Below are 113461 nucleotides of genomic sequence, written 5' to 3'. Positions count from 1 at the left end.
CTTCCGCCCACAGCCTGTGGACACTGGCGGCCGACACCCCGGCCGACCGGATCCCGGCGCCGACCATCGAATACGCGCAGCTCGCTCCCACCCTGATCGTGGTGGGCGCGGCCGTCGTGGGGATCCTGGTGGAAGCCTTCGTGCCCCGCCGGTCCCGCTACTACGTGCAGGTGTTCCTCGCCCTCGCCGCGCTGGCCTCGGCCTTCGCCGCGGTCGTCGGCCTCGCGGCCGGCGGGTACGGCTCGTCCAAGGCCCACATCGCGGCGATGGGCGCCATCGCCGTGGACGGCCCGGCGCTCTTCCTGCAGGGCACCATCCTGCTGGCCTCGGTCGTGGCGGTCTTCACCTTCGCCGAGCGGCGCCTGGACCCGGCCGCGCACGGCAACCGGGTGGACTCCTTCGCCGCCCAGGCGGCATCGGTCCCGGGCAGCGACAGCGAGAAGGCCGCCGTCAGGGCGGGCTTCACCACCACCGAGGTCTTCCCGCTGGCCCTGTTCGCGATCGCCGGCATGCTGATCTTCCCCGCGGCCAACGACCTGCTGACGCTCTTCGTGGCCCTGGAGGTCTTCTCCCTCCCGCTGTACCTGCTCTGCGCCGTCGCCCGCCGCCAGCGGCTGATGTCGCAGGAGGCCGCGGTGAAGTACTTCCTGCTGGGCGCCTTCTCCTCCGCCTTCCTCCTCTTCGGCATCGCGCTGCTCTACGGCTACGCGGGCTCCGTGTCGTACGCGGTGATCGCCGACGTGGTCGACGGCACGATCACGAAGATCGACCCGGCGCTGGCCGGCACCATGGGCAACGACGCGCTGCTGCTCATGGGCGGCGCGCTGATCCTGACGGGCCTGCTCTTCAAGGTCGGCGCGGTCCCCTTCCACATGTGGACGCCGGACGTCTACCAGGGCGCCCCGACCCCGGTCACCGGCTTCATGGCGGCGGCGACGAAGGTGGCCGCGTTCGGCGCGCTGCTGCGGCTGCTGTACGTGGTCCTGCCGGGGCTGCGCTGGGACTGGCGCCCGGTGATGTGGGCGGTGGCCATCGTCACGATGCTGGCGGGCGCGGTGATCGCCATTACCCAGACCGACGTCAAGCGGCTCCTCGCCTACTCCTCCGTCGCGCACGCCGGTTTCATCCTGGCCGGTGTGATCGCCACGTCGGCGGAGGGCGTCCAGTCGGTCCTCTTCTACCTCCTCGCCTACTCCTTCGTGACGATCGGTGCGTTCGCGGTGGTCACCCTGGTGCGCGACGCGGGCGGCGAGGCGACGCACCTGTCCAAGTGGGCCGGTCTGGGGCGGCGTTCGCCGCTGACGGCGGCCGTGTTCGCGGTGTTCCTGCTGGCCTTCGCCGGCATCCCGCTGACGTCGGGATTCACGGGCAAGTTCGCCGTGTTCAGCGCGGCGGCGGAGGGCGGCGCCGGGGCACTGGTCGTGATCGGTGTCCTGTCGTCCGCGATCGCCGCGTTCTTCTACATCCGGGTGATCGTCCTGATGTTCTTCAGCGAGCCGAAGGCCGACGGCCCGACGGTGGCCGTCCCCTCGCCGCTGACGATGACGACCATCGCGGTGGGCGTCGCGGTCACCCTGGTCCTGGGCCTGGCCCCGCAGTACTTCCTGGACCTGGCGGGCCAGGCGAGCACCTTCGTCCGCTGACCGGTCCGGCCTGGACGAAGGGCCCGGCCCCCCTCGGGGGGGCCGGGCCCTGGGCTGTGCGGGTCTACTGTGACAGCCCCTTCGGCGTGATGGTGGTGAGGTCCAGGTCGATGGGGAAGGGGACCGAGACCTTCAGCCGGTCGTGGAAGATGCCCGTTGCGACGTAGGCGTGCGTAGCCGGTTCCAGTTCGAACACGTAGACGACCGCCCGGTCGTTCTTGTTCTCCACCCGCCAGTAGTGGGGGATGCCCGCCCGGGCGTATTTGACCGGCTTGGTCTCGCGGTCCCGGCCGATCGAGTCAGGAGAGACGACCTCGACGGCCAGCCGGACGGATGCGGCAGGGATCCGTGTCTGCTGCTCTGTGCCCCGGGCCAGTTCCTCGTCGACGACGAGGACGTCCGGCTCGGGCCGGTTCAGTCGGTCGATGTCGACGGTGAACTCTCTCATCACTTCGAGTCCGTCCGGAACCAGTGAGTCGAGTTGCCATTCGAAGAATCGCAGGGCTCGCATGTGGAAACGGGTTTGCGGACTCACGAAAATCAGGCTCCCGTCGATCAGCTCCGTGTGCGGAGGCAGGTTGGGAAGCCGGTCAAGGTCGTCGGCCGTCCACCCGCCCGCGGGCGGGACGGGCCAGCGCGGGGCGGGCTCCTGCCCGGGGATCTCGGGATCGACGCTCATCGGTAGTGCTCCCATGCCACGGAGTCTCGCGAGTCCGATCAGCGTAGCGCCGGAGTTTTCACGCAGCGCCACACTGAGGAGTGAGTCATATGCCGTAGGCACTTGACAGCGCGGGCCGGGCCAGGTGCAACTTTGACGACAGGGCCTAGTGGCCGTGCGCGTGGGCGGCGGCCGGCTTGCCCGGGATGGGGGCCTTGATCGGGCAGGTCAGCGCCGTGTTCCAGTTGTGGAAGCGACCGGCCGGGTTCTTCTTGTACGCCCACATGTGCAGGTCGTAGTGCTTGGGCATGCCCGCCCAGTGGCCGGGCATGGGGCCGTCGAAGGGCAGGCCGAACATGCTCGGCCGGTCGTCGGCGGTCGTCAGGTCCTGGTCCCGGTCGGTGGACATCCACTCCACCGTCTCCAGCCTGCGGCGGCCGTTCTTGTCCTTCTCCCGGCTGTAGAGGAGCGCGGTGGGCCTCGCGGGGTCCTTCGAACCCCAGTTGGCCTGCTTGACGTAGTGGTAGTTCATGGCGCCCGCCCCGAACGGGTTCGTCATGCACTCCTGGCCCTTCGGAACGTACCCGTCCTTGATCGCCTCGCGCTCGTCCGCGTACTTGGCCGTCGCCGCGATGGCCGTCGCCATGTCCCGCATGGCCTTCTCGTTGCGGGGGTCCGGTGCGGGCCCCTCGACCCCGTGGGCCGGGGCCACGGCGGTCAGGCCGAGGGTCACGGCGGCCGCGCAGGTGACGAGGGTCCTCAGGGTGCGTACGGTCATGGCGGCGGCTCCTCGCGGTGGGGGTACGGGGTACGGGTTCCCGCATCCGGTCGTCCGTCCACCATCCCGGCACCCCGCGCGCGCCGCACGCGGCGCGCCTCCGAACGGGGGCCGCCCGTCCGGAGGCGCCGGGTGTGCCGGACACCCGCTAGGCGGTGCCCACGATGCGGCCGACGACCTCGCCGAGGCCGACGCGTGTGCCGTCCGGGCCGGGCGCCCAGGCGGTGAGGGTGACGGTGTCCCCGTCCTCCAGGAAGGTGCGCTTGCCGTCGGCGAGCTCGATGGCGTCGCGGCCGTTCCACGTCAGCTCCAGCAGCGAGCCGCGCTGGCCGACCTCGGGGCCGCTGACGGTGCCGGAGCCGAAGACGTCGCCGGTGCGCAGGGAGGCGCCGTTGACGGTCATGTGGGCGAGCTGCTGGGCGGCGGTCCAGTACATCGTCGCGAACGGCGGCTGTGCCACCTCCTGCCCGTTGATGGAGACGGTGATGTGCAGGTCGAAGCCGCCGGGGCGGTCGACGTCCGCGTCGTCCAGGTAGGGCAGGAGCGGGAAGTCCCGGGCGGGCGGCGTCACGCGGGCGGCGTCCAGGGCCTCCAGCGGGGTCACCCAGGCGGAGACGGACGTGGCGAAGGACTTGCCGAGGAAGGGGCCCAGCGGCACGTACTCCCAGGCCTGGATGTCCCGCGCCGACCAGTCGTTGAGCAGGAACAGCCCGAAGACGTGGTCCTCGAACGCGCCCAGCGGCACCGGTCGGCCCAGCTCGGACGGGGCGCCGACGACGAAGCCGACCTCGGCCTCGATGTCGAGCTTGACGGACGGCCCGAAGACGGGCGCCGGGTCGGTGGGCGCCTTGCGCTGTCCGGAGGGGCGTACGACGTCGGTCCCGGAGACCACGATCGTGCCGGAGCGGCCGTGGTAACCGATCGGCAGGTGCTTCCAGTTGGGGGTCAGCGCGTCGCCGTCGGGGCGGAACATGCGGCCGACGTTGGTGGCGTGGTGCTCGCTCGCGTAGAAGTCGACGTAGTCGGCGACCTCGTACGGCAGGTGCAGCGTGACCCCGTCCAGCGGCAGCAGGTGCGGCTCGACCGTGGGGCGGTGGCCGGGGTCGGTCACCCACGCGGTCAGCGCCCGCCGCACGTCGCGCCAGGCGGTGCGCCCGGCTGCCAGCAGCGGGTTGAGGGAGGAGTGGCCGAGCAGTCCGGCGTACGGGGAGCCGAGCGCGACCGCGGCCGCTCCCGCGTCGAGCACGTGCCCGCCGATGCGCACGCCGATCCGGCGGCGCTCCTCCCCGGCGGTCGAGAAGACGCCGTAGGGGAGGTTGTGCGGCCCGAACGGGTCGCCCTCGGGAACATCGAGGGGGCTCTGCTGGGGCATGGGGTACTGCCTCGCTTTCGACGCGGTCCGGGGGTGTCCCGGGGGCTGGTTGACACGTTACGTGGCTGAGGGGGCGCGTGGGAGGCCGGATTCGCGCTCTATTTGTAGGACTTGTCCAAAGGGGTCCGTATCCTTGGCGCCGTGACTTCCGCGCCTCTTCCGGCCCTCCCCTTCGCCTTGATCGCCACTGACCTGGACGGGACTCTGCTGCGTGCCGGGGACACCGTTTCAGCCCGTTCCCATGCGGCTCTCGACGCCGCCCGGGCGGTCGGTGCCCGGCACATCATCGTCACCGGCCGTCCCGTCCCACAGGTACGACACGTCTTCGACGGACTCGGCTACACAGGGCTCGCAGTGTGCGCGCAGGGCGCCCAGGTGTACGACGCGGCGCGCGGCCGGCTGCTGCACTCCGTCTCCATGGACCGCGAGCTGGCGGAGGTGGCCCTCGGCAAGATCGAGGCGGAGGTCGGCGAGGTCTACGCCGCGGTCAACCAGGACGGCCTGGACGCGGAGATGCTGATGTGCCCGGGCTACCGGATGTGGCACCCGCACCTGCCGACGGTGCGGGTGGCCCGGCGCTCGGGCCTGTGGTCGGCGCCGATCAACAAGGTGCTGCTCCAGCACCCGGAACTGGACGACGACGAGCTGACCCGGGTGGCGCGGTCGGTGGTCGGGGACCTGGTGAACGTGACGATGGCCGGGGAGCACACGGTGGAGCTCCAGCCGCCGGGCATCGACAAGGCCGGCGGGCTCGCGCGGGCGGCGGACGTCCTGGGGGCGTCCCCGGCCACGACGATCGCGTTCGGGGACATGCCGAACGACGTGCCGATGTTCGCGTGGGCGGCGTGGGGGGTGGCCATGGCCAATTCCCACCCCGAGCTGGTCGCGGTGGCCGACGAGCTGACCCTGTCGAACGAGGCGGACGGCGTCGCGGTGGTGCTGGAGCGGCTGTACGGCTGACCCGGCCACCGGGCGCGCGCGCCGGTGCGCCCACGGCGGCGCGCCCGGCGCGCGCTCAGCCCGCCGAGCGGGGGAGCCGGCGCTCCCACGTGCGGTGGAAGACCACCTCGTTCCCCTCCCGGCACACCACCTCGTTCGACGTCAGGAAGCCGCCCTCGTCGCAGGAGATCTCCGAGCCGGTCTCCACCCGGACCTCCCAGCCCGACTCCGGCCGGTGCAGCCGGATCCGCCACTGCGAGCGGGTCCGGGCCGAGAGCGGGTCCCCGTCCTGGATCTCGTACACCTCCGTGGCGTCCTCGGCGTACTCCAGGCCGTCCGGGTGCACCCGGGTGCCCCCGTAGCGCGGGTCCACCTCCAGCCGCCAGGTCCCGCGCGCGACGTCCCGTACGACCAGTCGCTCCGGGCGCGGCTCGTCCAGGGTGGCCGGGAAGGAGACGCCCAGTGGTGCCGCCTGCTCCGGCGGCTCGAAGACGATGCCGTCGTCCCCGGCCGGGGAGGACGCCCGTACCGGCAGGGTCACCGAACTGCCCGCCGGGTCCAGGGTCCAGCCGGCCTCGGACCCGGCCCGCGGCCAGATCCACGGCCAGTACGCGGAGGACACCGCGAGGCGGATCCGGTGCCCCGGCGGGAAGGCGTGGCCGATGCCGTTCAGCTCGAACGTGACGTCCTCGTACGAGCCCACCGGCCACGGGACGGCACGGTCACGGCCCTGGCGGGCGGAGAGGTTCAGCGCGCCCCGGGTGACCAGCGTCGAGGCGCCGTCCGGGGCGACGTCGCACAGCCGGGCCACGACCTGCCCGTAGGGCACGTCGAGCCGCAGCCGCAGCGTGACCGACGGACGGCCCAGGATCTCCACGGGCTCCGCGCCGCCCACCGGGAACTCGAAGCAGGCCGACTTGGCGTCCTCCTCCCGCTGGTCCGGCGGCAGGTCGGCGTCGTTGCCGAAGGGGAAGAAACGGCCCGCGTCCAGCCCGGTGTGCTGCGGGGAGGCGACGGCCACCGGCGCGCCCCGGAACACGTACGGCACGGGGATCACGGTCGGCGAGGGCCAGGCCTTCTCGGCGACCCAGCGTCCCGGCAGCTCCTCGTACACGGTCGCCGGCGGGTGCGTGTCGCTGATCCAGGCGCGCAGCAGCGGCTCGTCCATGACGCCGTTGTCGGCACCCTTGAGCCAGTGGTCCCACCAGCGCAGGGTCTCCTGGAGGAAGCCGATCGCGGGCCCCGGCGGCAGCCCGCGGTCCGGGTACTGGTGCGACCAGGGGCCGATGAGGCCCCGTACGCGTGCGGACGGCAGGTGCTCGACCAGCCGCAGCACGGTGTCCCGGTACGGGTCGTGCCAGCCGCCGACCGCGAGCACGGCCGCGCCGATCGCCCCGTAGTCCTCGCAGACGCTGCCGTGGCGCCGGTAGGCGTCGCGGGTCTGGTGCGAGAGCCAGGTGTGGACCAGCGGTTCGACCGCCTCCAGCCGGTCCAGCCACTGCGTGCGCCAGCCGTCCCCGGCGTACAGCGGGTCCGGGGGCCGGGAGGCGAAGGCCAGCATGGTCGCCGCCCACGCGTGCATGTCGACGGCGAGCACCGAGCCGCCCATGTAGTGCACGTCGTTGTCGTAGCGGTCGTCGGTCGAGCAGACGGTGACGACCGCCTTGAGGGGTTCGGGGGCGAGGGCGGCGATCTGGAGGGAGTTGAAGCCGCCCCACGAGATCCCGAACATCCCCACCGAACCCGTGCACCACTCCTGCGCCGCCAGCCACTCCACCACCGCGACCCCGTCGGCGAGTTCGCGGGCGTCGTACTCGTCGCCGGGCAGGCCGCCGCTGCACCCGTGCCCGCGCACGTCCACGCGTACGGAGGCGTAGCCGTGCCCCGCGTACCAGGGGTGGCGCTGGCTGTCGCGCGGTGCGGTCCAGTCGGTGAGCCGGTAGGGGAGGTACTCCAGCAGGGCCGGGACGGGCTCGTCGGTCACGGGGCGCCAGATCCGGGCGTACAACTCCACTCCGTCGGGGAGCGGGATCCGGACATCCTCGTGGGTGGTGCCGTACGGGAACTCGGTGCGGATGATCATCGGTTCTGCCACCAATCGCCTCGGCCGCAGCCTCAGTGGACGGGGTGCATCGTGCGCCGCAGCCACGGCGCCAGTGCGAGCACGGTCAGGCCGGCCGCCACGGCGACGGCACCGTTGACGCCGAAGTACACGGGGTTCGAGACGTGGCCGTAGACCTTGACCACCTGGGCCTGGATGCCGTTGGCCAGGGCGAGGGAGAGGAACCACAGGGCCATCGTCTGGCTGCCGAAGGCCCTGGGCGCGAGCTTGGAGGTGGCCGACATGCCGGAGGTCTCCAAGAGGACGTCGCCGAGGCCGAGCAGCAGGTAGGAGCCGACGATCCACCAGGCGGCCATCTCGTAGGCGTCCCCGGTGTGACCCGACGTGGGGATCACCATGAGGAGGAAGGACAGGCCGCCCAGGACCACACCGATGGCGATCTTGTTGGAGGCGTGCGGCTGGCGGTGGCCCATCCTGGCCCAGAGCGCGGCGACGACGGGGGCCAGCGCGACCTCGAAGGCGCCGAGCGCCGAGGCGTACCAGCTCGCGGGGAAGTCGAAGCCCAGGATGGTGGTCTCGGCGTGGGTGGAGGCCAGCAGCATCATCGTCGAGTAGGCCTGGAAGAGGATGAAGTTGAAGGCCACCGAGGCCAGGAAGAGCACCACGTACGGGCGCAGCCGGCCGCGCTCCTGCGGCGTCACCCGGGGGCTGCGGAACATCACCGCGAAGTAGACCACCGGGGCGGCGACCGAGACGAGGGTGAGCAGGTCGACGAAGCGGTCCATCGTCAGCCACCCGGCGACCGCCAGAAGGGTGGCGAGCGCGGCGGCGGCGAGGGCTCCGCCGGTGATCCACCCCACGGCGCGGCGCATCGCGTCGGGTGCGAGGGCGTATGCGGCGGAGTGCCCGCGCCCGGCCAGGTGGCGGCGGCCGAGGACGTACTGGACCAGGCCGGCGGTCATGCCGATCGCGGCGGCGGAGAAGCCCCAGTGCCAGCCCTTGTGCTCGCCGAGCCAGCCGGTGACCAGCGGTCCGGCGAAGGCGCCGATGTTGATGGCCATGTAGTAGAGGGCGAAGCCCGCGTCGCGCCGGTCGTCGTCCGTCCGGTACAGCGCGCCGACCATGGTGGCGACGTTCGGCTTGAGCAGGCCGGTGCCGGCGCTGATCAGGCCCAGGCCGGTCCACGTCATGGCGGTGGCGGGCACGGCCATGGCGTAGTGGCCGCAGGCGATGAGGACGCCGCCCCAGAGCACGGCGCGGTAGGAGCCGAGGATGCGGTCGGCGAGCCATCCGCCGGCGACGGAGACGAGGTAGACCATGGTCCCGTAGGCCGCCGCGACGGAGGCCGCGGTGCCGGGGGCCATGCCCAGGCCGCCGTCCGCCGCCGTGTCCGCGAAGTAGAGGACGAGGATGGCCTGCATGCCGAGGAAGGAGAAGCGCTCCCAGACCTCCAGCCCGGAGAGGGTGGCGAGGCCGCGCGGGTGGCCGAGGAAGGCGTGGTCGTCCTGCGGGGGCGGCGGTGCGTCCGCCGGGTCCGAGGGCTCGTCCCGCTCGGTCGTAGTTCTGGGCAAAACGTACGCTCCGGTTGTTTCGGCTCCTCCCGAACATACCGGTGCTCATCGGGCAGTGTGGGGAGGGTGGCCGGGAAGGCCCTCTCGGTGATCGAAAACAGACCCGATACGCTGGCTTGAGTGATGGCAGCGACACATCGACAATCCATGTGATCGTCAGCGTGATCGTCAGCAGACAGGAGTACCCCTCGTGACCGTCGTCGGGCCGTTCGGACTGAGCGTGCGGGACCAGGCTCTTGAGACCGATGTCCAGGCCGGACTGGCCGCCGTCGAGGCGGGTCTGCTGGAAGCCACCAAGAGCGAAGTCCCCTTCATCACCGAGGCCGCACAGCACCTGGTCCGGGCCGGGGGCAAGCGGTTCCGGCCGCTGCTCGTGATGCTCGCGTCCCGATTCGGCGACCCCTACGCGCCCGGGATCGTCCCGTCCGCCGTGGTCGTGGAGCTCACCCACCTGGCGACGCTCTACCACGACGACGTCATGGACGAGGCGGACGTGCGCCGCGGCGTGGAGAGCGCCAACGCCCGCTGGGGCAACTCGGTGGCCGTCCTGACGGGTGACTTCCTCTTCGCCCGGGCCTCGCACATCCTGGCCGACCTCGGACCCGAGGCCGTCCGGATCCAGGCCGAGGCCTTCGAGCGGCTCGTGACGGGCCAGATCCTGGAGACGGCCGGTCCGCGCGACGGCCGCGACCCCGTCGCGCACTACCTCGACGTCATCGCCGGCAAGACCGGCTCGCTGATCGCCGTCTCCGGCCGTTTCGGCGCGCTCATGTCCGGCGCCGACGAGTCCGTCGTCGACATCCTGACCCAGTACGGCGAGCGGCTCGGCACCGCCTTCCAGCTCGCCGACGACGTCCTGGACATCGCCTCCGACGCCCACGAGTCCGGCAAGACGCCGGGCACCGACCTGCGCGAGGGCATCCCGACGCTGCCCGTGCTGCGGCTGCGCGAGATGGCCGCGCGGGACGGCCGCCCGGAGGACCTGGAGCTCGTCGCACTGCTGGACGGCGACCTCAACGACGACGCCCGCCACGCCGAGGTCCTCACCCGGCTGCGCGCGCACCCCGCCCTGGAGCAGGCCCGCCGCGACACCGTCCGGTACGCGGAGGACGCGCGCGCCACGCTCGCGCCGCTGCCCGAGTGCTTCGCGAAGGCGGCTCTGGAGGAGCTGTGCGACGCGGTGGTGCACCGCGCCGGCTGACGCCCCCGGGCGGGCGGCCGCGCCCGACGACGCCGGACGGGCCCTCGTCCCGACGACCCCTACGGGTCGGGGGAGGAGGGCCCGTTCCGTGTCATCCCACGGTCGTACGTCCAGTTGCTTCCGGGGACTGACGCCCCGGCGCCGCCGATTTGGTCAGATGGAGTCATCAATCCCACCAGATCGGGTGAGCGCGGCGACACGCGGATCGCCGCAGTCGACACAGAGGGCAGGGCACTGACATGGCAGCGAACACGAAGACTCCTCGCAAGGTCGCCCGGTACGCCGTACCGGTCGCGGTGGCGGGTGTCGCCGCGGCGACCGTGGCGATGGTCCCGGCCTTCGCCAACGCCGGCGGACCCGACCTGCCCAAGGTGACGGCGCAGCAGCTGATCGAGAAGGTCGCGGCCTCTGACGTGGAGCAGCTGTCCGGGACGGCGAAGATCAGCACCGACCTGGGCCTGCCGAAGATCGCCTCGGGTCTGCTCGGCGGCGGGGGCGTCACGGGCGGCTCCGCCAACCCGGAGGACAAGATCGCGCAGCTCGCCAACGGCACGCACACCCTCCGGGTCGCGGCCGACGGCGAGGACCGCCAGAAGCTCACCTTCCTGGACGGCAAGGACGAGTACAGCCTCATCCACGACGGCGACGAGGTGTGGGGCTACGACTCCAAGTCGAACGAGGTCTTCCACGAGAAGGCCACCCCGTCGGAGCAGGCCGGCAAGGGCGCGGGCAAGGAGCGCAAGACCGGTGACCGGCCGGCGGGCTCCCCGCAGAAGATGGCCGAGGAGATCCTCGCGGCCGCCGGTCCCACCACGGACATCAGCGTGGGCGAGACCGCGCAGGTGGCCGGCCGGGACGCCTACCAGCTGGTGCTCAAGCCCAAGCAGGCCGGCTCGACCGTCGGATCGGTGCAGATCGCGGTGGACGCCAAGAACGGCGTACCGCTGCGCGTGCAGCTGCTCTCCGCGCAGGGCGGCAAGCCGATCGTGGACGCCGGCTTCACCAAGGTGGACTTCGCCAAGCCGGCCGCCGACACCTTCGCCTTCACCCCGCCCAAGGGCGCCAAGGTGACCGAGGGCGTGGACGGCCACGGCAAGGGCGACAAGGACGGCGCGTTCAAGGCGCTGGAGTCCTTCCCCGGCCTGGAGGGCCTCGCCGGCGGCCCGGGCGGCAAGGGGGACGTGAAGGTGCTCGGCGAGGGCTGGGCGACCGTCGCGCGCATCGACTCCGGTGCCGGCAGGAGCCTGAAGGACCTGGAGAACGACAAGAACGCGCCCAAGGAGGCCAAGCAGTTCCTCGACTCCCTCGGGGACAAGGTCAACGGGTCGTTCGGTGAGGGCCGGGTCATGTCGACCCGCCTGTTCAACGTCCTGGTCACCGACGACGGCAAGGTCTACGCCGGCGCGGTCACCAAGGACGCGCTGGTGAAGGCGGCCGACGCCGACAAGTAGCCGCTGCGCGCGGTGAGCGCCGGGGGTGGGCGGGGGACTGTGTCCCTGCCCACCCTTGCCGCGTTACAGCTGCCCGTACAGCGGTCGCGCTGTACGGTGTTGGGCATGTCGAGACACGTCACCATCCGCCTGGACGAAGAGTTCCACGAGCGCCTCAAGGCGCGCGCGGCGGCACTGGGGACGACGGTCACCGCTCTGATCACGGAGGTCACCGAGCGCGAACTCGACGAGGACCGGAAGAACTTCCTCTCCGGCATAGAGGAGTTCGCCGACCACTGGGGCTACTTCCAGGAGCGGTTCGGCCATTGAAGATCACCATGGAGTGGGCCTGGACCGCTCTGGCCCACCATCTCCCGTCAGATCCCGCCGTGTGGGATCCCTCCGGGGTGGCCGCCGCGGTCGCCCGGCACCAGAACGACCTGGTCCTGGTGCCAGAACAGCCCGCCCCGGACACCGCGTGGCGGGCCGCCGCGTTTCTGCACACGCTCGCGGTCTGCCCGGCGCTGGAATCACCGATGAACGAGTTCTACGCCGCCGCGGCGACCCGCTCGTACCTGCGCGTGGCCGGGGCCGCGAAGCTGCCCTCGCCGGAGGAACTCGGCGACCTCGTCGAGGCGGCGAAGCTGGGCCGCGCGGACATCGCCGCCGTGGCGGAGGAGCTGCGGGCCCGGATGAGGGAGCCGCTGGAGGCCTCCTCGCAGGCCGCGCGCGCCGAGGACGCCTGAGCTTCCGGCGCGGCCCGCGAGGACCGTGCCGGAGCCCTGGGAGGGGCCGCCGGGCCAGGAGGCCCGGGCCGCCGCTAGAAGGTGATCTTCCAGCTGTTGATGTAGCCGACGTCCTGCGCGGCGGAGTCCTTGACCCGGAGCTTCCACACGCCGTTGGCGACCTCGCTGGAGGCGTTGACGGTGTACGACTGCACGAGGTTGTCGGCGCTGCCGCCGGAACGGTTGTGCAGGTTGTAGACCGTGCCGTCGGGGGCGAGCAGGTCGACCACCAGGTCACCGCGGTAGGTGTGGACGATGTTCACGTCCACCTTGGTGGTGGCCGGCGCGTTGCCCGCGACGCCGGAGACCGTGATCGGCGAGGTGACCGCCGCGGCCGGGGAGTCCGGGATGGTCACGTCCGCCGTGTTCTCGAAGGACGGGCCCGGCGGGACCGGGGTGGACGCGCCCAGGTTCCAGATCGCGTAGGCGATGGCGTCCGCGTTGCGGTCCAGGGCGGTGTCGTTGATGTTCGCGGTGTTGTCGCAGGAGGAGTGGTAGCAGCGGTCGAAGGACTGGCCGGCGGTGCCGCCCCACTTCTGCGCCTGCGCGGAGGACTTGGTGTTGCTGGCCCCGGTGAACAGGCCGCCGACGGGGATGCCCACGTTCTTGAAGGAGGCGTGGTCGGAGCGGCCGTCGCCCTCGGTCTCGATCTCGGTCGCGACGCCGATGCCCGCGTAGTAGTTCTTGAAGGTCTGCTCGATCGTCGGGTCGTCGTCGTAGACGAAGTAGCCCGGGTTCGGCGAGCCGATCATGTCGAAGTTCAGGTACCCGGCGAACTTGGCCCGCTCGGCCGTCGGCAGGTTGTTGACGTAGTACTTCGACCCGACCAGGCCCAGCTCCTCCGCGCCCCACCAGCCGAAGCGCAGGTGCTTGGTGGGCTGCAGACCGGCCCGCGAGACGGCCAGGGCGGTCTCCAGGACGGCCGCGCTGCCGGAGCCGTTGTCGTTGATGCCGGCGCCCGAGGTGACGGAGTCGAGGTGCGCGCCGGCCATCAGGACCGAGTTCGGGTCGCCGCCCGGCCAGTCGGCGATCAGGTTGTAGCCGGTGGCGCCGCTGGAGGTGAAGGTCTGCAGCGTCGTGGTGAAGCCCGCCGCGTCGAGCTTGGCCTTCACGTAGTCGATCGAGGCCTTGTAGCCGGCCCGGCCGTGCGCGCGGTTGCCGCCGTTGTTGGCGGCGATGGTCGAGAGCTGCGACAGGTGGGCCTTGACGTTGGCCAGCGGTATGTCGGGCGGGGTCGGCGCCGCGGTGACCGCCGTGGGGGCGGCGAGGGCGGCGGGGGCGGTGGAGGCGAACAGGCCGGCGACCGCGAGGGCGGTCACGGCGGCGAGGCGCCGGGAGACGGACAGGCTCATGTGGGGGCTCCGGGATTCCGCTGGGGATATGACGGAACGAGCGAGAGAGAGCTGGTGAGCGTTAGTGCGTCAGTGCGAGCCTGATGGTCAGCGAGAGTATGACTGTCCGTCAAGACCTCAATCCGGTCAGGGCGGTTCGGAAAACGGACGATCCCCGGTACGGAGGTTCCGTACCGGGGATCGTGGGGTCGGGGGCGTCTGCCGGTGCGCCCTGCGGGCGGCCGCTAGGCGGGCTCGCGGGCCGGGGCCGGGACGATCACGGGAGCCGCCTCCAGCCGGGCCCGGGAGCGCCGCGCCGTCCGCAGCGCGTCCCAGGTCAGGAGGGCCAGGGCGGCCCACACCAGGGAGAAGCCGGCCCAGCGCTCGGGCGGCATGGCCTCGTGGAAGTACAGGACGCCGAGCCCGAACTGGAACACCGGGGCCATGTACTGCAGCAGCCCCAGGGTGGACAGCGGGACCCGGATCGCCGCCGCCCCGAAGAACACCAGCGGGATCGCCGTGACCAGACCGGTCGCGGCCAGCAGGAGCGCGTGGCCGACGCCCTGCGAGGCGAAGGAGGACCGGCCCTGGGCGCCCAGCCACAGCAGGTAGCCGAGGGCCGGGAGGAACAGCATGGCCGTCTCGGCGGCCAGCGACTCCAGCCCGCCCATGTTGAGCTTCTTCTTGATCAGCCCGTACGTGGCGAAGGAGCACGCGAGGACCAGCGAGATCCATGGCGGCCGCCCGTAGCCGACGGCCAGCACGAGCACGGCGACGAAGCTGATCCCGACGGCGACCCATTGCGCACGGCGCAGCCGCTCGCCCAGCACCAGCACGCCCATGGCGATGCTGACCAGCGGGTTGATGAAGTAGCCGAGGCTGGACTCGACGACGTGGCCGTGGTTGACCGACCAGATGTAGAGCCCCCAGTTCACGCTGATCACCGACGCGGCCAGCGCGGTCAGGCCGAGCTTGCGCGGCTGGCGCAGCAGCTCCCGTATCCAGCCCCAGCGGCGCACCGCGAGCAGGGCCAGCCCGACCACGGCCAGCGACCAGGTCATCCGGTGGGCCAGGATCTCGACGGCCCCGGCGGGCATGAGGAGCGGCCAGAAGAGGGGTACCAGCCCCCACATCCCGTATGCGCCGAATCCGTAGAGCAAACCCGCGCGCTGCTCGTTCTCCGCCTTCACGGGGCCTCCTGTGCGACTTCCAGCCAACTTCACGACGGTATCGCCGCACGGTCCAGATGTCATGCCCGTTATTGCGAGATACTCATGACATCTTCCGGGGCCGTCGGGTCCGTACGGACGCGCGGGCCGCCCGGGTCAGGCCAGTGCGGCGCCGATCGCCTCGGCGACCGGGGTCGTCGGCCGTCCGATCAGCCGGGCGAGGTCCCCGCTGGTGCCGGCCAGCCGGCCGCGCGCGATCGCCGCGTCCACGTCGACGACGACCGCCGCGAAGCCCTCGGGGACCCCGGCGTCCGTCAGGATCCGCACGTGCTCCTCCGCCGGGACCTCGGTGTACGCGATCTCCTGGCCGCTCAGCGCCGACACCTCGGCCGCGTACTCCCCGAGGCTCCACGCGGTGTCGCCGGAGAGCTCGTAGACCCGGTTCAGGTGCCCCTCGCCGGTGAGCACCACGGCCGCGGCGGCCGCGTAGTCGGCGCGCGCCGCCGAGGCGACCCGGCCCCCGCCCGCACTGCCCACGACCGCCCCGTGACCGAGGACGGCCGGCAGCTCGCGGGTGTAGTTCTCGTGGTACCAGCCGTTGCGCAGGAAGGTGTACGGGAGCCCGGAGGCGAGGACGGCCCGCTCGGTGGCGGTGTGCTCGGCGGCCAGCTCGAAGTCGGCCTCGGGGCCGCCGAGGATGCCGGTGTAGGCCAGCTGCGCCACGCCCGCCGCCTTCGCGGCGTCGATCACCGCGGTGTGCTGGGCGGTGCGCCGCCCGATCTCGTTGCCGGAGATCAGCAGCACCCGGTCACCGGGCTCGAAGGCGCGGGCGAGGGCGGCCGGGTCGTCGTAGTCCGCGACGCGCACCTCCACCCCGCGCGCGGCCAGGTCTGCGGCCTTCTCCTCGTTGCGGACGACGACGGCGACGCGGTCGGCGGGGACCCGTGCCAGCAGTTCCCCGACGACGAGCCGGCCGAGGGCTCCGGTGGCGGCGGTGACGACGATGCTCATGCGTGCTCTCCTCGGTGGACGACAGCACCAGCCTACGGTAAGCGCTAACTTTTAGAAAGCGCTGTGTTTGAGGGGGTGTGCGCCGAAGCCCGGGCCCCCGAGGGGCCCGGGCTTCCGGTGGTCGTGTCGCGCGGGCGGTCAGCCGACGACCGTCCAGGTGTCGTTACCATTCAGCAGCGCGCCGAGGTCGCCCTTGCCGTTGCGGTCGACGGCCGCGTCGAGCTGGTCGGCCATGAGCGTGTCGTAGACCGGCCGTTCGACGCTGCGGAAGACGCCGATCGGGGTCCGGTGCAGGGTGTCCGGGTCGGCGAGGCGGGAGAGCGCGAACGCCGTCGTGGGGCTGGCGGTCCGCGCGTCGTGGACCAGGACCTGCCCCTCGTTGGCGGGGGTCACGTCGACGACCTCCAGGTCACCGGTGGCGTGGTTGCGCACGACGCCCTTCTCGTCGTCCGCGCCGAAGCGGATCGGCCGGCCGTGCTCCAGCCTGATCACTGCCTCGCGCGCCCGGTCCTTGTCCTTGAGGACCTCGAAGGCGCCGTCATTGAAGATGTTGCAGTTCTGGTAGATCTCCACGAGCGCCGTGCCCTGGTGGTCGGCCGCCTGGCGCAGCACCTCCGTGAGGTGCTTGCGGTCGGAGTCGACGGTGCGGGCGACGAAGGAGGCCTCGGCGCCGAGCGCCAGGGACACCGGGTTGAAGGGCGCGTCGAGCGAACCCATCGGCGTCGACTTCGTGATCTTGCCGACCTCGGAGGTGGGGGAGTACTGGCCCTTGGTCAGCCCGTAGATCCGGTTGTTGAACAGCAGGATCTTCAGGTTGACGTTGCGGCGCAGGGCGTGGATGAGGTGGTTGCCGCCGATGGAGAGCGCGTCGCCGTCACCGGTGACCACCCACACCGACAGGTCCCGGCGCGAGGTGGCCAGCCCCGTCGCGATGGCGGGGGCCCGGCCGTGGATCGAGTGCATCCCGTAGGTGTTCATGTAGTACGGGAAACGGGAGGAGCAGCCGATGCCCGAGACGAAGACGATGTTCTCCTTCGCCAGCCCCAGCTCGGGCATGAAGCCCTGGACCGCGGCCAGCACGGCGTAGTCGCCGCAGCCCGGGCACCAGCGGACCTCCTGGTCCGACTTGAAGTCCTTCATCGACTGCTTGCTCTCGGCCTTGGGTACCAGCGAGAGCAGGGTCCGCGCCCCGTCGGCCGCCTCCGTCACCTCAGTCATCGATGGCCTCCTTGAGAACCGTGGCGAGCTGCTCGGCCTTGAACGGCATTCCGTTGACCTGGTTGTACGACCGGGCGTCCACCAGGTATTTCGCCCGGATCAGGATGGCGAGCTGCCCGAGGTTCATCTCCGGCACCACTACCTTCTCGTAACGCCCCAGGACCTCGCCGAGATTCCTGGGGAAGGGGTTGAGGTGGCGCAGGTGGGCCTGCGCGACGGGAAGTCCGGCGCCCCGTACCCGGCGGACCGCGGCGGTGATGGGGCCGTAGGTGGAGCCCCAGCCGAGGACCAGCGTGGTGGCGCCGTCCGGGTCGTCGACGTCCAGCTCGGGCACCTCGATGCCGTCGACCTTGGCCTGGCGGGTGCGGACCATGTGGTCGTGGTTGGCCGGGTCGTAGGAGATGTTGCCCGTGCCGTCCTGCTTCTCGATGCCGCCGATGCGGTGTTCGAGGCCGGGGGTGCCGGGCACCGCCCAGGGCCGGGCCAGCGTCTGCGGATCCCGCTTGTAGGGCCAGAAGACGTCGGTGCCGTCGGCGAGCGTGTGGTTCGTCGCGGCGGCGAACTTGACCTTCAGGTCCGGCAGGTCCGCGACCTCCGGGACCCGCCACGGCTCGGAGCCGTTGGCGAGGTAGCCGTCGGACAGCAGGAAGACCGGCGTCCGGTAGGTCAGCGCGATCCGGGCCGCGTCGAGAGCGGCGTCGAAGCAGTCCGCCGGGGTCCTCGGCGCCACGATCGGGACGGGCGCCTCGCCGTTGCGCCCGTACATCGCCTGGAGCAGGTCCGCCTGCTCCGTCTTGGTCGGCAGGCCGGTCGAGGGGCCGCCGCGCTGGATGTCCACGATCAGCAGCGGCAGTTCCAGCGAGACCGCGAGGCCGATCGTCTCCGACTTGAGCGCCACTCCGGGCCCGGAGGTGGTGGTGACCCCGAGCGCCCCGCCGAAGGCCGCGCCGAGCGCCGCCCCGATGCCGGCGATCTCGTCCTCGGCCTGGAAGGTCCGCACGCCGAAGTTCTTGTGCTTCGACAGCTCGTGCAGGATGTCCGAGGCCGGGGTGATGGGGTAGGAGCCCAGGTAGAGGGGCAGGTCGGCCTGCTGGCTCGCGGCGATGAGCCCGTAGGAGAGGGCCAGGTTCCCGGAGATGTTGCGGTAGGTGCCGGTGGGGAAGGCCTGGGTCGCGGGCGCCACCTCGTAGGAGACCGCGAAGTCCTCCGTCGTCTCCCCGAAGTTCCAACCGGCCCGGAAGGCCACGATGTTCGCCTCGGCGATCTCGGGCTTCTTCGCGAACTTCTGCCGCAGGAAACTCTCGGTGGCCTCGGTGGGCCGGTGGTACATCCACGACAGCAGGCCCAGCGCGAACATGTTCTTGCTGCGCTCCGCCTCCTTGCGGGAGAGCCCGAAGTCCTTCAGCGCCTCCACCGTCAGCGTGGTCAGCGGCACCGGGTGCAGGTTGTAGGCGGCCAGCGAGCCGTCCTCCAGCGGCGAGGTCTCGTAGCCGACCTTGGCCATGGGGCGCTTGGTGAACTCGTCCGTGTTGACGATGATCTCCGCGCCGCGGGGCACGTCGGCGATGTTCGCCTTCAGGGCGGCCGGGTTCATCGCCACCAGCACGTTCGGCGCGTCGCCGGGGGTGAGGATGTCGTGGTCGGCGAAGTGGAGCTGGAACGAGGACACGCCCGGCAGGGTGCCGGCGGGGGCGCGGATCTCGGCCGGGAAGTTCGGCAGGGTCGACAGGTCGTTCCCGAACGACGCCGTCTCCGAGGTGAACCGGTCACCGGTGAGCTGCATACCGTCACCGGAGTCACCCGCGAACCGGATGATCACCCGATCGAGACGCCGTACTTCCTTGCCGTCCGGACTCCCCGGGGTGCGCTGTCCACCGACGACCGCACCTCCGGCCCCGTCGGCCTGCTCGGCTGGGCTGCTGACCTGGCTGGTCACTGAACTGGACCTCCTTCGAGGCGTGAGCACCCCCATAACCCACCCTACGTCGGTAGGGATCAGGCCCCCAGGAGCGACCACATTCTGGACCGTAGGACCGCCCCTTGAGACGGTCCTGCCGGTATGCCGTATCTGACAGAGTGTCAGTCGATCAAGACTTCAGGTAGGTGAGAACGGCCAGGACCCGCCGGTGATCCCCGTCACTCGGCGAGAGGCCCAGTTTCATGAAGATGTTGCTGACGTGCTTCTCCACCGCGCCGTCGCTCACGACCAGCTGCTTCGCCACGGCGGAATTCGTCCGCCCCTCGGCCATCAGCCCGAGCACCTCGCGCTCGCGGGGCGTCAGACCCGCCAGCACGTCCTGCTTCCGGCTGCGCCCGAGCAGCTGTGCGACGACCTCGGGGTCCAGGGCCGTACCGCCCCGGGCCACCCGCACCACCGCGTCCAGGAACTCCCGGACCTCGGCCACCCGGTCCTTCAGCAGATACCCCACTCCGGTACTGGAACCGGCCAGGAGTTCCGTGGCGTACTGCTCCTCCACGTACTGCGACAGCACGAGCACACCTATCCCGGGGTGATCGCGGCGCAGCCGTACGGCCGCCCGCACGCCCTCGTCGGTGTGCGTCGGCGGCATCCGCACGTCCGCCACCACCACGTCCGGCAGCGCATCCTCGGCGGCGAGGTCCGCCACCGTCTTGATCAGGGCTTCCGCGTCCCCGACGCCCGCCACGACGTCATGCCCCCGGTCGGTCAGCAACCGGGTCAGACCCTCGCGCAGCAGCACTGAATCCTCGGCGATGACCACCCGCACCCTGTCTTCCACGACTCAGCAGCTCCCGCGTCCGCTCGTTCCCGTACTGCCCGACCCAGCCAAGCATCCCAGCCTTAAGTCCCGGTGAAGGCAGAGCCGGGACAACACGTGGGCGTACGCGGGCAGTTTTCGCCCGGCGCGCGACCGGGAAGCCCCGAGTCCGCTTCCCCCGCCCCCAGCGGATCCCGCCCGGCGCCCGGACCCAGCCCCGCCGGACGTCTCGGGCACGGGGTGCGGGGCGGAGGCCTGGAGGCGGCGCGGTTGCGGTCGCGGCTGGTTCAGCCCCAACGGTGTTTGAGGCGCGGGGTCGGGGGCGGAGCCCGGGAGGCGGCGCCGCACCGGGCGTGGCCGGTTCGGCCCCACCGGCGTCTCGGGCGCGGTGTGCGGGGCGGAGCCTCCGGAAGCGGCGCCGCACCGGTCGCGGCTGGTTCGGCCCCGCCGGGCGTCTCGGGCGCGGGGTGCGGGGCGGAGCACGGGAGGCGGCGCGGTTGCGGTCGCGGCTGGTTCAGCCCCAACGGTGTTTGAGGCGCGGGGTCGGGGGCGGAGCCCCGGAAGCGGCGCCGCACCGTTCGCACGACGACGGGACCCCCGCCCACCCGGACGGGAGTCCCGAACCTGCACCACGCCCCTGCCGCCGCGGGCTACGCCCCGCCTCCCCCGGCCCTGCAGCCGCGGGCTACGCCCGCCACGGCAGCTCGGCGGTCACCGTCGTCCCACCCCCCTCGGGGGAATCCACGACCAGCACCCCGTCCACCGCGTCCAGCCGCTCCGCCAGGCCCGCCAGCCCGCTCCCGGCCGACACGACCGCCCCGCCCCGGCCGTCGTCGGCGACCTGCAGCAGCAGCCGGCCACCGGACGTCCACACGTCGACCGAGGCGGACCGCGCCCCGGCGTGCTTGCTGATGTTCTGCAGCAGCTCCGAGACTGTGAAGTACGCGATCCCCTCGATCGCCGCCGCGGGCCGGGCCGGGAGGTCCACGGCCACCCGTACCGGCACCGCGCACCGCGAAGCCACCGACGACAGCGCCGCGTCCAGCCCGCGGTCCGTCAGCACCGCCGGGTGGATCCCCCGGGCCAGGTCCCGCAGCTCCTGGAGGGCGATCTTCACCTCGCCGTGGGCCTCGTCCACCATGCGGGCGGCCGCCTGCGGGTCCTCGGCCAGCTTCTCCCGGGCCATCCCCAGGTCCATGGCCAGCGAGACCAGCCGTGCCTGCGCCCCGTCGTGCAGATCCCGCTCGATGCGCCGCAGGTCGGCGGCGGCCGTGTCCACCACGACCCCCCGGTCGGTCTCCAGCTCGGTGACCCTGCTGTCCAGCCGGGACGCCCCGAGCAGGCCGCCGACCATGACCCGGTCGACGGTGGTCAGCGCCCGGATCACCCAGGGCGTGGCGAGCGTGAGGGCGAGCCCGATCAGGCAGGTCAGGGCGATCTCCGCGGGGGAGTCGAGGTAGAAGGAGTAGTCGCCGTCCTGGTAGAGCTGCAGCCCGGGCTGGTCGGTGTAGGCCGGGAAGACCCAGAACCACAGCGGGTACAGCAGATAGGCCCAGCCGGCCGCCCAGAGGGTCAGTGCCAGGCAGAAACCGAACACCGCCCACGGGAAGTGGATCAGCGAGTACAGCAGGTGCCGCCAGGCGCTCCCGCTCTTGAGCACCGCGCCCATGGCCGCCAGCGGGCCGCTCTTCTTCGCCCGGATCGGCGCCGGGTCGGCGACGTCCGCCCCCAGCAGCCCGCGCACCCGGGCCCGCTCCACCCACCCGAATCCGCGGCACATCGCGAGGGCGCCCGCCAGGACCGGGACACCGATGAAGGTGACGAGCAGCCCCGCGCCGAGGCTCACGCCCGTGATGGCGAGCGAGAAGTACAACGTGCTCAGCGGCAGCCCGACCAACAGGTACGCGAACTCCCGCCAGGTCCGCCCCGACACCGGTGCCAGCAGCACCGCCCCGGCGCCGCCGCGCCGCCCGCCCTTGCCGTCGTCCATCTCCCGACCCACCCTTCCGCTCCTCTGCCTACACCCCCACCCTCCCGCCCCACCCCACCCCGGGACCATGCGGCGAGTAGGCATCTCCACCCGGGGGTTAACCCCACCCCTCCGAACCACACCGCACGCCCCCACCCCACGGACGCCGGAACACGGGCGCGGCGCCGCTCCGGCAGTCTGGACACTGCCGCGCACCTCCAGCCCCCGCCTGCACCGGAGGCGCAAGGCACGGCCCCGCGCGGCCCGGCCCCGACCAATCCCGTCCGCAGTGGGGCGCTGCCGCGCCGTTCCACCTCACCGGAGGCGTGAGGCGTGAGGCGCGGGGCGCGGGCGTGCCGCCGCATGGTCCACCCACCCCGGTCCTGTCCGTCAGCCGGGGCACATCCGGCCTCACCGGAGGCGCACATGCGCGGGTCGTTCACCCGGGCCCGGTCCTGCCCGTCAGCGGCGGCACGTTCAGCTCCGTCTGCACCGGAGGCGCAAGGCGCGGCCCCGCACGTTCGCGGGTCCCGGTTCCGTCCGCAGTGGGGCGCTGCCGCGCCGTTTCGGCCTCGCCGGAGGCGTGAGGCGCGGGGCACGGGGCACGGGGCGCACGGTCCTCCGGCCCCCCCCGGCCCGTCCGGCAGTCGGACACTGCCGCGCACCTCCAGCCCCGCCGGCGTCTGAGGCGCGGGGTGCGGGGCGGAGCCCCGGGAGCCGGCGGGCGGCCGGACGCGCGAACGGGGCCCCCGCCCCACCCGGACGGGAGCCCCGCTCACCTTCAACCCGCCCCGCCGGCCACACCCCGGCGGCCACGACTCAGCCCCGCCCCCGCCACGGCAGCTCCGCCGTCACCACCGTCCCCTCCCCCTCGGGGGAGTCCACCACCAGCACCCCGTCCACCGCGTCCAGCCGCTCCGCCAGCCCCGCCAGCCCGCTCCCGCCGGCCGTGTCCGCCCCGCCCCGCCCGTCGTCCGACACCCGGATGACCAGCCGGGCCCCCGCCCGCCACACCTCCACGGTCGCGCCCCGTGCCCGCGCGTGCTTGCTCACGTTCTGCAGCAGCTCGGACACCACGAAGTACGCGATCCCCTCGATCGCCTCCGCCGGCCGGGCCTCCTGCCCCGTCGGCAGATCCACCAGCACCTTCACCGGCACCACGCACCGGGCCGCCACCGACGACAGCGCCGCGTCCAGCCCGCGGTCGGTCAGCACCGCCGGGTGGATCCCGCGGGCCAGGTCCCGCAGCTCCTGGAGGGCCAGCTTCACCTCCCCGTGGGCCTCGTCGACCATCGCCGCCGCTCCCTCCGGGTCCTCCAGCAGCTTCTCCTTCGCCAGGCCCAGCCCCATCGCCAGTGCGACCAGCCGCGCCTGCGCCCCGTCGTGCAGGTCCCGCTCGATGCGCCGCAGGTCCGCCGCCGCGGTGTCGACCACCACGCCCCGGTCGGACTCCAGCTCCGCGATCCGCCGCTCCAGGCCGTCGGAGGGCGACAGGAGCCCCCGTACCATCGCCCGGTCCGCGTTCGCCAGCAGCCGCACCAGATACGGCAGCACCGGCCACAGCACGAACAGGCCGGTCAGGACTACCGTGAAGGTGAGTACTCCCCACGGCAGCCGGATCAGCTGGTACAGCACGGTCCGCCAGCCGACCGGATCCTTGATGCTCGTCCACAGCCAGGGGAAGAAGCCGCCGGACCGACGCGGCCCGGGGATCGGGGTCGGCTCCTCCACCCGTACGCCCAGCAGCCACCGCGCGCGGGCCCGTTCGAGCCGTCCCCATTGGCGCGACAGAAAGAGACCGACCGCCAGCAGAGGAAGTCCGATCGCGGTCACGGAAAGACCGCCCGCTGTGGACACCATGACAACCGCGTAAACGAAGCCGATGATCCCCTCGGGCAGGTTGATCACCAGATGGGCGATTTCCTTCCATGTGACGGCACTGAATACGGGCCGTACGGGAGGAGGGCGATCGTTGTCGGGGACGACAGGGCTCGTGGTCATGCGCCACAGCCTGTCAAGCCGGGTCCCGCGATGCCATGGGGTGTCCGGGGTGCTGTGAACGGGGGATAACCCCACCCCGTGTGAGGCAGGCCCTAGACTCCCGTCCGTACCAGATCGTCGACAGTGACCGAGGAGCGAGGAACGGACGTGCCCGAACCAACGGTATCGACCGTAACCGTGCTCGCGGCGGACTACTTCCGGAGTTATTCGGTCGTCGGTCTGCTGGCGGCCCTCGGTGTGCTTTTCGTGGCCGTCGCCTTCGGCGCAGGCCGCCTCCTGCGGCCCGTCGTCCCGACCCCCGAGAAGCTGCTGACCTACGAGTGCGGCGTGGACCCCGTCGGCGAGGGCTGGGCGCACACCCAGGTCCGCTACTACGTCTACGCCTTCCTCTACGTCATCTTCGCCGTCGACTCGATCTTCCTGTTCCCGTGGGCGACGGTGTTCGCCGCCGCCGGCTACGGCGCCACGACCCTGGTCGAGATGTTCATCTTCCTGGGCTTCCTGGCCGTCGGCCTGCTCTATGCGTACAAGAAGGGCGTCCTCGAATGGACGTGACACCTCAGCCGGAGCTGCTCCCGGAGCCCAAGCGCCTCGGAGTCCTCTCGCGTCTGGCCCCGGAACCGATGAAGGTGGTCCTGAACTGGGGCCGCCGGTACAGCCTGTGGGTCTTCAACTTCGGCCTCGCCTGCTGCGCGATCGAGTTCATCGCCGCGTCGATGGCCCGGCACGACTTCATCCGCCTCGGCGTCATCCCCTTCGCACCGGGTCCGCGCCAGGCCGACCTGATGATCGTCTCGGGCACCGTCACGGACAAGATGGCCCCCGCCGTCAAGCGGCTCTACGAGCAGATGCCGGAGCCGAAGTACGTCATCTCCTTCGGCGCGTGCTCCAACTGCGGCGGCCCGTACTGGGACTCGTACTCGGTGACCAAGGGCGTCGACCAGATCATCCCCGTCGACGTGTACGTGCCCGGCTGCCCGCCGCGCCCGGAAGCGCTCCTGCAGGGCATCCTCAAGCTCCAGGAGAAGATCGCCCGCGAGTCGCTGGCCGAGCGCTACGCCTCGGGGCCGTCCGTCTCCCAGCTGACCAGCGGCCTGGTCACGCCCCCGCCGGCACCCGGGCGGGGGGCTGGCGCGTGAACCTGTACGACTCCCTCCCCGAGGCCGCGCCGACCGTCTTCGGAGCCGAGGCCGTCGCCGAGTTCTCGTACGACGTCCTCACGGTGGACGTGCCCGTCGGGAGCTGGATCTCCTCCCTGGAGATCGCCCGGGACAAGCTGGGTTGCACGTTCTTCGACTGGCTGAGCGCGGTGGACGAGCCCGGCACCGGCTTCCGGGTCTGTGCGCACGTCGCCTCCCTGGAGAACCACCGCGTACGCCGCCTCCTGCTGCGCACGACCGTCCCGCACGGCGCCCCTTCCCTGCCGTCGGCGGTCGCCGTCTACGCCGGGGCCGAGTGGCACGAGCGCGAGACGTTCGAGATGTTCGGGATCACCTTCACCGACCACCCACACCTGGTGCACCTGCTCCTCCCGGAGAACTTCGAAGGGCACCCGCTGCGCAAGGACTTCGTACTGGCCGCGCGCGTCGCGAAGGCCTGGCCGGGGGCGAAGGAGCCGGGTGAGACCCATGACCCGGACGCGCCGAAGCGCCGGCAGATGCTGCCGCCCGGCGTGCCGGACCCCAACGACTGGGGCCCGCTGAAGGGCCAGCTCCCGCCGGCCCCGGCCCGTCCGGCCCGTACCCCGCGCGCCGCCGGAGCGGCGGGCGCCGCCGCCCGCCGTCCGCGCCCGGACGCCGCTGCCGCTCCGGGCACCCCGGCCCCGGACGCCGCGTCCCGCCCGCCGCGCCGTACCCGTTCGGTCGCGGAGGGCTCGGCGAGCCAGACGGCGGAAACCCCGGCTGCGGACGCGGCAACCCCGGCTGCGGACGCCGCGTCCCGCCCGCCGCGCCGTACCCGCTCGGCGGCGGAGGGTTCGGCGAGCCAGGCGGCGGAAGCCCCGGCTGCGCAGCCCCCGGCCCCGGACGCGCCGGCCCGCGCGCCGCGCCGCACCCGCTCGGCGGCCGACGGCTCCGCGAGCCAGGCCCCGGCCCCGGACGCCGCCCCCGACGCGGGGGAGGCGGCCCGCCCGGCCCGCCGCACCGCCCCCCGCAGCTCCGACGCCCCCTGGCACGACCCGAAGCCCGCCTTCGGCGAACCGGCCCCCGAACCGGCCCCGAAGCCCGGACCCGAGCCGGAGCCCGGGCGGGAGAGCGAGACCGCGTCCGAGCCCGAGGCCGACCCCACCACTGACACCGGAGGCACGCCGTGAACGACGTCCTCGACGTCGCCCTGCGGCTGATCGTCGTCTTCGCCGTCTTCCTCGTGCTGCCGCTCGTCGTCGGGCAGACCGAGCACAAGGTGATGGCCCACATGCAGGGCCGCCTCGGCCCCATGTACGCCGGCGGCTTCCACGGCTGGGCCCAGCTCGTCGCCGACGGCGTGAAGTTCGCCCAGAAGGAAGACGTCGTCCCGGCCGGCGCCGACCGCCGCATCTTCCAGCTGGCCCCCGCCGTCGCCCTGCTCCCGTACCTCCTCGTCCTCCTCGCCATCCCGATCGGCCCGGGCGAGGGCGCGGTCGGCCAGGTCATCGACGCCGGTCTGTTCTTCGTGCTCGCCGTCATGGGTGTCGGAGTTCTCGGCTCCCTCATGGCCGGCTGGGCCTCCGCGAACAAGTTCTCCCTGCTCGGCGGCCTCCGCACCGCCGCACAGCTGCTCGCCTACGAACTCCCCATGCTGCTCGCGGCCGCCTCCGTGGCGATGGCCGCCGGCACGGTCTCCCTCACCGGCATCGTCGAGGGCTTCGAGTGGTGGTGGCTGCCCTGGCAGATCGTCGGCGCGCTCGTCTTCTTCACCGCCGGTCTCGCCGAACTGCAGCGGCCCCCCTTCGACATGCCCGTCGCCGACTCCGAGATCATCTTCGGCGCGTACACCGAGTACACCGGCCTGCGCTTCGCGCTGTTCCTGCTCGCCGAGTACGCCGGCATCGTCGTCCTCTGCTTCCTCACCACCGTCCTCTTCCTCGGCGGCTGGCACGGCCCCTTCGGCGCCGACGGCCTCGGCTGGCTCTGGACCCTGCTCAAGACCGGCATCCTCGCCTTCGTCGTGATCTGGCTCCGCGTGAGCTACCCGCGGCTGCGCGAGGACCAGCTCCAGAAGCTCGCCTGGACCACACTCATCCCGCTCGCGCTCGCCCAGATCGCGCTCACCGGCATCGTGAAGGTGGCGATCCAGTAATGCCCATCCCCGGATCCGGCCTCGCCAAGGGCCTGGCCGTCACGCTGCGCACGATGACGAAGCGCTCGCACACGGCCCAGTACCCCGACGTGCAGCCCGAACTCCCGCCCCGCTCCCGCGGCGTCATCGGCCTGTTCGAGGAGAACTGCACGGTCTGCATGCTGTGCGCCCGCGAGTGCCCCGACTGGTGCATCTACATCGACTCCCACAAGGAGACGGTCCCCGCCTCCACCCCCGGCGGCCGCGAGCGCAGCCGCAACGTGCTCGACCGCTTCGCCATCGACTTCTCCCTCTGCATGTACTGCGGCATCTGCATCGAGGTGTGCCCCTTCGACGCCCTCTTCTGGTCGCCGGAGTTCGAGTACGCGGAGACCGACATCCACGAGCTGACCCACGAGCGCGACAAACTCCGCGAGTGGATGTGGACCGTCCCGGCCCCGCCCGCCCTGGACCCGGCCGCCGAGGAACCGAAGGAGATCGCCGCCGCCCGCAAGGCCGTGGAGAAGGCCGAAGCCGCGGCAGCGGCGGCGGCAGCCGCCGCCGCGGCCGCCGACACCGAACCGCCGACCACCGCGACCCCGGAGGGAGACGCGTGACACCCGCCGCCACCCTGGCCGCAGCCGCCACCACCGGCCCGGGCTTCCTGTCCCCGACCGGCGTGGAGATCGCCTTCCTCCTCGTGGGCCTCGCCACCTTCGGCGCGGCCCTCGTCACGGTCACCACCAAGCAGCTGGTGCACGCCGCCCTCTGGCTGGTCGTCACCCTCGGCGGCATCGCCGTCGAGTACCTGCTGCTGACCGCCGAGTTCATCGCCTGGGTGCAGGTCCTGATCTACCTCGGTTCCGTAGTCGTCCTCCTCCTCTTCGGTCTGATGCTCACCAAGGCCCCCATCGGCCGCTCCCCGGACGCGGACTCCGGCAACCGCCCGGTCGCGCTCGGCGTCGCCGTCGTCGCCGCCGCGGCCCTGGTCTGGGTGGTCGTCGACGCCTTCCGCACCACCTGGATCGACCTCGACGGGCCGGTCCAGGGCTCCACCAAGGTCTCCGGAGAGATCCTCTTCCAACACTGGGTGCTGCCCTTCGAGGCGCTCTCCGTCCTCCTCCTCGCCGCCCTGATCGGCGCCATCGTGCTGTCCCGCCGCAACGACCCCGCCGACGCCGGTGCCGCCGACGCCAGCGCCACCGGGGCCGGTGCCGCCGACGCCAGAGACAAGGGGCAGCGCTGATGCACCTCGCCTACCCCGCCGTGCTCGCGGCGCTCCTCTTCTGCACGGGCCTGTACGGCGTACTCGCCCGCCGCAACGCCATCCTGGTCCTGATGTCCGTCGAGCTGATGCTCAACGCCGTCAACCTCAACCTGGTCGCCTTCGACGTATGGCTGCGCGACACCCTCCACGCCGGCCAGGCCCTCACCCTCTTCACCATCGCCATCGCCGCCGCCGAGATCGGCATCGGCCTCGCGATCGTGCTGATGGTCTACCGCAACCGGGGCACCTCGGACGTCGACCGCCTGCGCGACACCGCCGAGGACCACGCCCCCCTCCTGAACGACGCCGACGACAGCACCCGCACCGCCCGGCCGGAGGTCGCCGCGTGAGCACCACGACCCTCGCCGTCCTCGTCCCGCTGCTCCCCTTCCTGGGCGCCGTCGCGGGACTGCTGCTCGGCCGCGGCGCCCCCGGATTCGTTCGCCCGCTCGCGATCCTGCCGACGCTCGCCGCCGCCGCGCTGGCCGTCACCGTCGCCGTCCGCCAGGGCGGCGGACAGCCCATCAGCACCGCCACCGAGCTGACCCCGACCGGCTCGGTCCCGATCGACCTCTCGCTCTACATCGACGGCTTCGCCGCCCTGGTCGCCGTCCTGGTCGGGGTCGTCGCCACCTGCGTACAGCTCTACTCGACGGCGTACCTCCGTGAGGACCCGCGCTACCCCTCGTACGCCGCCCTCGTCTCGCTGTTCACCTCCGCCATGCTGCTCGTCGTCTACTCCGGCGACCTGATGGTGCTGCTCGTCGGCTGGGAAGTCATGGGCATCTGCTCGTACTTCCTCGTCGGCCACTACTGGGAGACCGAAGCGGCCCGCTCCGCCTCTCTCAAGGCCTTCCTCGTCACCAAGCTCGGTGACGTCCCCTTCCTCATCGGCCTGTTCGCGCTCGCCACCGACGCCGGCTCCTTCCGGATCACGAAGATCCTCGGGACCGTCGCCGCCGGCGGGCTCGACCACCCGACGCTGATCGCGCTCCTCCTGCTCGCCGGAGTCGCGGGCAAGTCCGCGCAGTTCCCGCTGCACACCTGGCTCCCCGACGCCATGGCCGGCCCCACCCCCGTCTCCGCGCTGATCCACGCCGCGACGATGGTCGCCGCCGGCGTCTACTTCATCGCCCGCCTCCTGCCCGTCTTCGCGGCCTCCGCCGCCGCCTTGGTCGTCATGGCCGTCATGGCGGCCGTCACGATGGTCGGCTCCGCCCTCGCCGCCCTCGCCCAGGACGACATCAAGCGGGTCCTCGCCTACTCCACGATCGGCCAGCTCGCCTACATGACCGGCGCCCTGGCCGTCGCCGACCGCGCCGCCGCCGTCTTCCACCTCCTGTCCCACGGCGCCTTCAAGGCGCTCCTCTTCCTGGGCGCCGGCGTGATCATCCACGCGGCCGGTACGAACTCCCTGGCCGCCATGTCCCGCATGGACGGCCTGGCCAAGCGCATCCCCGACGCGTTCTGGACGATGACGATCGCGCTGCTCGCGCTCGCCGCCATCCCGCCCTTCGCCGGCTTCTTCTCCAAGGAAGCCGTCCTCGTCGCCGCCGAGCAGACCGCCACCGGCCACTCGGACCTCGCCCCCAGCGCCGCCGGCTGGCTGGTGCTGATCGCCGGCGTGGTCACCGCCCTCCTCACCGCCGCCTACGCCGCCCGCCTGTGGCTGATGGCCTTCCGCGGCCGGGGCGCCCCCGCCCCCGACCACGGCAAGGAGCCCCTCGCCATGACGGGCGTGCTGTGGCTGCTGGCGATCCCGTCGGTCGCCTTCGGCCTCGCCGCCGACTCCCTCGCCGACTGGTTCGACGGCAGGGCCCTCACCCCGACCGTGGCCACCTCGGTCCTCGGCACCGGCGCCGCCGTCATCGGCGCCGTGCTCACCTACGCCCTCTGGCAGCGAGCCACCGCGAAAGCCGCCACGGCCCCCGCCCGCGGGCCCGCCGCCGTCGCCTCGGCCTCCGAGCAGCCCGCCGCCGTCGCCGCCGCGGTGTCCGCGGCCACCGCCGCCGCCGAGTCTGCGGCCGAGACGCCCGAGGTCGCCGAGGTCGCGCACGAGCACCCCACCGTCCCCGCGGCTCCCGCCGCCGACCCCGGCCGGGCCCTCCTGGGCCCCCTGCACCGCCACGCGGCCGACGGCTTCCACCTCGACGCCGTCTACGACCGGCTCTTCGTCCGCCCCGTCCGCGGTGCGGCGAGCCTCGTCCGCTTCCTCGACCGCGAGGTCGTGGACACGTACGTCCGCGGCGCGGGCAGCGGCACCCGGCTGCTCGGCGGCCTCGTGCGACGCGCCCAGACCGGCAACGTGCAGAGCTACCTGAGCGCCCTGCTCGCCGGCGCCGTGGTCCTGGCGATCGCCACCGCCGTCCTCGCCAACGTCAACGCCGGATCGTGAGCCGTGAGTCAGCCGTGATTGATATCAGCCCGTCCGTGATGCAGTTCCTTCTCGCGTTCATGCTGGCCGTACCGCTCCTGGGCGCCGTCGCGGCCCTCCTGCCGGCCCCGCCCGGCCTCAAGGGCCGCAGCCCCGAGCAGGCCGTCCTCCGCCACGGCGTGACCGTGACCGGCGTGGTCCTCGCCGCGGCGATCGCCCTCACCCTCGGCTTCGACCACGACGCCCCGTCCCGCTTCCAGGCGACGACGGACATCAGCTGGATCCCGGCGCTGGACGTCCGGATCCACCTCGGTGTCGACGGCATTTCGCTCCCCCTCCTCCTGATGACCGCGCTGTTGTTCTTCCTCTGCGCGCTCTACAGCTACTTCAAGATCCCCGCAGGCCCTTCCCCGAAGGCCTTCGTCGCGCTGCTCCTCGTCCTCGAGTCCGGCACCCTCGCGACCTTCGCCGTCCTCGACCTGCTGCTGTTCTTCCTCGCCTTCGAGATGGTCCTCATCCCGATGTACTTCCTCATCGCCCGCTGGGGCGGTGCCCAGCGGCAGGCCGCCGCCTGGAAGTTCATCCTCTACACGCTGCTCGGCTCCGTCGTGATGCTGCTCGGCCTCCTCCTCATCGGTGTGACGGCGGACACATTCGACATGGTGGCACTCGCCTCTGACAACGGCCGCGAACTGTCCCGCACCACCCAGCTCCTGGCGGTCCTCGCCATCGGCGCCGGCCTCGCGGTGAAGACCCCGATGTGGCCCCTGCACAGCTGGCTGCCCGACGCCCACACCGCCGCCCCCACCGTCGGATCCGTGCTGCTGGCCGGCGTCCTGCTCAAGATGGGCACGTACGGGTTCGTCCGCATCCTGCTCCCCGTCACCCCCGACGGCATGGCCACCTTCGCCCCCTACCTGGGCGCCTTCGCCGTCGTCGGCATCGTCTACGGATCCCTCGCCTGCCTCGCGCTCGCCCGCCAGGGGAACAAGGGCGACCTCAAGCGCCTCATCGCCTACTCCTCCGTCGGCCACATGGGCTTCGTCCTCCTCGGCATCGCGTCCATGACCCCCACGGGCGTCAACGGCGCCCTCTTCGCCAACATCGCCCACGGCCTGATCACCGGCCTCCTCTTCTTCCTGGTCGGCGCCCTCAAGGACCGCTACGGCACCGCCGACCTCGACACCCTCGCCGGAGCCACCGGCGCCGCCCTCTACGGCCGCGCCCCCCGCCTCGGCGCCCTCCTGGCCTTCGCCGCCGTCGCCTCCCTCGGCCTTCCCGGCCTCGCCGGCTTCTGGGGCGAGATGCTGGCCCTCTTCGGCGCCTTCGACCCGGCCGAGGGCCTGCCCCGGGCCGCGTTCCTCACGTACACGGCCGTCGGCGCGTTCGGCACCCTGCTCACCGCCGCCTACCTGCTGGTCGTCGTACGGCGCGTCTGCATGGGAGACCCCGCGGCCGGCCCCGAGCTCACCGTCGCGGACGTCCACCGCTACGAGTTCGCCGCCTGGACCCCGCTCGTCGCCCTCACCGTCCTCGCCGGCCTGTGGCCCGCGCTCCTCCTCGGCCTGACCGACCCGGCCGTTCAGCAGCTCCTCGCAGGAGGCACCTCATGACGGCCCTGACGGTCCTCGCGGCCGAGACCCCCAGCCTGGTCCAGTCCGTCGACTGGCTCGCCGTCGCACCCGTGGTGATCACCGCGGTCGTCGGCCTGGCCGTCCTCGTGGCCGACCTGTTCGTCGCCGAACGGCACAAGGCGGTCCTCGGCTGGATCTCGGTGGCCGGCCTGGCCGCCGCGACCGCCGCCCTGATCCCGCTGCGCGCCGGCGACCGCGCCACCTTCTGCCTCACCGCCGACCCGGAGGCCTGCAGCTACACCGTCGACCACTTCACGGTCGTCGTGCAGTTCCTCGTGCTGGCCGGAGCCCTGCTCACCGCGCTCCTGTCGGTCACCGCCGTGCGCGACACGCGGATGCCCGCCGGCGAGTACTGGTTCCTGCTGCTCTCCTCCGCGGCCGGCGCCGCCCTGCTGCCCGCCTCCCGCGACCTCGCGACCCTGATCGTCGCCCTGGAGGTGGCGTCCCTGCCCGCCTTCGCCCTCGTGGGCATGCGGCGCGGCGACCGGCTCTCCTCCGAGGCAGCCCTGAAGTTCTTCCTGTCCTCCGTCACCGCCACCGCCGTGTCGCTGATGGGTGTCAGCTTCGTCTACGCAGTCACCGGCTCGCTGCACCTCTCCCAGGTCGCGGACCGCCTGGAGGACGTCCCCGGGCAGTTCGACACCCTCGCCACGGCCGGTGTCGCGCTCACCCTGGTCGGTTTCGCGTTCAAGACCGCGGCCGTCCCCTTCCACTTCTGGGTCCCCGACACCTACGTCGGCGCGCCCCTTCCCATCGCCGGCTACCTCTCGGTGATCGGCAAGGCCGTGGGCTTCACCGGCCTCATCCTCGTCACGGTGATCGCCTTCCCGGCGTACTCGCAGGTCTGGGGCCCGGCCATCGCCGTCCTCGCCGCCCTCACCATGACCCTGGGCAACGCCGCCGCGGTGCGCCAGTCCGCGGACCGCCCGAACAGCGCCGTACGGCTGCTCGCCTGGTCCTCGGTCGGCCAGGCGGGCTACCTGCTCGTCCCGATCGCCGCCGCCGCGTACACCGAGCGCGACCAGATCGGCTCCACCCTCGCCTACGCCCTCATGTACGCCGCCGTGAACCTCGGCGCCTTCGCCGTGGCCGCCCTCGTCGCCCGTACCAAGCCGCTCCACCGCATCAGCGACTACCGCGGCCTGTACGCAGAGCGTCCGCTGGCCGCCCTCTCCCTGGCCTTCTTCCTGCTGTGCCTGGCAGGCCTGCCGCCGGGCATCATCGGGCTCTTCGCCAAGGTCACCGTCTTCCAGTCCGCCGTCGACGCCGGTCTGGGCTGGCTGGCCGTGCTCATGGCGGTCAACGTCGTCATCGCCCTGTACTACTACCTGCGCTGGACGGCGCTGCTCTTCCGCGCGCCCGAGGGCGCGGAGGCCGTGCAGGACGGCGCACCGGCCCGTACGAAGGCCCCCTGGCCGGTCGCGGCGGCCATCGTCGCGACCGCGATCACCGCGGTCGTCCTCTCGGGCGCACCGCAGCTCGTCCTGCGCGTCGCGTCGGGCAGCCTCTTCACGCAGTAGCCCGTCACGGGCCGGCCAGCCCGTACGGAGCAACGCGCACGGCGGCCCCGCCGTCCCCGCCGAGGGGGGCGGCGGCGGGCCCCTGCCCCGGCACGCCCTGGGAACCAGACGCCCTCACCTCGCGTTGACCAGGAAGGGAGGGTCCACTGGACCGTAGACCCTCAGATCCATGACGGGCTCCCCTGCCGCACCATTTGGAGGGCGTACCGTGCACCGCCGGCACAACGGGCTCAAGACCGCCGTACTCCTCGGCGGGCTGTCCGCACTCATCATCGTCATCGGCAGCTTCTTCGGCCGGACCGGCCTGATCGTCGCCGTCGTCGTCGCACTCGGGACGAACGCCTACGCGTACTGGAACAGCGACAAACTCGCTCTGCGCGCGATGCGCGCCCGCCCCGTCAGCGAATTCGAGGCCCCCCAGCTCTACCGCATGGTGCGGGAGCTCTCCACGTCCGCGCGCCAGCCCATGCCACGCCTCTACATCTCGCCCACCGAGGCGCCGAACGCCTTCGCGACCGGCCGCAATCCGCGCAACGCCGCGGTGTGCTGCACCGAGGGCATCCTGCGCATCCTCGACGAGCGCGAGCTGCGCGGGGTCATCGGCCACGAGCTCAGCCACGTCTACAACCGCGACATCCTCATCTCGTCGGTCGCCGGCGCACTCGCCTCGGTGATCATGTTCCTGGTGAACTTCGCCTGGCTCATCCCCGTCGGCCGGTCGAACGACGACGAGGGTCCCGGCCTGATCGGCATGCTGCTGATCATGATCCTGGGGCCGCTGGCCGCCTCCGTGATCCAGCTGGCCATCAGCCGCTCGCGCGAGTACGAGGCCGACGCCTCCGGCGCCCAGCTCACCGGGGACCCGCTGGCCCTGGCCAGCGCCCTGCGCAAGCTCGACGCGGGGACCAAACAGCTCCCGCTGCCGCCCGAACCACGACTGGAGACGGCGAGTCATATGATGATCGCCAACCCCTTCCGCCCCGGTCAGGGACTGACCAGGATGTTCTCGACCCACCCTCCGATGGCCGAGCGCATCGCCCGGCTCGAACAGATGGCAGGCCGCCGCCAATGAAGACAATCCTGAACGTCATCTGGCTCATCCTCAGCGGCATCTGGCTGTTCCTGGGATACGTGCTCGCCGGCGTGCTCCTCTGCGTCACGATCATCGGCATCCCCTTCGGCATCGCCGCCTTCCGCATCGCCGTCTACGCCCTCTGGCCGTTCGGCTACACCACGGTCGAGCGCCACGACGCGGGCGCCCCGTCCTGCATCGGCAACGTGCTCTGGCTCGTCCTCGCCGGCTGGTGGCTCGCACTGGGCCACATCGTCACGGGCATCGCGCTCTGCGTCACGATCATCGGCATCCCCTTCGGCATCGCCAACTTCAAGATGGTCCCGCTCTCCCTGCTCCCGCTGGGCCGCGAAATCGTCCCCACGGACGCCCCGTTCGCCGCCCGCTGACCCGTCTCTGACGCGGCCCGGTCAGGAGTTGTCCACAGGCCGGGGCGGCTGTCGGTGGGGTGCGTCACCATGAACGCATGAACGAGACCGAGCAGTTGCTGGAGCAAGTCGCAGCCCGTGCGCGCACCTCCGCGCACGGGCACGGAGAGCACGCGGAGCCCCTGCCGGCGCCCCTGGGCGCCGGGGAGATCACCCGTGCCGAGGACATACTCGGCTTCGCCCTGCCGCCCCTGCTCGCCCGTCTCTACACCCGCGTCGCGGACGGCGGATTCGGCCCGCACCCCGGGCTGCTGCCCCTGCGTCAGGCCCTCGCCGCCCACGCGGCGCAACGCGCCTCCGGCTGGCGGTGGCCCGACGCGGTCCTGCCCGTCGCCGACCTCGGCTGCGCCGTGTACGCCTGCGTCGACTGCAGATCCGACACCGCCCAGGTCCTGCTGTTCGACCCGAATCCGGGCGAGCCCGACCTCGCCTGGTCCATCGACGCCCCCAGCCTGGCGGGCTGGCTGCGCGGCTGGCTCGACGGCACCGCATGGTTCTGTGAGGAGTCCGCCCTGGGGGAGGACCAGGACCTGGAACCGGTCCCCTGGGCGGAGTTCAGATCCCGGGTGTGAGCCGGCCGCGCACCCGGTACGCCAACACGCCCAGAACCAGTACGGCGGCCCCCGCGACCACCGACGCGAGGGGCAGCGCGCACGCCAGCACCACACAGCCGGACAGCCCGACCGCTGCCACGGCCCGCCCCTTGACACCTGAATCGAGAGTCCACGCGGAGGCGTTCGCGATCGCGTAATAGGCGAGCACGCCGAAGGAGGAGAAACCGATCGCGCCCCGCAGATCGGCGGTGGCCGCGAGCACCGCCACCACCGCCCCCACCGCGAGCTCGGCACGGTGCGGCACCCCGTACCGGGGGTGCACGGCGGCCAACGCGCGCGGGAAATGGCCGTCCCGGGCCATCGCCAGGACCGTCCGCGACACCCCGAGCACCAGGGCCAGCAGAGAGCCCAGCGCGGCCAGCGCCGCGCCCACCCGGACGGCCGGCGCCAGTCCCGGCACGCCCGCCGCCCGGACCGCGTCGGCCAGCGGCGCCGACGACCCCGCCAGCCCCTCGGCCCCGAGCACCGACAGCAGCGCCACCGCCACCGCCGCGTACACCAGCAGAGCGATCCCCAGCGCGAGCGGCACCGCCCGCGGGATCGTCCGTTCCGGGTCACGCACCTCCTCGCCCAGGGTGGTGATCCGCGCATAGCCCGCGAAAGCGAAGAACAGCAGACCCGCGCCCTGCAGCAGTCCGAAGACCGTCCAGTCCGGTCCGCCCAGCCGCTCCGGCGCCGCCGCACCCGAGGACAGGCACATCACGACCACCGCGGCCAGCACGGCCAGGACCGCCGCAACGATCAGCCGGGCGATCCGCGCGGACTTCTGGACACCGCCGTAGCTCGCGGCGGTGACCGCCACCACCGCCGCCACGGCCACGGCGTGCTCCCGCCCGGGCCACACGTAGGCCCCCACCGTCAGGGCCATCGCCCCGCAGGACGCGGTCTTGCCGATCACGAACCCCCAGCCGGCCAGATAGCCCCAGAAGGGCCCGAGCCGTTCCCGCCCGTACACGTACGTGCCCCCGGAGGCCGGATGGCGGGCGGCCAGCCGCGCCGAGGAGTGCGCGTTGCAGTAGGCCACGAGGGCCGCGACCGCGAGAGCGGCGAGGAGCGCCCCGCCCGCGGCTCCCGCGGCCGGGGCGAAGGCCGCGAAGACCCCGGCACCCACCATCGCGCCGAGTCCGACGACGACCGCGTCGGACACTCCCAGAGTGCGTTTCAGTTCATCCGTCACGGGCGGAGGGTAAGGGGGTCAGGTGACGCCCTCGCGGCGGGGGAGGGACGTGCGGGTGCGCTCCCAGCCCTCCAGGGCGGTCAGACAGGCGTGGTCGAGATGGCGCAGGCCGCTCAGGTCGAGCCGGACCGGCTGTCCGTGCGGCAGCGCCTCCAGGGCGTCGAGCAGCTTCGGCAGCCGCAGGAAGCTGGCGTTGCCCGTGACGCGCACGCACAGCTCCCCGTCCTCCCACACCTCCTCGACGTGCACGTGGGAGGTCTCCCAGGCCGCCTTGGCGATGGCGAGCCCCAGCCCGACCAGCACCCCCTCGAAGAGGTTGGTGACGACGATCGCGCAGGCCGTGGAGACCAGCACCACCGCCTCGCCCCGGTGCGTGCGCCAGAGCGTGAACACCGCCCTGACCGGCAGGAGCTTCCATCCCGCGTACAGGAGCACCCCGGCGAGGGCGGCGAGCGGCACCCTCTCCAGCACCTGGGGGAGGGCCACGGCGAAGAGCAGCAGCCAGCCGCCGTGCATGATGCGGGCCGCCCGGGTGCGGGCGCCGGCCTCCACGTTGGCGGCGCTGCGGACGATCACGGCGGTCATCGGCAGGGCCCCGAGCAGCCCGCAGACACCGTTGCCCACGCCCTGGGCGATCAGCTCCCGGTCGTACTCCGTGCGGGGTCCGTCGTGCATCCGGTCCACGGCGGCGGCGCTGAAGAGGGTCTCGGCGGAGGCGATCAGCGCGAGCGCGACCACCGTCCCGACCGCACCGAAGGAGGCCAGCACCTCGAACTCGCTCCAGGCGGGCGGGGACACCGCCTCCAGGACCCCCGTCACCCGCACCTTCTCGACGGGCAGCCCCAGCAGGGCGGCCGCGGCGCCTGCGGCGGCCACGCCGACCAGCGCGCCGGGCACCAGCCGCAGGCGGGCGGGCACCCGCCGCCACGCCATCATGACGGCGATGGTCCCGGCCCCGAGCAGCACCGCCGCCCAGTCGGCCCGCGCCGCCAGGCCGTGCACCCCGCCCAGCTTCGCCAGGGTGTGCCCGGGGGCCTCCGCGCCGCCCAGGGCGTACAGCTGCCCCGAGATCAGCACGAGCCCGATGCCGGCCAGCATGCCGTGCACGACGGCCACGGAGATCGCCCGGAACCACCGCCCGAGCCGCAGCGCCCCCATGCCCAGCTGCACCAGGCCCGCGGCCAGTACCAGCACGCCGAGGGCGGCCGCGCCGTACGCCTGCACCGCCTCGTACACGAGCACGGTGAGGCCGGCCGCGGGGCCGCTCACCTGGAGGGAGCTCCCGCGGAACCAGCCCGTGACCAGCCCCCCGACCACGCCGGTGACGATCCCCAGTTCGGCGGGGACCCCGGAGGCGACCGCCACCCCCACGCACAGGGGGACGGCGACCAGTGCGACGACGACGGACGCCCCGAAGTCTGCGCGAAACGTGCCGGCCCCAGGCATGCGAGATCCCCCTGCCACGCGGTGATGTGATGCATCCACCGTGGCGGGCGCACTCCGCGCCGCCCAAGTGCCCATGGGAGCCCGCGGCGGCGCGTGCGCCGCACGCGCCCGGCACACGCACCCCACGCACCCCGCGAACCACCGCGGCCCGGCGGTCGGTGAGGACCGCCGGGCCGGCGTGGTGGCAGGTCGAGGACCTGGGTCAGCGGTAGTTCACGAACTGGATCGCGAAGTCCAGGTCCTTGCCCTTGAGGAGGGCCTGGACGGCCTGGAGGTCGTCGCGGCTCTTGGAGCTGACGCGCAGCTCGTCACCCTGGACCTGGGCCTTGACGCCCTTCGGGCCCTCGTCACGGATGATCTTCGCCACCTTCTTGGCGTTCTCCTGGGAGATGCCCTCCTCGATGGTGGCGAAGATCTTGTACTCCTTGCCGGACAGCTGCGGCTCACCGGCGTCCAGCGCCTTGAGCGAGATCCCGCGCTTGACCAGCTTGGTCTCGAAGACGTCGAGGACGGCCTTGACGCGCTCCTCGGAGTTCGCCTCCATGAGGATCTTCTCGCCGGACCAGGCGATGGTGGCGCCGGTGCCCTTGAAGTCGTAGCGCTGCGAGAGCTCCTTGGCGGCCTGGTTGAGGGCGTTGTCGACCTCCTGCCGCTCGACCTTCGAGACGATGTCGAAACTGGAGTCGGCCATGTGCTGTGGCTCCTTGAAGTCGGTTGCGATCGCCCCGGAGGGCGCGGCCGGACATCCCCGGACCGCTCGGCAAAGCCTAGGGGGTCTCCCGCCGATCATGCGGGGCTCCCGGGGCTCCCTGAACCGGCCGATCGCCACGGCACGCCCCGGCCGCCGCACCCACCCACGGCGCTGATCAATCCGGTGGCGAAGCACCCCCGGTCATCAGGTATCGTTTACGTCGTTGCCAGGGAGAGCCGCGGAAAAGCGGCCTTGAAGGCGACATCCCATGGCGGTGTGCCCGAGTGGCCAATGGGAGCGGACTGTAAATCCGTCGGCTTAGCCTACCCAGGTTCGAATCCTGGCGCCGCCACGCGAGTGGAACCCCCGTTCATCTGCGGAAACGCAGTGGACGGGGGTTCTTTCGCTTCCCGGACCGGGGGTCGCCGGGGGAGTGACGGCCGCATCGTCGGGGGCCCGCGGTCGTTCACCGGGGGTGAAATGGACATCTGACACGCGCGGGAAGGTCGGCGGCGGCGTTCTCATCGCCCTGCTCGGCGCGGGGATCCCGGCTCTCATGGGAGCCGCCCTGCACACGGACGTGGGGGAGCCCTACCGGGAGACCCGGCTGTACTTCGGCACCGAACGGACCGACGGCGGGGCCCCGGTCGCGGAGCGGGAGTTCATGCGGTTCCTCGACCAGGAGATCACCCCCGCATTCCCCGAGGGGCTGACCCTCCACGACGGGTACGGCCAATGGCGCGGCGAGAACGGCAAGACCGTCCGTGAGGCGTCCTACGAAGTGGTCCTGCTCTACCCGGAGAAGGACGCCGACGACCGCAGCGTGCGCATCGAGCGGATCCGCGACGCCTACGAGAACCGCTACCAGCAGGACTCGGTCGGACGCTCGGACGACAAGGTCGAAGCCGGGTTCTGAGCCACCGGCGGGGGAGGCCGGCTCCGGCCCCGGAGCCGGCCTCCCCCGGAACCGGCCCTCCCGCCGGGCCGTCAGTTCCCCGCCACGTCCTTGACGGCCACCTCGACCGGCGTCGAACCGGAGATCAGCTCCAGGGTCAGCCCCGCCGTCGCGGGCGTCTCCACCAGCTCGGCCAGCACCGCCGCCACGTCGTCGCGCGGCACCGCTCCGCGGCCCGTCCGCACCTCCAGGCGGACCAGCCCCTTCCCCGCGTCGTCGAGCAGCGAGCCGGGCCGCAGCACCGTCCACTCCAGACCCAGCCGGGTCCGTACGTGGTCGTCGGCCTCGCCCTTCGCCCGCAGGTAGACGTCGAACACCTCGTCACCCTCGTGATGGGCGTCCGCGCCCATCGAAGAGACCATCAGGAAGCGGCGCACACGGGCCCGTTCGGCCGCGTCGGCGAACAGCACCGCAGCGCCCCGGTCCACGGTGTCCTTGCGCCCGGCACCGCTGCCGGGGCCGGCGCCCGCCGCGAACACCGCCACGTCCGCGCCCTGCAGGATCCCCGCCACGTGCTCCACCGTGGCCGATTCCAGGTCGCAGAGCACCGGTTCGGCGCCCGCCTCCCTGAGGTGGTCGCCCTGCTCGGGGTCGCGGATGATGCCCGCGACCTCGTACCCGCGCGCGGCGAGCAGGCGCTCCAGCCGCAGCGCGATCCGACCGTGTCCACCCGCGATGACGATGCGCATGCCCCGACCGTACGACGAGCAGCCCGCCCCCGCCCGGCAAGTCACCCCCTCGGGCTCCTACGGCCCGGCTTCCGTGCGGCCCTGCCGGGGGAGGTCCAGGGCCACCGCGACGGCGGAGTCGCAGTACTCGCGCACGGCGCTCGTACGGGCCACCACCCGCCCGCGGTGGATCACGATCCGGCTGTACGCCAGGGACAGCACCCCCGCGATGCGGTCCCCGCGCACGGCGAGCAGCTCCGCGGGGAAGCCGGCCTCCAGCCGCACCTCCGGCAGGCCCATCGCCTCGCGGGCGCAGGCGCTGACGCAGTCGTAGGCCTCGCCGGGGCGCAGACCGCCCTGGGAGGCCAGCAGGTACGCGGCCTCCAGCGGGTCGCCCCGGCCGACCGGGTTCCCGGCGTCCCGCAGCGCCCCGCTCCCGGCCGCGACCCGTACGCCGGCGGCCCGGAGCAGCCGTACGGGGGCGGTGCGCAGCCCGCGGCGTTCCAGCGCCGCGCAGTCGCCCTGGGGCAGGCAGGTCACCCGTACCCCGGCCGCGGCCAGCCGGTCGGCGGCGCGGGCGGCCGCGTCCAGCGGTAGCCGGGACAGACCCCCGCAGGGGCCGATGGTCACCCCGGTGCGCAGTCCGCCCGCCATGGCCGCGAGCCGGGCGAGGCGGGCCGGGTCGTCACCGTCCGTGTGGAGGTCCACCGGGCAGCCGTGCTCGTCGGCGACCGCCAGGACGGCTTCCACGAAGCCCGTGGGGTCCGGGTCCAGGTCCGGGCAGCCTCCGATCACGGCGGCGCCCATTTTCACCGCGTCCCGCAGCATGGCGAGCCCGTCCGCCCCGGCCACCCCGGTCAGCAACCGGGGAACGGCCACCGCGGTGAGATCGGCGAGCCCGCGCAGGGAGCGCCGGGCCTGGAGCACGGCCTCCAGGGGGCCGAGGCCGTGCACGTCGCCGATGCGCACGTGGGAGCGCATCGCGGTCGCACCGTGGCCGAGCTGGAGCAGGGCGGCTTCCGTGGCCCGGCGCTGGACGTCGTCGAGCGCGTACGAGACGGGCCCGTCGCCGTCGGCGGTCAGCGCGGTGTCCCCGTGGGCGTGCGGCTCGGCGGGCGCGGGGAGCAGTAGGTAGCCGCTGAGGTCCACCCGGGACAGCACGGGGGAGGAGAGGCTGCCCGCGGCTGCGACGGCCTGGATCCGGCCGCCGCCGAGCCGGACGTCGACCGTACGGCCGTCCGTGAGCCGGGCCCCGGCGAGGAGCAGAGTGGTGGCCTCGGCGGCGGCCGCGTTGCCGTTGCCGCTGCGGGGGGACGGGGACGGGGACGGCTGCTGCGGCTGGCTGTCGGACATCGCGCTCCTGCGGGGGCTCGGGCGGTACCTGGCGCCGTGGCCGGGGCCCGCGGCCCAAGATCACGCAGCGTGCTCCGAGCCTAGGGCGCGAGGCACCCCGCTTCGCGGAAGAGGGCAATAGTCGTACCGGTTGTGCCCGGCGGCCGTGACCGCGCGCGTACGCACCTGCGGCGGGGCCGCCCCGCCCACCGTCCGCGACGCCCGCGCGGAGCCGTCCTCCCGGAAGCGGGCAGCCGTCGTCCGGAAGCGGGCAGCTGTCGTCCGGGCGGGAGCGGGCGGGACGTGTGAGCCCGGGCACAATCGGCGGGAAAAAGGGGGCGGCAGGGGCCTGCGGGTTGATCGGGAGCGGCTTCCGAACCCCCTCGGAGCCCTGCTCCCGCAAAGGATTTGGGCGATCGGCGGGCAACCGTGTAATGTCTTCATCGCTCGCCCCAATAGCTCAGTCGGTAGAGCGTCTCCATGGTAAGGAGAAGGTCTGCGGTTCGATTCCGCATTGGGGCTCTGGTGAGAGAGGTTCCCCACCCTCGGGTGGGGAGCTGATCACATCAAAGCGGCGTAGCTCAGTCGGTAGAGCAAGCGGCTCATAATCGCTGTGTCACCGGTTCAAGTCCGGTCGCCGCTACCCACAGTAGCCGATTGCGGGGTCGGTCTCCCGATCGGCTACTCTTTTATGCGTTCATCCGTCCCATAGTCCGTCAAGGAGCACTCACGTGGCTGCCACCGACGTCCGCCCGAAGATCACGCTGGCCTGCGTGGAGTGCAAGGAGCGGAACTACATCACCAAGAAGAACCGGCGTAACAACCCGGACCGCATGGAGATGAAGAAGCACTGCCCGCGCTGCAACTCGCACACCGCGCACCGCGAGACCCGCTGACCCCAGCGAAGTCTCGAATACAGGCACCGTCATGAGGTCGTCCCCTTCATTGGGGGCGGCCTCGTGTCGTTTTCGTGCCCGGCCCCTCCAGTCTTTGTCCCTGTGTGTTTCGTGTCCCTTCAACAGGAGGTAGTGAGTCATGGCTCTCGACCAGTCCTTCGTGGGGCGGAGCTACCCGCCCACCGAGCCGTACGAGGTCGGCCGGGAGAAGATCCGCGAATTCGCGGTCGCGGTGGGTGACGCCAATCCCGTCTACACCGACCCCGAGGCGGCGAAGGCCTACGGCCACTCCGATGTGATCGCCCCGCCGACTTTCGTGTTCGCCATCACGTTCAAGGCGGCCGGCGCGGTCGTCCAGGACCCGCAGCTCGGGCTGGACTACACCCGCGTCGTGCACGGCGACCAGAAGTTCGCGTACTCCCGCCCGGTGCGTGCCGGTGACCGCCTGTCGGTGACCTCCACCATCGAGGCCGTGAAGTCCCTCGCGGGCAACGACATCATCGACGTCCGCGGCGAGGTCCATGACGAGACCGGCGAGCACGTGGTGACGGCGTGGACGAAGCTCGTCTCCCGCGCCCCCGAGGAGGCCTGACATGGCAGCGCAGATCAAGTACGCCGACGTCGAGGTCGGCACCGAACTGCCCGCGGCGTCCTTCCCCGTGACCCGCGCCTCGCTCGTCCAGTACGCCGGCGCCTCGGGCGACTTCAACCCGATCCACTGGAACGAGAAGTTCGCCAAGGAGGTCGGGCTGCCGGACGTGATCGCGCACGGCATGTTCACCATGGCCGAGGCGATCCGCGTGGTTACCGACTGGGTGGGCGACCCGGGGGCGGTGGTCGAGTACGGCGTGCGCTTCACCAAGCCCGTCGTGGTCCCCAACGACGACGAGGGCGGCCTCATCGAGGTCAGCGCCAAGGTCGCGGCGAAGCTGGACGACAACCGGGTACGGGTCGACCTGACCGCCATGAGCGCGGGCCAGAAGGTCCTCGGCATGTCCCGCGCGGTGGTCGCGCTCGCCTGAGAGCCCGAATCCGAGGGGGTGGGGCTCCCGCCCCCTCGGTGCTCCCGCCCCCTCGGTGCCCCCGCCCCCTCGTCGCCGATCGCACCCGCAGCCAAGGCTTGACGAAGTTAGTGATTGAGCACTAACTTCTTCGTATGGCAAGGATGAGCGCAGAGGAGAGGCGCGAGAGCGTCATCCGGGCGGCGATGCACGAGTTCGCCCGGGGCGGGTACTACGGGACGTCCACCGAGGCGATCGCCAAGCGGGTGGGTGTCTCGCAGCCGTACCTCTTCCGGCTCTTCCCCAACAAGCAGGCGATGTTCCTGGCCGCGTCCGAGCGCTGCCTGCGGGACACGCGCGACGTGTTCGCCGCCGCCGTGGAGGGGCTGAGCGGCGAGGAGGCCGAGCGCGCCATGGCCAACGCCTACACCCGGCTGATCACGGAGGATCCCGACAAGCTCCAGATGCAGCTCCAGATGTACGTCACCGTCGCAGCTGCCGAGGCGGCCGGCGATCACGAACTCGGCGAGCTGGTCCGCCAGGGGTGGATGGAACTCTGGGACACCGTCCACCTCCCGCTCGGTGCGGACCCGCGGGAGACGACGACCTTCATGGCCTACGGGATGCTGATCAACACGCTGGCCGCGATGGGGTTCCCGCCCGGACACCGGGTGTGGGAGGGGTTCTACCCGTCGGCCCGCACCACCGGACGCCTGGAGAAGTGACGCATGCGCGCGACCTCGCGCACATGCGCATGGGCCAAAAAGTTAGTCAGCAATAACTAACAACTCACAGGGGGAAACGTGCACACGCAAGACGTCGACACCAAGCTCCGCGGGCCCGCCGTATGGGCCCTCGTCCTCACCGGCGTCGCCAGCTTCATGGCGGCCCTCGACAACCTCGTCGTGACCACCGCCCTCCCCGCCATCCGCGCGGACCTCGGCGGCGGCCTGGAGGACCTGGAGTGGACGGTGAACGCCTACACGCTCACCTTCGCCGTCCTCCTCATGTTCGGCGCCGCCCTCGGGGACCGCTTCGGCCGCCGCCGGCTGTTCATCGCGGGCCTCGCCGTCTTCACCGGTGCCTCCGCCGCGGCCGCCCTCTCACCCGGGATCGACGCGCTCATCGCCGCCCGCGCCGTGCAGGGCGTGGGAGCCGCCGTCATGATGCCGCTCACCCTGACCCTCCTCACCGCGGCCGTCCCCGCAGCCCGACGCGGCATGGCCCTCGGTATCTACGGAGCCGTCACCGGCCTCGCCGTCGCCAGCGGCCCCCTCATCGGCGGCAGCCTCACCGAGCACATCTCGTGGCAGTGGATCTTCTGGCTCAACGTGCCCATAGGCCTGGCCCTGATCCCGCTCGCCCGCCTGCGCCTGGCCGAGTCCACCGCCCCCGGCGCCCGCCTCGACATCCCCGGCACCCTGCTCATCAGCGGCGGCCTCTTCGGCATCGTCTACGCCCTGGTCAACGCCAACTCCGAGGGCTGGACCAGCGCACCCGTCCTCACCGGCCTGATCCTCGGCTCCGCCCTCGTCGCCGGCTTCATTCACCACGGAGCCACCCACGCCGACCCCATGCTTCCCATGCGGCTCTTCCGTGACCGCGGCTTCCTGGGGATCAACCTGGCCAGCCTGCTGATGTTCCTCGGCATGTTCGGTTCGATCTTCCTGCTCAGCCAGTTCCTCCAGGGCGTCGCCGGCTACTCGCCCACCGAAGCCGGCGTGCGGATGCTCCCCTGGACCGGGATGCCGATGATCGTGGCCCCGCTCGCCGGGATCCTCTCCGACCGCATCGGCGGCCGCCCCGTCGTCGCCGCCGGGCTCGCGTTCCAGGCGCTCGGCCTGGGCTGGTTCGCGGCGGTCCTGAGCACGGACGTCTCGTACGCCGCGCAGCTGCCGCCGCTGATCCTCAGCGGGATCGGCATGGCCCTCTACTTCGCCCCCGCGGCCAACGTCCTGATGTCCACCGTCCGCCCCGCCGACCAGGGCCGGGCCTCGGGCGCCAACAACGCCCTGCGCGAGCTCGGCGGAGCCCTCGGCGTCGCCGTGCTGGCCTCCGTCTTCTCCGCCCAGGGCGGCTACGAGTCCCCGCAGGCCTTCACCGACGGCACCGTCCCCGCCCTCTGGATCGGCGCCGCAGCGGTCGCCCTCGCCGCCGGTCTGGCCCTCCTGGTGCCCCGCCGGTCCACGACCGCCCGGGTCCCCGCGGGCCGCACCGCCACCGCCCCGGAGAAGGTCGCCGCCACCGGCTGACCCGGGACCCGTACGTACGGAAGGCCCCGCGTACGTACGGAGGGACCGCGCACCTGCGCAAGCCCCCACCCCACCGACCGGATCCGCACCCAGGAGCACAAGGAGCACCCCATGCCCGACATCCCCTGGTCCACGCCCACCCCGGCCGAGCCCGGCGCCGAGGCCTACGTCATGGCCTCCCGCTTCGAGACCGCCACCCTCACCGGCGCCGTCAGGTTCCTCCTCAAGGCACCCGGCATCATCCGCCAGATGCGCCGCGCCCCCGGCGCCCACGGCGTCGCCCTCCGCGCCCGCGTCCTGCGGCGCACCTTCCTCACCCTCTCCGCATGGGAGGACCGCGACGCGCTCCACCGCTTCGCCCGCAGCGAGCCCCACCGCACCAGCGCCCGCGCCGCCGGCGCGTACATGAAGGAATCCGTCTTCACCTACTGGACCGTGCCGGCCGCCGAGCTGCCGATCACGTGGACCGAGGCCGAACGCCGCCTCGCCGAGCAGGAGACGCACCGCTGACCCGGTCCGCCCGGGGGACGAACGACGACGGTCCGTGGCCCCGCAGGGATGCGAGGGGCACGGACCGTACTCTTGTCCACGTGCAGGAACTCCACGAAGCCCCCCTCGCCCCGCTGACCACCTTCCGTCTCGGTGGTCCCGCCGCCCGCCTGGTCACCGCGACCACCGACGCCGAGGTCGTCGCCACCGTGCGCGCCGCGGACGAGAGCGGCACGCCGCTCCTGATCATCGGCGGCGGCAGCAACCTGGTCATCGGCGACCAGGGCTTCGACGGCACCGCCCTGCGCATCGCGACCACCGGCTTCACACTCGACGGCACCACCCTGGAGCTCGCCGCCGGCGAGAACTGGAGCGACGCCGTCGCCCGCACCGTCGAAGCCGGCCTCGCCGGCATCGAATGCCTCACCGGGATCCCCGGCTCGGCCGGCGCCACCCCGATCCAGAACGTCGGGGCCTACGGCCAGGAGGTCTGCGACACCATCACCGAGGTCGTCGCCTACGACCGCACCACCGGCGACACGGTCACCCTCACTGCCGCCGAGTGCGCCTTCCGGTACCGCAACAGCACCTTCAAGGACCAGCCCGACCGCTACGTCGTCCTGCGCGTGCGCTTCGCCCTGGAGGACGCCGGCGGCCTCTCGGCGCCGATCAAGTACCCGGAGACCGCCCGCGCCCTCGGCGTCGAGGCCGGCGACCGCGTCCCCGCCGCCACCGCCCGCGAAACCGTCCTGCGGCTGCGCGCCGGCAAGGGCATGGTCCTCGACCCCGCGGACCACGACACCTGGTCGGCCGGCTCCTTCTTCCACAACCCGATCCTGACCGACGAGGCCTACGCCGCCTTCCTCGCCCGCGCCCAGGACCGCCTCGGCCCCGACACCGCCCCGCCCGCCTACCCCGCCGGCGAGGGCCGTACGAAGACCAGCGCGGCCTGGCTGATCGACAAGGCCGGCTTCACCAAGGGCTACGGCACCGGTCCCGCGCGCATCTCCACCAAGCACACCCTCGCCCTCACCAACCGGGGCGGGGCCACCACCGAGGACCTCCTCGCCCTGGCCCGCGAGGTCGTCGCGGGCGTCCACGCGGCCTTCGGCGTCACGCTCGTCAACGAGCCGGTGACGGTCGGCGTCAGCATCTGAGGAGCCCCGGCCGCCCATGCTCTGTCCCCGTCACGGGGCCGGTACGGACCCCACTCGGCTCGTGGGTCGCACGCTCAGCAGGGTCGTCGCGTCCTGGCACGTCAGCGACGGCGAACGCTCCGAGTCCCCCCTCGACGTCTGGCTGATCGACAGCGTCGGCGACTCCATCCGGATCACCACCGGCTCCGACCAGTGCCTCATCGTCGAGTCCGCCCCGCCCCACGCGCCGTACGACATGGGGGAGTGGGGCCGCATCGAGGTCGGCGAGGACCTCGGCGACCATCCCTTCCTGCGGCACCTGGGCGAGACCGTCTCCTCGGTCGCCGAGTTCGCCGTGCCCGAACAGGGCCGCACCCACCTGGAGATCGGCTTCCCGGACGGCCGCCGGGTGCGCGCCGACTGCTACGAGGGGGACCTGCGGCTCACCCGCTGAGCCAGTGGTCGATCCCGGCCAGCAGCTTGGCCTGCACCTCGTCCGGCGCGGCGCTGCCGCGCACCGACTGGCGGGCCAGCTCGGCGAGCTCCGGATCCGTGAAGCCGTGGTGGCGGCGGGCGATCTCGTACTGGGCCGCCAGCCGCGACCCGAACAGCAGCGGGTCGTCCGCGCCCAGCGCCATCGGCACCCCGGCCTCGAACAGCGTGCGCAGCGGGACGTCCTCGGGCCGCTCGTACACGCCCAGGGCGACGTTCGAGGCGGGGCAGACCTCGCAGGTGATCTGCCGGTCCGCGAGCCGCTTCAGCAGCCGGGGGTCCTCCGCGGCCCGCACGCCGTGCCCGATGCGGGCGGCGTGCAGGTCGTCGAGGCAGTCGCGGACCGAGGACGGGCCGGTGAGCTTCTCCACCGTGCGGGGCCGCCAGGAGCCCGCCCTCGCGGGCGATCGCGAAGGCCCGGTCGAAGTCGCGGGCCATGCCGCGGCGCTCGTCGTTGGAGAGGCCGAAACCGACGACGCCGCGGTCGGCGTAGCGCACGGCGAGGCGGGCCAGGGTGCGGGCGTCGAGGGGGTGCTTCATGCGGTTGGCGGCGATCAGGACCCGCATGCCGAGGCCCGTCTCGCGGGAGGCCGCGTCGACGGCGTCGAGGATGATCTCGACGGCCGGGATCATCCCGCCCAGCAGCGGGGCGTAGGAAGTGGGATCCACCTGGATCTCCAGCCAGCCGCTGCCGTCGCGGACGTCCTCCTCCGCGGCCTCCCGGACCAGGCGCCGGATGTCCTCGGGCTCGCGCAGGCACGAGCGGGCGGCGTCGTAGAGCCGCTGGAAGCGGAACCAGCCCCGCTCGTCGGTGGCGCGCAGCTTGGGGGGCTCTCCGGCGGTCAGGGCGTCGGGAAGCCGGACGCCGTACTTGTCGGCGAGCTCCAGGAGGGTCGATGGTCGCATCGACCCGGTGAAGTGCAGGTGGAGGTGGGCCTTCGGCAGAAGCGTGAGATCGCGTGCGTGCTCCATCCGGTGATCCTGCCGTACCGCTGCGCTCGGCGGGAGGGGGTTTTCCCTTTCGGGGGCTTGCTCGAACGCGAGAGCGGCCGTAAGGGGCTCCCGGGCGACGCCCGGACCTGCGCCTCGAACGCCGGGCGGGGCTGATGGTGCCGGCGGGGCCGGGCGGGCCGGGCGGGCCGGGGGGGCCGACGGGTCCGGAAACGCCGGGGCGGCGGCACCCCGCGGGGTGCCGCCGCCCGGTTCGTGCCGCGGGCCGCCCGAGGCCTAGGCCTTGGCCTCGGCCAGCAGCTTCTGGATGCGGGACACGCCCTCGACCAGGTCCTCGTCGCCCAGGGCGTACGAGAGGCGCAGGTAGCCGGGGGTGCCGAAGGCCTCGCCGGGGACGACCGCGACCTCGGCCTCGTCCAGGATCAGGGCGGCCAGCTCGACGGAGGTCTGCGGGCGCTTGCCGCGGATCTCCTTGCCGAGCAGTTCCTTGACCGACGGGTACGCGTAGAACGCGCCCTCGGGGGTCGGGCAGAAGACGCCGTCGATCTCGTTCAGCATCTTGACCATCGTCTGGCGACGGCGGTCGAAGGCCTTGCGCATCTCGGCGACCGCGTCCAGGTTGCCCGAGACGGCGGCCAGCGCGGCGACCTGGGCCACGTTGGAGACGTTGGAGGTGGCGTGCGACTGCAGGTTCGTCGCCGCCTTGACGACGTCCTGCGGGGCGATGACCCAGCCCACCCGCCAGCCCGTCATCGCGTACGTCTTGGCGACGCCGTTGACGATGATGCACTTGTCCCGCAGGGCCGGCACCAGGACCGGCAGCGAGGTGAACTTCGCGTCCCCGTAGACCAGGTGCTCGTAGATCTCGTCCGTCAGCACCCACAGGCCGTGCTCGGCGGCCCACTCGCCGATCGCCTTCGCGTCGGCCTCGCTGTAGACGGCACCGGTCGGGTTGGACGGGGAGACGAACAGGACGACCTTGGTGCGCTCGGTGCGCGCGGCCTCCAGCTGCTCGACGGAGACCCGGTAACCGGTGGTCTCGTCGGCGACGACCTCGACCGGGACGCCGCCGGCGAGACGGATCGACTCCGGGTAGGTGGTCCAGTACGGCGCCGGGACGATGACCTCGTCACCCGGGTCCAGGACGGCCGCGAAGGCCTCGTAGATCGCCTGCTTGCCGCCGTTGGTCACCAGGACCTGCGACGCCTCGACCTCGTAACCGGAGTCGCGCAGCGTCTTGGCCGCGATGGCCGCCTTCAGCTCCGGCAGACCGCCGGCCGGCGTGTAGCGGTGGTACTTGGGGTTGCGGCAGGCCTCGACCGCGGCCTCGACGATGTAGTCCGGGGTCGGGAAGTCGGGCTCGCCCGCGCCGAAGCCGATCACCGGGCGTCCGGCGGCCTTGAGGGCCTTGGCCTTGGCGTCCACGGCGAGGGTGGCGGACTCGGAAATGGCGCCGATACGGGCGGACACCCGGCGCTCGGAGGAAGGCGTTGCAGAGGTCATACCGGCAATCGTCCCAGACCGCGAGAAGGCGCCGCACACCGTTTCAGTCAACGGACTCGACCATGTCAGGTCGGGTGCTGTTCGACGTCACGGCCCGGTTCACGTACACTCACCTGTCGTTGGACCTCGCCGGCCGCTGCAGAGCGTGAGCACTCCGCGCACTCGCCCGGATGCGGTAGGTTGGGGGACGCAAAGGGTCGTAGCTCAATTGGTAGAGCACTGGTCTCCAAAACCAGCGGTTGGGGGTTCGAGTCCCTCCGGCCCTGCTCCACACTCCTTCTCGGACGTGTGTGCGCAGGTACGTACTTAGATGCAACGCCGTGCGGCGCAACCGGGCGCGGTACGGCCACGACCCGGATTCAGGTGAGAGACGTGACGGACGCCCTGGGCTCCATCGACATGCCTGATGCCGAGGACGAGACGCGCGAGAAGAAGGCCCGCAAGGGCGGCAAGCGCGGCAAGAAGGGCCCCCTGGGCCGTCTCGCGCTTTTCTACCGCCAGATCATCGCGGAACTCCGCAAGGTTGTTTGGCCGACTCGCAACCAGCTCACGACGTACACCACCGTGGTGATTGTCTTCGTGGTCATCATGATCGGTCTGGTGACCGTGATTGACTTCGGGTTTGAAAAGGCCATCAAGTTCGTCTTCGGCTGATCCCCGCGGGGGGCGGCGCCTTGATGGTGTCGCCCGTTTTCGCATGTTCCACCACCTTTTGTATCCAGGAAGAAGCAGCCACCGTGTCTGACCCGAACCTGAACGTGAGCCACGACTCCGTCGAGTCCGTCGAGGACGAGCTCGACATCGTCGAGGCGGCGGACGCTGTGGACCCGGACGAAGCCGAGCTCGCCGACGCCGAGGCGGGTGAAGCCGCCGAGGAGGCCGCGATCCACGTCACGGACGAGGACGCGGACGAGGCCGAGGCCGAAACCGAGCTCGAAGAGGCCGCCGACGACGCCGAGATCGCGGAGGAGGCCGAAGAGGCCGAGCCCGCCGAGCCGGTCGACCCGATCCAGGCCCTGCGCGAGGAGCTGCGCCTCCTCCCCGGCGAGTGGTACGTGATCCACACCTACGCCGGCTACGAGAAGCGCGTGAAGGCCAACCTGGAGCAGCGTGCCGTCTCGCTGAACGTCGAGGAGTTCATCTACCAGGCCGAGGTGCCCGAGGAAGAGATCGTCCAGATCAAGAACGGCGAGCGCAAGAACGTCCGGCAGAACAAGCTGCCCGGCTACGTTCTCGTCCGCATGGATCTGACGAACGAGTCCTGGGGCGTCGTCCGCAACACCCCCGGCGTCACCGGCTTCGTGGGCAACGCGTACGACCCGTACCCGCTGACCCTGGACGAGATCGTCAAGATGCTCGCCCCGGAGGCGCAGGAGAAGGCCGCCAAGGCCGCCGCGGAAGAGGCCGGTCTGCCCGCGCCCGCCGTCAAGCGCACCGTCGAGGTCCTGGACTTCGAGGTCGGCGACTCGGTCACCGTCACCGACGGCCCGTTCGCCACGCTCCAGGCGACCATCAACGAGATCAACCCCGACTCGAAGAAGGTCAAGGGGCTCGTCGAGATCTTCGGTCGCGAGACCCCGGTCGAGCAGCTTCGACCAGATCCAGAAGAACTGATCCACTCCGCGTGGGTCACGGCTTCTGAGCCACAGCTTCCGGACAGGTCAGACCGCCCCTCACGGGTGGTCTGACCTGCTCGGTTTTTAGCCCCGCACTGATACCCGTTATCGTGGTGCGGTATGCCTCCATCCGGATGACCGGATCGGCGGCTGAAAACTCTCACTAGGACCCGGAGAGAGCAATGCCTCCCAAGAAGAAGAAGGTCACGGGGCTTATCAAGCTCCAGATCAAGGCCGGTGCGGCCAACCCGGCTCCGCCGGTCGGCCCCGCGCTCGGTCAGCACGGCGTCAACATCATGGAGTTCTGCAAGGCCTACAACGCCGCGACCGAGTCGCAGCGTGGCATGGTCGTGCCGGTGGAGATCACGGTCTACGAGGACCGCACCTTCACCTTCATCACCAAGACTCCGCCGGCCGCGCGCCTCATCCTGAAGCACGCGGGCATCGAGAAGGGCTCCGGCGAGCCCCACAAGACCAAGGTCGCCAAGCTCACGGCTGCCCAGGTCAAGGAGATCGCCGAGCTGAAGATGCCCGACCTGAACGCCAACGACATCGACGCGGCCGTCAAGATCATCGCCGGCACCGCGCGTTCGATGGGCGTCACCGTCGAAGGCTGATCCAGCCACCCCCTCGCACCACCAGTGGTAGGACCAAGCGCTGGTCCGCACCACGACTCCATGCCTGAAGCCACAACACAGGAGCAGAAGTGAAGCGCAGCAAGACTCTCCGCGCTGCGGACGCCAAGGTCGACCGGGACAAGCTCTACGCCCCGCTCGAGGCCGTCCGTCTCGCCAAGGAGACCTCCTCCACCAAGTTCGACAGCACCGTCGAGATCGCCTTCCGCCTGGGTGTCGACCCGCGCAAGGCCGACCAGATGGTCCGCGGCACCGTGAACCTCCCGCACGGCACCGGCAAGACCGCCCGGGTCCTGGTCTTCGCGACCGGTGACCGTGCTGCGGCCGCGGAAGCCGCCGGCGCCGACATCGTCGGCGACGACGAGCTGATCAACGAGATCGCCAAGGGCAACCGCCTGAACGAGTTCGACGCCGTTGTCGCCACCCCGGACCTCATGGGCAAGGTCGGCCGCCTCGGCCGCGTGCTCGGTCCCCGTGGCCTCATGCCGAACCCGAAGACCGGCACCGTCACGATGGACGTCGCGAAGGCTGTCACCGAGATCAAGGGTGGCAAGATCGAGTTCCGCGTCGACAAGCACTCGAACCTGCACTTCATCATCGGCAAGGTCTCCTTCTCCGACGAGCAGCTCGTCGAGAACTACGGAGCGGCCCTCGACGAGATCCTTCGTCTGAAGCCGTCCGCCGCCAAGGGCCGCTACCTGAAGAAGGCCGCCCTCAGCACCACCATGGGCCCCGGCATCCAGCTGGACCCGAACCGCACGCGGAACCTCCTCGTCGAGGAAGACCCGGCTGCGGTCTGAGCCTGACGCTCACCGAGCGGCTCCACGGGCCCCTCGCCCCCTTCACGGGTGGCGGGGGGCCCGTTCCCGTTCCCCCCGCGAGTCCCGTGCGAAGGCGCGCGACCACGGGTCGTACAGTCGTACGAGCAGCGCGCAGGCGGGGACGCCGAAGACCACGTGCTGCACGATGACATGGGGTGGGGAAGACATGAACGCGTACCGCAAGAAGACCGCCGTGGCCGTCCTGGCCGCCCTCCTGCTCGCAGGAGGTGCCACGGCCTGCGAGAACGGCGACGAGCCGAAGAAGGATGCAGGCGCGTCCGCAGCCGCACCGGCCAAGGCCCCCGAGAAGCCGGCGGAGGTGACGCCGGCCGCGTACCTCGAGAAGACGAGGAAGAAGTCCGAGGAGATCACCTCGCTCCGGTACACCATCGCGGGCAGCGCCGCGGGCCAGAAGATCAACGGCGAGGCCGCCATGCGGATCAAGCCCACCGTCGCCATGTCGATGACGATGGATTCGCCCGAGAAGCCGGGCGAGAAGGTGCAGATCCGCCTCCTGGACAGCGCCATGTACATGGGCGCCGAGGGCAAGTGGCTCAAGTTCGACCTCAAGGCCCTCGCTCCCGAGCAGGCCAAGGAGCTGGACTCCCTCGGCTCCGCCCAGCAGGGCCAGAACCCGGCCGACACGGCCGACAGCCTGAGCGCCGCCAAGGACCTCAAGAAGGTCGGCGACGAGACCATCGACGGTCAGAAGACGACGCACCTGAGCGGCACCGTCTCGGTCGACGAGCTGCGCTCCCGCAGTGCCGCCTCCGGCCCGGAGGCCAAGGAGCGCCAGGAGAAGAACCTCGCCGCACTGGAGGCCCAGGGCATCAAGACCCTGACCATGGACCTCTGGATCGACGAGAACGACCAGGCCAAGCAGGTCCGCACCCAGGGCGCCGGCACCTCCGGGCCCATGGACGTCACCATCAAGTTCCTGGAGATCAACAAGCCCGTCGACGTCACCGCGCCGCCGGCCGAGCAGGTCGTCGACCTCGCCGAGATGATGAAGGGCGCCGGCGAGGGCTCCGCCTGACCGCCGCAGCAGCACCCGTACGACCGCAGTACCGTCGCGCCGCCGCCGCTCACCGGCGGCGGCGCGACGTGCACCGACCATGCATGGGGGAGAACCAGATGAACAAGGCTGTCCGGATCCGGGCCGGCGCGGCGATCGCCGGTACCGCGCTTCTCGTGGGCGGTCTCACGGCCTGCGGCGGCAGCGCCGGCGCGGGCGAGGCGGCGGACGCCACGGCGCACGACCCCGCGGAGGCGGTGAAGGCGTCCTACCTCAAGACGGTGGCCGCCAAGTTCGCCAAGGCGGAGGTGTCCACCGTCGGTGCCGACGGCAAGAGCAGCGGCCAGTCCGGCACGAAGGGCTGGTACCCCTCCAGCCACAACGTGGTCCTCAAGGAGGGCGGCGGCAAGCCCGACACGCGCTCGATCATGATGGGCGACACCATCTACACCCAGCTCGACAAGCCCCTCAAGGGCAAGACCTGGATGCAGATGGACCTGGCCAAGGACGGCAAGCCGGGGGTGCGGCTGAACGAGGACCCGGCCGAGTACCTCGCCATGCTGCTCGGCCAGGAGAAGCTCACGCACGTGGGAGCGGGGACGACCGACGGGGTCGAGGCCCAGCACTACCGGGGCAGCCTCACCAACGCGGACCTGGTCAGGGCGGACGAGTCCACCAAGGTCATGGAGGAGAAGAACCGCCGGTACCTCCACGAGTCGGTGAAGCACATCACCGCCTTCGAGGTGGACCTGTGGATCGGCAAGGACGGCTACCCGGTCCGCGTCGACAGCTCCAGCACGGACGACAAGGGCACGTCGAAGACGACGGCCATGTTCTCCGACTTCGGCAAGCCCGCCGCCGTCCAGCCGCCGCCGGCCGACCAGGTCATCACCTTCGACGCCGTGATGAAGGGCGTCGACGCCGACCTCGAACAGGTCGACAAGGACCTGGAAGCGGCCGACAAGAGCCTGGAGGAGGCCGACAAGACGCTGCGGGAGGCCGGGCTGCCCGGCCTCCGCCAGTGACCCGCCGCTGCCCGGCCCACTGACCGATTTGCCTCGACCGGAACCCTTCACGTAGTCTTCCCCGGAAGCCAAAGACCGCTGGTCGTTGCCGTGCCCGCAAGGGTTCGGTGGCCGAAGGATCCGCTGCATGCGGACGACCCGCGCAGGTGACTGTGGAAGGTTCCCGGAATTCGTTCCGGTCGAGCCACGCCCTGGCGCCTGCGCCGGGGCGTTTTGTGTGTCAGCCCCTTCTGAGCGGTCCTCATCACCCGGAAGGAGGCGAACGCACCATGCCGACGCCCAACAAGGCTGCATCGGTGGCCGAGCTCAAGGACGCGTTCCAGAGCTCCAACGCCGCCGTGCTGACCGAGTACCGGGGTCTCACCGTCGCGCAGCTCAAGACGCTGCGTCGCTCCCTCGGTGAGAACGCCCAGTACGCCGTGGTGAAGAACACGCTGACCAAGATTGCGGCCAACCAGGCCGGGATCACCGCGCTGGACGAGCACTTCGCTGGTCCGACCGCGGTCGCCTTCATCACCGGTGACCCGGTGGAGTCGGCGAAGAGCCTGCGTGACTTCGCCAAGGACAACCCCAACCTGATCATCAAGGCGGGTGTCCTTGATGGTAAGGCGCTCTCCGCCGATGACATCAAGAAGCTTGCGGACCTCGAGTCCCGCGAGGTTCTGCTCAGCAAGCTGGCCGGCGCGTTCAAGGGCAAGCAGTCCCAGGCTGCCTCGCTCTTCCAGGCGCTGCCGTCGAAGTTCGTCCGCACCGCGGAAGCGCTTCGCGTCAAGCTCGCCGAGCAGGGCGGTGCCGAGTAATTCGGCTCGCGCACTGATCCGCGCCGCCTAGTGCGCGGGTCGTAGCGGGCCGTTACGCCCGCCTCTATAGACATATCGGCACCTGCCGAATTAGTGGAAGGATCGCCCATCATGGCGAAGCTCTCTCAGGACGACCTCCTCGCCCAGTTCGAGGAGATGACCCTCATCGAGCTTCTCCGAGTTCGTGAAGGCCTTCGAGGAGAAGTTCGACGTCACCGCCGCCGCGGCCGTCGCCGTTGCCGCCCCGGGTCAGGGTGGTGGCGACGCCGCCGCCGCCGAGGAGGAGAAGGACGAGTTCGACGTCATCCTCACCGGTGCCGGCGACAAGAAGATCCAGGTCATCAAGGTCGTGCGCGAGCTGACCTCCCTGGGTCTGAAGGAGGCCAAGGACCTCGTGGACGGCGCCCCGAAGCCGGTCCTCGAGAAGGTCGCCAAGGACGCCGCCGAGAAGGCCGCCGAGGCCCTCAAGGGCGCCGGTGCGGCCGTCGAGGTCAAGTAACACCTCTGAGGCCCTCCTGAGGCCTCAACCAAGGGCGATCACCCGTAAGGGTGGTCGCCCTTTGGCGTACCGGCAGTGCCTGACTTGCCCTGGTCTCGTTGGGGAGTAGGGTGATCATCGTTGCCCCGACGCTGGGTCCGAAGATGATCCGCTCGGAGCAGGGGGCCTTGACGAACGGGACGCGGCGCAGCATTCTCAGACCCGTCGAGAGGTCGACCACCCGGATCCGGGATCCGAGGCATGGATCGACTACGAAGAGGGCAGTACTGATACGCGCTCTGTGCACGAGCCGCAGCGTTGGACGCAGGGTTGAACGACATGGGGAAGGCCTGTTGCCGGTTTCCGGAAACGCGGTCTGGACATCAGTGAGCCAAGTGGCTACACTGACCCTTTGCGCTGCCTGTTAGCTGTCCCCTGCCCGTCGCCAGGGACATGCCCACGCTTGAGCACACTTGATTGATCCACCCTGACCTGGTGTTTTGGCCGGAATCGGGGGGCCCTGTCTTCTGTGTCTGCTGGGACCGGTACGCGCGTAGTGAGTCCGAGCCCTCGGAAGGACCCCCTCTTGGCCGCCTCGCGCAACGCCTCGACCAATACGAACAACGGTGCCAGCACCGCCCCGCTGCGCATCTCCTTTGCAAAGATCAAGGAGCCCCTCGAGGTTCCGAACCTCCTGGCGCTGCAGACCGAGAGCTTTGACTGGCTGCTCGGCAATGCCGCCTGGAAGTCTCGCGTCGAGTCGGCGCTTGAGAGTGGACAGGACGTCCCCACCAAGTCCGGTCTGGAAGAGATCTTCGAGGAGATCTCGCCGATCGAGGACTTCTCCGGGTCGATGTCGCTGACCTTCCGCGACCACCGTTTCGAGCCGGCGAAGAACTCCGTCGACGAGTGCAAGGAGCGCGACTTCACGTACGCGGCTCCGCTGTTCGTCACGGCCGAGTTCACGAACAACGAGACCGGAGAGATCAAGTCTCAGACGGTCTTCATGGGCGACTTCCCGCTCATGACCAACAAGGGCACCTTCGTCATCAACGGCACCGAGCGTGTCGTCGTGTCGCAGCTCGTCCGCTCCCCCGGTGTCTACTTCGACTCCTCCATCGACAAGACGTCCGACAAGGACATCTTCTCCGCCAAGATCATCCCGTCCCGGGGTGCCTGGCTGGAGATGGAGATCGACAAGCGCGACATGGTCGGCGTCCGCATCGACCGCAAGCGCAAGCAGTCCGTCACCGTCCTCCTGAAGGCTCTCGGCTGGACCACCGAGCAGATCCTCGAGGAGTTCGGCGAGTACGAGTCCATGCGCGCCACCCTGGAGAAGGACCACACCCAGGGCCAGGACGACGCGCTGCTCGACATCTACCGCAAGCTGCGCCCGGGCGAGCCGCCGACCCGTGAGGCCGCCCAGACGCTGCTCGAGAACCTCTACTTCAACCCCAAGCGCTACGACCTCGCCAAGGTCGGCCGCTACAAGGTGAACAAGAAGCTCGGCGCCGACGAGCCGCTCGACGCCGGTGTGCTCACCACCGACGACGTCATCGCCACGATCAAGTACCTGGTCAAGCTGCACGCCGGCGAGACCGAGACGATCGGCGAGTCCGGCCGTTCGATCGTGGTCGAGACCGACGACATCGACCACTTCGGCAACCGTCGTCTGCGCAACGTCGGCGAGCTCATCCAGAACCAGGTCCGCACGGGTCTGGCTCGTATGGAGCGCGTCGTGCGCGAGCGCATGACCACCCAGGACGTCGAGGCGATCACGCCGCAGACCCTGATCAACATCCGGCCGGTCGTCGCCTCCATCAAGGAGTTCTTCGGCACCAGCCAGCTGTCGCAGTTCATGGACCAGAACAACCCGCTCTCGGGCCTGACCCACAAGCGCCGCCTGTCGGCGCTGGGCCCCGGCGGTCTGTCCCGTGAGCGGGCCGGCTTCGAGGTCCGTGACGTCCACCCGTCGCACTACGGCCGCATGTGCCCGATCGAGACCCCCGAAGGCCCGAACATCGGTCTGATCGGCTCGCTCGCGTCCTACGGCCGCGTCAACGCGTTCGGTTTCGTCGAGACCCCGTACCGCAAGGTCATCGACGGTGTCGTCACCGACGAGGTCGACTACCTGACGGCCGACGAGGAAGACCGCTTCGTCATCGCGCAGGCCAACGCGGCCCTGTCCGAGGACATGCGCTTCACGGAGAACCGCGTCCTGGTCCGCCGTCGCGGCGGCGAGATCGACTACATCGCCGGCGGCGACGTCGACTACATGGACGTCTCCCCGCGCCAGATGGTGTCCGTCGCGACCGCGATGATCCCCTTCCTCGAGCACGACGACGCCAACCGTGCCCTCATGGGCGCGAACATGATGCGCCAGGCCGTTCCGCTCATCAAGGCGGAGGCCCCGCTCGTCGGCACCGGCATGGAGTACCGCTGCGCGGTCGACGCCGGTGACTCGATCCGTGCGGAGAAGGACGGTGTCGTCCAGGAGGTCTCGGCCGACTACATCACCGTCGCCAACGACGACGGCACGTACACCACGTACCGCGTCGCCAAGTTCTCCCGGTCGAACCAGGGCACCTCGGTCAACCAGAAGGTCATCGTCAACGAGGGTGACCGGATCGTCGAGTCCCAGGTCCTCGCCGACGGACCGGCGACCGAAGAGGGCGAGATGGCCCTCGGCAAGAACCTGCTCGTCGCGTTCATGCCGTGGGAAGGCCACAACTACGAGGACGCGATCATCCTGTCGCAGCGCCTCGTGCAGGACGACGTCCTCTCCTCGATCCACATCGAGGAGCACGAGGTCGACGCCCGTGACACCAAGCTCGGCCCCGAGGAGATCACCCGGGACATCCCGAACGTCTCCGAGGAGGTCCTCGCGGACCTCGACGAGCGCGGCATCATCCGCATCGGTGCGGACGTCGTCGCCGGCGACATCCTGGTCGGCAAGGTCACGCCCAAGGGTGAGACCGAGCTGACCCCGGAGGAGCGCCTGCTCCGCGCGATCTTCGGTGAGAAGGCCCGCGAGGTGCGCGACACCTCGCTCAAGGTCCCCCACGGTGAGATCGGCAAGGTCATCGGCGTCCGCGTCTTCGACCGCGAGGAGGGCGACGAGCTTCCCCCGGGCGTGAACCAGCTGGTCCGCGTCTACGTCGCCCAGAAGCGCAAGATCACCGACGGTGACAAGCTCGCCGGCCGTCACGGCAACAAGGGTGTCATCTCCAAGATCCTCCCGATCGAGGACATGCCGTTCCTCGAGGACGGCACCCCGGTCGACATCATCCTGAACCCGCTGGGTGTCCCGTCCCGAATGAACCCGGGACAGGTCCTGGAGATCCACCTCGGCTGGCTCGCCAGCCGCGGCTGGGACGTCTCCGGTCTGGGTGAGGAGTGGGCCGAGCGACTGAAGGCCATCGGCGCCGACCGCGTCGAGCCCGGCACCAACGTCGCCACCCCGGTGTTCGACGGTGCCCGCGAGGACGAGCTCGCCGGCCTGTTCGAGCACACCATCCCGAACCGCGACGGTGACCGCCTGGTCCTCCCGTCCGGCAAGGCGCGCCTGTTCGACGGCCGCTCCGGCGAGCCGTTCCCGGACCCGATCTCGGTCGGGTACATGTACATCCTCAAGCTCCACCACCTGGTCGACGACAAGCTCCACGCCCGTTCGACCGGTCCGTACTCGATGATCACGCAGCAGCCGCTGGGTGGTAAGGCACAGTTCGGTGGCCAGCGATTCGGTGAGATGGAGGTGTGGGCGCTCGAGGCGTACGGCGCCGCCTACGCCCTCCAGGAGCTGCTGACCATCAAGTCCGACGACGTCACCGGCCGCGTGAAGGTCTACGAGGCCATCGTCAAGGGCGAGAACATCCCCGAGCCGGGCATTCCCGAGTCCTTCAAGGTGCTCATCAAGGAAATGCAGTCGCTCTGCCTCAACGTGGAGGTGCTGTCCTCGGACGGCATGTCCATCGAGATGCGCGACACCGACGAGGACGTCTTCCGCGCGGCGGAGGAGCTCGGTATCGACCTGTCCCGGCGCGAGCCGAGCAGCGTCGAAGAGGTCTGACGGGCCTGACGGGGGGCTCACGAACAGAGCCCCCCGTCATCCCCGGGACCGTTCAGACCACTGATCAAGAGACACGACCCCGAAAGAGGGATTGACGCACAGTGCTCGACGTCAACTTCTTCGACGAGCTGCGGATCGGCCTTGCCACCGCGGACGACATCCGAACCTGGTCGCACGGCGAGGTCAAGAAGCCGGAGACCATCAACTACCGCACCCTGAAGCCCGAGAAGGACGGACTCTTCTGCGAGAAGATCTTCGGTCCGACCCGGGACTGGGAGTGCTACTGCGGCAAGTACAAGCGTGTCCGCTTCAAGGGCATCATCTGTGAGCGCTGTGGCGTCGAGGTCACGCGCGCCAAGGTGCGCCGTGAGCGCATGGGCCACATCGAGCTTGCCGCTCCCGTCACCCACATCTGGTACTTCAAGGGCGTCCCGTCGCGCCTGGGCTACCTGCTGGACCTCGCGCCGAAGGACCTCGAAAAGGTCATCTACTTCGCCGCGTACATGATCACGTTTGTCGACGACGAGCGCCGCCAGCGCGACCTGCCGTCGCTGGAGGCCCACGTCTCCGTCGAGCGCCAGCAGATCGAGAACCGCCGCGACGCCGACCTCGAAGGCCGCGCCAAGAAGCTCGAGTCCGACCTGGCCGAGCTCGAGGCCGAGGGCGCCAAGGCCGACGTGCGCCGCAAGGTGCGCGAGGGTGCCGAGCGCGAGATGAAGCAGCTCCGCGACCGCGCCCAGCGCGAGATCGACCGCCTCGACGAGGTGTGGGCCCGCTTCAAGAACCTCAAGGTCCAGGACCTCGAGGGCGACGAGCTGCTCTACCGCGAGCTGCGTGACCGCTTCGGCACGTACTTCGACGGCTGCATGGGCGCCGCCGCGCTGCAGAAGCGCCTGGAGTCCTTCGACCTCGAGGAGGAGGCCGAGCGCCTCCGCGAGATCATCCGTACCGGCAAGGGCCAGAAGAAGACCCGTGCGCTCAAGCGCCTCAAGGTCGTCTCCGCGTTCCTGCAGACCAGCAACAAGCCCAAGGGCATGGTTCTGGACTGCGTCCCGGTCATCCCGCCGGACCTGCGTCCGATGGTGCAGCTGGACGGTGGCCGCTTCGCGACCTCCGACCTGAACGACCTGTACCGCCGCGTGATCAACCGCAACAACCGCCTGAAGCGCCTTCTCGACCTCGGTGCCCCCGAGATCATCGTGAACAACGAGAAGCGCATGCTCCAGGAGGCCGTGGACGCCCTCTTCGACAACGGTCGTCGTGGCCGCCCGGTGACGGGCCCCGGCAACCGTCCGCTGAAGTCCCTCAGCGACATGCTGAAGGGCAAGCAGGGTCGATTCCGTCAGAACCTCCTCGGCAAGCGCGTGGACTACTCCGCGCGTTCCGTGATCGTCGTCGGCCCGCAGCTGAAGCTGCACCAGTGCGGTCTGCCCAAGGCCATGGCGCTGGAGCTCTTCAAGCCGTTCGTGATGAAGCGCCTGGTCGACCTGAACCACGCGCAGAACATCAAGTCGGCGAAGCGCATGGTCGAGCGCGGCCGCACGGTCGTCTACGACGTGCTCGAAGAGGTCATCGCCGAGCACCCGGTCCTGCTGAACCGTGCGCCCACGCTGCACCGTCTCGGCATCCAGGCCTTCGAGCCCCAGCTGGTCGAAGGCAAGGCCATCCAGATCCACCCGCTCGTCTGCACCGCGTTCAACGCGGACTTCGACGGTGACCAGATGGCCGTGCACCTGCCGCTCTCCGCGGAGGCGCAGGCCGAGGCCCGCATCCTGATGCTGTCCTCGAACAACATCCTCAAGCCGGCCGACGGCCGTCCGGTCACGATGCCGACCCAGGACATGGTCCTCGGTCTGTTCTTCCTGACCACCGACGGTGAGCTCCGTGACACCAAGGGCGAGGGCCGCGCGTTCGGCTCCACGGCCGAGGCGACCATGGCGTTCGACGCCGGCGAGCTGGCGCTGCAGTCGTCCGTCGACATCCGCTTCCCGGTGGGCACCATCCCGCCGCGCGGCTGGGTGCCGCCGGTCGCCGAAGAGGGCGAGCAGGAGTTCCAGCCGGGCGACAGCTTCCGTCTGCGCACCACCCTGGGCCGCGCGCTCTTCAACGAGCTGCTGCCCGAGGACTACCCGTTCGTCGACTACTCGGTGGGCAAGAAGCAGCTCTCCGAGATCGTCAACGACCTGGCGGAGCGCTACCCCAAGGTCATCGTGGCGGCGACGCTCGACAACCTGAAGGCGGCCGGCTTCCACTGGGCGACCCGTTCCGGCGTCACCGTGGCCATCTCCGACGTCGTCGTGCCCGAGGCCAAGAAGGCCATCGTCGCGGGCTACGAGGCGCAGGACGAGAAGGTCCAGAAGCAGTACGAGCGCGGTCTGATCACCAAGGACGAGCGCACGCAGGAGCTCATCGCGATCTGGACCAAGGCGACCAACGAGGTTGCCGAGGCGATGAACGCGAACTTCCCCAAGACGAACCCCATCTTCATGATGGTTGACTCGGGTGCCCGAGGAAACATGATGCAGATGCGACAGATCGCCGGTATGCGTGGTCTGGTGTCGAACGCGAAGAACGAGACCATCCCGCGTCCGATCAAGGCGTCCTTCCGTGAGGGCCTCACCGTTCTGGAGTACTTCATCTCCACGCACGGTGCCCGTAAGGGTCTGGCGGACACCGCCCTGCGTACCGCCGACTCGGGTTACCTGACCCGTCGTCTGGTGGACGTCTCGCAGGACGTGATCATCCGCGAGGAGGACTGCGGCACCGAGCGCGGCCTGAAGCTGAAGATCGCCGTCCGCGGCGAGGACGGCGTGCTGCGCAAGGCCGACGACGTCGAGACCTCGATCTACGCCCGCATGCTGGCCGAGGACGTCGTCATCGACGGCAAGGTCATCGCGCCGGCCAACGTCGACCTCGGTGACGTGCTCATCGACGCCCTGGTCGCCAACGGCGTCGAGGAGGTCAAGACCCGCTCGGTCCTGACCTGTGAGTCCGCGGTCGGCACCTGTGCCTTCTGCTACGGACGCTCCCTCGCCACCGGCAAGCTGGTCGACATCGGTGAGGCGGTCGGCATCATCGCCGCCCAGTCCATCGGTGAGCCCGGTACCCAGCTGACGATGCGTACCTTCCACACCGGTGGTGTGGCCGGTGACGACATCACGCAGGGTCTGCCGCGTGTCGTCGAGTTCTTCGAGGCCCGTACCCCGAAGGGTGTCGCCCCGATCTCCGAGGCCGCCGGCCGCGTGCGGATCGAGGAGACCGAGAAGACGAAGAAGATCGTCATCACGCCCGACGACGGCAGCGACGAGACGGCGTTCCCGATCTCGAAGCGCGCCAAGGTCATCGTGCACGAGGGCGACCACGTCGAGGTGGGCCAGAAGCTCACCATGGGTGCCACCAACCCGCACGACGTGCTGCGCATCCTCGGCCAGCGTGCCGTCCAGGTCCACCTGGTCGGCGAAGTCCAGAAGGTCTACAACTCGCAGGGCGTGTCGATCCACGACAAGCACATCGAGATCATCATCCGGCAGATGCTGCGCCGCGTGACGATCATCGAGTCCGGCGACGCGGAGCTCCTGCCGGGCGAGCTGGTCGAGCGGTCGAAGTTCGAGACCGAGAACCGTCGCGTGGTCACCGAGGGCGGTCACCCCGCCTCCGGCCGTCCGCAGCTGATGGGTATCACCAAGGCCTCGCTCGCGACCGAGTCGTGGCTGTCGGCGGCGTCCTTCCAGGAGACGACCAGGGTCCTGACGGACGCGGCGATCAACGCCAAGTCCGACTCCCTGATCGGCCTCAAGGAGAACGTCATCATCGGTAAGCTCATCCCGGCCGGTACGGGCCTCGCCCGCTACCGCAACATCCGGGTGGAGCCCACCGAGGAGGCGAAGGCCGCGATGTACTCGGCCGTCGGCTACGACGACATCGACTACTCGCCCTTCGGCACCGGCTCCGGCCAGGCCGTCCCGCTGGAGGACTACGACTACGGCCCGTACAACGGCTGACAGCTCGTATGAAGAAGCCCCCCGCCGCTCCGAGAGGAGCGGCGGGGGGCCTTTTCGTTTCCCCCGGGTCAGCGTCGGCGCAGGCGGCGCAGGTGGGTCCGGGACGGGACCGCGAGCAGGGCCAGGAGGGCCAGGGCGGCTCCGCCCAGGCCTGCGGTGAAGCCCTTCGGGGTGAAGGTGCAGGAGAACCGGTCCGTGCCCGGCGGGAGCTCCACGGCCAGCAGGCCGTGGAAGGGCCTGACCGGGGCCGAGCAGCTCCAGCCGGGGACGGCGGTCGTGGCGACGACCGCGGTGCCCCGGGTGTGCGGGGGGACGGTGGCGCCGATCGAGTGCCCACCGACCTCCACCGCGGTGGCGCCGGTGACCTTCAGGCGGTCCACGGCCGACCCGAGGGCCGCCCGGTCCAGACAGCCCAGCGGGTGGGCACCCGCGTCGGCGCCCCTGGTACGGGTCCGCACGGTGACGTCGACCTTGCCGGAGGCGGGGACCGGCCCGAGCGGGGTCACGCCCGTCATCTCGTCCTCCAGCGGCTTCTCGGTGCCCCCGCTGCGGAGGGTGCCGTAGAGGGCGGGGGAGTACCAGTACGCCTCGGAGCCGGGCCGGCACACCGCGGCGTAGGCCTGGACCTCCGGGCCGCCGCCGCGGGTGACCTCGGGGACCTCGTAGACCGTGGCGCCCAGGACGGTCTCCTGGCGCGCGTAGACGCTGTCCGCCGGGTTCGGGGAGGCGTACGCGCCGGTGCGGACGGTCACCAGCGGGGGCGCCGGGAACCTCTCGGCCGTCCAGCTGTGGGGCGCGGTCCCCGGCCGGACCCGCGCTCCGATCGAGAAGATCGCGTCGAGCACCGGGTTGTCGGCGCCGAAGAAGGTCCGGCCGTCGTTCTTGAAGCCGTACCCGAGGGGCTCCAGCGCCCGGTACGTGGCCTCGGGGAGGTAGCTGCTGTAGTACTGCGGCCCCTCCGCGCGGAGCGCCAGGGCGTCGTTGTACGCGGTCTGGGGGGCGCCCGAGTCCGTGCGGTGGGCGGGCCAGTCCTCGGCGTCGCGGACGGCGTCGAAATGCCGGGCGATCGACTGGTTGGAGGTGGCGACCGGCTTCGCCCAGCGCTCGCGGGCGCGGCGGGCGTCGGCGCCCGCCGCCGCCGCGGTGGACTCGGCGAGGACCACGCCGACCATCAGCACGGCGGCCACCGGGACCAGGAAGCGGCGCTTCTCGCCCAGCCGCAGCAGGACCAGGGCCAGCAGGGAGACGCCGCCGCCGACGAGCACCGCCGGCCAGGTCCAGCCGCCGAAGTCGTCGGTGCGCCGGAGTACGAAGGTGGCCGCGACCAGCACGGCGGCCATCAGGGCCAGGTGCCGCGGCCGCGGCCGGTTGGCCAGGGCCAGCCAGGCCATGACCACCACCATCCCGCTGAAGACGAAGGTCTCGCGGTACGGGTTGCCGTTCGGCACCGCCAGCCCGTGCCACACGTACTGCGTGGGCGGGAACTGGAAGGAGGCCAGGACCAGCGCGGTGGCCACCGCCCACACCAGGCGGGTGCGGCGGGCGACGGCGGAGTCGAGGAGGAATGCGCCGGCCAGGATCAGGCCGAGCGAGGCCACGTAGAGCCGGGGGCGGCCGCCCCACAGGTGCGTGGCGGGGAGCATGCCCGCGAAGAAGACCTCGATCCGCACCGGGTCGAAGGCGCCGGCCTTCGTGGGCTGCGCGGCCCCGCTGGACAGGAACGAGGGCAGGAGCAGCGGGAGCGTGAGCAGGATCCCGGTCCCGGCGGCCGTCGCGGCCCGCCCCAGGGCGACCAGCCGGTCCCGCGCCGTCGTGTCGCGGGTGGCGAGGCGGATCGCCAGCAGGACGCAGGCGGCCATCGTGGCCATCATCGCGGTGTAGAAGTTCCCGAACCAGGCGAGGGCGACCAGCAGGGCCGCACCCGGCCAGCGGCGTCCCTCCAGGCACCACTCGACGGCGATGCCGAGCATCGGGAACGCCACCAGGCCCCAGAGCCACATCGGGATGTACGAGGCGTCGCTCAGCGCCCACCCGCACAGCCCGTACGTCGCCCCCAGCACGCCCCGCTGCCACCACGGGCCGGGATGCAGCTTGCCGAGGTACACCGTCATCACCGCGGCCGCGGCGCCCAGGGTGACCGGGGTGACCGCGAAGACGGCGAGGTCGACGTGGGCGCGCGGCACCAGGACGGCCATCCAGGAGAACGGATTGCCGAGGTAGGTGTGGTAGTCGGACAGGAACTGCTGTCCGAATCCGCCGCGCCAGGTGAAGAGCAGGTCTCCGGCGGCCTGTCCGTGGACCAGGTCCCACAGCGCCCGGTGGAAGGGCACGTACTGGTTGGCCTGGTCGTTGAGGGCCCGCCCCGTGTTGCCGAAGGGGAAGGTGCCTCGGGCGACCCAGGAGGCGCAGAAGGCGGTCGCCGCCAGCAGGAAGGCCAGCAGGGGTCCGCGCAGGCGGGCGGACCTGCGGACCGAGCGGCGGACGGTTCTGCGGACGGCGGACGAGGTGCTGTCCGGAGCGGGGGGCCGGGTGTCGACTGTGGTCGGCTCGGGTGCCACGGTCCCCAATGTGCTGCTCCCTGCTGATCGACTCGCGGGCGCCCAGCGCCCGGGCAAGGTGTCAGTTTAGGGCGCGGGGGCGGGCCGCCGGGCCGAACGGCCCTCCTCCCGCTTGCGCGGGGCGGGTTTTCGTGCTGGGCATTTGTTTTGACCTACCTCTGTGAGGTAGGTACGCTCTGACCTTGTGCCTGGGGTGTGCCCTGGGCTCCCGCGTGCGCTCAAGACCCGCGGTGAGCCGAGAAGACCACACCGCGATCCGTGCCCCTCTCACCTCGGTGGAAGTGTGCAGGGTCCGACACACCCGACCGCGTGGGTCGGCAACGTTCCAGGTTAGCTTCACTACACGGCACACAGAAACCGGAGAAGTAGTGCCTACGATCCAGCAGCTGGTCCGCAAGGGCCGGCAGGACAAGGTCGAGAAGACAAAGACCCCCGCGCTCGAGGCTTCGCCCCAGCGTCGTGGTGTCTGCACGCGTGTGTTCACGACCACCCCGAAGAAGCCGAACTCGGCGCTCCGTAAGGTCGCGCGTGTGCGTCTGACCTCCGGCATCGAGGTCACCGCTTACATTCCGGGTGAGGGACACAACCTGCAGGAGCACTCCATCGTGCTCGTGCGTGGTGGCCGTGTGAAGGACCTGCCGGGTGTTCGTTACAAGATCATCCGCGGTGCGCTTGACACCCAGGCTGTCAAGAACCGCAAGCAGGCCCGCAGCCGCTACGGCGCCAAGAAGGAGAAGTAAGAATGCCTCGTAAGGGCCCCGCCCCGAAGCGCCCGGTCATCATCGACCCGGTCTACGCATCTCCTCTGGTGACGTCGCTCATCAACAAGATCCTCCTGAACGGCAAGCGCTCCACCGCCGAGCGCATCGTCTACGGCGCCATGGAAGGCCTCCGCGAGAAGACCGGCAACGACCCGGTCATCACGCTGAAGCGCGCGCTGGAGAACGTCAAGCCGTCCCTCGAGGTCAAGTCCCGCCGTGTCGGTGGCGCGACCTACCAGGTCCCCGTCGAGGTCAAGCCGGGTCGCCAGTCGACCCTGGCCCTCCGCTGGCTCGTGGGTTACTCCCGCGCCCGTCGTGAGAAGACCATGACCGAGCGCCTCATGAACGAGCTGCTCGACGCCTCCAACGGTCTTGGCGCTGCCGTCAAGAAGCGCGAGGACACGCACAAGATGGCCGAGTCCAACAAGGCCTTCGCGCACTACCGCTGGTAGTCCCACCCCACATCGAGACCGAGAGAAGACCGAAGCCTTATGGCTACCACTTCGCTTGACCTGGCCAAGGTCCGCAACATCGGGATCATGGCCCACATCGACGCGGGCAAGACGACCACCACCGAGCGCATCCTGTTCTACACCGGTGTGTCGTACAAGATCGGTGAGGTCCACGACGGCGCTGCCACGATGGACTGGATGGAGCAGGAGCAGGAGCGCGGCATCACGATCACGTCCGCCGCGACGACCTGCCACTGGCCGCTCGAGGACGTCGACCACACCATCAACATCATCGACACCCCGGGTCACGTTGACTTCACGGTCGAGGTGGAGCGTTCGCTCCGCGTCCTCGACGGTGCCGTCACCGTGTTCGACGGTGTCGCCGGTGTGGAGCCGCAGTCCGAGACCGTTTGGCGTCAGGCGGACCGCTACGGCGTCCCGCGTATCTGCTTCGTCAACAAGCTCGACCGTACCGGTGCCGAGTTCCACCGCTGCGTCGACATGATCAAGGACCGCCTCGGCGCCGTCCCGATCGTCATGCAGCTCCCCATCGGTGCCGAGGCCGACTTCCAGGGTGTCGTCGACCTCGTCCGCATGAAGGCGCTCGTCTGGTCCGCCGAGGCGACCAAGGGCGAGATGTACGACATCGTCGACATCCCGGCCAGCCACACCGAGACCGCTGAAGAGTGGCGCGGCAAGCTGGTCGAGACCGTCGCCGAGAACGACGACGAGATCATGGAGCTCTTCCTCAACGGCGACGAGCCGACCGAGGAGCAGCTGCACGCCGCCGTCCGTCGCATCATCCTCGGCTCCGGCAAGGGCAAGGGCGAGCCCACGATCACCGCGGTGTTCTGTGGCACGGCGTTCAAGAACAAGGGCGTCCAGCCCCTGCTCGACGCCGTCGTCCGCTACCTGCCGTCGCCGCTGGACATCGAGGCCATCGAGGGCCACGACGTCCGCGACGCCGAGACGGTCGTGAAGCGCAAGCCGTCCGACGAGGAGCCCCTCGCCGCGCTCGCGTTCAAGATCATGAGCGACCCGCACCTCGGCAAGCTCACCTTCGTCCGGGTTTACTCGGGCCGCCTGAAGGCCGGCACTGCGGTGCTGAACTCCGTCAAGGGCAAGAAGGAGCGCATCGGCAAGATCTACCGCATGCACGCGAACAAGCGTGAGGAGATCGACTCGGTGGGCGCCGGCGACATCGTCGCCGTGATGGGCCTGAAGCAGACCACCACCGGTGAGACGCTGTGCGACGACAAGCAGCCCGTGATCCTGGAGTCCATGGACTTCCCGGCTCCGGTCATCCAGGTCGCCATCGAGCCCAAGTCCAAGGGTGACCAGGAGAAGCTGGGTGTCGCCATCCAGCGTCTCGCGGAGGAGGACCCCTCCTTCCACGTTCACTCGGACGAGGAGACGGGCCAGACCATCCTCGGCGGTATGGGCGAGCTGCACCTCGAGGTGCTGGTCGACCGTATGAAGCGCGAGTTCAAGGTCGAGGCCAACGTCGGCAAGCCGCAGGTCGCGTACCGCGAGACGATCCGCAAGGCCGTCGAGCGCCACGACTACACCCACAAGAAGCAGACCGGTGGTACCGGTCAGTTCGCCAAGGTGCAGATCGCGATCGAGCCCATCACCGAGGCCGACGGCCCGGCGTACGAGTTCGTGAACAAGGTCACCGGCGGTCGTGTGCCGAAGGAGTACATCCCTTCGGTGGACGCGGGTGCGCAGGAGGCCATGCAGTTCGGCATCCTGGCCGGCTACGAGATGACGGGCGTCCGCGTCACGCTTCTCGACGGCGGTTACCACGAGGTCGACTCCTCGGAGCTCGCCTTCAAGATCGCTGGCTCGCAGGCCTTCAAGGAGGCCGCGCGCAAGGCTTCTCCCGTGCTCCTCGAGCCGATGATGGCCGTCGAGGTCACCACGCCGGAGGAGTCCATGGGTGACGTCATCGGTGACATCAACTCCCGCCGTGGCCAGATTCAGGCCATGGAGGACCGTCACGGAGCCAAGATCGTCAAGGGCCTCGTGCCCCTTTCGGAGATGTTCGGCTACGTCGGAGACCTCCGCAGCAAGACCTCGGGTCGCGCCAGCTACTCGATGCAGTTCGACTCCTACGCCGAGGTTCCCCGGAACGTCGCCGAGGAGATCATCGCGAAGGCCAAGGGCGAGTAACTCTTCCGAGTACACGCTTTAGGCTTGTCACCGGAGCCTCTGGGGCAACAGGAGTCTCACTCCGTTGCCCCGGGGGGCCGGCTTTCCAGCAAAGATCACCTGGCGCCGATCTGTAAGGCGTACAGAACCACTCTCCAGGAGGACCCCGTGGCGAAGGCGAAGTTCGAGCGGACTAAGCCGCACGTCAACATCGGCACCATCGGTCACATTGACCACGGTAAGACGACCCTCACGGCCGCCATTACCAAGGTGCTGCACGACGCGTACCCGGACCTGAACGAGGCCTCGGCCTTCGACCAGATCGACAAGGCTCCTGAGGAGCGCCAGCGCGGTATCACCATCTCCATCGCGCACGTCGAGTACCAGACCGAGGCGCGTCACTACGCCCACGTCGACTGCCCGGGTCACGCCGACTACATCAAGAACATGATCACCGGTGCCGCGCAGATGGACGGCGCGATCCTCGTGGTCGCCGCCACCGACGGCCCGATGCCGCAGACCAAGGAGCACGTGCTCCTGGCCCGCCAGGTCGGCGTTCCGTACATCGTCGTCGCCCTGAACAAGGCCGACATGGTGGACGACGAGGAGATCCTGGAGCTCGTCGAGCTCGAGGTCCGCGAGCTCCTCTCCGAGTACGAGTTCCCGGGCGACGACCTGCCGGTCGTCCGCGTCTCCGCGCTGAAGGCGCTCGAGGGCGACAAGGAGTGGGGCGAGAAGCTCCTCGGCCTCATGACCGCCGTCGACGAGGCCATCCCGACCCCGCCGCGTGACACCGAGAAGCCGTTCCTCATGCCCGTCGAGGACGTCTTCACGATCACCGGTCGCGGTACGGTCGTCACCGGCCGTATCGAGCGTGGTGTCCTGAAGGTCAACGAGACCGTCGACATCATCGGTATCAAGGAAGAGAAGACCACCACCACGGTCACCGGTATCGAGATGTTCCGCAAGCTGCTCGACGAGGGCCAGGCCGGTGAGAACGTCGGTCTGCTCCTCCGTGGCATCAAGCGCGAGGACGTCGAGCGCGGCCAGGTCATCATCAAGCCCGGTTCGGTCACCCCGCACACCGAGTTCGAGGCCCAGGCCTACATCCTGTCGAAGGACGAGGGTGGCCGTCACACCCCGTTCTTCAACAACTACCGCCCGCAGTTCTACTTCCGTACCACGGACGTCACGGGTGTCGTCACCCTGCCGGCCGGCACGGAGATGGTCATGCCGGGCGACAACACCGAGATGTCGGTCGCGCTGATCCAGCCGGTCGCCATGGAGGAGGGCCTGAAGTTCGCCATCCGTGAGGGTGGTCGTACCGTGGGCGCCGGCCAGGTCACCAAGATCACGAAGTAATTCGTGTTCTGACCCGGTAGCTCGCTCAGCGAGCACCTGATTGCACCGGAGGGCCCCGGCCCATCGCCTCGGCGGTGGGACGGGGCCCTCTGGCGTACCCCGACGCGGTCGCGGATACGCGGAGAGGGCCGCACCCCGCACGGGGTGCGGCCCTCTCCGCGTGCGTGCGGCGGCCGGTCAGCTCACGCGGAGCGACTCGGTGAACTCGTTGCAGGCGGCGAAGTCCGGGAGCAGGCCGGTCGCGATGGCCTCGGCCAGGGACGGGGCGGCCTCGTCACGCGCGGACAGCTGCGGGACGTCGGCCGGCCACTCGATGCCCAGGTCCGGGTCGAGCGGGTGGACCGAGTGCTCGCCGGTCGGGTTGTACGTCTCCGAGCACAGGTACGACAGGGTCGCGTCGTCGGTCAGGGCGCAGAAGCCGTGGCCGAGGCCCTCGGGGATGTAGACGGCGCGGCGGTCGACGTCGTCGAGGCGCACGCCCTCCCAGGTGCCGAAGGTGGGGGAGCCCACCCGGAGGTCCACGATGACGTCGAGCACGGCGCCGCGCACGCAGGTCACGTACTTGGCCTGGCCGCGCGGCACGTCGGCGAAGTGGATGCCGCGGACCACGCCGGCGGCGGAGACGGAGAGGTTCGCCTGCGCCAGGTTCAGCGGGTGGCCGACGACCTCCGCCAGGCGGTCGAAGCGGTACCACTCGGTGAACAGGCCGCGCGGGTCGCCGTGCAGCTGCGGGGTCACCTCGAAGGCGCCCGCGATGGAGAGTTCGCGGAACTTCACTTGCCCTCCTCCTCGTCGAGCAGGGCCAGCAGGTAGGTGCCGTAGCCGCTCTTGGTGAGCGGTTCGGCGAGGGCGCGCAGCTGGGCCGAGTCGATGAGGCCGGCCCGCCAGGCCGCTTCCTCGATGCAGCCGATCTTGAAGCCCTGGCGCTCCTCGATCACGCGGACGAACTCGGAGGCCTGGACCATCGAGACGAAGGTGCCGGTGTCGAGCCACGCGGTGCCGCGGTCGAGGATGGTGACGTTCAGTTCGCCGGCCTGGAGGTAGGCGTCGTTGACGGCCGTGATCTCCAGTTCGCCGCGGGCGCTGGGCTTGAGCCCCTTGGCTATCTCGACGACCTGGTTGTCGTAGAAGTACAGACCCGGCACGGCGTAGCGGGACTTGGGCTTGACCGGCTTCTCCTCGATGGAGATGGCCTGGCCCTTCTCGTCGAACTCCACGACGCCGTAGGCGGTCGGGTCCGCCACCGGGTACGCGAACACACGGCCGCCCTTGGCGTCCGTGTGCTGGGCGAGGCGGGTGCCGAGGCCGCTGCCGTGGAAGATGTTGTCGCCGAGGATCAGCGCGACGGACTCGTCACCGATGAAGTCGGCGCCGAGCACGAACGCCTGGGCGATGCCCTCGGGGCGCTCCTGGACCGCGTACTCCAGGCGCAGTCCGAACTGCGAGCCGTCGCCGAGCAGCCGCTCGAACTGGTCACGGTCTTCAGGGGTGGTGATGATCAGGATTTCACTGATGCCCGCCATCACCAGGGTGGAGAGCGGGTAATAGATCATCGGCTTGTCGAAGACGGGCAGCAGCTGCTTCGAAACGGCCCGAGTCAGCGGCCAGAGTCGCGATCCGGTGCCACCGGCCAAAAGGATTCCACGCATGGGTGAACCCTATGCGAGAGGGCCGGGGCGGTCCGACCGTCCGGCGTGTGACGTTCGGCAGGCAGCTAGACTCTTCGTATTATGCGCATCCTCGTGACCGGCGGCGCCGGCTTCATCGGTTCAGAATTCGTCCGCCAGCAGCTCGGTGCAGACGCCACGGCGCAGATCACCGTCTTCGACAAGCTGACCTACTCGGGCGTCGAGGCCAACCTCGCCCCGGTCGCGGACCATTCCGGATACCGCTTCGTCCAGGGCGACATCTGTGACGCCGAGGCCGTCGACCAGGTGATGGCCGGCCACGACGTGGTCGTGCACTTCGCCGCCGAGTCCCACGTGGACCGGTCGATCGCCGGTGCGGGCCCCTTCGTCATGACGAACGTCGTCGGCACCCAGGTGCTGCTGGACTCCGCCCGCAAGCACGGCGTCGGCCGCTTCGTCCACATCTCCACCGACGAGGTCTACGGCTCGATCACCGAGGGCTCCTGGACCGAGGAGTGGCCGCTGGTGCCCAACTCCCCGTACTCCGCCTCCAAGGCGTCCTCCGACCTGCTGGCGCTGGCCTACGCGCGCACGCACGGCATGGACGTGGTGGTCACCCGCTGCTCCAACAACTACGGGCACTACCAGTTCCCGGAGAAGGTCATCCCGCTGTTCGTCTCGAACCTGATGGACGGCAAGAAGGTCCCGCTGTACGGCAACGGCGGCAACGTGCGCGACTGGCTGCACGTCTCCGACCACTGCCGCGGCATCGACCTGGCCATGCGCAAGGGCCGGGCCGGCGAGGTCTACAACATCGGTGGCGGCACCGAGCTCACCAACAAGGAGCTCACCGGCGTCCTGCTGGAGGCCGCGGGCCTCGGCTGGGACATGGTCGAGCACGTCGAGGACCGCAAGGGCCACGACCTGCGCTACTCCATCGACATCAGCAAGATCGGCGCCGAGCTGGGCTACGCCCCGCAGGTCACCTTCGAGGACGGCATCAAGGCCACCATCGACTGGTACCGCGAGAACCGCGCCTGGTGGGAGCCGCTGAAGGCGAAGGCGGCCCTGCAGAAGTGAGTACCGACCCGACGGCCGGGCGCTGGCTCGTCACCGGCGCCGGCGGGATGCTCGGCCAGGACGTCCTGACCGTCCTGGAGCGCGCCGGGATCGAGGCCGTGGGCCTGCGCCGCGCCGACCTCGACATCACCGACCCGGCCGCCGTCCGGGCCGCCGTCGAGGGCGCCACCGTGGTCGTGAACTGCGCCGCGTGGACCGACGTGGACGGCGCCGAGACCGCCGAGGAGGCCGCGACCGCCGTCAACGGCACCGCGGTGCGCGTCCTGGCCGAGGCCTGCGCCGCCGCCCGCGTGCGCCTGCTCCACGTCTCCACCGACTACGTGCTCCCGGGCGACGCGACGGAGCCGTACCGCGAGGACGCCGGCACCGGCCCGGTCAACGCCTACGGGCGTTCCAAGCTGGTCGGCGAGCAGGCCGTCACCGAGCTGCTGCCGCAGGACGGTTACGTCGTGCGGACCGCCTGGCTGTACGGCGAGCACGGGCCGAACTTCGTCGCCACCATGCTGAAGCTCGCCGCCCAGCGCGACACCCTCGACGTGGTCGACGACCAGCACGGCCAGCCGACGTGGTCCTACGCGCTCGCCCGGCACCTGGTCGACCTGGGCCTCGCCGCCCTCAAGGGCCGGGCCGCGGGCGGGATCTACCACGGCACCGCGACCGGCCGCACCACCTGGATGGGACTGGCCCGCGAGACCTACGCGCTGAGCGGCCTGGACCCCGAGCGGATCCGGCCGACCACCTCCGAGGCCTTCGTCCGCCCCGCCGTCCGCCCCGCCTTCAGCGTGCTCGCGCACGACGCCTGGAAGGAGCGGGCCGGCCTGGAGCCGCTCCCCGACTGGCGCGACCAGCTGGCCGCGGCGCTCGCCACCCCCGGCTTCGCCGCCCTCGCGAAGGCGGCCAGGGACGGCCGCGCGGGATGAGAACCCTGCTGAACAAGCTGACCGCGGCGCTGCCGCCGGGCACCGTCGCGGTGGCCGGCGGCACCGTCGTGCTCGGCGCGGCCTCGTACGTCCACCTCGGTGTCGCCGGGCACAGCCTGTCGACGGAAGCGCTGGCGAACGTCTCGGTGCTGTGGACGATCGTGATGTCCATCGGCATCGGCGTCTTCTTCCCCATCGAGCAGGAGCTGACCCGGATCGTGTCGGCGCGGGTGGTCCTGGGCCACGGCGCCGCCCCGGTGCTGCGCCGCGCCACCCTGCTCACGTCGGCCATCCTCGCGGCGACCCTGCTGGTCCTCGCCGTCGGCGCCGGCCCCCTCGCCGATCTGCTCTTCCACGGGGACCGCGCCCTGGTGGCCGCGCTCGGCGGCGCGTTCACCGGCATGGCCGTCTGCTACCTCTCCCGCGGCGTGCTGGCCGGCCTCGGCCGCTTCGGCGCGTACGGCACCCAGCTCGCCGTCGACGGCGGCCTGCGGATCGTGCTCGCCTTCGCGTGCGCCGTCTTCGGACTGCACTCGGCGCTGGCCTTCAGTCTCATCCTGGCCGTCGCCCCCGTCGTCGCGACCCTGGTGACCCTGCCCGCCCTGGTGCGCGCGGCCGGTCCCGGCGAGCAGATCGCCTGGCGCGAACTGCGGGGCGGGCTGGGGCTGCTGGTCTGCTCGACCCTGCTGTCCCAGCTGGTCGTCAACGCCGCCGTGATGAGCACCAAGCTGCTGGCCCCGGCCGACAGCGCGCTGATCGCCTCGCTGCTGAGCGCCCTGGTCCTGGCCCGGGTGCCGCTCTTCGTCTTCGGCTCGCTGCAGGCCTCGCTGCTCAGCGGCCTCACCGCGGCCTTCACCGCCGGGGACCGCGCGGCGTTCTGGGCGATGCTGCGCCGGATCGCGACGGTCGTCGGAGCCCTCGGCCTGCTCGGCGGGATCCCCGCCACGGCCCTCGGGCCCTGGCTCATCGAGGTGCTGTTCGGCACGGTGTCGGTGCTGGGGCGCTTCGACTTCTTCCTGCTGTCCGCGGGCACCGTGGCATACATGTTCGCGATGGTCCTCGGACAGGCGCTCATGGTATTCAAGCGGCACAACCTGCAGTTGCTCTGCTGGGCCGTCGGTTCGGCGGTGCTGGTCGGCATCACCCTGGTCCCCGGTGAGGTGTCCGTGCGCGTCATCGTCGCTTACGCCGTGGGATCGACGGCCACCGTGCTCGCTATGCTGGCAGCCCTCAGGCTGAGCTTTCCCGGAACCGCGGCCGCGGCCGGCGAAGCACCCCGGCGGACGACCGACGCACCCACCGGCGCCCCGGGCGTGGGAGCGGTCGGGAGATGACCATGCCGGCCCAAGACGTCACACCGATCACCGAGCACTCGTACGTGCCACTTTCCGCTGGAGCTACCGTGTCCCAATACGACGATGTCTGGCTGGTCATACCGGCCTATAACGAGGGCCAGGTGATCGCCGAGGTGGTCGAGGGGGCCCGCAAGACGTTCCCCAACATCGTCGTCGTCGACGACGGCAGCACCGACGACTCGGCCGAGCACATAGCGACCACGGGCGCCCACCTGGTCCGCCACCCGGTCAACCTCGGGCAGGGCGCGGCCCTCCAGACCGGTCTGAAGTACGCGCTCAACCAGCCCGGTTCGCGTTACTTCGCGACCTTCGACGCCGACGGCCAGCACCAGACCAAGGACGTCGAGACGATGGTCGGCGTGCTCCGCCGGGACGAGGCCGACGTGGTCCTCGGCTCCCGCTTCATCGAGCAGAACGGCCAGGTGCCGTGGATCAAGCAGGTCGTCCTGCGCACGGCCGCCGCCGTCAGCCCCACCGCCCGCAAGCTCAAGCTCACCGACGCGCACAACGGTCTGCGCGTGCTGAGCCGCAAGGCCGCCGAGCAGCTCAACATCACGATGAACGGCATGGCGCACGCGTCCGAGCTCGTCGGTTTCCTGGCGGGCTCGGAACTGCGGGTCACCGAAGTGCCCGTCGACATCCTCTACACCGAATACTCGCGCTCCAAGGGCCAGTCCCTCATCAACGGCGTGAACATCATCTTTGACATTTCGCTGCGGGAGCGTGGGCGTCGATGAAGTACTTCTGGATCCAGCTCGTCCTGATCGTCGGCTCCGTGTCGATGGCCCTGGTGTTCATCCGCACGTGGAGCCAGGCGAAGAACCGGGCCTGGAAGCGCATCGCCTTCTCCCTGTTCGTCGTCGTCAACGTGTACGCCGTGCTCCGTCCCACCGACGTCACGTGGCTCGCCCAGCAGCTCGGCGTCGGCCGCGGCACCGACCTGGTGCTGTACGTGATGGTGCTCGGCATGGGCTTCCTCACGCTCAACACCTTCCTGCGGTTCCGCTCGCTGGAGAAGAAGATCACCGACCTCGCCCGGACGGTGGCCATCAACGAGGGCACGCGCCACAACGACGAGCGGCTCGGTGCGGCCCCCGCCGCCCGCTCCGCGTCGGACGCCGCCGCGGACGCCGACGCCGACGCCGAGGCCGACTCCGACTCCGTGAAGGCCTGACGCTCCATGGTGACCTTCGACTTCATGCTCCCCTACTACGGGGACGTGCGGCTGATGCAGGACGCCGTCCGCAGCGTCCTCGCACAGACGGACCGGGACTTCCGCCTCGTCGTGATCGACGACGGCAAGGAGCCCGACGTACCGGGCTGGTTCGCCGGGCTCGGCGACGACCGCGTGCACTACACGCGCAACGAGCAGAACCTCGGCATCACGAAGAACTTCCAGAAGTGCGTGCGGCTGTCCGAGGCCGACTACGTGGTCATCATGGGCTGCGACGACGTCCTGCACCCGCACTACCTGGAGACCGTCCGCAAGATCGTCGAGGAGCGGCCCGGCATCGGCATGGTCCAGCCCGGCGTCGAGGTCATCGACGGCACGGGCCGGGTGACCCAGGGCCTCGCGGACAACACCAAGAAGCGCCTGTACGCACCGCAGGTGAAGGGCCGTCGCCTGATGGGCGGCGAGGAGCTGGCCGCCAGCGTGCTGCGCGGCAACTGGCTCTACTTCCCCTCGATCGCCTGGCGCGGCGAGGTGCTGCGCAAGGTGAACTTCCGCGACGACTACTCGGTCATCCAGGACCTCGCGCTCGTGGTCGACCTGCTCGAAGGCGGTGAGGAGATGGTCATCGACAACACCACGACCGTCTTCCAGTACCGCCGCCACGCCGTCAGCGAGTCGTCGGTCCAGGCCTTCTCCGGCACCCGCTTCGCGGAGGCCGAGCGGTACTTCTCCGCGGTCGCGGACCGCATGGACGCCCGCGGCTGGCCCAAGGCGGCCCGCGCGGCCCGCTTCCACAGCGCTTCCCGGCTGCACGCGCTGACGATGCTCCCCGGAGCCCTGCGCAGCGGCAACAAGGCCGGTGCCCGCACCCTGGCGAAGCACGCCTTCACCTCCGGCCAGAACTGATCAGACTCCGCCCACCACGAAACGGACCGAGATGACACACCTGGCCCCCGAGGCGGTCGGCGACGCCGGCACCCCGGCCCAGCGGCCCTCCGAACCTGCTGAGCCGAAGAACGGCCCGACCCCCTCGCGGATCCGGGAGTGGACGTCCCGGCGGTGGGTGCAGATCCTGGCCGAGATCGTCGTCAGCGTGGTGGCCGCCCTCGGGTTCACGCTGCTGTCCACGCACATCAGCGTGAACCCGCTGATCCGCATCGGCCAGGTCAGCGGGCTCGCCAAGCTCCAGCAGTACGCGGCCGTCCTCGGCCTGCCGCTGCTCGCGATCCTGCTCTACACCGCCTACCGCGGCACCCTGCAGCGCCACCAGCTGGCGAAGCGCCTGGTGTGCGCCGCCCTGGCAGGCCTCGCCACCGGCGTGGTGGCCGGCGGTGTGGTCGTCGCGCTGCGCGGCACCCCCTGGGGCCTGGGCGGCCAGGAGGGCGACCCGAGCGCACTGATCGCAATGGCCAACTCGTTCCTGCACGGTGAGGGGCCGTCGGGCATCTACCCGCCGCTCTTCCCCGGTCTGATGGCCGTCTGGGCGAAGCTCCGCTACGACGCCGTCCCCGGTGGGACCGGCTTCGCCCTCAAGGACTTCCAGATCTTCTTCACCGCCGTCGCGGGCCCGATGACGTACCTGGCCTGGCGGCTGCTGCTCCGGCCGTTCTGGGCACTGCTGATCGCCGTGCCGTCGGCCATCCTCTTCATGGACCCGATCCGCCCGTACAGCCACGCGAGCATGCTCGTCCTGCTGCCCCTGCTCGGCTACACGCTGCGCGAGGTGCGCCGGGCCGGCGAGCGGCCGCTGCGCCAGGTGCTGCTGCGCGGAGCGGTCCTCGGCCTCGTCTTCGGCGTGGTCTTCCTCTGGTACTCCGGCTGGTACGTCTGGGCCGCGCCCGGCGTGTTCCTGCTGACGCTGTGCATCTTCCCGTGGCGCGCCGGCCGGGCGGTGGTCAAGCGGACCGGGGCGTTCGTCGGCGCCACCGTGCTGGCCGCCGGCGTCGTGGGTGCCCCGCTGATCTACCAGATGGCCCGCCTCGGTTCCCAGACCCCGGACCGCTACGCCTTCCTCACCGTGTACGTCGACCCCGCGTACGTGCTGGGCTGGGTGTCCGACCGCTCCGGGAAGCTGGAGTACCAGACCTGGCCGGTGGCCGGCGAGATGGCCGGACAGAGCGGGTTCGCCCTGCTGCTGCTGTTCGCCGTGGGTCTCGGTGTCGGCCTCGGGCTGCGCAACATAATGGTCCTCACCGCGGCCGCCACGCTGGCGGGCGCCTGGCTGGCCCGGTTCTGGTTCGCCTCGCACATGGCGCACGACAAGGCCGTGCAGCTCTTCCCCCGGACCACCTGGATCATCATGTACTGCCTGATGATCCTGGCCGTGCTCGGAATGATGGCGGTGGTCCACCGGGGATCCGGCTGGGCCGAGCGCACCCTGCGGCCCCGTGGCGGGGACGTCGCCGGACGGGTCGTGCCCCGGCGGGTCGTCGCGCAGCTCGCTGCCGGCATGGTCTGCGCGATCGCCCTGTTCGCCGCGATGGGCGCGTCCTGGTCGGTCAACCGGTACATGCCGCAGTCCGACAACATGACGATGGGCATCGACGCCTGGCGGGCGCACACCATCAAGAAGGCGGACGGCACCTGCCCGCGCTTCGCACCGAACAAGAAGAACTGCGCGGACATCGTCACGAACGAATGGCGGCAGAGCCCCGACGACGGTGAGATCTGGTGCGGCGGCATCGGGCCGCTGAACTGGAAGGCCGTCTGCGGCCGCAAGGCGCCGCCGGAGGAGCTGCAGAAGGAGAAGGACAGGGAGAAGGCGGAGGCAGAGGCGGAGGCCAAGGCCAAGGCCAAGAAGTAGCCTTCCCCCGAACGGGACCCCCGGTCCGCGATGCGCGCGGAGCGGGGGTCCCGGCGTATCCGCACCCCTGTTCGCCCAGGGCCCCACCCCGCTGCTCGGGACGCCTGTGCCGGCCAGTAACATCCGGCTCCTCAGATGACTGTCAGCCAGTCACAACAGGGGTTGGGGAAAACTTGAAGATTGGACGTGCGCGCGGAACGGCTCTGGCCGCCGCGCTCGGCGTCGTGGCGGTCCTGGGCATCCAGGGCGTCGCCAGCGGCACCGGCGGTTCCGACGGGAGCGAGGTCTCGCCCTACAGCGCCCGCGCCCGCGAGAAGGGCCCGGTCGAGGGGGAGCTGCACAAGCTCGCCCTGAAGCCCAAGGGCAGGGGCGAGGCCGTCCTCTCCCAGCAGGACACCGAGCCCTTCGGGCTCCTCGGCGTCTCCTGGACCGACCCCGAGGCCGAGGTGCAGGGCCGGATCGAGGCCCGCACCCGGGACGCCGACAGCGGCAAGTGGTCGAAGTGGGTCGTGCTGGAGCAGGCCGAGTCCGGCCTCGACGGCAAGCGCCCGGGCCTGCGCGGCGCCACCGAGCCGGTCTGGGTCGGCCCGTCCGACGGCGCCGAGGTACGGGTGACCGGGGGCGGCACGCTGCCCGCCGGCATGGAGCTGAACCTGGTCGACCCGGGAGCCGGCGCCGCCAAGGCGAAGAAGAAGGGCGACCTGGGCCTCGGACCCGCCGCCTTCTCCCTCCCCGCGGTGGACCCCGCGCCGACCACTCCGGGACCGGAGTCGACCGCGCCGCGGCCGGACGTGGTCTCGCGCGCGCAGTGGGGCGCCGACGAGTCCCTGAACGACGAGGGCCCGATCTACCTGCCCGGCGGGACGATCAAGGCCGTCTTCGTCCACCACACCGCGGCCACCACGCCCTACGAGTGCTCCGAGTCCGCCGCCATCGTCCGCAGCCTGCACGTCTACCACGTCCAGGGCAACGGCTGGCGCGACCTCGGCTACAACTTCCTCGTCGACAAGTGCGGAACGGTCTTCGAAGGCCGCCAGGGCGGCGTGGACCAGCCCGTCCAGGGCGCGCACACCTACGGCTGGAACGCCGAGTCGACGAGCGTCTCCGTCCTCGGCGACTACACCGGCGCCGGGGCCTCCGCCGCCGCGCTGGGCGCCATCTCCAAGGTCGCGGCGTACAAGCTGGGCCAGTACGACGGCGACATGAACGGCACCGCGACGCTGACGGCGGGCGCCACCCAGACCAACTTCACCGGCAAGAGCTTCACCGCCGGCCAGCAGTACGAGTTCAAGTCGCTCTCCGGCCACCGCGACGGCTTCAACACCCAGTGCCCGGGCAACTCGCTCTACCCGCAGCTGGACGCGCTCCGGCAGACGGGCCCCGCGGCCCAGCTGAAGATCGCCTCGGTGAACGGGGCGACGGCCGCGCCGGGCGCCACCCTCCCGAGCGGCGCCGCCCTGACGGTCGACTGGACCACCAGCACCGCCACGGGCCGGCTGTCCAGGTTCGAGCTGCTCGTGGACGGCGAGGCCGCCGCGGTCACCGACGGAGCGGGCCGCAGGGCGACCGCGGTCGTGACCGACGGCACGCACGAGGTCCGGGTCCGGGCGACCGCCGCGAACGGCAAGGTCTCCACGAGCCTCGCGGTCACCGTCGAGGCCGAGGTCAAGGGCGCCAAGTTCGTCCCGCTGTCCCCGAAGCGCCTGATGGACACCCGTGAGGGCCTCGGCGTCCGCAAGGGCCCCGTCGGCAGCGGCGAAGTGGTCACCCTGCCGGTGGCGGCCGCGACCGGCGGCACGCCCACCGCGGTGGTGCTCAACGTGACGGCGACCAACCCGACCCAGCCGAGCTTCGTCTCCGTCTACCCGAGCGGCACGACCCGCTCCAGCGCGTCGAACCTGAACTTCACGCCGGGGAAGACGATCCCCAACCTGGTGGTCGTGCCCGTCGTGGACGGCAAGGTGAGCTTCTTCAACAACCAGGGCACCGTCGACCTGATCGCCGACATCACCGGCTACTTCACCTCGACGGCCGACGGCGCCACCCAGACCAACTTCGGACCCAAGCGCCTGATGGACACCCGCAGCGGCATCGGCGTCCCGGCCGCCCCGGTCGGCACCGGCGGCGTGGTCACCCTGCCCGTGGCGGGCGTCGACGGCATCCCGGCGACCGGCGTCAAGGCCGTGGTGCTCAACGTGACGGCGACCAACCCGACGCAGCCGAGCTTCGTCTCCGTCTACCCGAGCGGCACGACCCGCTCCAGCGCGTCGAACCTGAACTTCACCCCCGGCCAGACGATCCCCAACCTGGTGGTCGTGCCCGTCGTGGACGGCAAGGTGAGCTTCTTCAACAACCAGGGCACCGTCGACCTGATCGCCGACATCACCGGCTACTTCTCGGACAGCGACGCCGGCGCCACGCACGCGAACTTCGGCCCGAAGCGCCTGATGGACACCCGTACGGGTACGGGCGTCCGGCAGGGCCCGGTCACCGGCGGCAGCGTCGTCACGCTGCCCGTGGCCGGCGTCGGGGGAGTCCCGGCCACCGGGATCAAGGCCGTGGTGCTGAACGTGACCGCGACCAACCCGACCGAGGCCAGCTACGTGTCGGTCTTCCCGAGCGGAACGACCCGCACGAGCGCGTCGAACCTGAACTTCACCGCGGGCCTCACGATCCCCAACCTGGTGGTCGTGCCCGTCGTGGACGGCAAGGTCAGCTTCTACAACAACTCGGGATCCGTGGACCTCATCGCGGACATCACGGGCTACTTCCGCTGACGGAAGAAACGTATCTGTGCAGGTGAGGGGCTCCGCACCAGCTGGTGCGGAGCCCCTCGCGCATGCCGGGCGGGGAACGGACGAGGACAGGGCATGGGGAAGAAGGACGACAACGCACCGGGCGTCTCCGACGAGGAGTGGGCCCGTTTCATGGAACAGGCCGCCCAGGGATCCGGCGACGCGCCGAAGGAGCCCTCGGCGCGCGCCCGCATGGTGACCGAACGGCTGCGCGCCACCCAGGGCCAGGAGCCGCCGGGGTGGCGCACCGGGCCCGCGTGGCGCGAACGCCGCAGGCCGGGCCGGCTCAAGGCCGCGGCGGCCGTCGTGGCCATCGCCGGGCTCGCGCTGATCGCCGTACGGCCCGAGCTGGTCATCGACCGCATCACGGGCAGGGCCGAGGCCCGGGAGGAGGCCCGGAAGGCGGGCCCGTTGGCCGCCGAGACCGCCCGGCCGAGTGCTCCGCCGCCGTCGGTGGACCCGGACCGGCCGACCCTGCGGGATCCGTTCCGCGGCTCGCCGGCCCTGCAGTGGGCGGACGGCGCCACCGGCATCGAGCTCCCGGAGGCCACCGCCGTGGGCGGGGTGTCCAAGGAGAAGATCGCGGAGACGCTCCAGAACGCCAAGGCGTTCCTCGTCGCGGCGAACCTGGACCCGGCCACGCTCCGGGGGGAGCGCCCGCGGGCCGCCCTGGCCCTGCTGGACCCCAAGAACACGGAGGCGACCGAGCACCTGGAGAAGGCGCTGGCCGAGCCGGGGAAGGAGCAGGACCCGATGAACCTCTTCACCCGGTACGACCCGGCCGAGGTCAAGCCCGTGGGCGAGGTCGTCAAGGTCCGGGGCCGGATGTGGGTCGAACCGGGCAAGGAGCGGGGGCAGGCCGACGTGCGGCTCGACTACTCGTTCGTGTATCCGCTGGTGAAGGCCGCTCCGGGCGCGGACCAGGTCGAGCGGACCATCGTGCGCCGCGAGATCACCTTCACCGTCGCCGACCCGCGCACGTGGCAGGTCACCCCCGGCCGGCTGCGGCTCTCCGACTACCGCGTCGACCTCGCCAACAGCGCCTGCGAGGTGTACGACGGCTACCTGCACCCCAGCTTCGACGAGGACCCCGCGGCCGGACCCACGCCCTCCGGACCGCCGAAGGACCCGTACGACCGGAGCCAGGGCATCGAGGAGGGCGCGCCGGAGGGCTGCGGAACGGTTTCGCGGACCTGACGCGGCCGGGGGAGGGGCCCCGTCGCGCGGAGGGCGCGGCGCAGTTTGACCACTCAGCGTGGCGGGGTATTCTCTTCGGCCCGATTGGCCAGGTACGTGTCTCGTATGGCAGACTACTCAAGTTGCTCGGCTGAGTGCCGATGCTGCGCGCCTCCCGCCGGGAGGACCGGAAGCGAGTCCCACAGTACTCGTCGTCCTTAATCTGCCCCTCGGGGCAGCAATGGGGACGGACGTACGGGAATCTTCTGGGAAGTGTCAGCACGGTGCCCACCAGGCACTCGGTGGGTGTTTCTCCCCCGAATCGCGGTCATGGGACCGCACCCCCTTGGACGAGGGAATTTCCGTATGGGAATTTTCTGTAGAGGGAGTGCGACACGCCCGACCGCGTGGGTCGGAGGAGAGGCAGTGGGACCCCGTCCCGCAGCCGACCGGGAGCCAGAGCGTTTCCACACAGAGACAGGACTACGGAGTAGCCATGGCGGGACAGAAGATCCGCATCCGGCTCAAGGCCTACGACCACGAGGTCATCGACTCCTCGGCGAAGAAGATCGTCGAGACGGTGACCCGCACTGGTGCGTCGGTCGCGGGCCCGGTGCCGCTGCCCACTGAGAAGAACGTGTACTGCGTCATCAAGTCGCCGCACAAGTACAAGGACTCGCGCGAGCACTTCGAGATGCGCACGCACAAGCGCCTGATCGACATCCTCGACCCGACGCCCAAGACCGTTGACTCGCTGATGCGCCTGGACCTTCCGGCCGGCGTTGACATCGAGATCAAGCTCTGAGAGGCGTCGAGAAGATGGCAAAGCAGATCAAGGGCGTCCTGGGCGAGAAGCTCGGCATGACCCAGGTCTGGGACGAGAACAACCGTGTCGTCCCGGTGACCGTCGTCAAGGCCGGGCCCTGCGTCGTTACCCAGGTCCGTACGAACGACATCGACGGCTACGAGTCGGTCCAGATCGCCTTCGGCGAGATCGACCCGCGCAAGGTGAACAAGCCCCTCAAGGGCCACTTCGCCAAGGCCGACGTGACCCCCCGCCGCCACCTGGTGGAGCTCCGCACCTCCGACGCCAGCGAGTACACGCTCGGCCAGGAGATCACTGCTGAGGTGTTCGAGTCCGGCGTCAAGGTTGACGTCACGGGCAACAGCAAGGGCAAGGGCTTCGCCGGTGTCATGAAGCGGCACAACTTCCGGGGCCTCGGCGCCGGTCACGGTGTGCAGCGCAAGCACCGCTCCCCCGGTTCGATCGGTGGCTGCGCCACCCCTGGGCGTGTCTTCAAGGGCATGCGCATGGCCGGTCGCATGGGTAACGAGCGCGTCACCACCCAGAACCTGACCATCCACGCGGTAGACGCGGAGAAGGGTCTGCTCCTCATCAAGGGCGCAGTCCCCGGTCCGAACGGCGGCCTCGTCCTGGTCCGTACCGCGGCCAAGGGGGCTTGAGGTTAATGAGCACCATTGACATCCTTTCGCCGGCAGGCGACAAGGCCGGTACCGTCGAGCTCCCCGCGGAGATCTTCGACGCGAAGACCAGCGTTCCGCTGATCCACCAGGTCGTCGTCGCCCAGCTGGCAGCTGCCCGTCAGGGCACGCACAAGACCAAGACCCGTGGCGAAGTCCGTGGTGGTGGCAAGAAGCCTTACCGCCAGAAGGGCACCGGCCGCGCCCGTCAGGGTTCGACCCGCGCTCCGCAGTTCGCCGGCGGTGGCGTCGTCCACGGCCCGCAGCCGCGTGACTACTCGCAGCGGACCCCCAAGAAGATGAAGGCCGCCGCCCTCCGCGGTGCCCTCTCGGACCGTGCGCGTCACTCCCGCATCCACGTCGTCACCGGCGTGGTCGAGGGTGCCGCCTCCACGAAGGCCGCCAAGACGCTGTTCGGCAAGATCTCGGAGCGCAAGAACCTGCTCCTGGTCGTCGAGCGTGCCGACGAGGCCGCGTGGCTGTCCGCCCGCAACCTGCCCCAGGTTCACATCCTGGAGCCGGGCCAGCTGAACACGTACGACGTGATCGTCTCTGACGACGTGGTCTTCACCCAGGCCGCGCTGGAGTCCTTCGTGTCTGGCCCCAAGGCCGACGAGACCGAAGGGAGCGACGCCTGATGTCTGAGGCGACCGTTACCAGCAAGACCTTCACCGACCCGCGCGACCTGCTGATCAAGCCGGTCGTCTCGGAGAAGAGCTACGCGCTGCTGGACGAGAACAAGTACACGTTCATCGTCGCGCCTGGCTCCAACAAGACCCAGATCAAGCAGGCCGTGGAAGCGGTCTTCGGGGTCAAGGTCACCGGGGTCAACACGATCAACCGTCAGGGTAAGCGCAAGCGCACCAAGACCGGTTTCGGCAAGCGCGCTGACACCAAGCGCGCCATCGTGACCCTCGCTGAGGGCGACCGAATCGACATCTTCGGCGGCCAGGCCTCCTAACGGAGGTCTAGTCGTCCGGAATCGGACGAGGACTGAGAAATGGGTATCCGCAAGTACAAGCCGACGACCCCGGGCCGTCGTGGCTCCAGCGTCGCCGACTTTGTCGAGATCACGCGGTCCACGCCGGAGAAGTCGCTGGTTCGCCCCCTGCACAGCAAGGGCGGCCGTAACAACACCGGTCGGATCACCGTTCGCCACCAGGGTGGTGGACACAAGCGCGCCTACCGCGTGATCGACTTCCGTCGTCACGACAAGGACGGCGTGCCGGCCAAGGTCGCGCACATCGAGTACGACCCCAACCGCACCGCGCGCATCGCGCTGCTGCACTACGCCGACGGCGAGAAGCGCTACATCATCGCGCCGCGCGGTCTGCAGCAGGGCGACCGGATCGAGAACGGCCCCACGGCCGACATCAAGCCGGGCAACAACCTCGCGCTCCGCAACATCCCGGTCGGTACCACGATCCACGCGATCGAGCTCCGCCCCGGTGGCGGCGCCAAGTTCGCGCGTTCCGCTGGTGCCTCCGTGCAGCTGCTGGCGAAGGAGGGCGTGATGGCCCACCTTCGTATGCCGTCCGGTGAGATCCGTCTCGTCGACGCGCGCTGCCGCGCCACGGTCGGCGAGGTCGGCAACGCCGAGCAGTCGAACATCAACTGGGGCAAGGCCGGCCGCATGCGCTGGAAGGGCGTTCGCCCCTCCGTCCGCGGTGTCGCGATGAACCCGGTTGACCACCCGCACGGTGGTGGTGAGGGCAAGACCAGTGGTGGTCGCCACCCGGTCTCCCCGTGGGGTCAGAAGGAGGGTCGTACTCGCTCGCCGAAGAAGGCTTCGAGCAAGTACATCGTCCGCCGCCGCAAGACGAACAAGAAGCGCTAGGAGCGGGTTTAGATGCCGCGCAGTCTCAAGAAGGGGCCCTTCGTCGACGACCACCTCGTAAAGAAGGTGGACGCCCAGAACGAAGCCGGCACCAAGAACGTCATCAAGACCTGGTCCCGTCGCTCGATGATCATCCCCAGCATGCTGGGTCACACCATCGCGGTGCACAACGGCAAGACCCACGTCCCGGTGTTCGTCACCGAGTCGATGGTCGGCCACAAGCTCGGCGAGTTCTCGCCGACTCGCACCTTCCGCGGCCACGTCAAGGACGACCGGAAGTCGAAGCGCCGCTAAAGGCGGGGTGGTTACGACTATGACTTACACCGAAGGGACAACCATGGAAGCCAGGGCCCAGGCGCGGTACATCCGCGTCACGCCCATGAAGGCCCGCCGCGTGGTGGACCTTATCCGTGGCATGGATGCCACGGAGGCTCAGGCGGTCCTGCGTTTCGCCCCGCAGGCCGCGAGCGTGCCGGTCGGCAAGGTGCTGGACAGCGCCATTGCCAACGCCGCACACAACTACAACCACCCGGACGCCTCCACGCTGGTCATCAGCGAGGCGTACGTGGACGAGGGCCCGACCCTGAAGCGGTTCCGTCCGCGTGCTCAGGGCCGTGCCTACCGGATCCGCAAGCGGACCAGCCACATCACCGTGGTCGTCAGCAGCAAGGAAGGTTCCCGGTAATGGGCCAGAAGGTAAACCCGCACGGGTTCCGGCTCGGCATCACCACCGACTTCAAGTCGCGTTGGTACGCCGACAAGCTGTACAAGGACTACGTCAAGGAAGACGTCGCCATCCGTCGGATGATGACGTCCGGCATGGAGCGCGCCGGCATCTCGAAGGTTGAGATCGAGCGCACCCGTGACCGCGTGCGTGTGGACATCCACACCGCTCGTCCGGGCATCGTCATCGGCCGCCGTGGCGCCGAGGCCGACCGCATCCGCGGTGACCTCGAGAAGCTCACGGGCAAGCAGGTCCAGCTGAACATCCTCGAGGTCAAGAACCCCGAGCTCGACGCTCAGCTGGTTGCTCAGGCCGTTGCCGAGCAGCTCTCCTCCCGCGTCTCCTTCCGTCGTGCCATGCGCAAGAGCATGCAGGGCACGATGAAGGCAGGCGCCAAGGGCATCAAGATCCAGTGCGGCGGCCGTCTCGGCGGCGCCGAGATGTCCCGCTCCGAGTTCTACCGCGAGGGTCGTGTGCCGCTGCACACGCTGCGCGCGAACGTGGACTACGGCTTCTTCGAGGCCAAGACCACCTTCGGCCGTATCGGCGTGAAGGTCTGGATCTACAAGGGCGACGTCAAGAACATCGCCGAGGTTCGCGCCGAGAACGCTGCGGCCCGTGCGGGTAACCGCCCGGCCCGTGGTGCCGGCGCTGGCGACCGTCCCGCCGGCCGTGGTGGCCGTGGTGGCGAGCGCGGCGGCCGTGGTGGCCGCAAGCCGCAGCAGGCTGCTGGTGCCGAGGCCCCCAAGGCCGACGCTCCCGCCGCCGCTCCGGCTGAGAGCACCGGAACGGAGGCCTGACCGACATGCTGATCCCTCGTAGGGTCAAGCACCGCAAGCAGCACCACCCGAAGCGCCGCGGTATGGCCAAGGGCGGTACTGAGGTCTCGTTCGGCGAGTACGGCATCCAGGCGCTGACCCCGGCGTACGTGACGAACCGCCAGATCGAGGCGGCTCGTATCGCGATGACCCGCCACATCAAGCGTGGCGGCAAGGTCTGGATCAACATCTACCCGGACCGCCCGCTCACGAAGAAGCCCGCCGAGACCCGCATGGGTTCCGGTAAGGGTTCTCCCGAGTGGTGGATCGCCAACGTGCACCCGGGTCGGGTCATGTTCGAGCTGTCCTACCCGAACGAGAAGATTGCTCGTGAGGCGCTCACCCGCGCTGCTCACAAGCTTCCGATGAAGTGCCGGATTGTTCGGCGCGAGGCAGGTGAGTCGTGATGGCGACGGGAACCAAGGCGTCCGAGCTGCGTGAGCTCGGCAACGAGGAGCTCGTTGGCAAGCTGCGCGAGGCCAAGGAGGAGCTGTTCAAGCTCCGCTTCCAGGCGGCCACGGGTCAGCTGGAGAACAACGGCCGGCTCAAGTCCGTCCGTAAGGACATCGCTCGCATCTACACCCTGATGCACGAGCGTGAGCTCGGTATCGAGACGGTGGAGAGCGCCTGATGAGCGAGAACAACGTGACTGAGAAGACCGAGCGCGGTTTCCGCAAGACCCGTGAGGGTCTGGTCGTCAGCGACAAGATGGACAAGACCGTCGTCGTCGCCGTCGAGGACCGCGTCAAGCACGCCCTGTACGGCAAGGTCATCCGCCGTACGAACAAGCTCAAGGCGCACGACGAGCAGAACGCTGCCGGCGTCGGCGACCGCGTCCTCATCATGGAGACGCGTCCGCTGTCGGCGAGCAAGCGCTGGCGCATCGTCGAGATCCTCGAGAAGGCCAAGTAAGCACCTGAGGCCCTGAGCAAGAAGTTCAGGGGCCCCTCGGGTTCGTTCCGCCAGGCTCGGTGGGGGCTCCGCTTCCAGAGTGAAGCCCCCGCCGGGAACCGGCAGACAAACAGGAGATAGACGTGATCCAGCAGGAGTCGCGACTGCGTGTCGCCGACAACACTGGTGCCAAGGAGATCCTTTGCATCCGTGTTCTCGGTGGCTCCGGTCGCCGCTACGCGGGCATCGGTGACGTCATCGTCGCCACCGTCAAGGACGCGATCCCCGGTGGCAACGTGAAGAAGGGTGACGTCGTCAAGGCGGTCATCGTTCGCACCGTCAAGGAGCGCCGCCGCCAGGACGGCTCGTACATCCGCTTCGACGAGAACGCCGCCGTCATTCTGAAGAACGACGGCGACCCTCGCGGCACCCGTATCTTCGGCCCCGTCGGCCGTGAGCTGCGCGAGAAGAAGTTCATGAAGATCATCTCGCTCGCGCCGGAGGTGCTGTAAGCATGAAGATCAAGAAGGGCGACCTGGTACAGGTCATCACCGGTAAGGACAAGGGCAAGCAGGGCAAGGTCATCGTCGCCTTCCCCGCCGAGAACCGCGTCCTGGTCGAGGGTGTCAACCGGGTCAAGAAGCACACCAAGGCTGGCCAGAACCAGGCCGGTGGCATCGTGATCACCGAGGCTCCGGTCCACGTGTCCAACGTCCAGCTGGTCGTGGAGAAGGACGGCAAGAAGGTCGTCACCCGCGTCGGTTACCGCTTCGACGACGAGGGCAACAAGATCCGCGTTGCCAAGCGCACGGGTGAGGACATCTGATGGCTACCACTCCGCGTCTGAAGACGAAGTACCGCGAGGAGATCGCGGGCAAGCTGCGTGAGGAGTTCTCCTACGAGAACGTCATGCAGATCCCCGGCCTCGTCAAGATCGTCGTGAACATGGGTGTCGGCGACGCCGCCCGTGACTCGAAGCTGATCGACGGTGCCATCCGCGACCTGACGACGATCACCGGTCAGAAGCCGGCCGTCACGAAGGCCCGCAAGTCCATCGCGCAGTTCAAGCTGCGTGAGGGTCAGCCGATCGGCTGCCACGTCACCCTCCGTGGTGACCGCATGTGGGAGTTCCTGGACCGTACGCTGTCGCTCGCGCTGCCGCGTATCCGTGACTTCCGTGGTCTGTCGCCGAAGCAGTTCGACGGCCGTGGCAACTACACCTTCGGTCTCACGGAGCAGGTCATGTTCCACGAGATCGACCAGGACAAGATCGACCGTACCCGGGGTATGGACATCACCGTGGTCACCACGGCGACCAACGACGCTGAGGGCCGCGCGCTCCTTCGTCACCTCGGCTTCCCCTTCAAGGAGGCGTAAGCGAGATGGCGAAGAAGGCTCTCATCGCGAAGGCTGCCCGTAAGCCCAAGTTCGGTGTGCGTGCGTACACCCGCTGCCAGCGCTGCGGTCGCCCCCACTCCGTGTACCGCAAGTTCGGCCTGTGCCGCGTGTGCCTCCGTGAGATGGCTCACCGTGGCGAGCTGCCGGGCGTGACCAAGAGCTCCTGGTAATCCCCACGCCCTCTGGGTGTTGAGGTTTTCCAGACGCTCTCGGTAAGCATCAGGTCGGCGGACCGCCCTGCCCGCATGCCGTAGGCTTGTGGGGTTGGGCGTCCGCCGCCCTATCGACTTACTACGCCGTAGGTCCCCGTGCCGCACCCGTCCCGCCACTGAGTGGGGAGAGGGATGGCGCATACAGGAAACCCCGGCGAGAGAGGCCGAAGGCCACTTCATGACCATGACTGACCCCATCGCAGACATGCTCACGCGTCTGCGTAACGCTAACTCGGCGTACCACGACACCGTCGTGATGCCGCACAGCAAGATCAAGTCGCACATCGCGGAGATCCTCAAGCAGGAGGGTTTCATCACCGGCTGGAAGGTCGAGGACGCCGAGGTCGGCAAGAACCTCGTCCTCGAGCTGAAGTTCGGGCCGAACCGTGAGCGCTCCATCGCGGGCATCAAGCGGATCTCGAAGCCCGGTCTGCGCGTGTACGCGAAGTCCACCAACCTGCCGAAGGTCCTCGGCGGCCTGGGCGTGGCGATCATCTCCACGTCCCACGGTCTCCTGACCGGCCAGCAGGCAGGCAAGAAGGGCGTAGGTGGGGAAGTCCTCGCCTACGTCTGGTAGTCGGGAACGGAGGAAAAGCAATGTCGCGAATCGGCAAGCTCCCCATCCAGGTTCCCGCCGGTGTGGACGTCACCATCGATGGCCAGACGGTCAACGTGAAGGGCCCCAAGGGTTCCCTCGCGCACACCGTTAAGGCGCCCATCGCAGTTGTCAAGGACGAGGACGGCGTTCTGAACGTCACCCGTCCGAACGACGAGCGTCAGAACAAGGCCCTGCACGGCCTGTCCCGCACGCTGGTGGCGAACATGATCACCGGTGTGACCACGGGATACGTCAAGGCTCTCGAGATCAGCGGTGTCGGTTACCGCGTGGCCGCGAAGGGCTCCAACCTGGAGTTCCAGCTCGGCTACAGCCACCCGATCCTGGTGGAGGCGCCCGAGGGCATCTCCTTCAAGGTCGAGTCGCCGACCAAGTTCTCGGTCGAGGGCATCGACAAGCAGAAGGTCGGCGAGGTCGCCGCCAACATCCGCAAGCTGCGGAAGCCCGACCCGTACAAGGCCAAGGGTGTCAAGTACGCCGGCGAGGTCATCCGCCGCAAGGTCGGAAAGGCTGGTAAGTAGCCATGGCATACGGTGTGAAGATCGCCAAGGGCGACGCGTACAAGCGCGCTGCCAAGGCTCGCCGCCACATCCGCATCCGCAAGAACGTCTCGGGTACGGCGGAGCGTCCGCGCCTCGTCGTGACGCGTTCCAACCGCAACATCGTTGCTCAGGTCATCGACGACCTCCAGGGCCACACCCTGGCGTCGGCGTCGACCCTGGACGCTTCGATCCGCGGTGGCGAGGGCGACAAGAGCTCCCAGGCCCAGGCCGTCGGCGCGCTCGTCGCCGAGCGTGCCAAGGCCGCGGGTGTCGAGACCGTCGTCTTTGACCGCGGTGGCAACCGATACGCCGGGCGCATTGCCGCTCTGGCTGACGCCGCCCGCGAAGCCGGGCTGAAGTTCTAAGCCCCGGTTCCGGGACTCACGGACGTAACAGAGAGAGGTAATCCAATGGCTGGACCCCAGCGCCGCGGAAGCGGTGCCGGTGGCGGCGAGCGGCGGGACCGGAAGGGTCGCGACGGTGGCGCTGCCGCCGAGAAGACCGCTTACGTTGAGCGCGTTGTCGCGATCAACCGTGTCGCCAAGGTTGTCAAGGGTGGTCGTCGCTTCAGCTTCACCGCGCTCGTCGTGGTGGGTGACGGTGACGGCACCGTAGGTGTCGGTTACGGCAAGGCCAAGGAAGTTCCCGCGGCCATCGCCAAGGGCGTCGAGGAAGCCAAGAAGAACTTCTTCAAGGTTCCCCGCATCCAGGGCACCATCCCGCACCCGATCCAGGGCGAGAAGGCGGCCGGCGTTGTCCTGCTGAAGCCTGCTTCCCCCGGTACCGGTGTTATCGCCGGTGGCCCGGTGCGCGCCGTTCTGGAGTGCGCCGGCGTTCACGACATCCTGTCGAAGTCGCTCGGCTCCGACAACGCGATCAACATCGTGCACGCGACCGTGGAGGCCCTCAAGGGCCTGCAGCGTCCCGAGGAGATCGCGGCTCGCCGTGGTCTGCCCCTCGAGGACGTCGCTCCCGCGGCTCTCCTCCGTGCGCGCGCTGGGGCGGGTGTCTGATGGCCCGCCTCAAGATCACGCAGACGAAGTCGTACATCGGCAGCAAGCAGAACCACCGCGACACGCTGCGTTCGCTCGGGCTCAAGCGCCTGAACGACGTCGTCGTCAAGGAGGACCGCCCCGAGTTCCGCGGAATGGTGCACACCGTCCGCCACCTCGTGACGGTTGAGGAGGTTGACTAATCATGGCTGAGAACAGCCCGCTGAAGGCCCACAACCTCCGTCCCGCCCCCGGTGCCAAGACCGCGAAGACCCGTGTGGGTCGCGGTGAGGCGTCGAAGGGTAAGACGGCCGGTCGTGGTACGAAGGGCCAGAAGGCCCGTTACCAGATCCCGCAGCGCTTCGAGGGTGGGCAGATGCCCCTCCACATGCGCCTGCCGAAGCTCAAGGGCTTCAAGAACCCGTTCCGCACCGAGTTCCAGGTCGTCAACCTGGACAAGCTCGGCGCTCTCTACCCCGAGGGTGGAGAAGTCACGGTGGCCGACCTGGTCGCCAAGGGCGCGGTTCGCAAGAACAGCCTCGTCAAGGTCCTGGGCCAGGGCGAGCTCTCCGTGGCGCTGCAGGTTTCGGTTGACGCCGTTTCCGCCTCCGCCAAGGAGAAGATCACCGCTGCCGGCGGTACCGTCACCGAGCTCGTCTAAGACGATTTCAGTGGCTGAATAGCTCAAAACCCGACCGGGGATGCCTCACATATGGGGCATCCCCGGTTGGTCGTTCCACGGGGGGCACACTCGCCGGTAAGGTGGCGTGCACCATTGCTTTGTCGTATACGTCGATCCCTCAGACCGTCACCTCTGACGCAGTAGCGCGGGGGTCGCAGGAGGCACCGTGCTCACCGCGTTCGCCCGGGCGTTCAAGACGCCCGACCTGCGCAAGAAGCTGCTCTTCACGCTCGGCATCATCGTGCTGTTCCGGCTCGGGTCCCATGTTCCCGTCCCCGGCGTGAGCTACAAGAACGTACAGATCTGCGTGGAACAGGCCGGAAGCAGCAATGGTCTGTTCGGCCTCGTCAACATGTTCAGCGGCGGTGCGCTGCTGCAGATCACGATCTTTGCGCTCGGCATCATGCCGTACATCACGGCGAGCATCATTCTGCAGCTGCTGACCGTGGTCATCCCGAAGCTGGAGACCCTCAAGAAAGAGGGCCAGTCCGGCACGGCGAAGATCACCCAGTACACGCGCTATCTGACGGTCGCGCTCGCGATCCTCCAGGGCACCGGCCTCGTCGCCACCGCCCGCACCGGCGCCCTGTTCCAGGGGTGCCAGGTCGCCAGCCAGATCGTTCCCGACCGGTCGATCTTCACGACGGTCGTCATGGTGATCACCATGACCGCCGGTACCTGCGTCGTCATGTGGCTCGGTGAGCTGATCACCGACCGCGGCATCGGCAACGGCATGTCGATCCTCATGTTCATCTCGATCGCCGCCGGCTTCATCGGCGCCCTCTGGCAGATCAAGCTCCAGGGCAAGATCGCCGACGGTTGGGTCGAGTTCGGCGTCGTCATGCTGGTCGGCCTCGCGATGGTCGCCCTGGTGGTCTTCGTCGAGCAGGCGCAGCGCCGGATCCCGGTCCAGTACGCGAAGCGCATGATCGGCCGCCGTGCCTACGGCGGTACCTCGACCTACATCCCGCTCAAGGTGAACCAGGCGGGCATCATCCCCGTCATCTTCGCCTCGTCGCTGCTCTACATCCCGGCGCTGGTCGTGCAGTTCAGCGGGTCCACCGCGGGCTGGGCGAACTGGATCCAGAAGCACTTCGTCAAGGGCGACCACCCGTACTACATCGCGGCCTACTTCCTCCTGATCGTCTTCTTCGCGTTCTTCTACGTGGCGATCTCGTTCAACCCCGAGGAAGTTGCAGACAACATGAAGAAGTATGGTGGGTTCATCCCGGGTATCCGCGCCGGTCGACCCACTGCCGAGTACCTGAGCTACGTGCTCAACCGGATCACCTGGCCGGGGTCGCTGTACCTGGGTCTCATCGCTCTTGTGCCGACGATGGCGTTGGCCGGCTTCGGAGCGAACCAGAACTTCCCGTTCGGCGGGACGAGCATCCTGATCATCGTGGGTGTGGGTCTGGAAACCGTGAAGCAGATCGAGAGCCAGCTCCAGCAGCGTAATTACGAAGGGTTCCTCCGCTGATGCGAATCGTCCTCGTCGGACCGCCCGGTGCGGGCAAGGGAACGCAGGCCGCGTTCCTTGCCAAGAACCTGTCGATCCCGCACATCTCCACGGGTGACCTGTTCCGGGCCAACATCAGCCAGGGCACCGAGCTGGGCCTGCGCGCCAAGGCGTTCATGGACGCCGGCGACCTCGTCCCCGACGAGATCACCATCGGCATGGCGAAGGACCGCATGGAGCAGCCCGACGCCGCCGGCGGTTTCCTGCTCGACGGCTTCCCGCGCAACGTCTCCCAGGCCGAGGCCCTCGACGTGATGCTCCAGGAGTCGGGCATGAAGCTCGACGCCGTCCTGGACCTGGAGGTCGAGGAGGACGAGGTCGTCAAGCGCATCGCCGGCCGCCGCGTCTGCCGCAACGAGTCCGCGCACGTCTTCCACGTCGTGTACGCCGCCCCGAAGACCGAGGGCGTCTGCGACCACTGCGGCGGCGAGCTGTACCAGCGCGGCGACGACTCCGAGGCGACGGTCCGCAACCGGCTGGAGGTCTACCACACGCAGACCGAGCCGATCATCGACTACTACAAGGCCCAGGGTCTCCTGGTGACCATCCCGGCCCTCGGTGAGGTCTCGGACGTCACCAAGCGCGCCATGGACGCCCTCAAGAAGTAGTCACCCCTTGCTGTGACAGGTACGGCCGCGGTGTCCCCTCGGGGCACCGCGGCCGTCTGCATGACGCGCCGCGGCACGACATCAGCCGATAATTGAGCAACCACGGCGGACGGCGACCACGTCCGCGAGAGCGGCGGCGGTCCAGCCGCAGAGAACGGAAGGCACGCCCACATGGTGCAGATCAAGACCCCCGAGCAGATCGCGAAGATGCGCGAGGCGGGGCTGGTCGTCGCCGCGATCCATGCCGCGACCCGTGAGGCGGCCGTGCCGGGCGCCACGACGCGGGATCTGGACATGGTGGCCCGCAAGGTCATCGCGGACGCCGGGGCGAAGTCGAACTTCCTCGGTTACGGCGGATTCCCCGCGACGATCTGCACCTCGGTCAACGAGGTCGTCGTCCACGGCATCCCGGACGACAAGACCGTCCTCAAGGACGGCGACATCATCTCCATCGACGCCGGCGCGATCGTGGACGGCTGGCACGGCGACGCGGCGTACACCGCCTTCGTCGGCACCGGTCACGCGCCCGAGCTGGTGGAGCTTCTCCCGGGTGACCGAGGAGTCGATGTGGGCCGGCATCGCCGCGATGAAGCTGGGCAACCGCCTCGTGGACATCTCCAAGGCGATCGAGACCTACATCAAGCGCCAGCCCCGCCCCTCCACCGGTGAGCACAGCCTCGGCAAGTTCGGGATCATCGAGGACTACGGCGGCCACGGCATCGGGTCCGAGATGCACATGGACCCCCACCTGCTGAACTACGTCTCGCGCAAGCGGGGCAAGGGGATCAAGCTCGTTCCGGGCGTCTGCCTGGCGATCGAGCCGATGGTCTCCCTGGGCACGGCCCAGACGGAGGTCCTCTCGGACGACTGGACGGTCATCACGACGGACGGCACCTGGTCCTCCCACTGGGAGCACTCCATCGCGCTGACGGAGGCCGGTCCGATCGTCCTGACCAGCCCCGACTGCGGCAAGGCGAAGCTGGCGGAGTACGGGGTCACCACGGCCCCGGACCCCCTCGGTTAATGATCTAGACTCTGGGGCAAACTTTCCGGATTCGTCTTTCTGGGTGCCCTGACGTAGACTGACTCGTCGGCTCTCGTGCACTTCCATGCCTGCATGGCGCACGGGGCCGATCAAGGTAGCCGATTCGAAAGGCGAAGCGTGGCCAAGAAGCAAGGTGCCATCGAAATCGAGGGCACCGTGATCGAGTCCCTCCCGAACGCCATGTTCAAGGTGGAACTCCAGAACGGTCACAAGGTCCTCGCGCACATCAGCGGGAAGATGCGCATGCACTACATCCGCATCCTGCCTGATGACCGGGTTGTCGTGGAGCTCTCTCCCTACGACCTGACGCGTGGCCGGATCGTCTACCGATACAAGTAGATCTTGCTCTCACTCCTGCCTGGGCGTCCGTCCCGGTGCGGGTGGTGGCACTGACCCGGAGAACCTCACCAACATGAAGGTCAAGCCGAGCGTCAAGAAGATCTGCGACAAGTGCAAGGTGATCCGCCGTCACGGCCGGGTCATGGTCATCTGCGACAACCTGCGCCACAAGCAGCGCCAGGGCTGACGCACGCCGACCGACCTGCCTTAACGCAGTTCTTCGCGCGACGTAAGAAAACGTACATACGCAGAACCCGCCCAGCCCCGCAGGGGCCGGCGGCACCTCCGGCGGGGGCCGGGGACCCGGACGTACCATCACCCGGCACGGGTGGTCGGCGGTCGGGATCGGTTCTGCGGAAGACCCCCGAACACACAGGAGCCATTGAATGGCACGCGTTTCCGGTGTTGACATCCCGCGCGAAAAGCGTGTGGAGATCGCACTCACCTACGTCTTCGGTATCGGGCGCACCCGGTCCAAGGAGATCCTCGCCTCCACCGGCGTGAACCCGAACACCCGCGTTCGTGACCTGGCCGAAGAGGACCTCGTCAAGATCCGCGAGTACGTGGACGCCAACCTCCGTACCGAGGGTGACCTCCGCCGCGAGATCCAGGGCGACATCCGCCGCAAGATCGAGATCCAGTGCTACCAGGGCATCCGCCACCGTCGCGGCCTCCCGGTGCACGGTCAGCGCACCAGCACGAACGCGCGTACCCGCAAGGGCCCGCGTCGCGCGATCGCCGGTAAGAAGAAGCCGGGCAAGAAGTAGTCCTGTTCAGCGGTCTTGCGCTGTAGGACCGACCACCTCCCGTAGGAGATTGAGATGCCCCCCAAGGGTCGTCAGGGCGCTGCCAAGAAGGTGCGCCGCAAGGAAAAGAAGAACGTCGCTCACGGGCACGCCCACATCAAGAGCACGTTCAACAACACCATCGTTTCGATCACGGACCCGTCCGGCAACGTGATCTCCTGGGCCTCCGCCGGCCACGTCGGCTTCAAGGGCTCGCGCAAGTCCACCCCCTTCGCCGCGCAGATGGCCGCCGAGTCGGCCGCCCGCCGCGCGCAGGAGCACGGCATGCGCAAGGTCGACGTCTTCGTCAAGGGTCCCGGCTCCGGCCGTGAGACCGCGATCCGCTCCCTCCAGGCCACCGGCCTCGAGGTCGGCTCGATCCAGGACGTCACCCCCACCCCGCACAACGGCTGCCGCCCGCCGAAGCGCCGCCGCGTCTGACGCAGCGGACGCACTTGTGCGTTCTTGAGTGTCCGGGCGGTACGACCCCTTCGGGGGACGTACCGCCCGTACCCTTGCAGTAGCCGTACCCGGGTCACCCCGGTGCGGCCCCCGTCGGGCGTCAAATAGTGGGCGTCCACGAATGAAGGAACACAGACATGCTTATCGCTCAGCGTCCGTCGCTGACCGAAGAGGTCGTAGACGAGTACCGCTCGCGCTTCGTGATCGAGCCGCTGGAGCCGGGCTTCGGTTACACCCTCGGCAACTCCCTGCGCCGTACCCTCCTGTCCTCCATCCCGGGTGCCGCTGTCACCAGCATCCGCGTGGACGGCGTCCTGCACGAGTTCACCACCGTGCCGGGCGTCAAGGAAGACGTCACGGACATCATCCTCAACATCAAGCAGCTGGTCGTCTCCTCGGAGCACGACGAGCCGGTCGTGATGTACCTGCGCAAGCAGGGTCCCGGCCTGGTCACCGCTGCCGACATCGCGCCCCCGGCCGGTGTCGAGGTGCACAACCCGGACCTCGTCCTCGCCACGCTCAACGGCAAGGGCAAGCTGGAGATGGAGCTGACCGTCGAGCGCGGTCGCGGCTACGTCTCCGCCGTCCAGAACAAGCAGCTGGGCCAGGAGATCGGCCGCATCCCGGTCGACTCCATCTACAGCCCGGTCCTCAAGGTCACCTACAAGGTCGAGGCGACCCGAGTCGAGCAGCGCACCGACTTCGACAAGCTGATCGTCGACGTCGAGACCAAGCAGGCCATGCGCCCGCGTGACGCCATGGCGTCCGCAGGCAAGACCCTGGTCGAGCTGTTCGGTCTGGCGCGCGAGCTCAACATCGACGCCGAGGGCATCGACATGGGCCCGTCCCCGACGGACGCCGCCCTGGCCGCCGACCTGGCGCTGCCGATCGAGGAGCTGGAGCTCACCGTTCGGTCGTACAACTGCCTCAAGCGCGAGGGCATCCACTCCGTGGGTGAGCTCGTCGCCCGCTCCGAGGCCGACCTGCTCGACATCCGCAACTTCGGTGCGAAGTCGATCGACGAGGTCAAGGCGAAGCTGGCCGGCATGGGCCTGGCCCTCAAGGACAGCCCGCCCGGATTCGACCCGACCGCCGCCGCCGACGCCTTCGGCGCCGACGACGACGCGGACGCCGGTTTCGTCGAGACCGAGCAGTACTGAGAAAGCTTGTGGGGGGCCCGCGCCCCCCACACCCCCCTCTCGCGACCGCTTGAGGGAACTGACTCCGGTACCTGACACGGCCGGTGCAGATTTGAAGGAGTAACAATGCCGCGTCCCGCAAAGGGTGCCCGCCTGGGCGGCTCCGCCGCGCACGAGAAGCACCTGCTCGCGAACCTCGCGAAGGCGCTCTTCGAGCACGGCCGCATCACCACCACCGAGGCCAAGGCCCGCCGCCTGCGTCCCTACGCCGAGCGTCTGGTCACCAAGGCCAAGAAGGGCGACATCCACAACCGTCGCCTGGTGCTGCAGACGATCACGGACAAGAGCATCGTGCACACGCTGTTCACCGAGATCGCCCCGCGCTACGAGAACCGCCCCGGTGGTTACACGCGCATCACCAAGATCGGCAACCGTCGTGGCGACAACGCCCCGATGGCCGTGATCGAGCTGGTCGAGGCCCTCACGGTCGCCCAGCAGGCCACCGGTGAGGCCGAGGCCGCCACCAAGCGCGCGGTCAAGGAGGCGGAGGCCAAGGCCGAGGCCACCGAGACCGAGGCCGCCGAGGAGACCAAGGAGGCCTGATCCCGCTACGGGATCGAGCTTGCTTGATCGGCTCTGAACGGGCCCGCCCCTTCCCGGGGCGGGCCCGTTCTGCATACGGGTGCTTCTGAAAGGATCGGTCACGTGAGTGACGAGGTGGAGCCCGGGCACGTCCGGGTACGGCTGGACCTGAGCTACGACGGCAAGGACTTCTCCGGCTGGGCGAAGCAGCGCACGCTGCGGACCGTCCAGGGAGAGCTGGAGAGCGCCCTGCAGACCGTGATGCGGCTGAAGGAGCCCGTCGAGCTGACCGTGGCCGGGCGTACGGACGCGGGAGTGCACGCCCGCGGCCAGGTCGCGCAGTTCGACCTCGCCGAGGAGGTCTGGGCCGAGCACCACGACAAGCTGCTGCGCCGCCTCGCCGGCCGCCTGCCGCACGACGTACGGGTGTGGAAGGTCGCCGAGGCCCCCGAGGGCTTCAACGCGCGCTTCTCCGCGATCTGGCGCCGCTACGCCTACCGCGTCGGCGACCACCAGGGCGGCGTGGACCCGCTGCGCCGCGGCCACGTGCTCTGGCACCAGTGGCCCCTCGACGTGGCCGCCATGAACGAGGCCGCCACCGCGCTGCTGGGCGAGCACGACTTCGCCGCCTACTGCAAGAAGCGCGAGGGCGCCACGACCATCCGCACGCTCCAGCAGCTCAGCTGGGAACGTGCCGAGGACGGCGTCGTCACCGCGACCGTCCGCGCCGACGCCTTCTGCCACAACATGGTCCGCTCCCTGGTGGGGGCCCTGCTGCACGTAGGTGACGGCCACCGGCCCGTCGACTGGCCCGGCAAGGTCCTGGCGGCCGGCGTGCGCGACTCCTCGGTGCACGTGGTCAAGCCGCACGGGCTGACCCTGGAGGAGGTCGGCTATCCGGCCGACGAACTGCTGGCGGCCCGCAGCAGGGAGGCCCGCAACATGCGGACGCTGCCGGGCGCCGGCTGCTGCTGAGCGGCCAAATCGTTTGGGCGGATCGCACGCCGACCTGGACAATGCCCGGCATGGGACATCTCGAAGCCAGCCACCTGGAGTACTACCTTCCCGACGGGCGGGTCCTGCTCCCCGACGTCTCCTTCCGCGTGGGGGAGGGGTCGGTGGTCGCCCTCGTCGGGGCGAACGGCGCCGGCAAGACCACCCTGCTGAAGCTGATCTCGGGGGAGCTCCAGCCGCACGGCGGCGCGGTGACCATCAGCGGCGGGCTCGGCGTGATGTCCCAGTTCGTGGGCTCCGTGCGCGACGAGACGACCGTACGGGACCTGCTGGTCTCGGTGGCCCAGCCGCGGATCCGCGAGGCGGCCGAGGCCGTCGACCGCGCCGAGCACCTGATCATGACGGTGGACGACGAGGCCGCGCAGATGGCCTACGCCCAGGCCCTCAGCGACTGGGCCGACGTACAGGGCTACGAGGCGGAGACCCTGTGGGACGTCTGCACCACGGCCGCGCTGGCCATCCCGTACGACTCCGCGCAGTTCCGCGAGGTGCGCACGCTCTCCGGCGGTGAGCAGAAGCGGCTCGTGCTGGAGGCGCTGCTGCGCGGCCCGGACGAGGTGCTGCTGCTCGACGAGCCGGACAACTACCTCGACGTCCCGGGCAAGCGGTGGCTGGAGGAGCAGCTGAGGGCGACCCGCAAGACGGTCCTCTTCGTCTCCCACGACCGGGAGCTGCTGACCCAGGCCGCCGAGAAGATCATCAGCCTGGAGGCGAGCCCGACCGGCTCGGACGTCTGGGTGCACGGCGCGGGCTTCGGTACCTACCACGAGGCCCGCAAGGAGCGCTTCGCCCGCTTCGAGGAGCTCAAGCGGCGCTGGGACGAGGAGCACGCCCGGCTCAAGGCCCTGGTGCTGAGGCTGCGCAACCAGGCCGCGAGCAGCCCCGACATGGCCTCGCGCTACCGGGCGATGCAGACCCGCTTCCAGAAGTTCGAGGAGGCCGGACCGCCGCCGGAGCCGCCCCGCGAGCAGGACATCACGATGCGGCTCAAGGGCGGCCGCACCGGCGTGCGCGCGCTGACCGTGGAGAACCTGGAGCTCACCGGGCTGATGAAGCCCTTCTCCCTGGAGGTCTTCTACGGGGAGCGGGTCGCGGTGCTCGGCTCGAACGGCTCCGGCAAGTCGCACTTCCTGCGGCTGCTGGCGGGCGAGGACGTCAAGCACACCGGTGACTGGAAGCTGGGCGCACGGGTGGTTCCCGGCCACTTCGCGCAGACCCACGCCCACCCGGAACTGTTCGGCCGCACCCTCGTCGACATCCTGTGGACGGAGGCGGCCAAGCCCCTCGGGCAGGCGATGGGGGCCCTGCGCCGCTACGAGCTGGAGCGCCAGGCCGAGCAGCCCTTCGAGAAGCTGTCGGGCGGCCAGCAGGCGCGTTTCCAGATCCTGCTGCTGGAGCTGGCGGGCACCACGGCGCTGCTGCTGGACGAGCCCACGGACAACCTGGACCTGGAGTCGGCGGAAGCCCTCCAGGACGGCCTGGAGTCCTACGACGGGACCGTCCTGTGCGTGACGCACGACCGCTGGTTCGCGCGCACATTTGACCGTTACCTGGTCTTCGGTTCGGACGGTGTCGTGCGGGAGACTCAGGAGCCCGTCTGGGACGAACGCAGGGTCGAGCGCAAGCGCTAGCGGTGAGGGAGGGGCGTCGTGGGCCTGAGGCCTGGCATCTGGCTCATGAGGTGGGAGGCGCTGAGGTCCGGGAACCGGCTCGTCGACGGGCTGCTGCGGCCGGCCCCGAGGTCGTGGCAGGTGCTCTCCCTCGCGGTGCTCCTCGGGATCTGCGTCTCCACGAGCCTGCGGGCCAACTGGGGCTCGGACAACGCCTTCGTCGTCAAGGCGGCGCAGACGCTGCTGGACGGCGGCTCGCCCTACGCGGACAAGCGCTTCCTCTACCTGCCCAGCGCCGTGGTCATGGCGGTACCGGAGGCACTCGTCCCGCGCGGGGTGCTGCGCTGGATCCTGCCGGTCGGGATGGCGGGGCTGCTGGGCATCGGCTGGCTGGCGGCCCTGCGGCTGTTCTCCGTGCCGCTGCGCTCGCGCCTCGCGGTCGGCGGCCTCGCGGTGTTCGCCCTCGCCTACAAGCCGTGGGTGAACCTGGTGCTGATCGGCAACTGGACGGCCGTCTCGGCGGCCGCGCTGCCCGTGGCGCTGCTGCTCGCCCACCGCGGGTCGTGGGGGAGGGCCGGGCTGGTGGTCGGGCTGGCCATCGCCTGCAAGCCGATGCTGGTGCCGGTCGGGCTGCTGTTCCTGGTGGCCCGCCGGTGGCGGGCGCTGGCCGCGGCCGTCCTGGTGCCGCTGGGGATCTCGCTGGCCGGGGCGCTGATGATGCCGAGCCCGACGCTGTTCTTCACCAAGACCCTGCCGTTCCTGCTCCAGGGCCAGGACGCGTACGCACTGCCCTGGGACGCCTCCCCGATAGCGGTGCTGCCGCGGCTGGGGGTGCCGCAGCCGCTGGCCGTGCTGGTGGCCTTCGCGGGGGCCGCCGCCGGGCTCTGGGCGGCCTGGGCGCGCTGGCGGCGCACGGACCCGGACGGAGACGGCGGTGAGCTGCGGCTCGTCGAGACCGCCTGCATGGTGATGCTCGCCGCATTCCTGGTGTCCCGGCCGTCCTTCGACCACTACCTGCTCGTGGTGCTGCCGCTGCTGCTGGCCTCGGTGGTCCGACCGGGCTCGACGGCCCGTTCTCCCTGGTTCTGGCTGGTCCTGACCCCCCAGCTGGCCCTGGTCCCGTGGCCCTCGGAGCTGGCCCACAAGCGGCGCGCCTTCAAGGACTGCGCGACCCTGTGCGGGCTGGCTTTCCTGCTGGCGCGTCGTGCACTGCGCTCCGGTCGGGTTATTCTGGAGCCCGTAACAACTGCGGGGTCCCCACCCAGGACCGAACCGGAGTGCGCCGCGTTGCCAGCGGAATCGGCATCGCGGACCGCGTTTTGACCCGTACGGGTCTGCTTGGGTATCCTGCTGGTTTGTTATGCGTATTGGCTTTCTCATTCTCACGTGAAAGGGCCTTACGCCGGTCCACCGGACCGATGACCAGCAGTTGGCCGTTCACACGGGTTGCGTCCCCGAAGTGAACGAGGGCTGTCGTGATCGTCCGTGGTGACCCTGTCAGGACCCTTCCCGCGGGGCTCAGCGCCCTATGGGATGACCCACCACTGAAGAAGCGAAGGCATACGCGTGCGTACGTACAGCCCCAAGCCCGGCGACATCTCGCGCCAGTGGCTCGTCATCGACGCCCAGGACGTCGTCCTCGGCCGTCTGGCGACCCAGGCCGCTGCCCTCCTCAAGGGCAAGCACAAGCCGACCTATGCGCCCCACATGGACATGGGCGACTTCGTCGTCATCATCAACGCCGACAAGGTTCACCTGTCCGGCAACAAGGCCTCCCAGAAGATGGCGTACCGCCACTCCGGTTTCCCGGGCGGTCTGCGCTCCGTGCGTTACGACGACCTCCTGGCGAACAACCCGGAGAAGGCCGTCGAGAAGGCCGTCAAGGGCATGCTCCCCAAGAACACCCTGGGCCGTCAGATGCTCTCGAAGCTGAAGGTCTACTCGGGCGACCAGCACCCCCACGCTGCCCAGCAGCCGGTGCCGTTCGAGATCACCCAGGTCGCGCAGTAGTTCCGGCCACCCCCTAAGACACAGAGAATTCTGAGGAGCATCGTGGCCGAGACCACCGCCGAGACCCCCGTCGACGAGTTCGAGGGCGTCGAGGAGTACACCACCGAGTCCGAGGTCGTCGCCGAGGGCGACTACACCTCCGAGTCCCTTGCCGGTCGCTTCGGTGACCCCCAGCCGGCCGCCGGCCTGGGCCGTCGCAAGAACGCCATCGCCCGCGTCCGGATCGTTCCGGGCACCGGCAAGTGGAAGATCAACGGTCGCACCCTTGAGGACTACTTCCCCAACAAGGTGCACCAGCAGGAAGTCAACGAGCCCTTCAAGCTCCTGGAGCTCGACGGCCGCTACGACGTCATCGCCCGCATCTCGGGTGGCGGCGTCTCCGGCCAGGCCGGTGCCCTGCGCCTCGGTGTGGCCCGCGCGCTGAACGAGGCGGACGTGGACAACAACCGCCCGGCGCTGAAGAAGGCCGGCTTCCTCTCCCGCGACGACCGTGCGGTCGAGCGCAAGAAGGCCGGTCTCAAGAAGGCCCGTAAGGCTCCGCAGTACAGCAAGCGTTAATCTGCGCCTGCTGTTCTGCAACGAAACCGCCCCGGCAGCACTCTCTGTGCTGCCGGGGCGGTTCGTTTACCGCCACAAGCGGCAAATACCTGACACAAGCGGTCATACGCGAAGCGCAAACTCGGGAGGACAACAGTGGGACGACTCTTCGGGACGGACGGTGTACGCGGCGTCGCCAACGCGGATCTGACGGCGGAGCTCGCGCTCGGCCTCTCCGTGGCGGCTGCCCACGTACTCGCCGAGGCGGGCACTTTCGAAGGCCACCGGGCGACCGCCGTGGTCGGCCGGGACCCCCGGGCCTCCGGTGAGTTCCTCGAGGCCGCGGTCGTGGCCGGCCTCGCGAGCGCGGGCGTGGACGTCCTGCGCGTCGGTGTGCTGCCCACCCCGGCGGTGGCGTATCTCACCGGTGCGCTGGGTGCCGACCTCGGCGTGATGCTCTCCGCCAGCCACAACGCCATGCCCGACAACGGCATCAAGTTCTTCGCCCGCGGCGGCCACAAGCTCGCCGACGAGCTGGAGGACCGCATCGAGTCGACCTACGAGGAGCACCGCACCGGCGCCCCCTGGGACCGGCCCACCGGCGCCGGCGTCGGACGCGTCTCGGACTACACCGAGGGCTTCGAGAAGTACGTCTCCCACCTCATCGGCGTCCTCCCCAACCGCCTCGACGGCCTGAAGATCGTCCTCGACGAGGCGCACGGCGCGGCCGCCTACGTCTCGCCCGAGGCCTTCGCCCGCGCCGGCGCGGAGATCGTCACCATCGGTGCCGAGCCGGACGGCCTCAACATCAACGACGGCTGCGGCTCCACCCACCTCGGCCTGCTGAAGGCGGCCGTGGTCGAGCACGGCGCCGACTTCGGCATCGCGCACGACGGTGACGCGGACCGCTGCCTGGCCGTTGACGGCAGCGGCGCCGAGGTCGACGGCGACCAGATCCTCGCCGTGCTGGCGCTGGCCATGCGCGAGGCCGGCCAGCTGCGCGAGAACACCGTCGTCGGGACCGTCATGTCCAACCTGGGCTTCAAGCTGGCCATGGAGGGCGAGGGCATCCAGGTCGTCCAGACCGGGGTCGGCGACCGGTACGTGCTGGAGTCGATGAAGGAGCACGGCTACGCGCTCGGCGGCGAGCAGTCCGGCCACGTGATCATCCTCGACCACGCGACGACCGGAGACGGCACGCTGACCGGCCTGCTGCTCGCGGCGCGGGTCGCGGCCACCGGCACGTCCCTCGCCGATCTGGCGGGCGTCATGCAGCGGCTGCCGCAGGTCCTGATCAACGTCCCCGACGTCGACAAGTCCCGGGTCACCACCTCCGCAGAGCTGGCGGCGGCGGTCTCCGACGCCGAGCGCGAGCTGGGCACCACCGGCCGGGTGCTGCTGCGTCCGTCCGGCACCGAACCGCTCGTACGGGTGATGGTCGAGGCCGCCGACATCGAGCAGGCCCGCGCGGTCGCCGGCCGGCTCGCGGACGCCGTGAAGTCGGCGCTCGGCTAGGACACCCCCGGCCCCCGTCGGCGCGGAGCTAGATTCCGCCTCCCGGCCTGCGCGGCGCACCCGGCTTCCGGATCATCCGGTGCTGCTGGGTGCGCCACAGCAGTTTCCAGCAGACGAGGGTCAGCGTCCCGGCGACGATGATGCCGCCGAGGTTCAGCGCCAGCTGGATACCGGAGCCCCACATCTGGCCGAGGTCGCCGTAGCCGAGCGCCACGGCGGCGTTGGCGGCCGCCGGGACCGTGGTGACGGAGATCGCCACGCCGACCAGGGCGCCGGCCTTCGCCGACGTCAGCGACAGCATGCCGGCCACGCCGGCGAGCAGGGCCACGACGAACGAGAACGGGTCGGGCTGCCAGATGAAGCTGGTGTTCGGCCGGTCGTTCTCCAGCATGTGCTCGTGGAACAGGCCGAGTTCGTTCATGACCAGAGTGAAGAGGGTGGTCGTCACGATCGCGGCGGTGAAGCCGACCACCAGGGCGACGAAGGAGCGCCAGGCGAGCCGGGGGCGGCGCTGCACGAGGCCGGTGCAGACACCGGCGAGCGGACCGAACTCGGGGCCGACCGCCATCGCGCCCACGATCAGCACGGCGTTGTCCAGCACGACACCGCAGGCCGCGATCATCGTGGCGATGACCATGAAGGCGGCGTAGGTGATCGTGAGGGTGGACTCCTCGTGCGTCGACTCGGCGAGCTGCTCCCAGACCACCGCGTCGGCGGCCTCGCCCGGCGCCTCCTCCTCCGCCTCGTCGGCGCGCGTGGAGATCGACAGGTCGATGTTCTCGACGGCGATCGAACCGGTCTTGCCGAGGCCGAGGGCGCGCACCTCCTGGAGCAGCTCGTCCGCCGCCTCGCGGGCGACGTCGCAGAGCACGAGATCGCCCTCCGGATCGCGGGCGACGCCCGGCAGGACGACCAGGTGGGTGGTGCCCACCGTCCGGTCGATCAGCTCCACCACCCGCTCGGTGAGGTGGTGCGGGGTGATCATCCGCAAATGCAGCATGTCCGCACCCTAGTCACAGCCGGGCGGTGACTACAGCTTGCGCAGGCTCAGCTTCTGCACCTTGTGGTCCGGGCCCTTGCGCACGACGAGGGTGGCCCGGCCGCGGGTGGGCGCCACGTTCTCCAGCAGGTTGGGCCTGTTGATGGTCCGCCACATCGTCTGCGCGTACTCCATGGCCTCCTCCTCGGAGACCTGCGTGTACTTGCGGAAGTAGGAGAAGGGGTTCTGGAAGGCGGTCTCGCGCAGCTTGCGGAAGCGGTTGAGGTACCAGCGCTCGATGTCCTCGGCGCGGGCGTCCACGTACACGCTGAAGTCGAAGTAGTCGGCGAGGGCGACGCGGGTCCGGCCGTCGGTGCCGGGCAGTGCCGGCTGGAGCACGTTGAGGCCCTCGACGATCAGGATGTCCGGCCGGCGTACGACGAGCTCCTCGCCCGGCACGATGTCGTAGATCAGGTGCGAGTAGACCGGGGCCCGCACCTCGTCCTTGCCCGCCTTGATGTCGGCGACGAAGCGGGTGAGCGCGCGGCGGTCGTAGGACTCGGGGAAGCCCTTACGGGAGGTGAGCCCGCGTCGCTGGAGCTCTTTCATCGGGTAGAGGAAACCGTCGGTGGTGACCAGCTCCACCCGCGGGTGCTCCGGCCAGCGGGCGAGCAGGGCCTGCAGCAGGCGGGCCACAGTGGACTTGCCGACGGCGACGGAACCGGCCACCCCTATGACGAAGGGGGTGCCCGCTTGCGCGCCGTGGCCGTTGCCGGCGTCGCCGAGGAAGGTGTTGAGGGTGCCGCGGAGGTTGCTGGTGGCCCCCACGTAGAGGTTCAGCAGGCGCGAGAGCGGCAGGTAGACGTCACGGACCTCGTCGAGGTCGATGACGTCGCCGAGGCCGCGCAGGCGCTCCACCTCGTCGGCGGTGAGCGGCAGCGGCGTCCGCTCGCGCAGGGCGCTCCACTCGGCCCGGGTGAGGTCGACGTACGGCGAGGCCTCGGGACCGCGGCGGTGCGCGGCGCGCGGGGGCTGCCCCTCCCGGCCGGAGTGCTCCGTTGCACCCGCGGGCGTGTTGCTTCGTGGCGGCGAAGTGATCACACCGCCATTGTCGGGGCTCGGGGGCGGTTGTGGGTGGTGGGGTCGGTCACGTGGCCGGGCGGCGGACGGCCGGGTGGTCTCGATTCGGCGCGCCACCCGGTCTCGCCCAGGTCACGATCGGCCGGGAAGGGCCTTTTCGGGTCCGTCGCTGTCGGTGGGGCCGCGTACATTGCTGATCATCGTGGTCCGGCGCGCACCTGGGGAGGGGCGTCGTCCCGGACCGTTCCACACCTCGCTTCACCCAATGGGGGAGATTTTCCGTGCGCAGCACCCTGGTCCGTCGTTCCGTCCTGGCCGCCTCCGCCGTCTCGCTGGCCCTGCTGGCCACGGCCTGCGGCTCCGACAAGGCCGACACGAAGACGGACGCCAAGCCGTCCGAGGCCGCCGCGACCTCGGCCGCCCCCGCCGTCAAGGGCAAGACCGACGCCGAGCTGGCCAAGCTCCTGGTGACCCAGGCCGACCTCGCGGACCACACCTTCAAGGAGTCCACGCCGGCCGAGGCCGCCGCCGGTGCCACCGCGACCAGCGACAAGCCCGAGTGCAAGGTGCTGGTCCAGGCGCAGGCCTTCGTCCCGGCCGGAACCCCCTCCGGGACCGCCCGCACCAAGGCGATCGCGACCCCGAAGCCCGCCGCCGGCACCTCGCCGGAGGAGGCGGCGAAGGCGATCGCCGGCGCTCTCGGCTCCACGGCCACCACCGTGACCCTTGCCTCGTACGAGGCGAAGGGCGCCGAGGAGGCGTTCGCGGCGGTGAAGAGCGCGAGCACGAAGTGCGCCGGCGGCTACGCGGCCACCCAGGACGGCGAGACCACCAAGATCACCAAGGTCACGCCCGGTGCCGCCGTCACCGGTGGTGACGAGAGCCTGCCGCTGACCGTCGAGCTCGACGCCGACGGCGAGAAGCTGACGACCCAGCTGGTGCTCGTGCGCAAGGGCAACACGGTCGCGACCTTCTCCTCCCTGAGCCTGGCGGGCACCGCCGAGCAGCCGAAGGTCCTCGTCGAGGCGCAGGCCAAGAAGCTCGGCTGAGTCCGGCCGTCGAACAGACCGTCAACCCCGCCCCGGCGTATGCGCCGGGGCGGGGTTTTCGTCTTGTTCGGCTACGGGGCAGACGGCCGACCACGGCGTACGCTGCGCCGTATGTGCGGAATTGTGGGTTACGTGGGAGCGCAGTCTGCGCTCGATGTGGTCATCGCCGGACTCAAGCGGCTGGAGTACCGCGGCTACGACTCGGCAGGGGTCGCCGTACTCGCCGACGGAAGCATGGCCGCCGCCAAGAAGGCCGGCAAGCTCGTCAATCTGGAGAAGGAACTGGTCGCGCACCCGCTGCCGGCCGGTTCCACGGGACTCGGGCACACCCGGTGGGCGACCCACGGCGGGCCCACCGACGTCAACGCCCACCCGCACCTCGACAATTCGGGGCGCGTCGCCGTCGTCCACAACGGCATCATCGAGAACTTCGCCGCGCTGCGGGAGGAGCTCGCCGAGCGCGGCCACCGGCTGGAGTCCGAGACCGACACCGAGGTCGTGGCGCACCTGCTGGCCGAGCAGTTCTCGGCCACCGGCGACCTCCCCGAGGCGATGCGGCAGGTGTGCCGCCGGCTCGAAGGCGCCTTCACGCTCGTGGCCGCGCACGCCGACGAACCGGACGTCGTGGTCGGCGCCCGCCGGAACTCGCCCCTGGTGGTGGGCGTCGGAGAGGGGGAGAACTTCCTCGCCTCGGACGTGGCCGCGTTCATCGCCCACACGCGGTCCGCGATCGAGCTCGGCCAGGACCAGGTCGTCGAACTCCGCCGCGAGGGGGTCACGGTGACCAACTTCGACGGTACGGCCGCCACCGTGCGCGCGTACCACGTGGACTGGGACGCCTCCGCGGCCGAGAAGGGGGGATACGACTACTTCATGCTCAAGGAGATCGCCGAGCAGCCGAAGGCCGTCGCCGACACCCTCCTGGGCAGGATCGACGCGAGCGGCTCGCTGTCGCTGGACGAGGTGCGCATCCCCGTATCGGTGCTCAGGGAGGTCGACAAGGTCGTCATCGTGGCCTGCGGTACGGCCTACCACGCGGGCATGATCGCGAAGCTGGCCATCGAGCACTGGACCCGCATCCCGTGCGAGACGGAGCTGGCGAGCGAGTTCCGCTACCGCGACCCGATCCTGGACCAGCGGACGCTGGTGGTCGCGATCTCGCAGTCCGGCGAGACCATGGACACGCTGATGGCGTTGCGCCACGCGCGCGAGCAGGGGGCCAGGGTGCTGGCCATCTGCAACACGAACGGGTCGACGATCCCGCGCGAATCGGACGCCGTGCTCTACACG

Annotated in this window: 111 protein-coding genes, 4 tRNA genes and 4 pseudogenes (2 of these 119 only partly in view); 93 read left to right on the top strand and 26 right to left on the bottom strand. The window is 70.2% G+C overall.

Annotated features, from left to right (window positions below):
• Positions 1–1643, top strand: the 3' portion of a protein-coding gene (gene nuoN, locus AC2RP6_RS17755) for an NADH-quinone oxidoreductase subunit NuoN (RefSeq protein ID WP_486450363.1). Its footprint begins 4 nt before the window's first position; the window shows 1643 of its 1647 coding nt (coding positions 5–1647); its start codon lies off the left edge, out of view; the stop codon is at positions 1641–1643.
• A gap of 64 nt (positions 1644–1707) precedes the next feature.
• Here nuoN and AC2RP6_RS17750 read toward each other — a convergent pair whose 3' ends face one another.
• The 3 genes from AC2RP6_RS17750 to fahA form a co-directional block, all read right to left on the bottom strand.
• Complete coding sequence (locus tag AC2RP6_RS17750; RefSeq protein ID WP_486447075.1) at positions 1708–2322, bottom strand: Uma2 family endonuclease; 615 nt, start codon at positions 2320–2322, stop codon at positions 1708–1710.
• Between the two features lie 145 nt (positions 2323–2467).
• Positions 2468–3079, bottom strand: a complete 612-nt coding sequence (locus tag AC2RP6_RS17745) for a hypothetical protein (RefSeq protein WP_486447074.1) — start codon at positions 3077–3079, stop codon at positions 2468–2470.
• A 148-nt stretch (positions 3080–3227) separates the two neighbouring features.
• On the bottom strand, positions 3228–4451 hold the full coding sequence (fahA, locus tag AC2RP6_RS17740; RefSeq protein WP_486447073.1) for a fumarylacetoacetase: 1224 nt from the start codon (positions 4449–4451) through the stop codon (positions 3228–3230).
• Positions 4452–4592: 141 nt separating this feature from the next.
• Here fahA and AC2RP6_RS17735 point away from each other — a divergent pair, with 141 nt between their 5' ends.
• On the top strand, positions 4593–5411 hold the full coding sequence (locus tag AC2RP6_RS17735) for an HAD family hydrolase (protein WP_486447072.1): 819 nt from the start codon (positions 4593–4595) through the stop codon (positions 5409–5411).
• 55 nt (positions 5412–5466) lie between these two features.
• Here AC2RP6_RS17735 and AC2RP6_RS17730 read toward each other — a convergent pair whose 3' ends face one another.
• Positions 5467–7473 carry a CocE/NonD family hydrolase gene (locus AC2RP6_RS17730; protein ID WP_486447071.1) on the bottom strand — a complete coding sequence of 669 codons (2007 nt, stop codon included), beginning with the start codon at positions 7471–7473 and terminating at the stop codon, positions 5467–5469.
• A gap of 32 nt (positions 7474–7505) precedes the next feature.
• Entirely contained in the window at positions 7506–9023 is a 1518-nt protein-coding gene (locus AC2RP6_RS17725) for a peptide MFS transporter (RefSeq protein WP_486447070.1), read from the bottom strand.
• A gap of 190 nt (positions 9024–9213) precedes the next feature.
• Between AC2RP6_RS17725 and AC2RP6_RS17720 the strand changes: the two genes are divergently transcribed.
• The 4 genes from AC2RP6_RS17720 (at position 9214) to AC2RP6_RS17705 (ending at position 12400) form a co-directional block, all read left to right on the top strand.
• Positions 9214–10224, top strand: a complete 1011-nt coding sequence (locus tag AC2RP6_RS17720) for a polyprenyl synthetase family protein (RefSeq protein WP_486447069.1) — start codon at positions 9214–9216, stop codon at positions 10222–10224.
• A gap of 239 nt (positions 10225–10463) precedes the next feature.
• On the top strand, positions 10464–11675 hold the full coding sequence (locus AC2RP6_RS17715) for a LolA family protein (RefSeq protein WP_486447068.1): 1212 nt from the start codon (positions 10464–10466) through the stop codon (positions 11673–11675).
• Between the two features lie 105 nt (positions 11676–11780).
• Complete coding sequence (locus tag AC2RP6_RS17710; RefSeq protein ID WP_366677843.1) at positions 11781–11984, top strand: ribbon-helix-helix domain-containing protein; 204 nt, start codon at positions 11781–11783, stop codon at positions 11982–11984.
• Positions 11981–12400 carry a hypothetical protein gene (locus AC2RP6_RS17705; protein ID WP_486447067.1) on the top strand — a complete coding sequence of 140 codons (420 nt, stop codon included), beginning with the start codon at positions 11981–11983 and terminating at the stop codon, positions 12398–12400. The genes AC2RP6_RS17710 and AC2RP6_RS17705 overlap by 4 nt, the downstream gene beginning before the upstream one ends.
• A gap of 74 nt (positions 12401–12474) precedes the next feature.
• Here AC2RP6_RS17705 and AC2RP6_RS17700 read toward each other — a convergent pair whose 3' ends face one another.
• The 8 genes from AC2RP6_RS17700 to AC2RP6_RS17665 all read right to left on the bottom strand — a co-directional run bounded on the left by AC2RP6_RS17700 (position 12475) and on the right by AC2RP6_RS17665 (position 23876).
• The gene (locus AC2RP6_RS17700) at positions 12475–13791 is read right to left on the bottom strand and encodes a M28 family metallopeptidase (protein ID WP_486447066.1); all 1317 of its coding nucleotides are present in this window, start codon (positions 13789–13791) and stop codon (positions 12475–12477) included.
• A 224-nt stretch (positions 13792–14015) separates the two neighbouring features.
• Positions 14016–14960 carry an EamA family transporter RarD gene (gene rarD / locus AC2RP6_RS17695; protein ID WP_486447065.1) on the bottom strand — a complete coding sequence of 315 codons (945 nt, stop codon included), beginning with the start codon at positions 14958–14960 and terminating at the stop codon, positions 14016–14018.
• Positions 14961–15095: 135 nt separating this feature from the next.
• Positions 15096–15950 carry an SDR family oxidoreductase gene (locus AC2RP6_RS17690; protein WP_486447064.1) on the bottom strand — a complete coding sequence of 285 codons (855 nt, stop codon included), beginning with the start codon at positions 15948–15950 and terminating at the stop codon, positions 15096–15098.
• A 138-nt stretch (positions 15951–16088) separates the two neighbouring features.
• Positions 16089–17168, bottom strand: coding sequence for a 2-oxoacid:ferredoxin oxidoreductase subunit beta (locus tag AC2RP6_RS17685; RefSeq protein WP_486447063.1), 1080 nt, complete (start codon positions 17166–17168; stop codon positions 16089–16091).
• Positions 17161–19104 carry a 2-oxoacid:acceptor oxidoreductase subunit alpha gene (locus AC2RP6_RS17680; protein ID WP_486447062.1) on the bottom strand — a complete coding sequence of 648 codons (1944 nt, stop codon included), beginning with the start codon at positions 19102–19104 and terminating at the stop codon, positions 17161–17163. Before AC2RP6_RS17680 ends, AC2RP6_RS17685 begins: the two co-directional genes overlap by 8 nt.
• A 151-nt stretch (positions 19105–19255) precedes the next feature.
• On the bottom strand, positions 19256–19915 hold the full coding sequence (locus AC2RP6_RS17675) for a response regulator transcription factor (protein WP_030653505.1): 660 nt from the start codon (positions 19913–19915) through the stop codon (positions 19256–19258).
• Positions 19916–20591: 676 nt separating this feature from the next.
• Positions 20592–21965 (bottom strand): sensor histidine kinase, encoded by a 1374-nt coding sequence (locus AC2RP6_RS17670; RefSeq protein WP_486447061.1) that lies wholly within the window; start codon positions 21963–21965, stop codon positions 20592–20594.
• A 729-nt stretch (positions 21966–22694) separates the two neighbouring features.
• Complete coding sequence (locus AC2RP6_RS17665) at positions 22695–23876, bottom strand: sensor histidine kinase (protein ID WP_486447060.1); 1182 nt, start codon at positions 23874–23876, stop codon at positions 22695–22697.
• Between the two features lie 147 nt (positions 23877–24023).
• Between AC2RP6_RS17665 and AC2RP6_RS17660 the strand changes: the two genes are divergently transcribed.
• The 13 genes from AC2RP6_RS17660 (at position 24024) to AC2RP6_RS17600 (ending at position 35998) form a co-directional block, all read left to right on the top strand.
• Positions 24024–24431 (top strand): NADH-quinone oxidoreductase subunit A, encoded by a 408-nt coding sequence (locus tag AC2RP6_RS17660; RefSeq protein WP_030012240.1) that lies wholly within the window; start codon positions 24024–24026, stop codon positions 24429–24431.
• The gene (locus AC2RP6_RS17655; RefSeq protein WP_486447059.1) at positions 24422–25015 is read left to right on the top strand and encodes an NADH-quinone oxidoreductase subunit B; all 594 of its coding nucleotides are present in this window, start codon (positions 24422–24424) and stop codon (positions 25013–25015) included. Before AC2RP6_RS17660 ends, AC2RP6_RS17655 begins: the two co-directional genes overlap by 10 nt.
• Positions 25012–26187, top strand: coding sequence for an NADH-quinone oxidoreductase subunit C (locus tag AC2RP6_RS17650; RefSeq protein ID WP_486447058.1), 1176 nt, complete (start codon positions 25012–25014; stop codon positions 26185–26187). The genes AC2RP6_RS17655 and AC2RP6_RS17650 overlap by 4 nt, the downstream gene beginning before the upstream one ends.
• Positions 26184–27152: a complex I subunit 1/NuoH family protein gene (locus tag AC2RP6_RS17645; RefSeq protein WP_486447057.1), complete on the top strand. Its 969-nt coding sequence runs from the start codon at positions 26184–26186 to the stop codon at positions 27150–27152. Before AC2RP6_RS17650 ends, AC2RP6_RS17645 begins: the two co-directional genes overlap by 4 nt.
• Positions 27152–27748 (top strand): NuoI/complex I 23 kDa subunit family protein, encoded by a 597-nt coding sequence (locus AC2RP6_RS17640; protein WP_486447056.1) that lies wholly within the window; start codon positions 27152–27154, stop codon positions 27746–27748. Before AC2RP6_RS17645 ends, AC2RP6_RS17640 begins: the two co-directional genes overlap by 1 nt.
• Entirely contained in the window at positions 27745–28377 is a 633-nt protein-coding gene (locus tag AC2RP6_RS17635) for an NADH-quinone oxidoreductase subunit J family protein (RefSeq protein ID WP_486447055.1), read from the top strand. The genes AC2RP6_RS17640 and AC2RP6_RS17635 overlap by 4 nt, the downstream gene beginning before the upstream one ends.
• A complete protein-coding gene (gene nuoK / locus AC2RP6_RS17630; RefSeq protein WP_486447054.1) occupies positions 28377–28748 on the top strand; it encodes an NADH-quinone oxidoreductase subunit NuoK in 372 nt (123 codons plus the stop codon). The genes AC2RP6_RS17635 and nuoK overlap by 1 nt, the downstream gene beginning before the upstream one ends.
• Positions 28745–30793, top strand: a complete 2049-nt coding sequence (locus AC2RP6_RS17625; protein WP_486447053.1) for an NADH-quinone oxidoreductase subunit 5 family protein — start codon at positions 28745–28747, stop codon at positions 30791–30793. Before nuoK ends, AC2RP6_RS17625 begins: the two co-directional genes overlap by 4 nt.
• A gap of 14 nt (positions 30794–30807) precedes the next feature.
• A complete protein-coding gene (locus AC2RP6_RS17620; RefSeq protein WP_486447052.1) occupies positions 30808–32385 on the top strand; it encodes a complex I subunit 4 family protein in 1578 nt (525 codons plus the stop codon).
• Entirely contained in the window at positions 32382–33926 is a 1545-nt protein-coding gene (locus AC2RP6_RS17615; protein WP_486447051.1) for an NADH-quinone oxidoreductase subunit N, read from the top strand. The genes AC2RP6_RS17620 and AC2RP6_RS17615 overlap by 4 nt, the downstream gene beginning before the upstream one ends.
• A 208-nt stretch (positions 33927–34134) precedes the next feature.
• Complete coding sequence (gene htpX / locus AC2RP6_RS17610; protein WP_486447050.1) at positions 34135–34998, top strand: zinc metalloprotease HtpX; 864 nt, start codon at positions 34135–34137, stop codon at positions 34996–34998.
• Entirely contained in the window at positions 34995–35387 is a 393-nt protein-coding gene (locus tag AC2RP6_RS17605) for a YccF domain-containing protein (protein ID WP_486447049.1), read from the top strand. The genes htpX and AC2RP6_RS17605 overlap by 4 nt, the downstream gene beginning before the upstream one ends.
• 77 nt (positions 35388–35464) lie before the next feature.
• Positions 35465–35998, top strand: a complete 534-nt coding sequence (locus tag AC2RP6_RS17600) for an SMI1/KNR4 family protein (protein WP_486447048.1) — start codon at positions 35465–35467, stop codon at positions 35996–35998.
• Here AC2RP6_RS17600 and AC2RP6_RS17595 read toward each other — a convergent pair.
• From AC2RP6_RS17595 to AC2RP6_RS17585, 3 genes are all read right to left on the bottom strand, one after another.
• Entirely contained in the window at positions 35982–37217 is a 1236-nt protein-coding gene (locus AC2RP6_RS17595) for an APC family permease (RefSeq protein WP_486447047.1), read from the bottom strand. The genes AC2RP6_RS17600 and AC2RP6_RS17595 overlap by 17 nt on opposite strands.
• 18 nt (positions 37218–37235) lie before the next feature.
• Positions 37236–38663 (bottom strand): SulP family inorganic anion transporter, encoded by a 1428-nt coding sequence (locus tag AC2RP6_RS17590; protein WP_486447046.1) that lies wholly within the window; start codon positions 38661–38663, stop codon positions 37236–37238.
• Positions 38664–38865: 202 nt separating this feature from the next.
• Positions 38866–39354, bottom strand: a complete 489-nt coding sequence (locus AC2RP6_RS17585) for a YajQ family cyclic di-GMP-binding protein (RefSeq protein WP_030030284.1) — start codon at positions 39352–39354, stop codon at positions 38866–38868.
• A 270-nt stretch (positions 39355–39624) separates the two neighbouring features.
• Between AC2RP6_RS17585 and AC2RP6_RS17580 the strand changes: the two genes are divergently transcribed.
• Both AC2RP6_RS17580 and AC2RP6_RS17575 read left to right on the top strand, forming a co-directional pair.
• Positions 39625–39706: transfer RNA gene (locus tag AC2RP6_RS17580), tRNA-Tyr, on the top strand.
• Between the two features lie 123 nt (positions 39707–39829).
• Positions 39830–40270 (top strand): DUF3574 domain-containing protein, encoded by a 441-nt coding sequence (locus AC2RP6_RS17575; protein ID WP_486447045.1) that lies wholly within the window; start codon positions 39830–39832, stop codon positions 40268–40270.
• Between the two features lie 71 nt (positions 40271–40341).
• Here AC2RP6_RS17575 and AC2RP6_RS17570 read toward each other — a convergent pair whose 3' ends face one another.
• Together AC2RP6_RS17570 and AC2RP6_RS17565 are read right to left on the bottom strand one after the other, a co-directional pair.
• Complete coding sequence (locus tag AC2RP6_RS17570) at positions 40342–40998, bottom strand: SDR family oxidoreductase (protein ID WP_486447044.1); 657 nt, start codon at positions 40996–40998, stop codon at positions 40342–40344.
• 57 nt (positions 40999–41055) lie between these two features.
• Positions 41056–42330 (bottom strand): amidohydrolase family protein, encoded by a 1275-nt coding sequence (locus tag AC2RP6_RS17565; RefSeq protein ID WP_486447043.1) that lies wholly within the window; start codon positions 42328–42330, stop codon positions 41056–41058.
• Positions 42331–42758: 428 nt separating this feature from the next.
• Between AC2RP6_RS17565 and AC2RP6_RS17560 the strand changes: the two genes are divergently transcribed.
• The 10 genes from AC2RP6_RS17560 (at position 42759) to AC2RP6_RS17515 (ending at position 48537) form a co-directional block, all read left to right on the top strand.
• Positions 42759–42831: transfer RNA gene (locus AC2RP6_RS17560), tRNA-Thr, on the top strand.
• A 48-nt stretch (positions 42832–42879) separates the two neighbouring features.
• Positions 42880–42952: transfer RNA gene (locus AC2RP6_RS17555), tRNA-Met, on the top strand.
• Positions 42953–43040: 88 nt separating this feature from the next.
• Positions 43041–43205: a 50S ribosomal protein L33 gene (rpmG, locus tag AC2RP6_RS17550; RefSeq protein ID WP_007265873.1), complete on the top strand. Its 165-nt coding sequence runs from the start codon at positions 43041–43043 to the stop codon at positions 43203–43205.
• A gap of 139 nt (positions 43206–43344) precedes the next feature.
• A complete protein-coding gene (locus AC2RP6_RS17545; protein ID WP_486447042.1) occupies positions 43345–43797 on the top strand; it encodes an FAS1-like dehydratase domain-containing protein in 453 nt (150 codons plus the stop codon).
• 1 nt (position 43798) lies between these two features.
• Positions 43799–44227, top strand: a complete 429-nt coding sequence (locus tag AC2RP6_RS17540) for a MaoC family dehydratase (protein ID WP_486447041.1) — start codon at positions 43799–43801, stop codon at positions 44225–44227.
• Between the two features lie 134 nt (positions 44228–44361).
• Positions 44362–44931, top strand: coding sequence for a TetR/AcrR family transcriptional regulator (locus AC2RP6_RS17535; RefSeq protein ID WP_486447040.1), 570 nt, complete (start codon positions 44362–44364; stop codon positions 44929–44931).
• Positions 44932–45009: 78 nt separating this feature from the next.
• The gene (locus tag AC2RP6_RS17530; RefSeq protein ID WP_486447039.1) at positions 45010–46458 is read left to right on the top strand and encodes a DHA2 family efflux MFS transporter permease subunit; all 1449 of its coding nucleotides are present in this window, start codon (positions 45010–45012) and stop codon (positions 46456–46458) included.
• Positions 46459–46569: 111 nt separating this feature from the next.
• Positions 46570–46968, top strand: a complete 399-nt coding sequence (locus AC2RP6_RS17525) for a DUF3291 domain-containing protein (protein ID WP_486447038.1) — start codon at positions 46570–46572, stop codon at positions 46966–46968.
• A complete protein-coding gene (locus AC2RP6_RS17520; RefSeq protein WP_486450362.1) occupies positions 46965–48104 on the top strand; it encodes a UDP-N-acetylmuramate dehydrogenase in 1140 nt (379 codons plus the stop codon). Before AC2RP6_RS17525 ends, AC2RP6_RS17520 begins: the two co-directional genes overlap by 4 nt.
• 61 nt (positions 48105–48165) lie before the next feature.
• Positions 48166–48537 carry a hypothetical protein gene (locus AC2RP6_RS17515; protein WP_486447037.1) on the top strand — a complete coding sequence of 124 codons (372 nt, stop codon included), beginning with the start codon at positions 48166–48168 and terminating at the stop codon, positions 48535–48537.
• Here the strand turns inward: AC2RP6_RS17515 and AC2RP6_RS17510 are convergent.
• Positions 48527–49547 (bottom strand): annotated as a pseudogene (locus tag AC2RP6_RS17510) (adenosine deaminase). The gene AC2RP6_RS17515 and the pseudogene AC2RP6_RS17510 sit on opposite strands and share 11 nt — an antisense overlap.
• Positions 49548–49802: 255 nt before the next feature.
• On the bottom strand, positions 49803–51029 hold the full coding sequence (locus AC2RP6_RS17505) for a pyridoxal phosphate-dependent aminotransferase (RefSeq protein WP_030026641.1): 1227 nt from the start codon (positions 51027–51029) through the stop codon (positions 49803–49805).
• Positions 51030–51222: 193 nt separating this feature from the next.
• Here AC2RP6_RS17505 and AC2RP6_RS17500 point away from each other — a divergent pair.
• The 5 genes and pseudogenes from AC2RP6_RS17500 to rplA all read left to right on the top strand — a co-directional run bounded on the left by AC2RP6_RS17500 (position 51223) and on the right by rplA (position 54080).
• Positions 51223–51295, top strand: a tRNA-Trp gene (locus AC2RP6_RS17500).
• A 106-nt stretch (positions 51296–51401) separates the two neighbouring features.
• A complete protein-coding gene (gene secE / locus AC2RP6_RS17495) occupies positions 51402–51683 on the top strand; it encodes a preprotein translocase subunit SecE (protein ID WP_030008443.1) in 282 nt (93 codons plus the stop codon).
• 83 nt (positions 51684–51766) lie between these two features.
• A pseudogene (gene nusG, locus AC2RP6_RS17490) lies at positions 51767–52643 on the top strand (transcription termination/antitermination protein NusG).
• Positions 52644–52827: 184 nt separating this feature from the next.
• Positions 52828–53262, top strand: coding sequence for a 50S ribosomal protein L11 (gene rplK, locus AC2RP6_RS17485; RefSeq protein ID WP_030026644.1), 435 nt, complete (start codon positions 52828–52830; stop codon positions 53260–53262).
• 89 nt (positions 53263–53351) lie between these two features.
• Positions 53352–54080 carry a 50S ribosomal protein L1 gene (gene rplA / locus AC2RP6_RS17480; protein WP_350992873.1) on the top strand — a complete coding sequence of 243 codons (729 nt, stop codon included), beginning with the start codon at positions 53352–53354 and terminating at the stop codon, positions 54078–54080.
• 42 nt (positions 54081–54122) lie between these two features.
• On the opposite strand, the gene AC2RP6_RS17475 is transcribed toward rplA, so the two are convergent.
• Positions 54123–54269, bottom strand: coding sequence for a hypothetical protein (locus tag AC2RP6_RS17475; protein ID WP_486447036.1), 147 nt, complete (start codon positions 54267–54269; stop codon positions 54123–54125).
• Between AC2RP6_RS17475 and AC2RP6_RS17470 the strand changes: the two genes are divergently transcribed.
• From AC2RP6_RS17470 to AC2RP6_RS17445, 6 genes and pseudogenes are all read left to right on the top strand, one after another.
• The gene (locus AC2RP6_RS17470; RefSeq protein WP_486447035.1) at positions 54268–55137 is read left to right on the top strand and encodes an SCO4651 family lipoprotein; all 870 of its coding nucleotides are present in this window, start codon (positions 54268–54270) and stop codon (positions 55135–55137) included. The two genes, AC2RP6_RS17475 and AC2RP6_RS17470, sit on opposite strands and share 2 nt — an antisense overlap.
• Positions 55138–55235: 98 nt before the next feature.
• Positions 55236–56141, top strand: a complete 906-nt coding sequence (locus tag AC2RP6_RS17465) for an SCO4651 family lipoprotein (protein WP_486447034.1) — start codon at positions 55236–55238, stop codon at positions 56139–56141.
• Between the two features lie 269 nt (positions 56142–56410).
• Complete coding sequence (gene rplJ / locus AC2RP6_RS17460) at positions 56411–56941, top strand: 50S ribosomal protein L10 (protein WP_030653597.1); 531 nt, start codon at positions 56411–56413, stop codon at positions 56939–56941.
• Between the two features lie 111 nt (positions 56942–57052).
• Positions 57053–57440 (top strand): annotated as a pseudogene (gene rplL, locus AC2RP6_RS17455) (50S ribosomal protein L7/L12).
• 565 nt (positions 57441–58005) lie between these two features.
• On the top strand, positions 58006–61488 hold the full coding sequence (gene rpoB / locus AC2RP6_RS17450) for a DNA-directed RNA polymerase subunit beta (RefSeq protein WP_030026653.1): 3483 nt from the start codon (positions 58006–58008) through the stop codon (positions 61486–61488).
• A 101-nt stretch (positions 61489–61589) separates the two neighbouring features.
• Positions 61590–65489: a DNA-directed RNA polymerase subunit beta' gene (locus tag AC2RP6_RS17445; protein ID WP_486447033.1), complete on the top strand. Its 3900-nt coding sequence runs from the start codon at positions 61590–61592 to the stop codon at positions 65487–65489.
• 68 nt (positions 65490–65557) lie between these two features.
• Here the strand turns inward: AC2RP6_RS17445 and AC2RP6_RS17440 are convergent, their stop codons facing one another.
• On the bottom strand, positions 65558–68047 hold the full coding sequence (locus AC2RP6_RS17440; RefSeq protein ID WP_486447032.1) for a YfhO family protein: 2490 nt from the start codon (positions 68045–68047) through the stop codon (positions 65558–65560).
• Between the two features lie 368 nt (positions 68048–68415).
• Between AC2RP6_RS17440 and rpsL the strand changes: the two genes are divergently transcribed.
• The 4 genes from rpsL to tuf all read left to right on the top strand — a co-directional run bounded on the left by rpsL (position 68416) and on the right by tuf (position 72773).
• Positions 68416–68787 (top strand): 30S ribosomal protein S12, encoded by a 372-nt coding sequence (gene rpsL, locus AC2RP6_RS17435; RefSeq protein WP_007265893.1) that lies wholly within the window; start codon positions 68416–68418, stop codon positions 68785–68787.
• Positions 68788–68789: 2 nt separating this feature from the next.
• Entirely contained in the window at positions 68790–69260 is a 471-nt protein-coding gene (gene rpsG, locus AC2RP6_RS17430) for a 30S ribosomal protein S7 (RefSeq protein WP_007265894.1), read from the top strand.
• 39 nt (positions 69261–69299) lie between these two features.
• Positions 69300–71432: an elongation factor G gene (gene fusA / locus AC2RP6_RS17425; protein WP_486447031.1), complete on the top strand. Its 2133-nt coding sequence runs from the start codon at positions 69300–69302 to the stop codon at positions 71430–71432.
• A 147-nt stretch (positions 71433–71579) separates the two neighbouring features.
• Positions 71580–72773 (top strand): elongation factor Tu, encoded by a 1194-nt coding sequence (tuf, locus tag AC2RP6_RS17420; protein ID WP_030026472.1) that lies wholly within the window; start codon positions 71580–71582, stop codon positions 72771–72773.
• A gap of 177 nt (positions 72774–72950) precedes the next feature.
• Here tuf and rfbC read toward each other — a convergent pair whose 3' ends face one another.
• Both rfbC and rfbA read right to left on the bottom strand, forming a co-directional pair.
• Positions 72951–73550 carry a dTDP-4-dehydrorhamnose 3,5-epimerase gene (rfbC, locus tag AC2RP6_RS17415; protein ID WP_486447030.1) on the bottom strand — a complete coding sequence of 200 codons (600 nt, stop codon included), beginning with the start codon at positions 73548–73550 and terminating at the stop codon, positions 72951–72953.
• Positions 73547–74422 (bottom strand): glucose-1-phosphate thymidylyltransferase RfbA, encoded by an 876-nt coding sequence (gene rfbA / locus AC2RP6_RS17410; RefSeq protein WP_030026474.1) that lies wholly within the window; start codon positions 74420–74422, stop codon positions 73547–73549. Before rfbA ends, rfbC begins: the two co-directional genes overlap by 4 nt.
• 81 nt (positions 74423–74503) lie before the next feature.
• On the opposite strand from rfbA, the gene rfbB reads away from it, so the two are divergent.
• From rfbB to glmM, 45 genes and pseudogenes are all read left to right on the top strand, one after another.
• Entirely contained in the window at positions 74504–75481 is a 978-nt protein-coding gene (gene rfbB, locus AC2RP6_RS17405) for a dTDP-glucose 4,6-dehydratase (RefSeq protein ID WP_486447029.1), read from the top strand.
• A 47-nt stretch (positions 75482–75528) separates the two neighbouring features.
• Positions 75529–76401 (top strand): dTDP-4-dehydrorhamnose reductase, encoded by an 873-nt coding sequence (gene rfbD / locus AC2RP6_RS17400; protein ID WP_486450361.1) that lies wholly within the window; start codon positions 75529–75531, stop codon positions 76399–76401.
• Complete coding sequence (locus AC2RP6_RS17395; RefSeq protein WP_486447028.1) at positions 76398–77735, top strand: lipopolysaccharide biosynthesis protein; 1338 nt, start codon at positions 76398–76400, stop codon at positions 77733–77735. Before rfbD ends, AC2RP6_RS17395 begins: the two co-directional genes overlap by 4 nt.
• A gap of 68 nt (positions 77736–77803) precedes the next feature.
• On the top strand, positions 77804–78493 hold the full coding sequence (locus AC2RP6_RS17390; RefSeq protein WP_486447027.1) for a glycosyltransferase family 2 protein: 690 nt from the start codon (positions 77804–77806) through the stop codon (positions 78491–78493).
• Positions 78490–78930: a DUF2304 family protein gene (locus tag AC2RP6_RS17385; protein WP_486447026.1), complete on the top strand. Its 441-nt coding sequence runs from the start codon at positions 78490–78492 to the stop codon at positions 78928–78930. The genes AC2RP6_RS17390 and AC2RP6_RS17385 overlap by 4 nt, the downstream gene beginning before the upstream one ends.
• Before the next feature lie 6 nt (positions 78931–78936).
• On the top strand, positions 78937–79836 hold the full coding sequence (locus AC2RP6_RS17380; RefSeq protein ID WP_486447025.1) for a glycosyltransferase family 2 protein: 900 nt from the start codon (positions 78937–78939) through the stop codon (positions 79834–79836).
• A 31-nt stretch (positions 79837–79867) separates the two neighbouring features.
• Complete coding sequence (locus tag AC2RP6_RS17375) at positions 79868–81733, top strand: hypothetical protein (RefSeq protein ID WP_486447024.1); 1866 nt, start codon at positions 79868–79870, stop codon at positions 81731–81733.
• Between the two features lie 173 nt (positions 81734–81906).
• Positions 81907–84510, top strand: coding sequence for an N-acetylmuramoyl-L-alanine amidase (locus AC2RP6_RS17370; RefSeq protein WP_486447023.1), 2604 nt, complete (start codon positions 81907–81909; stop codon positions 84508–84510).
• Positions 84511–84603: 93 nt separating this feature from the next.
• The gene (locus AC2RP6_RS17365) at positions 84604–85725 is read left to right on the top strand and encodes a hypothetical protein (RefSeq protein WP_486447022.1); all 1122 of its coding nucleotides are present in this window, start codon (positions 84604–84606) and stop codon (positions 85723–85725) included.
• 475 nt (positions 85726–86200) lie between these two features.
• Positions 86201–86509, top strand: coding sequence for a 30S ribosomal protein S10 (gene rpsJ, locus AC2RP6_RS17360; protein WP_003948644.1), 309 nt, complete (start codon positions 86201–86203; stop codon positions 86507–86509).
• Positions 86510–86523: 14 nt separating this feature from the next.
• On the top strand, positions 86524–87168 hold the full coding sequence (rplC, locus tag AC2RP6_RS17355; RefSeq protein ID WP_007265899.1) for a 50S ribosomal protein L3: 645 nt from the start codon (positions 86524–86526) through the stop codon (positions 87166–87168).
• Positions 87169–87173: 5 nt separating this feature from the next.
• The gene (gene rplD, locus AC2RP6_RS17350) at positions 87174–87824 is read left to right on the top strand and encodes a 50S ribosomal protein L4 (protein ID WP_030959024.1); all 651 of its coding nucleotides are present in this window, start codon (positions 87174–87176) and stop codon (positions 87822–87824) included.
• The gene (rplW, locus tag AC2RP6_RS17345) at positions 87824–88147 is read left to right on the top strand and encodes a 50S ribosomal protein L23 (RefSeq protein ID WP_030154694.1); all 324 of its coding nucleotides are present in this window, start codon (positions 87824–87826) and stop codon (positions 88145–88147) included. The genes rplD and rplW overlap by 1 nt, the downstream gene beginning before the upstream one ends.
• A 39-nt stretch (positions 88148–88186) precedes the next feature.
• On the top strand, positions 88187–89023 hold the full coding sequence (rplB, locus tag AC2RP6_RS17340) for a 50S ribosomal protein L2 (protein ID WP_030388860.1): 837 nt from the start codon (positions 88187–88189) through the stop codon (positions 89021–89023).
• Between the two features lie 12 nt (positions 89024–89035).
• A complete protein-coding gene (gene rpsS / locus AC2RP6_RS17335; protein ID WP_007265903.1) occupies positions 89036–89317 on the top strand; it encodes a 30S ribosomal protein S19 in 282 nt (93 codons plus the stop codon).
• Positions 89318–89360: 43 nt separating this feature from the next.
• The gene (gene rplV / locus AC2RP6_RS17330; RefSeq protein WP_007265904.1) at positions 89361–89708 is read left to right on the top strand and encodes a 50S ribosomal protein L22; all 348 of its coding nucleotides are present in this window, start codon (positions 89361–89363) and stop codon (positions 89706–89708) included.
• Entirely contained in the window at positions 89708–90547 is an 840-nt protein-coding gene (rpsC, locus tag AC2RP6_RS17325; RefSeq protein ID WP_007265905.1) for a 30S ribosomal protein S3, read from the top strand. The genes rplV and rpsC overlap by 1 nt, the downstream gene beginning before the upstream one ends.
• Before the next feature lie 5 nt (positions 90548–90552).
• Positions 90553–90972, top strand: a complete 420-nt coding sequence (rplP, locus tag AC2RP6_RS17320; RefSeq protein ID WP_030026326.1) for a 50S ribosomal protein L16 — start codon at positions 90553–90555, stop codon at positions 90970–90972.
• Entirely contained in the window at positions 90972–91196 is a 225-nt protein-coding gene (gene rpmC / locus AC2RP6_RS17315; RefSeq protein WP_008739703.1) for a 50S ribosomal protein L29, read from the top strand. Before rplP ends, rpmC begins: the two co-directional genes overlap by 1 nt.
• Positions 91196–91477, top strand: coding sequence for a 30S ribosomal protein S17 (rpsQ, locus tag AC2RP6_RS17310; protein ID WP_030008467.1), 282 nt, complete (start codon positions 91196–91198; stop codon positions 91475–91477). Before rpmC ends, rpsQ begins: the two co-directional genes overlap by 1 nt.
• A 122-nt stretch (positions 91478–91599) precedes the next feature.
• Entirely contained in the window at positions 91600–91968 is a 369-nt protein-coding gene (rplN, locus tag AC2RP6_RS17305) for a 50S ribosomal protein L14 (protein ID WP_003956455.1), read from the top strand.
• A gap of 2 nt (positions 91969–91970) precedes the next feature.
• Entirely contained in the window at positions 91971–92282 is a 312-nt protein-coding gene (gene rplX, locus AC2RP6_RS17300; RefSeq protein ID WP_030026329.1) for a 50S ribosomal protein L24, read from the top strand.
• Positions 92282–92833 (top strand): 50S ribosomal protein L5, encoded by a 552-nt coding sequence (rplE, locus tag AC2RP6_RS17295; protein ID WP_030026331.1) that lies wholly within the window; start codon positions 92282–92284, stop codon positions 92831–92833. The genes rplX and rplE overlap by 1 nt, the downstream gene beginning before the upstream one ends.
• Positions 92834–92838: 5 nt before the next feature.
• Positions 92839–93024 (top strand): type Z 30S ribosomal protein S14, encoded by a 186-nt coding sequence (locus AC2RP6_RS17290; protein ID WP_003956452.1) that lies wholly within the window; start codon positions 92839–92841, stop codon positions 93022–93024.
• 220 nt (positions 93025–93244) lie between these two features.
• A complete protein-coding gene (gene rpsH, locus AC2RP6_RS17285; protein WP_007265911.1) occupies positions 93245–93643 on the top strand; it encodes a 30S ribosomal protein S8 in 399 nt (132 codons plus the stop codon).
• A gap of 20 nt (positions 93644–93663) precedes the next feature.
• A complete protein-coding gene (rplF, locus tag AC2RP6_RS17280; protein WP_030653648.1) occupies positions 93664–94203 on the top strand; it encodes a 50S ribosomal protein L6 in 540 nt (179 codons plus the stop codon).
• A 2-nt stretch (positions 94204–94205) separates the two neighbouring features.
• Positions 94206–94589 (top strand): 50S ribosomal protein L18, encoded by a 384-nt coding sequence (gene rplR / locus AC2RP6_RS17275; protein WP_030008471.1) that lies wholly within the window; start codon positions 94206–94208, stop codon positions 94587–94589.
• A 45-nt stretch (positions 94590–94634) separates the two neighbouring features.
• Positions 94635–95237: a 30S ribosomal protein S5 gene (rpsE, locus tag AC2RP6_RS17270; RefSeq protein ID WP_007265914.1), complete on the top strand. Its 603-nt coding sequence runs from the start codon at positions 94635–94637 to the stop codon at positions 95235–95237.
• Positions 95237–95419, top strand: a complete 183-nt coding sequence (gene rpmD / locus AC2RP6_RS17265) for a 50S ribosomal protein L30 (protein ID WP_005313525.1) — start codon at positions 95237–95239, stop codon at positions 95417–95419. The genes rpsE and rpmD overlap by 1 nt, the downstream gene beginning before the upstream one ends.
• Positions 95420–95421: 2 nt before the next feature.
• Positions 95422–95877, top strand: a complete 456-nt coding sequence (rplO, locus tag AC2RP6_RS17260) for a 50S ribosomal protein L15 (RefSeq protein ID WP_030026337.1) — start codon at positions 95422–95424, stop codon at positions 95875–95877.
• A gap of 187 nt (positions 95878–96064) precedes the next feature.
• Positions 96065–97378, top strand: a complete 1314-nt coding sequence (gene secY, locus AC2RP6_RS17255) for a preprotein translocase subunit SecY (protein WP_486447021.1) — start codon at positions 96065–96067, stop codon at positions 97376–97378.
• Positions 97378–98025 (top strand): adenylate kinase, encoded by a 648-nt coding sequence (locus AC2RP6_RS17250; RefSeq protein ID WP_486447020.1) that lies wholly within the window; start codon positions 97378–97380, stop codon positions 98023–98025. Before secY ends, AC2RP6_RS17250 begins: the two co-directional genes overlap by 1 nt.
• Positions 98026–98196: 171 nt before the next feature.
• Positions 98197–99049 (top strand): annotated as a pseudogene (map, locus tag AC2RP6_RS17245) (type I methionyl aminopeptidase).
• 138 nt (positions 99050–99187) lie between these two features.
• Complete coding sequence (gene infA / locus AC2RP6_RS17240; protein ID WP_003956442.1) at positions 99188–99409, top strand: translation initiation factor IF-1; 222 nt, start codon at positions 99188–99190, stop codon at positions 99407–99409.
• A gap of 73 nt (positions 99410–99482) precedes the next feature.
• The gene (gene rpmJ / locus AC2RP6_RS17235; protein ID WP_003956441.1) at positions 99483–99596 is read left to right on the top strand and encodes a 50S ribosomal protein L36; all 114 of its coding nucleotides are present in this window, start codon (positions 99483–99485) and stop codon (positions 99594–99596) included.
• A gap of 199 nt (positions 99597–99795) precedes the next feature.
• Entirely contained in the window at positions 99796–100176 is a 381-nt protein-coding gene (rpsM, locus tag AC2RP6_RS17230) for a 30S ribosomal protein S13 (protein WP_007265919.1), read from the top strand.
• A gap of 54 nt (positions 100177–100230) precedes the next feature.
• Positions 100231–100635 (top strand): 30S ribosomal protein S11, encoded by a 405-nt coding sequence (rpsK, locus tag AC2RP6_RS17225; RefSeq protein ID WP_003956432.1) that lies wholly within the window; start codon positions 100231–100233, stop codon positions 100633–100635.
• Positions 100636–100793: 158 nt separating this feature from the next.
• Positions 100794–101816, top strand: coding sequence for a DNA-directed RNA polymerase subunit alpha (locus AC2RP6_RS17220; RefSeq protein ID WP_007265920.1), 1023 nt, complete (start codon positions 100794–100796; stop codon positions 101814–101816).
• Positions 101817–101921: 105 nt separating this feature from the next.
• Entirely contained in the window at positions 101922–102398 is a 477-nt protein-coding gene (gene rplQ / locus AC2RP6_RS17215; RefSeq protein WP_361591094.1) for a 50S ribosomal protein L17, read from the top strand.
• Positions 102399–102500: 102 nt separating this feature from the next.
• Positions 102501–103352 (top strand): tRNA pseudouridine(38-40) synthase TruA, encoded by an 852-nt coding sequence (gene truA, locus AC2RP6_RS17210; RefSeq protein ID WP_486447019.1) that lies wholly within the window; start codon positions 102501–102503, stop codon positions 103350–103352.
• Positions 103353–103393: 41 nt separating this feature from the next.
• The gene (locus AC2RP6_RS17205; protein WP_486447018.1) at positions 103394–105022 is read left to right on the top strand and encodes an ABC-F family ATP-binding cassette domain-containing protein; all 1629 of its coding nucleotides are present in this window, start codon (positions 103394–103396) and stop codon (positions 105020–105022) included.
• A gap of 18 nt (positions 105023–105040) precedes the next feature.
• The gene (locus tag AC2RP6_RS17200) at positions 105041–106324 is read left to right on the top strand and encodes a glycosyltransferase family 87 protein (RefSeq protein WP_486447017.1); all 1284 of its coding nucleotides are present in this window, start codon (positions 105041–105043) and stop codon (positions 106322–106324) included.
• Positions 106325–106567: 243 nt separating this feature from the next.
• A complete protein-coding gene (rplM, locus tag AC2RP6_RS17195; RefSeq protein WP_363060160.1) occupies positions 106568–107011 on the top strand; it encodes a 50S ribosomal protein L13 in 444 nt (147 codons plus the stop codon).
• A gap of 42 nt (positions 107012–107053) precedes the next feature.
• Positions 107054–107569: a 30S ribosomal protein S9 gene (gene rpsI / locus AC2RP6_RS17190; protein ID WP_360867950.1), complete on the top strand. Its 516-nt coding sequence runs from the start codon at positions 107054–107056 to the stop codon at positions 107567–107569.
• A gap of 135 nt (positions 107570–107704) precedes the next feature.
• Positions 107705–109063 (top strand): phosphoglucosamine mutase, encoded by a 1359-nt coding sequence (glmM, locus tag AC2RP6_RS17185; RefSeq protein ID WP_486447016.1) that lies wholly within the window; start codon positions 107705–107707, stop codon positions 109061–109063.
• 28 nt (positions 109064–109091) lie between these two features.
• On the opposite strand, the gene AC2RP6_RS17180 is transcribed toward glmM, so the two are convergent.
• The gene (locus AC2RP6_RS17180; protein WP_486447015.1) at positions 109092–110063 is read right to left on the bottom strand and encodes a DUF389 domain-containing protein; all 972 of its coding nucleotides are present in this window, start codon (positions 110061–110063) and stop codon (positions 109092–109094) included.
• Positions 110064–110093: 30 nt separating this feature from the next.
• On the bottom strand, positions 110094–111143 hold the full coding sequence (gene coaA, locus AC2RP6_RS17175) for a type I pantothenate kinase (RefSeq protein ID WP_486447014.1): 1050 nt from the start codon (positions 111141–111143) through the stop codon (positions 110094–110096).
• Positions 111144–111403: 260 nt separating this feature from the next.
• Between coaA and AC2RP6_RS17170 the strand changes: the two genes are divergently transcribed.
• Positions 111404–112171: a hypothetical protein gene (locus AC2RP6_RS17170; RefSeq protein WP_486447013.1), complete on the top strand. Its 768-nt coding sequence runs from the start codon at positions 111404–111406 to the stop codon at positions 112169–112171.
• A 111-nt stretch (positions 112172–112282) separates the two neighbouring features.
• Positions 112283–113461, top strand: partial view of a glutamine--fructose-6-phosphate transaminase (isomerizing) gene (gene glmS, locus AC2RP6_RS17165; RefSeq protein WP_486447012.1) — the 5' portion only. Its footprint extends 669 nt past the window's final position; 1179 of the gene's 1848 nt are visible here — the first part of the coding sequence; the start codon lies at positions 112283–112285; its stop codon lies off the right edge, out of view.

The sequence above is a fragment of the Streptomyces sp. WAC03905 genome (genome assembly GCF_057371075.1).
This window is presented reverse-complemented; position numbering and strand designations above follow the sequence as displayed.

Excerpts from the sequence above, each read along its gene's own strand:
- AC2RP6_RS17750 (WP_486447075.1), bottom strand. The coding sequence starts at position 2,322 with ATGAGCGTCGATCCCGAGATCCCCGGGCAGGAGCCCGCCCCGCGCTGG.
- AC2RP6_RS17745 (WP_486447074.1), bottom strand. The coding sequence starts at position 3,079 with ATGACCGTACGCACCCTGAGGACCCTCGTCACCTGCGCGGCCGCCGTG.
- fahA (WP_486447073.1), bottom strand. The coding sequence starts at position 4,451 with ATGCCCCAGCAGAGCCCCCTCGATGTTCCCGAGGGCGACCCGTTCGGG.
- AC2RP6_RS17730 (WP_486447071.1), bottom strand. The coding sequence starts at position 7,473 with ATGATCATCCGCACCGAGTTCCCGTACGGCACCACCCACGAGGATGTC.
- AC2RP6_RS17715 (WP_486447068.1), top strand. The coding sequence starts at position 10,464 with ATGGCAGCGAACACGAAGACTCCTCGCAAGGTCGCCCGGTACGCCGTA.
- AC2RP6_RS17710 (WP_366677843.1), top strand. The coding sequence starts at position 11,781 with ATGTCGAGACACGTCACCATCCGCCTGGACGAAGAGTTCCACGAGCGC.
- AC2RP6_RS17700 (WP_486447066.1), bottom strand. The coding sequence starts at position 13,791 with ATGAGCCTGTCCGTCTCCCGGCGCCTCGCCGCCGTGACCGCCCTCGCG.
- AC2RP6_RS17690 (WP_486447064.1), bottom strand. The coding sequence starts at position 15,950 with ATGAGCATCGTCGTCACCGCCGCCACCGGAGCCCTCGGCCGGCTCGTC.
- AC2RP6_RS17685 (WP_486447063.1), bottom strand. The coding sequence starts at position 17,168 with ATGACTGAGGTGACGGAGGCGGCCGACGGGGCGCGGACCCTGCTCTCG.
- AC2RP6_RS17670 (WP_486447061.1), bottom strand. The coding sequence starts at position 21,965 with ATGGTCCCGGGGTGGGGTGGGGCGGGAGGGTGGGGGTGTAGGCAGAGG.
- AC2RP6_RS17665 (WP_486447060.1), bottom strand. The coding sequence starts at position 23,876 with ATGACCACGAGCCCTGTCGTCCCCGACAACGATCGCCCTCCTCCCGTA.
- AC2RP6_RS17655 (WP_486447059.1), top strand. The coding sequence starts at position 24,422 with ATGGACGTGACACCTCAGCCGGAGCTGCTCCCGGAGCCCAAGCGCCTC.
- AC2RP6_RS17640 (WP_486447056.1), top strand. The coding sequence starts at position 27,152 with ATGCCCATCCCCGGATCCGGCCTCGCCAAGGGCCTGGCCGTCACGCTG.
- nuoK (WP_486447054.1), top strand. The coding sequence starts at position 28,377 with ATGCACCTCGCCTACCCCGCCGTGCTCGCGGCGCTCCTCTTCTGCACG.
- AC2RP6_RS17615 (WP_486447051.1), top strand. The coding sequence starts at position 32,382 with ATGACGGCCCTGACGGTCCTCGCGGCCGAGACCCCCAGCCTGGTCCAG.
- AC2RP6_RS17605 (WP_486447049.1), top strand. The coding sequence starts at position 34,995 with ATGAAGACAATCCTGAACGTCATCTGGCTCATCCTCAGCGGCATCTGG.
- AC2RP6_RS17600 (WP_486447048.1), top strand. The coding sequence starts at position 35,465 with ATGAACGAGACCGAGCAGTTGCTGGAGCAAGTCGCAGCCCGTGCGCGC.
- AC2RP6_RS17590 (WP_486447046.1), bottom strand. The coding sequence starts at position 38,663 with ATGCCTGGGGCCGGCACGTTTCGCGCAGACTTCGGGGCGTCCGTCGTC.
- AC2RP6_RS17585 (WP_030030284.1), bottom strand. The coding sequence starts at position 39,354 with ATGGCCGACTCCAGTTTCGACATCGTCTCGAAGGTCGAGCGGCAGGAG.
- AC2RP6_RS17570 (WP_486447044.1), bottom strand. The coding sequence starts at position 40,998 with ATGCGCATCGTCATCGCGGGTGGACACGGTCGGATCGCGCTGCGGCTG.
- AC2RP6_RS17565 (WP_486447043.1), bottom strand. The coding sequence starts at position 42,330 with ATGTCCGACAGCCAGCCGCAGCAGCCGTCCCCGTCCCCGTCCCCCCGC.
- AC2RP6_RS17545 (WP_486447042.1), top strand. The coding sequence starts at position 43,345 with ATGGCTCTCGACCAGTCCTTCGTGGGGCGGAGCTACCCGCCCACCGAG.
- AC2RP6_RS17540 (WP_486447041.1), top strand. The coding sequence starts at position 43,799 with ATGGCAGCGCAGATCAAGTACGCCGACGTCGAGGTCGGCACCGAACTG.
- AC2RP6_RS17535 (WP_486447040.1), top strand. The coding sequence starts at position 44,362 with ATGGCAAGGATGAGCGCAGAGGAGAGGCGCGAGAGCGTCATCCGGGCG.
- AC2RP6_RS17525 (WP_486447038.1), top strand. The coding sequence starts at position 46,570 with ATGCCCGACATCCCCTGGTCCACGCCCACCCCGGCCGAGCCCGGCGCC.
- AC2RP6_RS17505 (WP_030026641.1), bottom strand. The coding sequence starts at position 51,029 with ATGACCTCTGCAACGCCTTCCTCCGAGCGCCGGGTGTCCGCCCGTATC.
- rplK (WP_030026644.1), top strand. The coding sequence starts at position 52,828 with ATGCCTCCCAAGAAGAAGAAGGTCACGGGGCTTATCAAGCTCCAGATC.
- AC2RP6_RS17470 (WP_486447035.1), top strand. The coding sequence starts at position 54,268 with ATGAACGCGTACCGCAAGAAGACCGCCGTGGCCGTCCTGGCCGCCCTC.
- AC2RP6_RS17475 (WP_486447036.1), bottom strand. The coding sequence starts at position 54,269 with ATGTCTTCCCCACCCCATGTCATCGTGCAGCACGTGGTCTTCGGCGTC.
- AC2RP6_RS17465 (WP_486447034.1), top strand. The coding sequence starts at position 55,236 with ATGAACAAGGCTGTCCGGATCCGGGCCGGCGCGGCGATCGCCGGTACC.
- rplJ (WP_030653597.1), top strand. The coding sequence starts at position 56,411 with ATGCCGACGCCCAACAAGGCTGCATCGGTGGCCGAGCTCAAGGACGCG.
- rpsG (WP_007265894.1), top strand. The coding sequence starts at position 68,790 with ATGCCTCGTAAGGGCCCCGCCCCGAAGCGCCCGGTCATCATCGACCCG.
- fusA (WP_486447031.1), top strand. The coding sequence starts at position 69,300 with ATGGCTACCACTTCGCTTGACCTGGCCAAGGTCCGCAACATCGGGATC.
- rfbA (WP_030026474.1), bottom strand. The coding sequence starts at position 74,422 with ATGCGTGGAATCCTTTTGGCCGGTGGCACCGGATCGCGACTCTGGCCG.
- rfbB (WP_486447029.1), top strand. The coding sequence starts at position 74,504 with ATGCGCATCCTCGTGACCGGCGGCGCCGGCTTCATCGGTTCAGAATTC.
- rfbD (WP_486450361.1), top strand. The coding sequence starts at position 75,529 with ATGCTCGGCCAGGACGTCCTGACCGTCCTGGAGCGCGCCGGGATCGAG.
- AC2RP6_RS17395 (WP_486447028.1), top strand. The coding sequence starts at position 76,398 with ATGAGAACCCTGCTGAACAAGCTGACCGCGGCGCTGCCGCCGGGCACC.
- AC2RP6_RS17385 (WP_486447026.1), top strand. The coding sequence starts at position 78,490 with ATGAAGTACTTCTGGATCCAGCTCGTCCTGATCGTCGGCTCCGTGTCG.
- AC2RP6_RS17380 (WP_486447025.1), top strand. The coding sequence starts at position 78,937 with ATGGTGACCTTCGACTTCATGCTCCCCTACTACGGGGACGTGCGGCTG.
- AC2RP6_RS17375 (WP_486447024.1), top strand. The coding sequence starts at position 79,868 with ATGACACACCTGGCCCCCGAGGCGGTCGGCGACGCCGGCACCCCGGCC.
- AC2RP6_RS17365 (WP_486447022.1), top strand. The coding sequence starts at position 84,604 with ATGGGGAAGAAGGACGACAACGCACCGGGCGTCTCCGACGAGGAGTGG.
- rpsJ (WP_003948644.1), top strand. The coding sequence starts at position 86,201 with ATGGCGGGACAGAAGATCCGCATCCGGCTCAAGGCCTACGACCACGAG.
- rplC (WP_007265899.1), top strand. The coding sequence starts at position 86,524 with ATGGCAAAGCAGATCAAGGGCGTCCTGGGCGAGAAGCTCGGCATGACC.
- rplD (WP_030959024.1), top strand. The coding sequence starts at position 87,174 with ATGAGCACCATTGACATCCTTTCGCCGGCAGGCGACAAGGCCGGTACC.
- rplW (WP_030154694.1), top strand. The coding sequence starts at position 87,824 with ATGTCTGAGGCGACCGTTACCAGCAAGACCTTCACCGACCCGCGCGAC.
- rplB (WP_030388860.1), top strand. The coding sequence starts at position 88,187 with ATGGGTATCCGCAAGTACAAGCCGACGACCCCGGGCCGTCGTGGCTCC.
- rpsS (WP_007265903.1), top strand. The coding sequence starts at position 89,036 with ATGCCGCGCAGTCTCAAGAAGGGGCCCTTCGTCGACGACCACCTCGTA.
- rplV (WP_007265904.1), top strand. The coding sequence starts at position 89,361 with ATGGAAGCCAGGGCCCAGGCGCGGTACATCCGCGTCACGCCCATGAAG.
- rpsC (WP_007265905.1), top strand. The coding sequence starts at position 89,708 with ATGGGCCAGAAGGTAAACCCGCACGGGTTCCGGCTCGGCATCACCACC.
- rplP (WP_030026326.1), top strand. The coding sequence starts at position 90,553 with ATGCTGATCCCTCGTAGGGTCAAGCACCGCAAGCAGCACCACCCGAAG.
- rpmC (WP_008739703.1), top strand. The coding sequence starts at position 90,972 with ATGGCGACGGGAACCAAGGCGTCCGAGCTGCGTGAGCTCGGCAACGAG.
- rpsQ (WP_030008467.1), top strand. The coding sequence starts at position 91,196 with ATGAGCGAGAACAACGTGACTGAGAAGACCGAGCGCGGTTTCCGCAAG.
- rplX (WP_030026329.1), top strand. The coding sequence starts at position 91,971 with ATGAAGATCAAGAAGGGCGACCTGGTACAGGTCATCACCGGTAAGGAC.
- rplE (WP_030026331.1), top strand. The coding sequence starts at position 92,282 with ATGGCTACCACTCCGCGTCTGAAGACGAAGTACCGCGAGGAGATCGCG.
- AC2RP6_RS17290 (WP_003956452.1), top strand. The coding sequence starts at position 92,839 with ATGGCGAAGAAGGCTCTCATCGCGAAGGCTGCCCGTAAGCCCAAGTTC.
- rpsH (WP_007265911.1), top strand. The coding sequence starts at position 93,245 with ATGACCATGACTGACCCCATCGCAGACATGCTCACGCGTCTGCGTAAC.
- rplF (WP_030653648.1), top strand. The coding sequence starts at position 93,664 with ATGTCGCGAATCGGCAAGCTCCCCATCCAGGTTCCCGCCGGTGTGGAC.
- rplR (WP_030008471.1), top strand. The coding sequence starts at position 94,206 with ATGGCATACGGTGTGAAGATCGCCAAGGGCGACGCGTACAAGCGCGCT.
- rpsE (WP_007265914.1), top strand. The coding sequence starts at position 94,635 with ATGGCTGGACCCCAGCGCCGCGGAAGCGGTGCCGGTGGCGGCGAGCGG.
- rpmD (WP_005313525.1), top strand. The coding sequence starts at position 95,237 with ATGGCCCGCCTCAAGATCACGCAGACGAAGTCGTACATCGGCAGCAAG.
- rplO (WP_030026337.1), top strand. The coding sequence starts at position 95,422 with ATGGCTGAGAACAGCCCGCTGAAGGCCCACAACCTCCGTCCCGCCCCC.
- AC2RP6_RS17250 (WP_486447020.1), top strand. The coding sequence starts at position 97,378 with ATGCGAATCGTCCTCGTCGGACCGCCCGGTGCGGGCAAGGGAACGCAG.
- rpmJ (WP_003956441.1), top strand. The coding sequence starts at position 99,483 with ATGAAGGTCAAGCCGAGCGTCAAGAAGATCTGCGACAAGTGCAAGGTG.
- rpsM (WP_007265919.1), top strand. The coding sequence starts at position 99,796 with ATGGCACGCGTTTCCGGTGTTGACATCCCGCGCGAAAAGCGTGTGGAG.
- rpsK (WP_003956432.1), top strand. The coding sequence starts at position 100,231 with ATGCCCCCCAAGGGTCGTCAGGGCGCTGCCAAGAAGGTGCGCCGCAAG.
- AC2RP6_RS17220 (WP_007265920.1), top strand. The coding sequence starts at position 100,794 with ATGCTTATCGCTCAGCGTCCGTCGCTGACCGAAGAGGTCGTAGACGAG.
- rplQ (WP_361591094.1), top strand. The coding sequence starts at position 101,922 with ATGCCGCGTCCCGCAAAGGGTGCCCGCCTGGGCGGCTCCGCCGCGCAC.
- AC2RP6_RS17205 (WP_486447018.1), top strand. The coding sequence starts at position 103,394 with ATGCCCGGCATGGGACATCTCGAAGCCAGCCACCTGGAGTACTACCTT.
- AC2RP6_RS17180 (WP_486447015.1), bottom strand. The coding sequence starts at position 110,063 with ATGCTGCATTTGCGGATGATCACCCCGCACCACCTCACCGAGCGGGTG.